Source organism: Microbacterium sp. JZ37 (assembly GCF_035188445.1).
GTDB lineage: Bacteria > Actinomycetota > Actinomycetes > Actinomycetales > Microbacteriaceae > Microbacterium > Microbacterium barkeri.
In genome coordinates this window covers 1,818,965-1,934,307 of the sequence record NZ_CP045253.1, presented here as the reverse complement: position 1 = coordinate 1,934,307, position 115,343 = coordinate 1,818,965, and the positions used below count along the sequence as shown (strand labels likewise).

Sequence of the window (115,343 nt, the reverse complement as noted above, 5' to 3'; positions counted from 1 at the left end):
CGACGAACGCGATCGGCCCCGTGGTGGCGGTGGCGAAGCACGCGAGCGCGACGGCGGCGAGCACGAGCAGGATGCGCGCGCGGTCGACGCGCACGCCGAGCGCGGTGGCCGAGGCGTCGCCGAGCTCGAGCGCGCGCAGGTCCCGCGAGAGGAGCAGCACGAGGGGCAGGAGGATCGCGACCGCGACGGCGAGCGGCACGACGTCGTCCATCTTGACGCCGTTGAGACTGCCGGTGAGCCAGCGCATCGCGACCGGGACATCCCACTCCGCCGCGCGCGAGATGACGAACGCCACGACCGAGTCGAGCATCGCGCCGATGCCGATCCCGATGAGGATCAGCCGGCCGCCGGTCGACTCCCCGCCCCTGGCCGTCGCGTAGATGACGGCGGCTGTGCCGACTCCCACGACGAGCGAGAGGAGCATCGTCGCGCCGGCCGACCAGTGCAGGACGACGAGGGCGACCACCGCTGCGGCGCTCGCTCCCGACGTGATGCCGATCACGTCGGGGCTCGCGAGCGGATTGCGCAGCATGGTCTGGAAGGTCGAGCCGGCCAGGCCGAACGCGAGCCCCGCGAGCGCCCCGGCGATGGCCCGCGGGACGCGCAGCGTGCCGACCGTGAACGACGCGCCGGGCACATCCGCGCCGAGGATCACGGCGAGGACGTCGCCCACGGGGTAGATCGTGCGGCCGAGCATGAGCATCGCGCCGAACAGGGCGACGAGCAGCACCGCGAGCACGGCGACGGCGATCGCGCGGCGCCGTGAGCGGCGCCGGCGGCCGGCGCGCAGCGGCTCGACGACGTCGGGCGTCGCGGGCGCGGGAGCGAGGACGGTCATGGCGGGCTTTCGGTCAGAGGGCCTTCATGCGCGTGCGCCGCGCGATGAGGACGAGGACGGGGGCGCCGAGGAAGGCGGTGACGATGCCGGCCTCGACCTCGCCCGGCGAGCCGATCACCCGGCCGATCGTGTCGGCGAGGGTGAGGAGGACGGCGCCGCCGACGGCGGAGAGGGGGAGAAGCCACCGCTGGTCGGGGCCCGACAGGAGACGCACGACGTGCGGCACCATGAGGCCCACGAAGGCGATGGGCCCTGCGATGGCCGTGACGCCCGCGCACAGGACGACGCCGGCCGCGGCGGCGATGGCCCGGGTGCGCCCGACGCGGACGCCGAGCCCGACCGCCACGTCGTCGCCGAGGGCGAGCGCGTTGAGTGCGGGCGAGGCGAGGAGGGCGACGAGCGCGGCCGCGGCCAGCAGCGGCACGATCGCGGCCATCGTGTCCCAGCTCGCGCCGCCCACGCCGCCGACCTGCCAGAAGCGGAACTCGTTCATCGCCTGCGCGCGCGGCAGCAGCACGGCGCTCACGAGCGAGGACAGCGCGGCGGTCGTCGCCGCGCCGGCGAGCGCGAGCTTGATGGGCGTCGCTCCGCCTGGCCCGATCGAGCCGATCACGTAGACGAACGCCGCGGCCAGGCTCGCACCCGCGAGGGCGAGGCCGAGGTACGCCCACGTCGACGAGATGCCGAGGAAGGCGATGCCGCACACCACGAACAGCGAGGCGCCGGTGTTGACGCCGAGGATGCCCGGATCCGCGATGGGATTGCGCGTGACCGCCTGCATGAGCGCGCCGGAGAGCGCGAGAGCGGCCCCCGCGACGAGCGCGAGCACGGTCCGGGGGATGCGCTCCTGCACGGCGATCGCGCCGAGCTGCTGCGCGACCTCCCCCCGCGTCCAGGCCGCGAGGCCCTCGAGGATCTCCGGAAGGGCGACCGTCCGCGAGCCGAACGCGAGCGAGAGGACGGCGGCGACGGCGATCGCGAGGACGCCGCCGATGACGAGGGCGACGCGCCGCACCGCCTCCAGCTTCGAGACGGAGGCGGTGCGGTGCTCCGCGAGCGTCACTCGGCCTTCGCCGCCGCGTCGCTCAGCAGCCCGACGTACTCGTCGAGCATCCACGGGATGGACAGGGCGGTCGGCGAGACCGCGCTGGAGAGGGCGTCGCCCATGCCGACGGCGACGACCGCGCCGTTCTGGACCGCGGGGATCGTGCTCCACAGCGGGTCGGCCTGGAGGGCCGGGAGGAGGTCGTCGCCGCCGTACGCGACGATCACGTCGACGTCGGAGAGCCGGTCGACGTTCTCGGCGCTGAAGTCGGCGTAGAACGACCCGTCGGCTCCGGCCTCCTCGACGATGGTCGGCGTGTCGAAGCCGAGGTCGCCGAGGAACGCGGCGCGCGTGTCGCCCGCGGCGTACACGGAGCCGGTGGAGAGGTCGGCCGCGCTGAGGGACAGGAATGCGGCCGTCTTGCCCTCGAAGCCCGCGTCCGCGGTCGCCTCGGCGATCTGCTCGTCGATGTCGGCGATGAGGGCCTCGGCCTCGTCGGCGAGCCCGAGGGCCGCGCCGTCGAGGCGGATCGTCTCGCGCCACGGCGTGTACCAGGGCACGTCCGGGTACGCGACGACCGGCGCGATCTCGCTGAGGGTCGCGTAGTCGTCCTCGGTGATCCCGGAGTGAGCGGCCAGGATCACGTCGGGCGCGGTGTCGGCGATCGCCTCGAAGTCGATACCGGCGGACGTGTCGAAGATCACCGGCTCGTCGGCGCCGAGCTCCTCGTACGCGTCGAGCGACCACTCGTAGAGGCCGAGCCCGTCGCTCTGGTCGAACGACCAGGTCTGGTCGTCGGCGCCCACAGGGGCCACGCCGAGGGCGAGGGCCGCGTCGTGGTTGCCCCATCCGATCGCGGCGACGCGCTCGGGCGCGCTCTCGATCGTCGTCGTGCCGAGCGCGTGCTCGATCTCGACCGGGAAGGAGCCCTCGGCCGGCGAACCCGCGTCCGCGTCGGGGTCGGTGGTCGCTGAGGAGGAGGCGCAGGCCGTCAGGGCGGCGGCGGCGGTGAGGGTCGCGGCGAGCGCGACAGCACGTGTGGAACGCACAGGGGTGCCTTTCATCGTGAGGCCGGAGCCTCGGCGTCGGGTACTGAGCTTAGGCTACCCTAATGCACCCGCCGCCCGTGCATCACCCCCGCGGGGTGGGAGGGAGCGCGCGCCCCTGTGCGAACTCCGCCATGAGGTGCGCGACGACGGCGCGCAGGTCTCCGCCCGTCGCATCCGCGACCGCGGCCTGCCGTGCGTAGCTCGCTCCGCCCTCGAGCATGTCGCCGATGCCCGCGAGCTCGGCCGCGCACCCGAGCTGCTCCGCGATAGGGAGCAGATCATCGAGCGCCTCCGCGAGATGGTCCCGCACCGGCCGCTGCGCGCCCGACCGATCCACGACGACATCGGCGTCGAGTCCGTACCGCGCGGCCCGCCACTTGTTCTCGCGCACGTACCAGGGCTGCAGGACGAGAGGGGTCCGCCCGGAGTCGAGTGCGCGCGAGAAGGCCTCCACGAGCGTCTGGGTGAAGGCGGCGACCGCGGCGAGCTCGGCGGCCGTCGACATCCCGTCGCACACCCTCACCTCGACCGTGCCCCAGCGCGGCGCCGGGCGGATGTCCCAGCGGACCTCGGTCTCGTCGGCCATGACCCCCGCTCGCGTCATGTCGTCGACGTACCCCTCGAAGTCCGACCACGCGTCCAGCTGCCAGGGGAGCCCCGCGGTCGGCAGCTGCTGGAAGACGAGGGCCCGGTTCGAGGCGTACCCCGTGCGCTCGCCCGCCCAGAACGGGCTCGACGCGGAGAGGGCCTGGAAATGCGGGAGGAACGTCGTGAGCGCGCCGACGATCGGCATGACCTTGGCGACGTCCTCCACGCCGACGTGCACGTGCACGCCCCAGATCATCATGTTGCGCCCCCACCACTGCGTGCGCTCGATGAGGGAGTGATATCGCGTCTTGTCGGTGACGGCCTGGTCGTACCACTGCGCGAACGGATGGCTCCCCGCCGACAGCAGCGCCACGCCGAGCGGGTCGGCGTGGGCGCGGACGACGTCGACGGCGGCGGAGATGTCGTGGAGGGCCTCGGCGACCGTCGTGCCCACGCCGCTGGTCACCTCGACCGTGTTGGTCAGGAGCTCGCCGGTGACCGTGAAGCGCTCGCGCTCGGTCGCCGCGGCGAGCGCGTCGACGATCTCGGGCCCGCGCCCGACGAGCTCGCCGCTGTCGCGATCGGCGAGCATGAGCTCCCACTCGACGCCCACGGACGAGCGGGCGGAGCGGGCGAAGCGCAGCGTCATGCGCTCAGCCTCGCACAGACGACTCGCGTGGCGGATGGTTCGCGCCTCGGTGCGTCATCTGGCAGAATGGAGGGTCGGACCAGCTGCTCGACCCTCTATCCAGCAGCCGGACCACCCTCAGAGCTTCCGCCGGCGTGCACCCCACGCGCAGGGCGACGTTCGATCCCTCTTCACCACACAGGAGAATCGTGGCTGTCAAGATCCGTCTCAAGCGCCTGGGCAAGATCCGTGCGCCCTACTACCGCATCGTCGTCGCCGACTCGCGCACCAAGCGCGATGGTCGCGTGATCGAGGAGATCGGCAAGTACCACCCGACCGAGGAGCCCTCGTTCATCGAGGTCGACTCGGAGCGTGCGCAGTACTGGCTCTCCGTGGGCGCTCAGCCCACCGAGCAGGTCCGCGCCATCCTCAAGATCACGGGCGACTGGGGCACGTTCAAGGGCGACAAGGACGCCAAGAGCACGCTGAAGACCGCCGAGGAGAAGGCCGCGTACGCGCCCGACTCGTCGAAGAAGTCGGTCGTCAAGCCGCAGGCGCCGAAGAAGGCGGAGGAGCCCGCCGAGGCTCCCGCCGCCGAGGCCGACGCCGAGTCGGCAGAGTAGTCGTCGTGCTGGCTGCCGCGCTCGAGCACGTCGTCAAGGGGATCGTGGATCACCCGGACGACGTGAGGATCGTCGCCTCGTCGTCGCCGCGGGGGGATGTGCTCGAAGTGCACGTCCACGCGGATGACCGGGGGCGCGTCATCGGGCGCGGCGGCCGCACGGCCAAGGCTCTTCGCACCGTGATCTCGGCGCTCGCCGACGGACGGCGCGTGCGCGTCGACGTGGCGGACGACTGATGGCCGACCGGTCCGGCTCCGCGAAGAACCAGCTGCGCGTCGGGCGCATCCTCAAGGCCCACGGCCTCAAGGGCGCCCTCAAGCTCGAGCTGTACACCGACGACCCCGACGGACGATTCGTCCCGGGAGCCTCGTTCGCCCTCCAGGTGCCCGAGCAGTCGAAGTGGCACGGCCGCTCCGTCACGGTCCGCGAGTTCCGCTGGATGAACTCCGCCCCCGTCGTGTTCTTCGAGGGCGTCGACGACCGCGACGAGGCGGAGAGCCTCGTCCGCGCCATCCTCTGGATCGACCAGGACGACGACGCCGAGCAGCCCGAGCCGGACGCGTGGTACGACCACCAGCTCGTGGGCCTCGACGTCGTCCGCGACGGCGTCTCGGTCGGGCGCGTGGCGCGCGTCGACCACCTCCCCGCACAGGATCTCCTCATCGTGAAGTCCGGCGAGCGCGAGGTGATGGTCCCGTTCGTCTCGGCCATCGTCCCCGAGGTCGACATGGCCGCGGGGCGCATCGCGATCACGCCGCCCGCAGGGCTCTTCGAGGACCTCGCCGACGACGACGCCTCGACGGAGAGCGCGCCCGCGTCGGAGTGACCTGAGGCGCGCCGCGCGCGGCGCCTCACAATCGGCCTGCGCCGCCCGTGCGGCGAACGTCACGACGGGGAAACGGCGCGGGAAAGGGAGCGGAACCTCCCTCCCGCATCATCGGTGCATGCCCTCACGCACCGTCTGCTCCTACTGCGGCGTGGGCTGCGGCATCGTCGTCGAGACGCGACCCGACGCGTCGGGCCGCGCGGCGGTCGCGACCGTGTCGGGCGACCGCGCGCACCCGACGAACCGCGGCCGCCTCTGCACGAAGGGCGCCACGCACGCCGAGCTGATGGCGGCGCCCGGGCGCATGACGACGGCCCTGCTGCGGCCCTCGCGCGGCGCCGACGCGGTGCCCGTGCCACGGGACACCGCGATCGAGGAGGCGGGACGACGCCTGCGCGCGATCATCGACGAGCACGGCCCCGACGCGGTCGCGGTCTACGTCTCGGGCCAGATGTCGATGGAGGCGCAGTACCTCTCCAACAAGCTCGTCAAGGGATGGATCCGCGGGATCCACATCGAGTCGAACTCGCGGCTGTGCATGGCCTCCGCCGGGACCGGCTACAAGCAGTCCCTCGGCGCGGACGGCCCTCCCGGCTCGTACGAGGACATCGACCGCGCCGACCTCTTCCTCGTGATCGGATCGAACACGGCCGACTGCCATCCGATCCTCTTCCTCCGGATGGCCGACCGCCTGAAGGCGGGCGCGCGTCTCATCGTCGTCGACCCGCGCCGCACGGCCACCGCCGACCGGGCCGACCTGTTCCTCCAGATCGCGCCGGGAACCGACCTGGCCCTGCTCAACGGCCTGCTGCACCTGCTCGTCGCGGAGGGCGCGATCGACGAGCGGTTCATCGCCGAGCACACCGAGGGATGGGACGCGATGGCGCCCCTCCTGGCCGACTACCCGCCCGACGCGGTGGCGCGCATCACGGGCCTCGCCGAGGAGGACATCCGCACCGCCGCCCGCTGGATCGCGGAGGCGGGCGAGTGGATGACGCTCTGGACGATGGGGCTCAACCAGTCGACGCACGGCACGTGGAGCACGAACGCCATCTGCAACCTGCACCTCGCCACGGGCGCGATCTGCCGTCCCGGCAGCGGCCCGTTCTCCCTCACGGGCCAGCCGAATGCCATGGGCGGGCGCGAGATGGGCTACATGGGGCCGGGTCTCCCCGGACAGCGTGCGGTCTTCAGCGCAGAGGACCGGGCGTTCGCCGAGGGGATCTGGGGGCTCGAGGCGGGCGCGATCCGCGCGGAGTCGGGCACGGGCACGATCGACATGTACCGCGACATGGCGGATGGCCGGATCAAGGCCGCGTGGATCATCTGCACGAATCCGGTCGCATCCGTCGCGAACCGCGACACGGTCATCCGCGCACTCGAGGCCGCCGAGCTCGTGATCGTGCAGGACGTGTTCGCGCAGACCGCGACCGCCGCGTACGCCGACATCCTCCTGCCGGCGACGCTGTGGGTCGAGTCGGAGGGCGTGACGGTGAACTCCGACCGGACGCTGACGCTCGTCCAGGCGGTCGCGGACGCGCCGGGCGATGCCCGGCCCGACTGGCAGACGATCTGCGACGTCGCACGCGCGATGGGGTACGAGCGGGGGTTCGCGTTCGCGTCGGCGGAAGAGGTCTTCGACGAGATCCGGCGGTTCTGGAACCCGCAGACGGGGTGGGATGTGCGCGGCATCGACTACGCGCGGCTCCGCGGCGGGCCCGTGCAGTGGCCGTGCCCTCCCGAGGACGCCGCCGACCGCCATCCGATCCGCTACCTGAACGATGGCGTGAGCCAGCGCCCGCACACGGCGTCCGACGGCACCACGCCGCGCCTGGCGTTCCCGACGCCGTCGCGGCGCGCGCAGTTCCTGCCGCGGCCGCATATCGCGCCCGCCGAGATGCCCGACGACGCGTTCCCCTTCGTGCTCAACACCGGACGCCTCCAGCACCAGTGGCACACGATGACGAAGACCGGGCGGATCGCGAAGCTGAACCGGCTGAATCCGGGCCCGTTCGTGGAGATCCACCCCGCGGATGCCGAGGAGCTCGGGATCGGCGACGGCGACGAGCTCGAGGTCGCGTCACGGCGCGGGCGCTTCGTCGCGCCCGCGGTCGTCACCGACCGCGTGCGCCCCGGCGGCCTGTTCGCGCCGTTCCACTGGAACGACGAGCACGGTGAGGACCGCACCGTGAACGCCGTGACGAGCGACGCGGTCGACGCCGACTCCCGCCAGCCCGAGTTCAAGATCGCCGCGGTGTCGGTGCGCCGGATCGCGCCGGCCGCGTCCGCCGCTCCCGCGGCGCCGGAGGCGACCGCGGCGCCGGGCCTGCCGGCCTTCGCGGTCGCCGCGCCCGAGCCAGCGCCCGCCGAGCAGGTCTACCTCGCCGGCTTCCTCTCGGGGCTGGCCTCGACCCCGCCGCCGGCCGGGCTCGTGCCGGTGCTGCCCGCGACGGCTCCGCTCTCCGACGACGTGCGCGCATGGTTCGACGGGGTGCTCGCTGGCGTCTACTCGCGCGTCCCGGCGGCGCGCGCCGAGCCGACGGGACCCGAGGTGACCGTGCTGTGGGCGTCGCAGACGGGCAACGCCGAGGAGTTCGCGCACGCGTGCGTCGCGGCCGTCGCCGAGCGCGGCATGCGCGGGCGGCTCGTCGGGATGGACGCGTTCCGCGCCGCGGACCTGGCCGATGTCGAGCGCCTCCTCGTCGTGACCTCGACCTTCGGCACCGGGGGGCCGCCGGACAACGGCTCCGCCTTCTGGGATGAGCTGCGCGGAGAGGACGCGCCCCGACTGGATGGCCTGCCGTACGCCGTGCTCGCGATGGGCGACTCGACCTACGACGACTTCTGCGGGCACGGGCGCAGCATCGACCAGCGCCTGCGCGAGCTGGGCGCCGTCGCGCTCGTCGAGCGCGTGGACTGCGAGCCGTTCGACGATCTCCCCGCGGCGCAGTGGCTCGAGCGGGCGCTCTCCGCGATCGCGGGAGCCGAGGCGCCGCCGCCGGCGGCGGCACCCGCTGCGCCCGCACCCGCTCCCGCGGCGCCGTTCACGCGACGCAACCCGCTCGGCGCGCCCCTCGCGCTCAACGTCCTGCTGAGCGGAGACGGCTCGCAGAAGGAGGTCCGGCGCATCGGGTTCGACCTCGCCGAGGCGGGCGTCTCGTACGAGGCCGGCGACGCGCTCGGCGTGGTGTGCGACAACGCCCCCGAGGTTGTCGCCGACTGGCTCGACGCCGCCGGGCTCGACCCGGCGGCGGTGGTGCACGTCGACGGGCAGGACCAGCTCTTCGAGCACGTGCTCCGCACGCGGTTCGACATCACCCGGATCGGGCCGGACCTCCTCGCCTTCGTGTCCGAGCGCAATCGCGACACGACGCTCGCCGCGCTCCTGCGCCGCGACAGCCGGCACCGCCTCGAGCAGCACCTGTGGGGCATGCACGCGGCCGACCTGCTGCGGGAGTTCCCCGTGACGGCCGCTCCCGAGGAGTGGGTCGAGGTGCTCGGGCGGCTCGCGCCGCGGCAGTACTCGATCTCGTCGAGCCCGAAGGAGGGGCACGGCCGCGTCGAGCTGACGGTGTCGGTGGTCCGCTTCCGCACGGACGACGACCGCGCGCGCGGCGGCGTGTGCTCGACCTTCCTCGCCGACCGGGCGCATGAGGGCGCCGTGCCGATCTACCTGCAGCGCTCGGCCCACTTCCGGCCCCCGGCCGACCCCGCCGCTCCCATGATCATGATCGGCCCTGGCACGGGCATCGCGCCCTTCCGGGGCTTCCTCCACGACCGCCGCGCCGACGGGCACACGGGGCGCAACTGGCTGTTCTTCGGCGAGCAGCACGAGGCGACGGACTTCTACTACCGCGACGAGCTCGTCGGCATGCACGAGGACGGCTTCCTCACCCGGCTCGACACCGCGTTCTCGCGCGATCAGCGTCAGAAGATCTACGTGCAGGACCGCATGCGCGAGCACGGCGCCGAGCTGTGGCGCTGGCTCCAGGAGGGCGCGAGCGTCTTCGTCTGCGGCGACGCCGAGCGGATGGCCAAGGACGTCGACCACGCGCTGCTGGAGATCGCGCGGGTGCACGGTGGCCTGGGCGAGGACGACGCCCTGCAGTTCAAGAAGGAGCTGACGGCGGACCGCCGGTACGTGCGCGACGTCTACTGAGGGCGGATACGACGATGGCCCGGTCTCGAGACCGGGCCATCGTCGTGTCCGCGCGGAGCTCAGATGCGGTGATGCGCGAGCGACGCGCGCGGCACGGCGTACACGAGCGCCGTGATCGCGAGCAGCGCGCCATAGAGGGCGATGAAGCCCCAGAAGGCGAGCGTGTAGCCGCCTGTCGCGGCCTGCGAGGCGTTGAGCACCTGAGGGATGACGAAGCCGCCGTAGGCGCCGATCGCCGAGATGAGCCCGAGCGCCGCCGAGGCCTTGCGCTGGGTGCCGACCGAGTGCGCCTCTCCCGCCGTGGCCGCGCCGCGCGCGGCGAAGATGCTCGGGATCATCCGGTACGTCGCGCCGTTGCCGATGCCCGTCGCGAGGAACAGCACGAGGAAGCACGCGAGGAAGATCCAGAAGCTCCCGAGGGGGAGGGTGAGGATGAGCGCGAGCGTGGCGGCGATCATGAGCGCGAACGCGGCGATGGTCATCCGCGCGCCGCCGATGCGGTCGGCGAGCCGGCCGCCGTACGGGCGGGCAACCGATCCGACGAGCGCTCCGAGGAAGGCGAGCGTGAGCGACGCCGAGCCGACCTGGAAGGTCGAGAACGCGGGGAACTGATCGGCAATGAGCTTGGGGAACACGCTCGCGAAGCCGATGAACGAGCCGAACGTGCCGATGTAGAGGAGGGCCATGAGCCACAGGTGCGGCTCGCGCAGCGCGGCGGCCGCGCCCGCGACGTCGGCCTTCGCCGTCGAGAGGTTGTCCATGAAGCGCCATGCGCCCCACATCGCGACGAGGATGAGCGGAACCCACATCCATCCGGCGAGCTGGATGTTCAGCGTGCCGGCCGCGCCGAGCGTCACGACGATCGGGACGAGCAGCTGCGCGACCGACGTGCCGATGTTTCCGCCCGCGGCGTTCAGGCCGAGCGCCCAGCCCTTCTCCCGCTGGGGGAAGAAGTAGGTGATGTTCGCCATCGAGCTCGCGAAGTTGCCGCCGCCGACGCCCGCGAGCGCGGCGACGAGGAGCAGCACCCCGAATGGGGTGTCCGGGTTCTGGACGACGACCCCGAGCAGGATCGTCGGGACGAGCAGGAGCCCCGCCGACACGATCGTCCAGTTGCGGCCGCCGAAGCGCGCGACCGCGAAGGTGTACGGGAAGCGCAGCGTCGCGCCGACGAGGCTCGGCAGGGAGATGAGCCAGAACTGCTCGCCGCTCGCGAGCGCGAACCCGGCGCTCGGCAGCATCACGACGACGATGCTCCAGAGCTGCCAGACGATGAAGCCGAGGAACTCGGCGAAGATCGACCATCCGAGGTTGCGCCGCGCGATGCGCCGGCCGGTGCTCTGCCAGAACGCCGGATCCTCGGCGTCCCAGCCGTCGACCCAGCGGCCGGGGCGGACGACGAGAGACGAGGCGGATGAGGGGAGGGTGGTGCTCTCGGGGGTGGTGCTCGTTGGCGTGGCCATGGCGTCTCCTGATGAGAGGTCCGACAGCGGAAAGGGATGCGCCTCCGACGCTAGGGGGCGCATGTTTCCGCGTGCGGGGGAGGCGGTGACGGACGCATCACCGTCCCGTCACGCGCCGCGCCCGGCCGCGATGACCGTCGTGTGACATGCCGGAAACACGGCTCCGGCGCTCCTAGACTGGGGGGATGCGCATCGACATCGTCACGATCTTCCCGGCGTTCTTCGATGTGCTCGACGTCTCCCTCATCGGCAAGGCGCGCGATCGCGGGCTGCTCGACCTGCGCGTCCACGATCTGCGCGATGCGACGCACGACCGGCACCGCACGGTCGACGACACGCCGTACGGCGGCGGGGCCGGCATGGTCATGAAGCCCGAGCCGTGGGGCGAGATGCTCGACGACGTGCTCGGCGACGACGCGGTGCTCATCGTCCCGTCGCCCGCGGGGGAGCGGTTCACGCAGGCCGTCGCGCGCGAGCTCGCCGACGAGCGCCAGCTCGTCTTCGCGTGCGGGCGCTACGAGGGGATCGACCAGCGGGTCATCGACCACTACGCCGAGCGCGGTCGCGTGCGGCTCGTGAGCCTCGGCGACTACGTCCTCAACGGGGGCGAGGTCGCCGCGATGGCGATGATCGAGGCCGTCGCGCGGCTCGTGCCGGGGGTCGTCGGCAACCCGGAGAGCCTCGTGGAGGAGTCGCACGAGATCGGGCTGCTCGAGTACCCGATCTACACGAAGCCCGCCGTCTGGCGCGGCCTCGAGGTGCCGCCCGTGCTGCTGAGCGGGAACCACGGCGCGGTCGACGCCTGGCGCAGGGAGCAGAGCATCGAGCGGACGCGCCGCATCCGCCCCGACCTCCTGCCGGACGAGCTCCGCGCGGGCGAGTAGCGCCGCGAGGCGGCCCTACCGAGCCGCGCCGTCGCGCCACTGCGCGGCGAGAGCCGCGACGAGGCGCACGGCAGCCTCCGCCTCGTCGGCGGATCCGCCGCGCCGTCCTGCCGCGAGGCCCGCGAGGAAGGCGCTCACGGGGGCGGCCGGCCGCGCGACGTCGTGGGCCACATCGCGCGCGAGATCGAGGACGAGCGCGATCGAGACCTCCTCGCGCGGCAGGTCGAGCCGCTCGCACACGGCGTCGACCCAGGTGTCGAGTGCCTCCGGAGGGAGGGTCCGGTCAGTGGTCTCGGTCATGGTGCCGCCCTTCGCCGCGTGCCCGCTCCAGATCCTGCCAGGTGTCGACGTCGGCGACCACTCCCTCATGCGCGCGGACGACCGAGATCGAGAGCTCGGCGATGAGCTCGCGGAACGACGCACCGGCGACGGGGATGCGCTCGGCGCGCTCGCGCAGCGCGCGCGTGCGGTAGCGGCCCACGAGCCACTGCGGACGCCCGCTCTCGTCGGCGAGGCACACGCCGTCGCCCGGGGGCAGGAGCGCCGCCGCGTCGTCGAGCACTCGGACCGCCTCCTCGACGCGAGGGAGGTCGGTGGCGAGCACGAGCACGCTCTCGGCGTCGACATGCGGCAGCGCGGCGGCCACCGCGGCGACGGGGCCGCCGTACGCCGGCTCCTCGCGCACCCAGAGGACGCCCTCGACTCCCGGGCGCGGAGGGCCCACGACGACGACCGGGGCGCAGCCTGCGGCGGCGTCGAGCGCGCGGGCGAGGAGGGAGCGCCCATCGACGTCGAGCAGGGGCTTGTCGACACCGCCGAGCCGGGACGCCCGCCCGCCCGCGAGGAGGATGGCCGCGGTCATGCCGCGGGCAGGAGCGCGAGCGCGTCGCGGTACCGCTCCGCCACGATGGCCGCGACGCGGCGGTCCGCGCCGAGCGGCGCGGTCACGACGTCGGCGCCGGCCTGGCGCACGAGGTTCGCGAAGAAGCCGGGCGCGAGGACGTAGCTCGCCGCGATGACGCGCGCTGCACCGGCCGCGCGGGCGGCCTCGACGGCGTCGGGGATGCGCGGATCGGCCCCCGCCGCGTACCCGATCGTCACGGGGACGGGCAGCACGCGACGCAGGCGCGCGGCGACCCCCTCGACATCGGCGACCGAAGCCGGGTTGGTCGATCCCGCCGCCGCGAGCACGACGTGATCGCCCTCGCGTCGGCCGGCCTCTGGCGCGTCGGCCTCGTCGAGTCGGGCCTCGAGGACGAGCGCGAGCAGGTCGTGGGGCCCGAGCGCGGGGGCCTTGACCACGTGCGGGAACGGCGCCACGGCGCGTGCGATGTCGACCTCGGTGTGGAACCCGGTCGAGAGCAGGAGCGGGACGACGACGGCGGGCCCGTCTGCTGCCACCCGGGCGACGACGTCGCCGACCTCGGGCTCCTCGACGTCGACGAACGCCTGCTCGACGCGCACATCCGGCAGGAGCGTGCGCACCTCGTCGACGAGCGCCCGCACGGCCTCGCGGCCCTCCTCGAAGCGGGTGCCGTGCGAGCACGCGATGAGCGTCGTCATTCCTGGTCCTCCACGTTGAGACGATAGCCGCGCTTGACCACCGTCTTGATGACATCCGGCACCCCGAGCGCCTCGCGCAGACGCGCCACGGCCATCTCGACCGCATGCGAGTTCTGGCTCGAGCGCGGGAGGGCGTGCTGCAGCTCGGCGCGCGTGACGACCGCGCCGCGCGCGCGGAACAGCATGTCGAGCACGTCGATGCCCGTGCGCGAGAGCGGCACGAAGCGCCCCTCGATCACGGCGCCGCCGCTGCGCAGCTCGAAGCGGCCGGCGCTCGTCTGCGCGTGCGGAGCACCGCCCGCGCCGAAGTAGGCGACGACCGTGCGCACGAGGGAGCCGAGCCGACCCCGCTCGGCGACGACGGGGTGGAGCCGCGCGTCCTGCAGGGGGCCGGCCGTGATCGGTCCCACGGCGGCGAGGAGGAGCCGGCCCTGGGCTGCGCGGTCGCGGATGTCCTCGAGCGCGTGCGCCGCGGAGGCCGCGGCGACCCACTCGGCCGCGCCCGGCGCGGACGTGAAGAGCACGGCGTCGACCTCGCCGTCGCCGGCCTGGATGACCGACCGCAGCACGACCTGGGGGTCGGGCGGCGGGCCCCATCGGTACACGGTGAGGCTCACGACGTCGGCGCCGTGGCTCTCGAACAGCTCGTCGAGGCCGTCGGCGCCCGATCCATGGTGCTGCACGGCGATCCTGCGCCCCTCGACGCCCTGCGTCACGAGGTACTCGCCGAGCTCCGCGGACGTCTCGGACTCCGCGACCCAGTCCGCGGTGAAGCCCGCCTGCTGGACCGCGCCGCGCGCCTTCGGACCGCGCGCGACGATCTGCGCGCGTGAGAGGGCGGCCGCGAGCTCGTCGGCGAGATCCGCCTCGAAGGCGGCCTCCATCCAGCCGCGGAAGCCGACTCCGGTCGTGGCGACGACGATGTCGGGCGGGTTGTCGATGAGCGCGCGCGTCGCGTCGACGAGCGCCTCGTCGTCGATGTGGGAGACGATCGTCACCGCGGGCGCCTGGCGCACCTGCGCTCCGTGGCGCTCGAGCGCGGCGGCGAGCTCGCCCGCGCGACGGTCGACGGCGATGACGACGGTGCAGCCGTCGAGGGCTGCGGAGAGGGGAGGACGTGCGGTCACGTGGTGGTGTCACCTGCCAGCTCGGGTTCGGGGAGGAGGAGGGATGCGCGCGCGACGTCTCCGATGACGATCACGGCCGGGTTGCGGACCCCCGCGGCGCGCGCATCCGCGACCGCGGCGGCAAGGGTCGTGCGTGTCGTGCGCTGCTGCGGGGTGTGCCCGCTCTCGACGATCGCCACCGGGCGGTCCTCCGGCACCCCGTGCGCGAGCGCCGCCGCGACGATGCGCGGGAGCGCCGCGACGCCCATGAGGAAGACCGTCGTGACAGCGGCATCGGAGAGCGCGGCGAGCGTCGTGTCGGCGATCTCGCCCTGGCCGTTCACGATGTGCACGGACGCGGCGGTTCCGCGGTGCGTGACCGGGATGCCCGCCGCCTGCGGCACGGAGACGGCGCTCGTCGGCCCGGGGACCACCTCGACCGGCACGCCGGCCGCGAGGCAGGCGGCGAGCTCCTCGCCGCCGCGGCCGAAGACGAACGGGTCGCCGCCCTTCAGCCGGACCACGCGGCGCCCTGCCTGCGCATGCGCCACGAGGAGCCGGTTGATCTCGTCCTGCGGCACGGGATGGTGGCCGGGGCGCTTCCCCACATCGATGACGAGCACGTCGGGGTCGAGCTCGGGCAGCAGCGCATCGGCCGGGCCGAGCCGGTCGGCGACGACGACGTCGGCCTCGGCGAGGAGCCGCCGCGCCCGCACGGTCATGAGGTCGACGGGGCCCGGGCCCCCTCCGACGAGGTCGACGCGGCCGGCCGCGCCGCCGCGGCGTCGGCGCAGCGGGAGGCGTCCCGAGACGAGGAGCCGCTCGATCGCGTCGCGGAGGCGCGCCGCGCGACCCGGGTCGACCCCGGCGTCGGACATCACGCCGACGACCACGTCGCCCGAGCGCGTGTCGGCGGCGATCCGCGCGGTGCCGTGCGCGCCATCCGATGCGTTGACGCACAGGACGCGCTGCGCCTCGCAGAGCGCGGCCACGCGCAGGTCGACCTGCAGGTCGCCCGTCGCCGTGTGCACGAGCCACGCTCCGTCGAGGTCCTCGCGGCGGAAGCGCCGCGGCGCCCAGGGCACGTCGTGAGCCTCCACGAGGTCGCGGACCGCGGGCGAGAGGTCGGGGGCGACGACACGCGGCAGGGCGCCGTCGTCGAGGAAGCGCTGGAGCCGCCGCGCCGTGACCGCGCCGCCGCCGACGAGGAGCACATCGCGACCGGACAGCGAGACGCCGAGCATCGTGGTCATCGGCTCACTCCCATCGGATGTAGACGTCGTCGCCCTGCTGCGACACGGGCCAGACCCGCAGCGAGCGGGGATCCTTGCCCTGCGTGTCGAGGCACGCCCCCGTCCGGAGGTCGAACACCTGCTTGTACATCGGGGACGCGACGGTGGGGGTGTCCTGCCCCGACTCGACGTCCTGTCCGGTCTCGACGAAACGCCTTGTGCCGACGATACCGCGAGACATGACGTGCGCGTCGCTGTACGGGTCCAGGTTCGACACGGCGTGGATGGCGCCGCCGGGCAGGAGGAACAGGGCGATCTGCGTGTCGCCGATGAGCGCGGCGCGGCCGCGCTCGACCTCGAGGTCGGAGACGGCGCACACGCGCACCCAGGAGCGGGCGACGGGGGCCGTCGCGGGATCGGTCTGCGTGAGCGTCATCGACGCACCTCCAGGGTCGTGCCGGCGATGAGGACGCCGCCGGCGGCGCGTTCCTCGGGGCTGGCGGGGCGGATCTGACCGCGCTCCGGCACGAACGCGATCGAGGGATCGGGGGTGTCCGGGGCGTTCACAAAGGACTGGAAGCGCTTGAGCTTCTCGGGGTCGCGGAGCGTGGCCGCCCACTCGTCCTCGTAGTTGTCGATGTGCGCCGCCATCGCCGCGTCGAGGTCGGCGCAGATGCCGAGGCTGTCCTCGAAGATGACCTCCCGGAGGCCCTCGATGCCGCCCTCGAGCTCCTCGAACCACGGCGCCGTGCGCTGCAGCCGGTCGGCCGTGCGGATGTAGTACATGAAGAAGCGGTCGATGGCCGTGAGCAGCTCGGCGTCGCTCAGGCCCTCGGCGAGGAGCTGCGCGTGGCGCGGGGTGAAGCCGCCGTTGCCGCCCACGTACATGTTCCATCCCGTCTCGGTCGCGATCACGCCGACGTCCTTGCCGCGGGCCTCTGCGCACTCGCGCGCACATCCCGAGACGCCGAGCTTGAGCTTGTGCGGGGCGCGCAGGCCGCGGTAGCGCAGCTCGAGCTGCACCGCCATGCCGACCGAGTCGAGGACGCCGTACCGGCACCAGGTCGATCCGACGCACGACTTCACCGTGCGCAGCGACTTGCCGTAGGCGTGGCCCGACTCGAACCCGGCGTCGATCAGCCGCGCCCAGATGGCGGGCAGCTGCTCGAGCCGCGCGCCGAACATGTCCACGCGCTGCCCGCCCGTGATCTTCGTGTACAGGCCGAAGTCGCGCGCGATCTCTCCGACCGCGATGAGGCCCTCCGGCGTGACCTCGCCGCCGGGCATCCGCGGGACGACCGAGTAGGTGCCGTCCTTCTGCATGTTGGCCATGACGTGGTCGTTCGTGTCCTGCAGCGTCGCGTTCTCGCCGTCGAGCACGTGGCGGCCGACGAGGACGGACAGGATGCTCGCGAGAGCGGGCTTGCAGATGTCGCAGCCGCGCCCCCGCCCGAAGCGCTCGATGACGGCGGAGAACGTGTCGAGACCCGAGACGCGGACGGCGTCGAAGAGCTGCCGCCGGGACATGTCGAAGTGCTCGCAGAGCGCGTTCGAGACGGTCTGCCCCATCTTCGCGAGCTCCTGGCCGACGATCTTCTTGACCGTGGTGAGACACGAGCCGCACGTGGCCCCCGCCTTCGTGCACGCCTTCACCTCGCCCGCGTCGGTGCAGCCGTCGTCGTGCACGGCCGAGCGGATGCGCCCCGCCGTGACGCTCGAGCACGAGCAGATGATCGCCTCGTCCGGGAGGTCGCCGCCGGGAGCCTCGACGCCGCCCTCGGGCATGAGGTAGGCGACGGGGTCGGCGCCCAGCGCGCTGCCCAGAAGCGGGCGCAGCGAGCCGTATGCCGACGCGTCGCCGACGAGGATGCCTCCGAGCAGGGTCTTGGCGTCGTCCGACAGCACGAGCTTCTTGTACACGCCGGCCACCGGGTCGGCGTAGCTGACGTCGAGAGCGCCCGGCGTGCGCGCGAACGCGTCGCCGAAGCTCGCGACGTCGACGCCCGAGAGCTTGAGCTTGGTGGAGTCGTCGAAGCCGGGGAAGGTCGCGTCGCCGCCCAGCAGCCGCGTCGCCGCGACCTCGGCCATGGCGTACCCGGGTGCGACGAGGCCGATGCACTGGCCGTCGAAGCTCGCGACCTCGCCGATCGCGAGGATCGACGGGTCGGCCGTGCGGCAGCGGTCGTCGATGACGACCCCGCCGCGTGGGTCCGCGGGGAGCCCGGCGGCACGGGCGAGCTCGTCGCGCGGGCGGACGCCCACCGTGAACACGACGATGTCGGCGCCGACGTAGGAGCCGTCCTGGAACTCGAGCCCCGCGACGTTGCCCGAGCGGTCGGGGTCGAGGCGGGTCGTGCGGGCCTGGGTCAGCACCTCGATCCCGCGCGCCTCGATGAGGCGCCGCAGCGCGTTGCCGCCGGCGAGATCGAGCTGGGCCGACATGAGGCGGTCGGACGACTGCACGACCGTGCAGGCGACGTCGAGGCCCTGGAGCGCTCCTGCCGCCTCGAGACCGAGGAGCCCGCCGCCGATCACCTTGCCGACGAGCGGCCTGCCCAGCTGCGCCGACCGCGCGGCGACGAAGTCGCGCATGCGCTGCACGTCGTCGATCGTCCGGTAGACGAAGCAGCCGGGGAGATCGGAGCCGTCGACGGCGACCTTCGCGGCGTAGGAGCCTGTCGCGAGGACGAGCGTGTCATAGGGGATGTCGCGGCGCGCGGCGGTCGTGACGGTGCGCTCCGCGCGGTTGATGCGGATGACCGGCTCTCCGGGGAGGAGCTCGACCCGATCGTCGTCGAAGACGCCGGGGTCGAGGGTCAGGTCGTCGGGGGTGGCTCCCGAGAAGAACGACGTGAGGCCGACCCGGTCGTAGGGCAGACGGCGCTCCTCGCCGAGCACGGTCACGTGCCAGGGGTCCGTCGTGCGGCTGAGGAGGCTCTCGACGAAGCGATGCGCCACCATCCCGGCGCCGACGACGACGATGCGAGAGGGGAGGGGGTCCACGGCGGTCATGGCGGCTCCTGCGTTCGAGGGTCACTTCGAGGTCGTGACACGAACGTAGGAGCGCGGTGTTTCCCGTCTGCGCGGCCGGGGGTTTCCCCGAGCGAACGTTTCGCTCACAACCGCCTGAGCGGCGGATGTGAGGACGGCGTCAGAGGTGCGAGCGGTCCGTCAGGACGATCGGGCCGTCCTCCGTGATCGCGATGGTGTGCTCGCTGTGCGCGCCGCGCGAGCCGTCCGCGCTGCGCAGCGTCCAGCCATCCGGGTCGGTGACGAGCTCGTCGGTGCTCTGCAGGAACCACGGCTCGATCGCGATGACGAGACCCGGCTTGAGCGGGAAGCCGCGCCCGGGGCGGCCGTCGTTCGGGATGTGCGGGTCGCCGTGCATGATGCGGCCCACGCCGTGGCCGCCGAAGTCGGTGTTGATCGAGAGGCCGTCGGCACGCGCGATCTGCGAGATGGCCGCGGAGATGTCGCCCACGCGATTGCCCACCGTCGCGGCGGCGATCGCCGCGTCGAGCGCGCGCTCGGTCGTGTCGATGAGGGCGAGGTCCTCGTCGCGCGGGGTGCCGACGACGAACGAGACAGCGGAGTCGGCGACCCAGCCGTCGATCGAGACCGCGAAGTCGAGCGTGACGAGGTCGCCGTCGCGCAGCGCGTAGTCGTGCGGGAGCCCGTGGAGGACCGCGTCGTTGATCGACGTGCAGATGACCTTGCCGAACGGGCTCGCGCCGAACGACGGGTGGTAGTCGATGTAGCACGACTCGGCCCCTGCCCGGCGGATGAGCTCGTGCGCGCGACGGTCGATCGCGAGGAGGTTCGTGCCGACCTTCGTCTCCTCGCGGAGGGTCGCGAGGGTCTCCGCGACGAACCGGCCAGCCGGCCGCATCTGCTCGATCTCGGCCGGGGTGCGCAGTTCGATCATGGGTGTGTCCTCTCGCTCGAACCTCCATTCTCCCCGATGCGCGGCGAGGGGCGGCACCCGCGGATCGTGGCGCGGGTCCTGGTGTGAGACAATGGGATGTCGTGCTGTGACGACCGCGCCCGTCGGCGCGGGCCGTTTCGCGCTCTGCCGCAGGGGAGCCGAGGGTCCACGGGATCCCACACGCACGTGCGATACCCCATTTTCGAAGGCGGTCGACCTGAGGCGGCCGCAGGAAGAGAACCGTCATGCACATTCTCGACGCCGTCGATGCGGCTTCGCTCCGCTCCGACGTCCCCGCGTTCGGCCCCGGTGACACCGTCAAGGTGCACGTGAACATCGTCGAGGGCAGCCGCTCGCGCATCCAGGTGTTCCAGGGCGTCGTCATCCGCCGTCAGGGCTCGGGCGTGCGCGAGACCTTCACGGTCCGCAAGATCAGCTTCCAGGTCGGCGTGGAGCGCACGTTCCCCGTGCACTCGCCGGTCATCGACCACATCGAGGTCGTCACGCGCGGTGACGTGCGTCGCGCGAAGCTGTACTACCTGCGCGAGCTGCGCGGCAAGAAGGCGAAGATCAAGGAGAAGCGCGAGAACGCCTGATCTCACGCGATCCGAGCAGACACCCCGTGCCCCGCGGCACGGGGTGTCTGCGTTCATGTGAGATTCTGGAGGAACGCCCCCGTCACCTCGGCGGCGCGGACGCGAAGGACCCCATGACGAGCGACACCACGACCGCCGAGCAGCCGGAGCAGCGCGGACGGGGCATCCTCATGTTCCTGCGCGACATCGCCGTCATCGTGGTGGTCGCGCTGGTGGTGTCGTTCCTCATCAAGACGTTCATCGTCCGGTCGTTCTTCATCCCGTCGGCGTCGATGGAGGACACCCTCCAGATCGACGACCGCATCCTCGTGGACGAGCTCACGCCGCTGTGGACGGGCTACGAGCGCGGGGACATCGTCGTGTTCGAGGATCCGGGCGGCTGGCTCGATCCGCAGCCGAAGGCGCCCGAGCAGTCGCCGTTCATGGAGGCCGTCGACGGGCTCCTGACCCTCGTGGGGCTGTCGGCCGGCGATTCGGACGACCACCTCGTGAAGCGCATCATCGGGCTGCCGGGCGATCACGTCGAGTGCTGCAACGCGCTGGGGCAGATCACCGTCAACGGGGTGCCGGTCGACGAGCTCGGCTACCTCAAGCTGCCCGAGGGCGACACCCAGGCCTCGAACGACCCGTTCGACGTCGTCGTGCCGGAGGGCGCCCTGTGGGTGCTCGGCGACAACCGCGACAACTCGCGTGATGCGCGCTTCCACACGGACCAGCCCGGCGGCGGGTTCGTGCCGATCGACAACGTCGTGGGCCGGGTGTTCCTCCTCACCTGGCCGCTCGACCGCTTCGGGACGGTCGACGGGCACCACGAGGTGTTCCGGGGCATCCCCGACCGCGAGGACGAGGTCGAGGAGGAGAAGGCGAGCGCAGCGGGATGACCGTCGTCGCGCCGACCATCGCGCACGAGCGGGCGCTCCTCGCGGAGGCGCCGCTCGTCTTCGCGCTCGACGAGGTCGGGCGCGGCGCCCTCGCCGGGCCCGTGACCATCGGGGCATCCGTCGTGGACGCGGAGGCCGTCGCCTGCACGGTTCCCGAGGGGCTGCGCGACTCGAAGCTCGTCCCCGCCGGACGCCGCGCGGACGTCGCCGACCGCGCGGCCGCGTGGGTCAGGGCCAGCGCGCTCGGCTGGGCGACGGCCGCGGAGGTCGACGAGATCGGGATCATCCGCGCCCTGGGCCTCGCGGCCGTCCGCGCGCTCGCGTCGCTCGAGGAGCAGGGCTACGCGCCCGCGGCCGGGGTCGTGCTCCTCGACGGCAACCACGACTACATCTCGCCCGTGCGTGGCGCGGGGCTCGACATCCGCACGGTGGTCAAGGGCGACCGCGACTGCGCGTCGCTCGCTGCGGCATCGGTCATCGCGAAGGTCGCGCGCGACGGCCTCATGACCGGACTCCACGATGAGCTCCCGGTCTACGACTGGGCCAGCAACAAGGGCTACGCGAGCGCGACGCACCGTGCCGCGATCCGCGAGCACGGTCTGAGTGCGCACCACCGCCGGTCGTGGGCGATCGCCGACGCGCCCGCCCTGTTCTGAGCCGTCCTCGAGCGGCGCGACGCGGCATCCCGGACGCCTAGGATGGGAGGACCATGGATGACGATGTCTTCGAGGATTACGACCGCGAGCTCGAGCTGGCTCTGTTCCGCGAGTACCGCGACGTGGTCTCGCAGTTCCAGTTCGTGATCGAGACCGAGCGCCGCTTCTACCTCGCGAACGAGGTCGACGTCGTCCGTCACGACACCGAGACCGACTTCTACTTCGAGATCACGATGAAGGACGTCTGGGTCTGGGACATCTACCGCTCGGACCGCTTCGTGAAGTCGGTGCGCGTGCTCACATTCAAGGACGTGAACATCGAGGAGCTGTCGCGCCGCGACTTCGAGCTGCCCGACGAGCTCTCGCTCGACGGCAAGTAGCACCCCCGCGCGGCGACGTCGTCTGCACAGGCGCGCCCCGCGGCGCGCCGTCTCCCCATCAGGCCGTCCGCCGCCGCATCCGGTCGTCCGTCCAGGCAGTCTGCCGTCATGGCACGGAAGGACGACCTCGGTCGAGCGGGCGAGGAGCGCGCGGCGCAGTACCTCTCATCGATCGGGTACGAGATCCTCGACCGCAACTGGCGGTGCGCTGACGGGGAGATCGACATCGTCGCGTGCCGCGGCACACGGCTCGCCGTCGTCGAGGTCAAGACGCGCACGGGCACGGCCTTCGGCCATCCGCTCGAGGCCGTCGACCGGCGCAAGCTGCGTCGGCTGTGGCGGCTCGCGGCGGCGTGGACGCGCGCGCACCCCGGAGCGCTGCTCGGCCGATCCCTCCGGATCGACGCGGTCGCGATCGTGGGCGCCGATCCCGGGACGGGCGCCCTCGAGCATCTCGAGGACCTCCGATGACGGTCGCGCGGACGTGGGCGGTCGCGCTCACCGGGCTCACGGGCGAGCTCGTCGAGGTGGAGGCCGACGTCACGTCGCATCAGCCGGAGATCCGGATCATCGGCCTCGCCGACCGCGCGCTCGGCGAGGCCGCGCGCCGGGTCACGAGCGCGTGCGAGAACAGCGGGCTCATGCTCCCGTACCGACGCCTCACCGTGAATCTGTCACCGGCGGGGCTCCCGAAGCACGGGACCGCGTTCGATCTCGCGATCGCGGTGACCGCGCTGGCGACCGACGACCGCCTGCGCCGGTCATCGGCGGCCGAGGTCGTGCATCTCGGCGAGCTGGGGCTGGACGGGCGCCTGCGGCCCGTGCCGGGCATCCTGCCGGCCGTGCGCGCCGCGGTCGCCGCGGGCCGCACCCGGGTCGTGGTCCCCTGGGCGAACCGGGAGGAGGCCGAGCTCGTCGCGGGCGCCGAGGTGCGCGGGGCGATCTCGCTCGCTCAGGTCGCGGCGTGGCACGGCTCCGAGGTGGAGGTGCCGGACGTCCCGCCGATCCCCGGCCCGCCGGCGCCCGAGGCCGACGAGGACGACGTCGACCTCGCTGACGTCGTGGGGCAGCGCGACGCCGTCGAGGCGCTCGTCGTGGCCGCGGCGGGCGGTCACCACGTGCTCATGTCGGGCCCGCCGGGAGCGGGCAAGACCATGCTCGCCCGCCGTCTGCCCGGCATCCTCCCGCCGCTCGACGACGAGGCAGCCCTCGAGGCCGCATCGCTGCGATCGCTCGCGGGGGAGCGGGTCGTGCGCCTCGACCGGCGGCCGCCGTTCGAGGCGCCCCACCACTCGGCGTCGACCGCCGCGCTCGTCGGCGGCGGGTCGCGCACCGTGCGGCCGGGTGCGATCGCGCGCGCGAGCCGCGGGGTGCTGTTCATCGACGAGGCGACCGAGGCGTCGTCGTCGACGCTCGACGCGCTGCGCCAGCCGCTCGAGCAGGGGCGCATCGACATCCACCGCGCGGGGTTCTCCGCGCGCTTCCCGGCGCGCTTCCAGCTCGTCCTCGCGATGAATCCCTGTCCGTGCGGGGAGTACGGCGTGCGCGGCGGGTCGTGCACGTGCTCTCCGCACATCATCCGCCGGTACGCGCAGCGCCTCTCGGGTCCGCTGCTCGACCGCATCGACATCGATCTGCGCGTCGAGCGGATCGCGAGCATCGCGCAGACGCGCGCGGGAGACGCCATGTCATCGGAGGAGGGGCGGCAGCGCGTGCTCGCGGCGCGGGATCGGGCGCGGGAGCGGCTGTCGGGAACGCCCTGGCGCATCAACGCCGAGGTCCCCGGGACGTGGCTGCGGCGCGGGCCGCGAGCGCCCGACGCCGCGGCGCTGCGGGGGCTCGACGCCGCGCTCCAGCGCGGGCTCATCACCCTGAGGGGCTACGACCGCGTGCTGCGGGTCGCCTGGACGGTCGCCGATCTGGCCGGCAGGGACCGGCCGGACGCGGCGGATGTGGGCAGGGCGCTGTTCCTGAAGAAGGGGGTCGTGGCATGACGCTGCTCGACGACGATCGCGTGCGCCGAGCGGGCGCGCCGCACAGCCGGGAGGATCCGGCCCGTCTGGCGCGCGCGGTGTGGACCGCCATCGTCGAGCCGGGCGACGGGACGGCGGGCGCGCTCGTCGCGGCGCACGGTCCGGATGAGGCTCTGCGGATGGTCGAGGCGGGGCTGCACGACGGATCGCTCACGGAGCTCGGGCTGGGCGCGCAGGCGCTCGCGGCCGCTCGGTCGCGGTGGCAGCCGCGGCTCGACCCCGCGCACGTCGCGCAGGCTCTCGCGCAGGGCGCTCGCGCGGGGCTGGTGCTCGTGACCCCGGAGGACGCGGGGTGGCCCGAGCAGCTGACCGACCTCGGCACGCACGCGCCGCTCGCCCTGTGGACGAGAGGCGACGTGACGGGCCTCTCGCGCATCGCACGCTCGGTCGCGATCGTGGGCGCACGCGCGGCGACGCCATACGGGGAGCACGTCGCGGCCGAGCTCGCGGGCGAGCTCGCGTCTCGCGGCATCGGCGTGATCTCGGGCGCCGCGTACGGCATCGACGGCGCTGCTCATCGCGCGACGCTCGGCGTCGGCGGGCTGACGGTCGCGGTCGTCGCCGGCGGCGCCGACCGCGTGTATCCCGCCGGGCACGCTCGCCTGTTCGCCGACATCGCGCGCGTCGGCGCGATCGTGAGCGAGACGGCGCCCGGCGCGACGCCGACCAAGTGGCGGTTCCTCCAGCGGAATCGGTGCATCGCCTCGCTGAGCTCCGCGACGGTCGTCGTCGAGGCCGGCGCGCGCAGCGGCACGCTGAACACGGCAGGGCACGCCGCGGCGCTCGGGCGACCGCTCGGAGCCGTGCCCGGACCCGTGACGAGTGCGACCTCGGCCGGCTGTCATCGCCTGCTGCGCGAGTTCGACGCGCAGTGCATCACGTCGGCCGCCGACGTCCTCGAGCTGATCGGCGAGGGAGCCGACGACGCGACCGCTCTGGGCGGTCCATCCGCGGAGGAGGTCCGCGTCCGCGATGCGCTCGCCTCCCGCTCCCCACGCGATGTCGATGAGATCGCACGGCGCAGCGGGATGGCCGTGGAGGCCGTGCAGGCCGCGCTCGGCCTGCTCGAGCTGGCCGGCGCGGTGCGACGGACGGACGGCGGCTGGGTGCTCGCCTGAGATCCGAGGGTTCCTGCGCTCACGACCCTCCGGCGATCGCCGCAGCCAGCCAGCGGCCGAGCTCTCCGAGACTCGGGCCGTCTCCGTCACCCCGCGTGCGGTGGGCGCCGTCGAGAAGGGCGGCATCCGGGTGCGGGCCGCCGTTGACGATCGCGACCAGCTCGAGATAGCGGCCCTCGGTCGTGCGGTACTCCTCGTCCTCAAGGGCCTCGAGGGTGAGGCTGTCGACCGTGCGATAGCGCTCGGCGAGCCGTGCGCGGAGGTCGTCGTCGGCCGCGACGCCGAACGTCCCGGCGAGCTCGTCGACCAGCTGTGCGGCGAGGGAGGCCACGTGGGGATCGTCCGCCGCGAGACCCGCCTGGTGAGCGGCCGTGAGCCGGCGCATCAGGTCGGCGCCTGCCGAGTGGATGAAGTCCTGCACGGGAGGCGAGGACATCTCCGGACCGGGGAACTGCGCGTACGTCGCGTGCAGGTAGGAGCGGATCGCCGCGCGGAACCGATCGTCCTGCAGGAGCTCCGCGAGGCTCAGCCAGGCGTCGAGCTGCTCGGGGGCCGGGTCGGGCGGCAGCACCGGCCGCACGTCGCGGATGCGCTCGGACGCCTCCTGCGGAAGGCCGGCGGTGACCTCGTCGAGGAAGTCGTCGATGAGCCGCTGACGCTCGGCATCGGGCATCGTCACGAGCCTGCGCAGGAGGTTCGCGCGCTCCGCCGTGCCCTCCTGTCGCACGAGCGCGCGGAGGACGGCGCGCTTCGCGTCCAGATCCGCGGCCCGCGTCTCGATCACGTGGAGATGCTCGGCGAGCACATCCCGCAGCGAGCTCGTCCCGGCGAGCACGCGGCGCACCTGCGGCAGACCGGTCTCGAGGTCGCGCAGCGTGCGGACGAGCTCGAGCCGGGCGATCGCGTCCACGTCGTAGAGGCGATGGCCTCCGTCGGTGGCGTCGGTCGCGTCGACGAGTCCCTCGTCGTCGTAGTAGCGGATGGCGCTGACGCTGAGTCCTGTGCGATGCGCCACCTCGCCGATGGAGGAGAGAGCGTTCTCGGAAGTGTTCATGTCCTCACCCTGAGGCCTCAAGCGGCTTGAGATGCAACCCCGATCTCCCGACAGCGGCTCCTCGCTCTCAGTGCCCGTGCCCGCCGTGCATCTCGCCGTGCGGCACCGCGTGCGTCCCGGGCTCGGTGAGCGACAGGGCAGGCGTCGTGACGGCGGCCACGAGCGTCGCGCCCACGAGCATGCCGAGGACGGCGCGCGCGGTGCCGCCGCGCGCGGGGCGGGCCCTGCGGCGCACGGCGCGCGCGGCGGCCGCCGCCACGACGAGCAGGAGCGCGATCGCGACGGCCATCGGAGCGGGACCCATCCCGCCCGCGACGCCGATCGCCGTCGTCAGGAGGGCCAGGGCGAGCGAGCCGCCGAGTGCCGCGCGCGACGCGACGATGCGCCCGGCACGCAGGGCGGCTGCGCCCCAGCCCAGCTCGGCGACTCCGGCGGCGCACAGGAGAGCCAGCAGCCACCAGGGGGACCCCGCGGCGACGGCGAGATGGGCCAGGCCCGCCCCGCACGCGGCGAGGGCGGGCCAGGTGCCGGTGAACGTCACGCGATCGACTCCCGCCCCACGGACCGCTCGGCGCCGAGACCCACCGCGAGGAGCACGAGAGCGCTCGCGAGGTGCAGGACGTGGTCTGCGGTGTTGAGCGCGAGGATGTTCAGCGCCGTGCCGGCGAGGAAGAAGCCCGCGATCCCGAGGAGGAGGTACGCGGCGCCGACGGTCGCGTTCACGGCCCTCGCCGCACGGACCCCCGCCATCCCGGCCGCGACGAGCGCGGCGCCGATCGCGAGGTGCGCGATGTTGTGGAGCGGATTCACCTGGAAGATCCCGAGCAGCAGCCCGCCCTCCGTGGCGAGGAATCCGACGCCGCCCGTCACGGCGAAGCCAAGCAGCCCGACGAGGACGTACACGGCTCCGAAGACGGTGGCGACGATCCGATTGACTGAGGTGCGCATGAGCTTTCTCCGTTCTGGCACGGTCCATCCGTGTCGATCTCTCTTCGGAGCCGCCGCCGATCCGGATGGGCGGCGTGCGAACCGGCGCGGCGCGCCCGGTCCCCGCGCGGGCCGGGGCACCATCGGAGGATGCAGCTGCTCCGCGCGATCGACGCGTTCGGCGCGCATCTCGAGACGGTGCGGCGCCTCTCGCCCGCGACCGTTCGCGCCTACCGAGCCGACCTCGCCGATCTCGCCGATGCGGTCGGCGATCGCGAGCTCGCCGACGTCGACCTCGACGCGCTGCGCGACTGGCTGTGGCGCGCGACGCAGCGCGGCGACGCGCGCTCGACCGTCGCCCGGCGCACGTCGTCGGCGCGCGCGCTCTTCCGCTGGGCTCGCGAGGAGGGCCTCATCGGGGTGGACCCGAGCCTGCGCCTGGTCACGCCGAAGCGCGGCAGGACCCTGCCGCACGTCGCAGCGGCACCTGCCCTCGACGAGCTCCTGCGCCGGATGGCCGCGGCTGCGGCGGACGGCGACCCGCTCGCGCTGCGCGACCACGCGCTCATCGAGCTCCTCTACGGCGCGGGCGTGCGGGTCTCGGAGCTGTGCGGCCTCGATGTCGACGACGTCGATCTCGATCGCGCCACGGCGCGCGTCGTCGGCAAGGGCGCCAAGGAGCGTGTCGTGCCGTTCGGAGCGCCGGCCGCGCGCGCGGTCGGCGCGTACCTCACGCGCGGGCGCCCGGCGCTGGCCGCGCGCGGAGATGGAGCAGGCGCCGCGCTCTTCCTCGGCGCACGCGGTCGGCGCGTGGGGCCGCGCACGGTCTACGAGCTCGTCGCCCGCACCGTCGCGCCCGCGATGGGCGTCGAGACGGTGGGGCCGCATGCGCTGCGGCATTCCGCCGCGACGCACCTGCTGGATGGCGGTGCCGACCTCCGCGCGGTGCAGGAGATCCTCGGTCACGCGAGTCTCGGCACGACCCAGATCTACACGCACGTCTCCTCCGAGCGCCTCGCGGCGGCCTACCGCCTCGCGCATCCGCGCGCCTGACTTGCGATCGCCCGGAGGCGAGCCGCGCTCAGCAGCAGGGGAGGAGCACCGCCCGGGGAACCCCGCCGAGCAGGAGGAGCGGGTTGATGTAGTCGCCGTGGAGGCGCACCCCGAAGTGCACAGCGCCGGGCGCGGCGTGGCCGCCCGACGCGAGCGCGCCGATCTCCTGCCCGCGGGAGACCGCGTCGCCCACGGCGAGCTCGGTCGTCGCGGGCTCGAGCGTCGTGACGAGCCCGTCGCCGTGGTCGATCGTCAGGAGCGGCCTGTCGACCACGACCCCCGCGAATGCGATCACTCCCGACGCCGGGGCGCGCAGGGTGGCGGCATCGGCCGCGAGGTCGATGCCGCGGTGCCCCGGACCGTAGCGATGCGGCGGCGCCTCGAAGGGGCGGACGATCCGGACGTCCTGGCTCACGGGCCACACCCACTGCTCGGCGGTCTCGATGCGGACCTCGGCGTCGGCCGGTGCCGCGGACGGCGCATGCGCCGCCGCGGGAGCCGCGCCGGCGCACACGAGCGCGACGAGAAGGACGAGGACGGAGCGGGCTGTGCGCTGCATGTCCTCAGCCTCGGCGCGCGCGGCGGCCCGCTCCGCTCGGATGCGCGGCGGGGGACGAGGGAGCCGCGTGTCGCGCGCCTGTGCACGCGCCGTGGGGGAGACGAGCGCCTGGTATGCTGGGGGACGCATCCCGTCTCGGGATGACTACGCGTGCCCTCAGCGACCTCGTCTCCGGACGATCGTCGTGGCGCGACTCCCCTCGGTCCCTTCTCGAAGGGCGGGAGTGCGTCGGGCACCAGGCTCGCCGATCGTCCGATCGGCGGAATCAACCGCATGGCGCGCGAGCGCCCAGATCAAGGAGCACGACCATGGCCGTCGTCACCATCCGCCAGCTGCTCGACAGCGGCGTCCACTTCGGACACCAGACCCGTCGCTGGAACCCGAAGGTCAAGCGCTTCATCCTCACGGAGCGCAGCGGCATCCACATCATCGACCTCCAGCAGTCGCTCGGCTACATCGACAAGGCCTACGACTTCGTCAAGGAGACCGTCGCGCGCGGCGGCACCATCCTCTTCGTCGGCACGAAGAAGCAGGCGCAGGAGGTGCTCGCCGAGCAGGCGACCCGCGTGGGCCAGCCCTACGTCAACGAGCGCTGGCTCGGCGGTCTGCTCACCAACTTCTCGACCGTGTCGAAGCGCCTCGCGCGCATGAAGGAGCTCGAGGAGCTCGACTTCGACGACCCGGCCGGCACGGGCTTCACCAAGAAGGAGCTCCTCCTCAAGCGCCGCGAGCTCGACAAGCTCCACAAGTCGCTCGGCGGCATCCGCAACCTCAGCAAGACGCCGTCGGCCCTGTGGGTCGTCGACGCCAAGCGCGAGCACCTCGCGATCGACGAGGCGAAGAAGCTCGGGATCCCCGTCATCGGCATCCTCGACACGAACGTCGACCCCGACGACCTGCAGTACCCGATCCCGGGCAACGACGACGCCATCCGCTCGGTCTCGCTGCTGACGCGCATCATCGCCGACGCCGCCGCCGAGGGCCTCCAGCAGAAGCACAACCCCGAGGGCGAGGCCGAGCCTCTCGCCGAGTGGGAGCGCGAGCTCCTCGAGCAGGGCTCGACCGAGGCGCCCGCCGAGGTCGCGGAGGCTCCCGCCGCCGAGGCCGCGCCGGCCGAGGCTCCCGCAGCGGAGTAATGCTCGACGAGGCGGGCCCCACCGGGCCCGCCTCGCTCAGGTCACCGTTCCACCACGAACAAGGAGAGCCAGCACCCATGGCCAACTTCAGCATCGCCGACATCAAGGCTCTGCGCGAGCAGCTCGGCACCGGCATGGTCGACACCAAGAAGGCGCTCGAGGAGGCTGACGGCGACGTCGAGAAGGCCGTCGAGATCCTCCGCCTCAAGGGCGCCAAGGGCAACGCGAAGCGCGCCGACCGCGCGACGAGCGAGGGCCTCGTGGTCGCCCGCGAGCAGGGCGGCAAGGCGACGCTCGTCGAGCTCGCGTGCGAGACCGACTTCGTCGCGAAGAACGACCGCTTCATCGCGCTCGCCGACAAGGTCGCCGACGCCGCCGCCGCGGCCGCCGCCGACTCGGTCGAGGAGGCTCTCGCGGCCACCGCGGGCGACCAGACGGTCGAGCAGCTCATCTCCGATGAGGCCGCGATCATCGGCGAGAAGGTCGAGCTCCGCCGCGTCCGCACCCTCGAGGGCGACGCGTTCCAGGTCTACCTGCACCGCACGAGCAAGGACCTGCCCCCGCAGGTCGGCGTCATCGTCGCGTACACGGGCGACGACGCGGAGACGGCGCGCAGCATCGCGCAGCACATCTCCTTCGCGAACCCGTCCTACCTCTCGCGCGACGAGGTCCCCGCGGCCGACGTCGAGAAGGAGCGCGAGATCGTCACCGAGATCTCCCGCAACGAGGGCAAGCCCGAGGCCGCCCTCCCGAAGATCGTCGAGGGACGCGTGAACGCGTTCTTCAAGCAGGTCGCGCTGCTCGACCAGGACTACGCGAAGGACAACAAGCTGTCCGTCGCGAAGGTCGCGCAGGACGCCGGCATCACGATCACGGGCTTCGCGCGCTTCAAGGTGGGCGCGTAACGACGTGACGGAAGGGGGCTCGGATCCGCGGATCCGAGCCCCCTTTCTCTGCGCGCGGAGGTCGACACGCGACATCCGCGTGCCTGCACAGGGAGCTGCCGCCTGCGACCGGTAGCGTGTATCGGCGACGAGAGGATCCACAGTGAGCGAAGTGACCAAGCGGCGGGTGCTGCTGAAGCTGTCCGGCGAGGCGTTCGGGGGAGGGCAGCTCGGGGTCAACCCGGATGTCGTCAGCCAGATCGCCCGTGAGATCGCGGAGGCGTCGCAGGACGTCGAGGTCGCGGTCGTCGTCGGCGGAGGCAACTTCTTCCGCGGCGCTGAGCTCTCCAAGAGCGGCATGGACCGGGCGCGCGCCGACTACATGGGCATGCTCGGGACGGTCATGAACGCCCTCGCCCTGCAGGACTTCCTCGAGCAGGCGGGCGCCGCCACGCGCGTGCAGTCCGCGATCGAGATGCGCCAGGTCGCCGAGCCGTACATCCCGCTGCGCGCGGAGCGCCACCTCGAGAAGGGCCGCGTCGTCATCTTCGGCGCGGGCGCCGGCCTGCCCTACTTCTCGACCGACACGGTCGCCGCGCAGCGGGCCCTCGAGATCCGCGCGACCGAGGTGCTCGTCGCGAAGAACGGCGTCGACGGCGTCTACACCGCCGATCCGCGCACGGACGCGACGGCGACGCGACTCGACCACGTCACCTACTCGGACGCCCTTATGCGCGGCCTCAAGGTCGTCGACGCGACGGCCTTCAGCCTCTGCATGGACAACGGGATGAACATGCGCGTGTTCGGCATGGAGCCCGCCGGCAACGTCACGGCCGCCCTGCGCGGCGAGCCCATCGGCACGCTCGTCACGGCGTGACCTCGCCGGGCGCCGGCACGGCGCCCACTAGACTTTTCCCAGCACCACCGACGAATGGAGTCACCGTGATCGCGGACGTTCTTGCCGATGCCACTGCCCGGATGGATCGGGCCGTCGAGGCGGCGAAGGAGGACTTCGCGACCGTGCGGACCGGCCGCGCGAACCCGCAGCTCTTCCAGCGCATCCTCGTCGACTACTACGGCACGCCCACGCCGCTCCAGCAGCTCGCGTCGCTCGCGAACCCCGAGGCGCGCACGCTCATCGTCACGCCCTACGACAAGTCGGCCCTCAAGGCGATCGAGGACGCGATCCGCGAGATGCCGAACCTCGGCGCCAACCCGACGAACGACGGCAACATCGTGCGCATCACGATGCCGGAGCTCACGCAGGAGCGCCGCAAGGAGTTCGTCAAGATCGTGCGCACGAAGGGCGAGGACGCCAAGGTCCGCCTGCGCGGCATCCGCCGTCAGGTGAAGGACGACCTCGACGCGCTGCGCGACGAGATCGGCGAGGACGACATCGTGCGCGGCGAGAAGGAGCTCGACGCCATCACCAAGGCGCACGTGGACAAGATCGACGAGGCGCTGAAGCACAAAGAGGCAGAGCTCCTCGAGGTCTGACCTGGCGATGACGGACGTCCCCGGATCGGAGCCCCCGAGCGAGCCGCGCGGCGAGCAGGGCACGTTCCACGAGCGCGTGCACGCGGCGCGCGGCGAGTTCGAGCATCAGGTCGCGCATGCGCGCGAGCAGTTCGAGGAGAAGAACGAGCGCATCAAGCAGCGCACGGGACGCGACCTCATCGCGGCGATCCTCGTCGGCGTCGCAGCGGGCGCGGCGGTCGTCGTCTCGCTGCTCGTCGTGAAGTGGCTCTTCGCCGTCGTGGCGCTGCTCGTGTCGGTGCTCGGCGTGCACGAGCTGTGGCGCGCGCTGCGCGACGGCGGCCGACGCATCGACCTCGCTCCGCAGCTCGCGGCGGTCGTCCTCATCCTCGCCGCCGGCTACTTCGCCGACCTCTGGCTGCACTGGGTCGCCCTCTTCGCCGCCATGGCGCTCATCGTCGTGTGGCGCCTCCTCGCGCAGATGACGGCGCAGGACGGCCGCACGCCGCAGGACGTGCTGGCCGACGTGCTCGTCGGGGCATTCGTGCCGCTGTACGTCCCGTTCCTCGCGAGTCTCGCGCTCGTGCTCCTCCGCGAGGACCGCGGCGAGTGGTGGATCCTCGCGTTCCTCATCGTCGCGGTGGTCGCCGACACCGCGGCGTACGCATCCGGACTCGCGTTCGGCCGCCATCCGATGGCCCCGCGCATCAGCCCGAAGAAGACCTGGGAGGGGTTCGCGGGCGCCGCCCTGGGGGCGCTCCTGGCGGGCGCGCTCCTCGCGCAGTTCATGCTGGGGATCCCGTGGTGGGCCGGTCTCGTCTTCGGCGCGGTCATCCTCTGCACGGCGACCGCGGGCGATCTCGGGGAGTCGATGATCAAGCGCGATCTGGGCATCAAGGACATGTCGTCCGCGCTCCCCGGCCACGGCGGAGTGCTCGACCGGCTCGACAGCATCCTGCCGTCGGCGGTGGCGACGCTCGCCCTGCACTTCCTCCTCTCACCTCTGGCGGTATCGTGACGGACTCCTCGACCACCCTGCCGTTCCCCCTCGCGACGGGCCGCGAGAAGGGCTACCAGCGCGACGCGGTGGATGCCTTCCTCGCTCGCGCCCGTGCCGCCTTCGAGCAGCAGGGGGACGACGAGCTCGATGCCGAGCAGGTGCGCTCGGCGGCCTTCCCGCTCGTGCGGGGCGGGTACCGCATCTCCGCGGTCGACGCGGCCCTCGCGCGCGTCGAGGACGCGTTCGCCGCTCGGGAGCGCGAGCGCGCCGTCAGGGCGGAGGGCGCCGACGCCTGGGTCGAGCGCACCCGCCGCGAGGCGCAGGTGGTGCTGGACCGACTCCAGCGGCCCGAAGGGGAGCGCTTCGCGCGCGTCGGCCTCCTGCGGTACGGATACGCCCGCTCCGAGGTCGACCTCGTGGCCGATCGCATCGTCGCCTACCTCGCGCAGGGCGCCCCGCTCACGGTCGAGCAGATCCGCCAGACGGCGTTCCGGATGACGCGCGACGGCTACCGCGAGGAGCAGGTCGACGCGGTCCTGGACGCGGTCATCGAGATCATGCTCGCCGTGCGCTGACCACCCGGGGGCCGGGTATGTCACAGTCGCATAACACACGCTAGACTCGAGGAACTGTGACTTCCGGACCCGAGCAGACCCGAGCCCTCACGCGCCGCGAGGCGCGCGCCATCGCGACCCAGCACGCGGCGCTCCTGCAGACGTCGACGCACGAGCGCACGCCCCGCCGTCGCGTGATGTCGGTGCTCGCGGGGCTCGCGGCCTTCGGCCTCCTGGGCGGCACGATCGTCACGACCGGCGCCTCGATGGCGCAGGCCGAGCAGGCGACCGAGGGGACGTCGTCGTTCGCCACGGCAGCCGACGAGGCGCAGGTCTACATCGCCGCGGCGGACCTCGCGCACGCGGGCAGCCTCGACTTCGGCGCCTACGAGGTGTACGTCAAGCCGACCCCCACGCCGACGCCCACCCCCGAGGTCGCGGAGGTCCCCGAGGGCGGCCAGCAGGCCCCTCAGCAGGAGAGCTGGGCCGCGCCGTTCGTCGCACCCGACCCCGGCACCGCGCAGGCGATCGCCTACGAGATGGTGACCGGCCGTGGCTGGAACGACAGCGAGTTCGCCTGCCTCGTCGCGCTCTGGAACCGCGAGTCGGGGTGGAACGTGAGCGCGTACAACCCGTCCAGCGGCGCCTACGGCATCCCGCAGTCGCTCCCGGGCAGCAAGATGGCGAGCCACGGCGCCGACTGGCAGACGAATCCCGCGACGCAGATCGCGTGGGGGCTGGACTACATCGGCGGCCGCTACGGCACGCCCTGCGGCGCGTGGGGGCACTCCGAGTCGGTCGGCTGGTACTGAGCCGTGCCGCGGTCGAACCGCCGCCGGCGCGACAGCGGCGGCGACGCCTCGCTCGACCGCCTCATCGCCGGCTGGCGTCGCACGGAGTTCCGGCGCGGACACGAGTGGTCGGTGCAGCCGGTCGGTCCCGGCCGCTCGGAGAAGACGTACGCCTGCCCCGGCTGCGCGAACCTCATCGAGATCGGCGCCGCGCACGTCGTGGTGTGGCGCGAGGACGGCGTCCTCGGCCCCCAGGCGGACCTCGCCGCGCGCCGTCACTGGCACACCCACTGCTGGAAGCTGTTCTGAGGAGGACCGGATGGAGATCCGCGGAGCCGCCCTGCTGCCCGCGCGCCGCGAGGACATCGAGCTGCGCACGTCCGACGGGCTGACGCTCGTCGGCGAGCTCGCGACGCCGCTCGAGCGCGAGCCGGTCGCGACCCTCGTCACGCTCCACCCGCTGCCCACGGCGGGCGGCTTCATGGACTCGCACATCATCCGGAAGGCCGCCGCGCGCCTCCCCGCGCTCGCGGACCTCGCTGTCCTGCGCTTCAACACACGAGGGACGACGTCCCCGCGCGGCACGAGCGAGGGGGCCTTCGGAGACGGCGTCGCGGAGGCAGCCGACCTCGCGGCCGCCATGGACCTCGTCGCGGAGCGCGGTCTTCCCCGCCCCTGGCTTCTCGGATGGTCCTTCGGGACCGAGGTCGCGCTCAAGCACGGCCGTCCGCATCCGATCGAGGGCGCCATCCTGCTCTCCCCGCCGCTGCACCGGGCAGGGGACGACGACCTGCGCGCCTGGCAGGGCGACCCCCGGCCGCTCGTCGCGCTCATCCCCGAGTTCGACGACTACCTCCGCCCCGCGGAGGCCGCCGAGCGTTTCGCGCTCATCCCGCACCTCCGGCTCGTGCCGGTCGAGGGCGGCAAGCACCTGTGGGTGGGCGAGAAGCAGACCGCGCGCGTGCTGAACGAGATCGTCGAGGTCGTGAATCCCGCCGCGGCCCCCTGCCGACGGAGTGGCCCGACGCCTGATCAGCGCGCGTTCATGCGCGGGATGAGCACCTGCCGGTAGATGATGAGCACGCTCGCGGCCACCGGGATCGCGATGAGCGCGCCGAGGAGGCCCAGCAGCGCGCCGCCCGCGAGGGCCGCGATCACGACGACGCCGCCGGGGACGGAGACCGCCCGGCTCATGATGCGGGGAGACAGGACGTACGCCTCGATCTGCATGTACACGAGGTAGTAGACGGCGGCGATGATCGCCGCCGTGGGGGAGCCGAGTCCGGGGATCAGACAGGTGAGAGCGATGATCGTCGAGCCCGAGATCGTGCCGACGAGCGGGATCATCGAGCCCAGGAACGCGACGACCGCGAGGACGGTCGGATAGGGCGCGTCGATGATCGTGAGGAAGATCGCGCTGAGCACGCCGTTGATCGCGGCGAGCGTGATCTGGCCCATGACGTAATAGCCGACCGAGTCGGTGATCTGCTCGGCGATGTTCGTGAAGCCCTCGCGCTTCGACGCGGGCACCATGCGGTAGAGGGCCGACTTGAGCGACGGGGTCGACGCCGTGAGGTAGATCGTCAGGATGAGCACGATGAACGCGCCGAAGAGACCCTGGACGACATTGAGCGTGACGCCCACGACGCCTTCGCTGATCGTGTCGATGTTGCTCGTGAGCCAGTCGTTCACGAAGTCGAGGACGGTGTCGATCTCGAGCGTGGGGAAGGTCGCGAGCGACCACTCGCGCAGATCGTCGAGGAAGGTCCCGCGGTTGACGATGAGCGTGATCTGGCCCACCAGCTGCCCGATCTGATCGACGAGCACCGGCAGGATGATCAGGACGATCCCGGTGAAGAGCCCGAGGACGGCGAGGATCGCGATCGTGACGGCCAGCCAGCGCGGCAGGCGGCGGCGCTCGAGCCACGAGACCACGGGGTCGAGGCCGAGTGAGATGAACAGCGCCGTCCCCACGTAGAGGATGATCGTCGAGAGCGACTGCAGGCCCTCGATGAGCAGCAGCCCCAGGCCGACGCCGAGCGTCGCGACGAGCGCGAGCCGGAACGGGTTGTGGATCTTCATACGCGCCCTTCTCCCGGCCGACGGCTGCGCGCCGCGGGCCTCTCGCCAGGATAGGGGTGCGTCGGCGCCGCGCCCGAGAGCGACCTGCTCGTGGGCGCCTTTCAGTTCGATTCGCTAACCTGAGCAGTCGGATGTCGAGACCCGCCGCCCTCGCGCGGGTCGGCGAGGAGTCATTTCGTGCGTTTCGTGTGGGCGGTTCTGGCCTTCGTGCTCGCGGCGGCGTCGTTCGGCGCCGGACTGGCGCAGCGCACCGTGTTCCTGGGCCCCGAGTCCGCCGAGCAGACCGTCTCGGTCGACGAGGAGCTGCCGTACCTCGTGATCGACGGCGACGCGTTCGCGCTGCGCCCCGGCGCGCAGACCCTCACGGTCCGGGGAGAGGGCCCCCTCTACACGGCCTACGGCCGCACCGCCGATCTCGAGGCGTGGCTCTCGGACCAGCGCTACAACCGCGTGAGCGCCGGCGACGGCGACGAGCTCGTGACGAGCGTCGTCGAGCCGGAGGTCGAGCCCACCGACGGCACGGAGGGGCGGAACCCGCAGGGATCCGACCTCTGGATCGAGGAGCAGACCGCCGAGGACGAGATCGTCCGGACGGATCAGCTCCCCGAGGGGATGAGCATGCTCGTCGCGGTCGACGGCAGCCAGCCGGCGCCGTCGGACGTGTCGATCGTGTGGCCGCTCGATCAGAAGACCCCCTGGTTCGGGCCGCTCATGGTCCTCGGCGGCATCTTCCTGGTGACGGGCCTCGTGCTGTACATCCTGGCGCTGCGCCACACCCGACGCCGGCGCGGCCCCATCCGCAAGGGCCCGGCCCTCCCTCCTGCCGAGGGAGACGACGACGGCGCATCGAAGGGCGTCATCTCGACGTCGCGCCGCGGTCGCCGGGCGCTCGTCGCCGTGCCCGCACTCGGCCTCTCCGTCGGCCTGCTCGCAGGGTGCACGGCCGACTCGTGGCCCGAGCTCGGCGGCGCCCCGACGCCGACCCCGACGCCGACGGCGACCGCCACGCTCGCGCCCGATCAGCAGCCGTCCTCCCTCACCGAGGCCCAGGCCGACCGCATCGTCGGCGAGATCTCGGAGACCGTCGCCGCGGCCGACGAGAGCCTCGACATCGACCTCGCCTCGCACCGCCTCTCGGGCCTCGCGCTCGAGACGCGCGAGGTCAACTACCGGCTCCGCGCCGAGATCGAGGACTACCCGCAGGCGGTCTCGATCCCGACCGGCCCCGCGAGCATCGTCCTGCCTCAGGCCGTCGAGGGATGGCCGCGGACGGCGCTGCTCATCGTCGCCGACGAGGACGACACGACGGTCGCCCCCACGATCCTCTCGATGACGCAGGACGACCCGTGGTCGCGCTACCGGGTCACCTACCTCGCCAACCTCGAGGCGGCGGCCGAGACGCCGCAGCTCGCGCCCGCGTGGCTGGGTGCCGCGCTCGTCGCGCCCGACTCGCCGTTCCTCGCGCTCGCGCCCGATCAGGTGGCGGCGGCCTACGCCGACATCATCGGCCGCGGCGAGGAGAGCGAGTACGCCGAGCTCTTCGACATCTCGAACGACGGCTTCCTGACCGCCGTGGCCGAGAAGCGCCAGGCGACGATCGACAGCTTCAACGAGACCGGCGCCGAGACGGGCACGATCGAGTACGCGCAGGGGGCGAACCCGACGCCTCCGATCGCGCTGGCCACGCTCGACAGCGGCGCGATCGTCGCGGTCGGCGTCGACGAGACCGAGACCGTCCGCCCGACGAACGAGGACGCCGTCATCCGCTTCGAGGATGACGCGGCCCTCTCCCTCCTCACGGGGGAGACCGAGTCGCCCACGGGCGTCGAGACGCGCTACACCGATCAGCTCTTCTTCTTCGTGCCCGCGCAGGGGTCGGATGAGCGGATCCGCCTGCTCGGCTACACGTCCGCCATCCAGTCGGCCGAGCTCCTGCCCGAGCCCGAGGATGCAGAGGCCTCGGAGGGCGACGCCGACGCCCCGGAAGGCGAATAGGCTCGAAGTCTCCCCATCCCCGTCTCGGAAGGTGATCCATGAGTGACGTCGCCCCCGGCGCCGTGCTGCGCGGCGCTGTCGACCTCTCGACGCTGAAGAACCGCCCGGCCGCGCCCGCGTCGCCCCCGGCGGGCGGAGCGCCCGGCGCGCCGGCGCCGGCGCTCGTCTTCGATGTCACCGACGCGACCTTCGGCGAGGTCCTCGAGCTCTCCCAGCGCGTGCCGGTCGTCGTCGACCTGTGGGCCGAGTGGTGCGGCCCCTGCAAGCAGCTGAGCCCCGTTCTCGAGAAGGTCGTCGTCGAGCACGGCGGCCGGCTCGTCCTCGCGAAGGTCGACGTCGACGCGAACCCGCAGCTCTCCCAGGCGTTCCGCGCGCAGTCGATCCCGATGGTCGTCGCGCTGGTCGCGGGACAGCCCGTCCCGCTGTTCACCGGCGCCGTCCCCGAGGAGCAGGTGCGCCAGGTGTTCGCGCAGCTGCTGCAGCTCGCGGCGCAGAACGGGGTCACCGGGACGGTCCCCGTGCCGTCCGACGGCGATGCGCCGGCGGACGAGGCGGCCGCGCCCGCCCTGCCGCCGCTCCACCAGGAGGCGTTCGACGCGATCGAGGCGGGGGACTACACCCGCGCCGCCGACGCCTACGAGCGCGCGCTCAAGGAGAACCCGCGCGACGCGGAGGCCTCGGCCGGCCTCGCGCAGGTGCGGCTGCTGCACCGGATCCAGGGCGTCGACCTCCACGCGGCGCGCGCAGCCGCCGCCGAGGCGCCGGATGACGTCGATGCCCAGCTCCTCGTGGCGGATCTCGACGTCGCGGGCGGGCACGTCGACGACGCCTTCGACCGGCTGCTCGACCTCTTCGCAGCGCTGCCGTCCGATCGGCGTGCGCCCGTGCAGGAGCGCCTCGTGGAGCTCTTCGGCGTCATCGGAGCCACCGATGCGCGGGTCGTCCGCGCGCGCGGGCGCCTGAGCTCGCTGCTGTTCTGACCGCGCGGTCGCTGTGAGCGCGTACCTCGACCACGCCGCGACCACGCCGCTGCGTCCCGAGGCGCGCGAGGCGTGGATCGAGGCGAGCGCGCTCGTGGGAAACCCGTCATCCGTGCACGGCGCGGGGCAGCGCGCGCGACGCGCGCTCGAGGACGCTCGCGAGCGCATCGCGCGCGCACTCGGATGCGAGCCGATCGAGGTCGTCCTGACCTCGGGCGGGACCGAGTCCGTCAACCTCGCCCTCAAGGGCCTCTGGTGGGCGCGCGCGGAGGGGCGCGACGTGATCGTGCTGCCCGACGGAGAGCACCACGCCGTGCTCGACACGGTGGAGTGGCTTCGACGTGTCGAGGACGCCGAGGTCGCGCCGGTCCCGATCGACGACCGTGCGCGCATCGATCCCGAGGTCTTCGCGCGCGTCGCCGCCGATCCGCGCGTCGCGCTCGCGACCGCGCTCGTCGCGAACAACGAGACGGGAACCGTGCAGGATGCGCCCGCCCTGAGCGCGGGCGCGGCGGCGGCGGGCGTGCCCCTTCACCTCGACGCGGTCGCCGCGCTCGGGCACCTCCCGGTCGACTTCCGCGCGTGGCGGGGCGCCGTCGACGGCGCACGCGGATTAGTCGCGCTGAGCGTCTCCGGCCACAAGGTGGGAGCGCCGGTCGGCACGGGCGCGCTCGTCGTGTCGCGCGCGGCTGCGCCGCACGCTCTGCTCCACGGCGGCGGGCAGCAGCGCGCGCTGCGCTCAGGGACCCAGGACGTCGCGGGCGCCGCGGCGCTCGCGGTCGCCGTGGAGCTCGCGGAGCGCGAGCGCGAGACCGAGACCATCCGGATGGAGAGGCTGCGCGCCCGCGTCGTCGGCCGCCTGCGGACCGAGCTCCCGGAGGCGGTGGTGCTGGGGGATGAGGAGCACCGTCTTCCCTCCACCCTCCATCTCCTGCTCCCCGGCGCGGCCGGGGAGTCGATGCTCTTCCTGCTCGACCAGGCGGGGATCGCCGTCTCGACCGGGTCGGCGTGCCAGGCGGGTGTCAGCGAGCCCTCGCACGTGGTGCTCGCGACGGGCCGCACCGAGCAGGAGGCGCGGCAGGTCCTGCGCATCTCGTTCGGGCGCACCTCCGTCGAGGCCGACGCGGAGGCGGTCGCGACGGCGCTGCCCGCGGCGTACCGCCGCCTCGTCGCACGCTCTGGCCCCTCCTCAGGCGGGCGCTCGTAGACTGGAGGGCATGCGCGTCCTGGCGGCCATGAGCGGCGGAGTCGACTCCGCGGTCGCCGCTGCGCGCGCCGTCGATGCCGGCCACGACGTCGTCGGGGTGCACCTCGCGCTCTCGCGTGCCGGGGGCACCCTGCGCACCGGCAGCCGGGGCTGCTGCACCATCGAGGACGCGATGGACGCGCGGCGCGTCGCCGACCGCCTCGGCATCCCGTTCTACGTGTGGGACTTCTCCGAGCGGTTCCGCGACGACGTCATCGACGACTTCCTGAGCGAGTACCGCGCGGGGCGCACCCCGAACCCGTGCATGCGCTGCAACGAGCGCATCAAGTTCGCCGCTCTCCTCGATCGCGCGCTCGAGCTCGGCTTCGACGCGGTCTGCACGGGCCACTACGCGATCCTGCGCGATGGGCCGCGCGGCCTCGAGCTGCATCGATCGAGCGAGGAGGCGAAGGACCAGTCCTACGTCCTCGGGGTGCTCACGGCCGAGCAGCTCGCGCACACGTACTTCCCGCTCGGCGACACGCCATCGAAGGCGCTCGTGCGCGCCGAGGCCGAGGCTCGCGGCTTCTCCGTCGCGTCCAAGCCCGACAGCTACGACATCTGCTTCATCCCCGACGGGGACACCCGCGGCTACCTGGCCGAGCGCATGGGGGCGGCTCCCGGCGACATCGTCGACCGCACCGGCTCGGTCGTCGGCAGCCATGAGGGGGCGCACGCGTTCACCGTGGGGCAGCGCAGGGGGCTGCGGCTCGGCGTGCCGGCACCCGACGGGAAGCCGCGCTTCGTCCTCGAGGTCCGCCCGGTGTCCAACGAGGTCGTCGTCGGTCCGAAGGAGGCGCTCGCGACCGCCGAGATCGCGGGCGCGCGCTACACGTGGGCCGGTGCGGCGCCCGAGACGCCCGACGAGCCGTTCGCGTGCGACGTGCAGATCCGCGCGCACGCCGACCCGGTCCCCGCCATCGCCGTCGTGCGCGGGGGAGAGCTCGTCGTCACGCCCGATGCGCCCCTCGACGGCGTCGCGCCCGGTCAGACCGCCGTCATCTACGACGGCACGCGCGTCGTCGGCCAGTGCACCATCGACCGGACCGTGAGCGCCGTGCCCGTCGACGCGTGACACGCCGCGGATGTCCGACCCGGTTCCTAGACTGAGAGCGTGACCGACGGCGACTTCGAGCTCCCCGACCTGACCCTCGACGAGGCGCGCGCCGAGGCGGCGACCCTCACCGAGCAGATCCTCCGCGCACGCGACGCGTACTACGGCGAGGACGCGGCCCTCGTCGACGACGCGACCTACGACGGATGGCTGCAGCGGCTCGAGGCGATCGAGCGGCGCCATCCGGAGCTGCAGGGACAGGACTCGCCCACCCAGACCGTCGGCGCGGCCGACGCCACGATGCTCGCGCCCGTCCAGCACGCCGAGCGCATGCTGAGCCTCGACAACGTCTTCTCCCTCGAGGAGCTCGCGGAGTGGTGCGCGAAGACCCAGGCGTCGGCGGGGCGCGCCGTGCGCTGGCTGACCGAGCTCAAGATCGACGGGCTGGCGATCGCGCTGCGCTATGAGCACGGCGTCCTCACCTCGGCGGCCACGCGCGGCGACGGGCGCGTCGGCGAGGATGTCCGCGTCAACGCGCTGCGGGTCGCCGGGATCCCCGAGCGGCTCTCGGGGACCGGCCATCCGCCGCTCGTGGAGGTGCGCGGCGAGGTGTTCATCCCGGTCGCGGCGTTCGAGGAGCTGAACGCGCTGCAGGCGCGCCTGCGCGAGCGCGTCGTCTCCGAGGCGGCGGCGCGCCCCGGATTCGACGAGGAGAAGGCTCGCCGCAGCGCCGACCGGCGCTTCCCGGCGTTCGCCAACCCGCGCAACGCCGCCAGCGGCGGCCTCCGGCAGCAGCTCGACAAGAAGGATGGGCTCGAGCTCGAAGCGGGCATCGCGCGGATCGAGTCGCTGCGGCTGTATGTGCACGGGATCGGCGCGTGGCCCGATCCGCCGGTCGCGTCGCAGAGCGAGGTCTACGGCCTGCTCGCCGAGTGGGGTCTGCCGACGAGCCCCTATCTGCGCACGTCGGACGACGTGGACGGCGTCCTGGATTTCGTCGCGCACTACGGAGAGCACCGGCACTCGGTCGAGCACGAGCTCGACGGCATCGTCATCAAGGTCGACGAGCTCGCCCTGCACGACGAGCTCGGCGCGACGAGCCGCGCGCCGCGGTGGGCGATCGCCTACAAGTACCCTCCCGAGCAGGTGAACACCGAGCTCCTCGACATCGTGGTCTCGGTGGGGCGCACAGGGCGCGCGACACCGTACGCCGTCATGAAGCCCGTTCTCGTGGCGGGCAGCGTCGTCCGCCAGGCGACGCTGCACAACCAGGACGTCGTGAAGGCCAAGGGCGTGCTGATCGGCGACACCGTCGTGCTGCGCAAGGCGGGAGACGTCATCCCCGAGGTGCTCGGCCCGGTGGCCGAGCTGCGCGACGGCTCGGAGCGGGCGTTCGTCATGCCCGAGACGTGCCCCGAGTGCGGCACGCCGCTGCGCCCCATGAAGGAGGGCGACATCGACCTCCGGTGCCCCAACGCGAAGGACTGCCCCGCCCAGGTGCGCGGTCGCGTCGAGCACATCGGCTCGCGGGGCGCGCTCGACATCGAGGCGCTCGGCGAGGTCACGGCGGCCGCGCTCACCCAGCCGTCCGTTCCCGCAGAGCCGCCGCTGCGCACCGAGGCCGGGCTGTTCGAGCTCACCATGGAGCAGCTCGTGCCGATCGAGGTGATCGTGCGCGACGCCGAGACCGGCGAGAAGCGCGTCGATGAGGCGACAGGCGAGTTCGTGCGCCGCGCCCCGTTCCAGCGGCGGGAGCTGACCTACCCGCCGGGCTGGGAGGATGCGACGCCGTCCGAGCGGCGAGCGGCGGGCGTCCGCAAGGACCACGTCGTGCTCCACCCGTCCGCTCAGGCCGAGAAGCTCCTCGAGGAGCTCGAGAAGGCCAAGACGAAGGAGCTGTGGCGCCTGCTCGTCGCGCTCAACATCCGTCACGTCGGCCCCGTCGCCGCGCGCGCCCTCGCCGGCTGGTTCGGCTCGCTCGATGCGATCCGCGCCGCATCGCGCGACGAGCTCGCCGCCGTCGACGGCGTCGGCGGGATCATCGCCGACTCGCTCCTGGACTGGTTCGACGTGGACTGGCATCGCGAGATCGTCGACCGGTGGACGGCGGCGGGCGTGCGCTTCCACACGCCCGGTCATCCGGGGCCCGGGGCGGCCGAGGCGGAGGGCGGTGTGCTCTCGGGTCTCACGGTCGTCGCGACCGGCAGCCTCGAGGGGTACACGCGCGAGGGCGCCCAGGAGGCGATCATGCGAGCCGGGGGGAAGGCCGCGTCGAGCGTGAGCAAGAAGACCGACTTCGTCGCGGCCGGGCCGGGGGCGGGGTCGAAGCTCGCGAAGGCGGAGGCGCTCGGCGTGCGCATCATCGACGCCGCGCAGTTCCACCTTCTCGTGACGGAGGGGCCCGCCGCGCTGGGGGAGTGAGGCCGGTCAGCCGCCCGACGTGAGTGCGAGGAGCCGCTCCCGCACCTCGCGGCGCAGCACCTTGCCGATCATCGAGGTCGGCAGCTCGTCGACGACGAAGACCCGACGGGGGACCTTGTACGGCGTGAGGATCCCGCGCGCGAACGCCCGGACATCCTCTTCGTCGACCTCGGCTCCCTCGTCGAGGACGATCGCGGCGACGACCTCCTCTCCGCTGTGCGCACTCGGCAGCCCCACCACGGCGGCGTCGGCAACGGACGGATGCTGGCGGAGCGCGATCTCGACCTCGGTCGGCGACACGTTGAAGCCGCCCGTGATGATGAGCTCCTTGATGCGGTCGACGATCGAGATGAAGCCGTCCTCGTCCATCGTGACGACGTCGCCCGTGCGGAACCAGTCCTCGTGGAAGACCGCGGCGGTGGCCTCCGGCCGGCCGTAGTACCCGCCGAAGACCTGCGGACCCCGTACGAGCAGCTCGCCGGGGGCGCCCGGCGCGGCATCGCGCGACGGGTCGTCCGGGTCGGCGACCCGCACCTCGGTGCCCGGGAGCGGCAGGCCGATCGCTCCGGCCTTCCGGTTCTCCGAGACGGGATTGACGATGAGCACGGGCGAGCACTCGGAGAGGCCGTAGCCCTCGACGAGGTAGCCGCCCGTCTCCTCCTCCCACGGCACGACGAGCTGCTCGTCGAGTGCCATCGCGCCCGAGACGCCGATGCGCGTCCCGGCGAGCGACACGCCCTTCTCTCGCGCGCGCTTGAGCAGGCGCTCCGCGATCGGCGGGACGAGGGGCAGCACGGTCGCGGGGTGACGTCGCGTCACGGCGAGCACCATGTCGGGATCGAACTTCGGGAAGAGCACGAGGCGCGCGGCCTGCGACATGGCGAAGGTGAGACACAGGGTCAGGCCGTAGGCGTGGAACATCGGGAGCACGGCGTACACGACCGTCCCCTCGCCGCGCGCGACGCCCGGCGTCCACGCGCGCGCCTGCGCGGCGTTGGCGAGCAGATTGCGGTGCGTGAGCGCCGCGCCCTTGGGATCGCCGGTCGTGCCGCTCGTGTACTGGATGATCGCGAGGTCGTCGGTCGCGGGCCGCGGGTGAGACGCCGCCAGCGGGTCGTGCCGGACGACGTCCTCCCACGCGTCGGCGCCCCGCACGGACGTCGTGAGCTGGGCACGCGTCTCGCGCAGCTTCGGCACGGGCAGCCGCAGCGCGAGCTGCATGAGACGCGGCATGCCGCGCGTGATGTCGACCGAGATCAGCGTCTTCACGGCGAGGTCGGCGGGGAACCCGCGCACGGTGTCGACGAGGGTGCTCCACACGATGGCGTGCTTCGCGCCGTGATCCTCGAACTGCTTGCGCAGCTCGCGCGGCGTGTAGAGCGGGTTGTGCTCGACGACCACGGCCCCGATCCGGAGCACGGCGTAGAAGGCGACGATGTGCTGCGGGCAGTTCGGCAGGATGATCGCGACGGGGTCGCCCTTGCGGACGCCTCGGGCGAGGAGGCCGGCGGCGGCCCGGTCGATCTGCGCGCGGAGGTCGGCGTAGTCCACGACCCGCCCGAAGAACTGCAGCGCGGGGGCGCCGGGGAAGTCCCGTGCCGAGGCGTCGACGAGGTCGAGGAGCGATCCGCTGATCGGAGGCAGATCGTGGGGCACGCCCTCCGCGTAGGAGGAAACCCAGGGACGGGGCGGGTCGAACGGCTGCGTCACGCCTCCAGCCTAGGGGCGCGCAGCCGGAGCGCAGACCGCCACCGCCTAGACTTGTCGGGTGTCTGAAATCACCCCTGATCTCGTGCGCCATCTCGGTGTGCTCGCCCGGATCCAGCTCGACGACGAGGAGGTGACCCGCCTCACCGGAGAGCTCGACGCGATCGTCGACAACATCGCGAAGGTCGGCGAGGTCGCGACCTCCGACGTCCCGGCGACGAGCCATCCCATCCCGATGCAGAACGTCTTCCGCGCCGACGAGGTCGGCCGCATGCTCACGACCGAGCAGGCGCTGCAGAACGCGCCGGACGCCGACGGCGCCCGGTTCCGCGTGACGGCCATCCTGGGCGAGGAGCAGCAGTGAGCGACATCATCCGACTGACCGCCGCCGACCTCGCCGAGAAGCTCGCGGCGGGCGAGATCTCGAGCGTCGAGGCCACGCAGGCGCACCTCGACCGCATCGCCGAGGTGGACGGCGACGTGCACGCCTTCCTCCACGTGAGCGATCACGCGCTCGAGGCCGCCGAGGCCATCGACCGCCGTCGCGCGGCGGGCGAGGAGCTCGGACCCGTCGCGGGCGTCCCGCTCGCGATCAAGGACGTGCTCGTGACGACCGACATGCCGTCGACGTCCGGCTCGCGCATCCTCGAGGGGTACATGTCGCCGTTCGACGCGACGGTCGTCGCCCGGGCGCGCGCGGCCGGCCTCGTGCCGCTCGGCAAGACGAACATGGACGAGTTCGCGATGGGCTCGTCGACCGAGCACTCGGCTTACGGGCCCACGCGCAACCCGTGGGACCTCGACCGCATCCCCGGCGGATCGGGCGGCGGGTCCGCCGCCGCCGTCGCGGCCTTCGAGGCGCCGCTCGCGCTCGGCTCCGACACGGGCGGATCGATCCGCCAGCCCGCGCACGTCACCGGCACGGTCGGCGTGAAGCCGACCTACGGCGGCGTGAGCCGCTACGGCGCGATCGCCCTCGCATCGTCGCTCGACCAGATCGGCCCGGTCACCCGGACGGTGCTCGACTCCGCGCTCCTGCACGACGTCGTGGGCGGGCACGACCCGCACGACGCGACGTCGCTCGCGGACGCGTGGCCCTCGTTCGCCGACGCGGCCCGCGAGGGCGCGCGCGGCGACGTGCTGAAGGGCCTGCGCGTCGGCGTCGTGAAGGAGCTTCCCGACAGCGGCTTCCAGCCGGGCGTCGCGGAGTCGTTCCGGGCGGCGCTCGAGACGCTCGAGGCGCAGGGCGCGGAGATCGTCGAGGTCAGTGCCCCGCACTTCGAGTACGCGGTCGCCGCGTACTACCTCATCCTCCCCGCCGAGGCCTCGAGCAACCTCGCGAAGTTCGACTCCGTGCGCTTCGGCATGCGCGTCGACGTCCCCGGAGGGACGGTCGAGGACGTCATGTCGGCCACGCGCGACGCGGGCTTCGGGCCCGAGGTCAAGCGCCGCATCATCCTCGGCACCTATGCGCTGTCCGCCGGGTACTACGACGCCTACTACGGCAGCGCGCAGAAGGTCCGCACGCTTATCCAGCAGGACTTCGCGCGCGCGTTCGCGGACGTCGACGTCATCGCGACGCCGACCGCGCCGACGACCGCGTTCCGCATCGGCGAGAAGATCGACGACCCGCTCTCGATGTACCTCAACGACCTCACGACGATCCCCGCCAACCTCGCGGGCGTGCCCGGCATCTCGATCCCGTCCGGTCTCGCGTCGGACGACGGGCTGCCCACCGGCATCCAGTTCCTCGCGCCGGCGCGCGAGGACGCCCGCCTCTACCGCGTCGGCGCCGCCCTCGAGGCGCTGCTCGTCGACACGTGGGGCGGCCCGCTGCTCGACCGCGCGCCGCGACTGGGCGGATCGCTGCTCGAAGGAGGGGCCCGCTGATGGCCAAGGACAAGCTGATGGACTTCGACAAGGCCCTCGAGCTCTTCGAGCCCGTGATCGGCCTCGAGGTCCACGTCGAGCTCAACACGAAGACGAAGATGTTCTCCGAGGCGGGCAACCCCGCCCACTCGGCGTTCCACGACGCCGAGCCGAACACGCTCGTGGCGCCCGTCGACCTGGGTCTTCCCGGCTCCATGCCGACGGTCAACGCGGAGGCCATCCGCTCGTCGATCAGCCTCGGGCTCGCGCTGGGCTGCTCGATCGCGCCGTCGAGCCGGTTCGCGCGCAAGAACTACTTCTATCCCGATCTCGGGAAGAACTACCAGATCAGCCAGTACGACGAGCCGATCGCCTACGAGGGCGAGATCGAGGTGGAGCTCGAGGGCGGCGACGTCTTCCGCATCCCGATCGAGCGCGCGCACATGGAGGAGGATGCGGGCAAGCTCACGCACGTGGGCGGCTCGACCGGCCGCATCCAGGGAGCGGAGTACTCGCTCGTCGACTACAACCGGGCGGGCGTGCCGCTCGTCGAGATCGTCACGAAGCCGATCTTCGGGGCGGAGCATCGCGCACCCGAGCTCGCGAAGGCGTACCTCGCGACGATCCGCGAGATCGCGCGCGGCCTGGGCATCTCCGAGGCGCGCATGGAGCGCGGGAACATCCGGTGCGACGCGAACGTCTCGCTCCGCCCGCGCGGCGCCGAGCGGCTCGGCACCCGCACCGAGACGAAGAACGTGAACTCGATGCGCTCGGTCGAGCGCGCCGTGCGCTACGAGATCCGGCGTCAGGCCGCGATCCTCGCCGAGGGCGGCACGATCATCCAGGAGACCCGGCACTGGCACGAGGACACCGGCACGACCTCGCCGGGCCGTCCGAAGTCGGACGCCGACGACTACCGGTACTTCCCGGAGCCCGACCTCCTGCCGGTCGAGCCGACCGAGGCCCTCATCGAGGAGCTGCGCGCTGCGCTGCCGGAGCCGCCCGCGGCACGCCGTCGTCGTCTCAAGACGGAGTGGGGCTTCACCGACCTCGAGTTCCAGGACGTCGCGAACGGCGGGCTGCTCGCGGAGGTCGAGGCCACGGTCGCCGCCGGCGCGTCGCCCGCGGCCGCTCGCAAGTGGTGGACGGGCGAGATCACCCGCATCGCGAACGCGGAGGGCCGCGAGCCCGCCGAGCTCGTGGCCCCGGCCGACGTCGCCGCCCTCCAGGGGCTCGTCGAGGCGGGCACGCTCACCGACAAGCTCGCGCGCCAGGTGCTCGAGGGCGTCATCGCGGGCGAGGGGACCCCGCAGGAGGTCGTCGACGCCCGCGGACTCGCGGTCGTGTCGGACGACGGCGCCCTCGTGGCCGCGATCGACGACGCCCTCGCCGCGCAGCCGGATGTGCTCGCGAAGATCAAGGACGGCAAGGTCCAGGCAGCGGGCGCCATCATCGGCGCCGTCATGAAGGCCATGAAGGGCCAGGCCGACGCCGCGCGCGTGCGCGAGCTCGTCCTCGAGCGCGCGCAGCAGTAGCGCCACACGGGAGTCCGCGCCTCGGTGCGGGCTCCCGTCCGTGCGTCGACGCGCGTGCCGACCCCGGCTCATCCGGGCCTCGCGCCGAGCGGGGAGGCCCTGCCGCGGCTCTCGGCGCGCGCACCGTCGCCGGGCGCCGGCGTGCAGTCTCGACGGCGTGAGCGCGTGCGACGGGGCCTGTGCCCCCGCGCGTCGCCGTGTGCACGTCGTGCGTCGTCCGGCGCGTCGCGTCCACAGCGGCGCCTCGGCGCGGATGCGGCGTCGACGAGACCAGAGCCTGATGTCATGTCCGAGCTCGTCTCTCCGCAGATCCTGCCTTCGCCGATCCTGCCCTCGCCGATTCCGCTGCTCCTGCCGCGCGACTCGGATGTCCGTCTCGACCGCGCGCAGCAGCGGGGCAGGCTCGTGCGCCTCTTCCGCGGGGTGTACGCGGAGGCCGCGGCGTATCGCGGACTGAGACCGTGGGAGCGCTACCTCGCGCGCGTGCACGCCTTCGCGCTCCTCCATCCCGAGGCCGTCCTCTGTCTCGAATCCGCGGCGGCCCTGCAGGGCGCACCCGTCTTCGGCCACCCCGACGAGGTGCACGTGCTGACGGCGAACGGCACGTCCCGCGCGACCGCGGGAGTCCGAGCGCACCGAAGCACCCGGCCGCGAGAGCTCCTCAGGGCCGCGGGCGTCACGGCGGTCGGCCCGGCCGACACCGCGCTCGATGTCGCTCGCCTCCGGCACCCTGTCATCGGAACGGCGATGCTCGACGCGCTCCTGCGACGCACGGACGCGCCGGATGGCGCCGAGCTGCTCCGACGGAACGCGCGGTGGCGGGGCGCCCGCGGCCGCGCGAAGGCGGAGGAGGCCATCCGATTCGCGGACGGACTCGCCGAGACGCCGCTGGAGAGCGCGAGCCGGTGCGTCGTGGCGTGGTCCGGTTTCGACGTCCCCGAGCTCCAGGTCGTCGTGCCGACGCGCGGTGGCGAGTTCCGCGTCGACATGCGGTGGCGCGCGGAGCGCATCACCGGGGAGGCCGACGGCGCTCTCAAGTACGACGGCTCGCGGGGCGCTCCCGCGGAGGCCATCCTCACCGAGAAGCGGCGAGAGCGCTTCCTCCGCGAGTGCGGCGAGGTCGTGCGGTGGGGATGGTCGGAGGTGCGGGCGCCCGCGGAGCTGATCGCCGCGCTCCGCACCGTGGGGCTGCCGCAGCGTCGCGCACCCCGCGACGCTCTGCTCATGACGCTTCCCGCTGCGCTCGGCGCGCGCCCGTGAGACCGCGAACCAGCGCCGAGACTGCGCCCGGGCGCCCAGGGGCGCGGCGGCGGCGCGCCTCCGGGCGCGGGCGCGCACCCTCGGCGCCGGGCCGGCGTGTCGGCGCCGCGGACGGATCCGGCGCCCGGTTCCGGCGCGGGGTCCCGGGGCGGAGGCCACGGGCGCGTAGCGTGGAGCCATGCGCGTGCTCGGCATCGACCCCGGACTCACCCGCTGCGGAGTGGGCGTCGTCGACGTGCAGCGCGATCGCACCGCCGCGCTCGTGCACGTGGGCGTCGTCCGGTCGCCCGTCGACGCGACCGTGGCCGAGCGGCTCGCGATCATCGCGCGCGGCATCCGCGAGGTGCTGGCCGCGCACGCGCCCGACGTCGTGGCCGTGGAGCGCGTGTTCGCGCAGCAGAACCGCTCGACCGTGATGGGAACGGCCCAGGCGGCCGGCGTCGCGCTCCTCCTCGCCGCGGAGGCGGGGCTGCCGACAGCGACCCACACGCCCAGCGAGGTCAAGGCGGCGATCACGGGCTACGGGTCGGCCGACAAGCTCCAGGTGCAGACGATGGTAGCGCGGGTCCTGCGGCTCGACGAGCTGCCGCGTCCCGCCGATGCCGCCGACGCGCTCGCGCTCGCGCTCTGCCACGCATGGCGGGGCGGCCCCGCTCCGACCGCGGCGACGGCGGACGCGCTCACCCCCGCCCAGCGGGCCTGGGCGGCCGCGGAGCGGCGCACGCGCGGCGCGGTCGCGCGGTGAGCGTGTCGTCTCGAACATAGGTACGACGCGCCGTAGGGTGGAAGGATGATCTCGTCTCTGCGCGGAACCGTGCTGCACACCGGCGCCGACAGCGTCGTCGTCGAGGTCGGGGGCGTCGGCCTGTCCGTGGCGGTCCCCGTCGACGTCGCCCGCACCGCGCGGACGGGGGAGCAGATCCTCCTGCACACGCACCTCATCGTCCGCGAGGATCAGCTCGCGCTGTTCGGGTTCGCCGAGCGCGACGAGCTCGAGGTGTTCGCGATCCTCCTCGGCGTGACGGGCGTGGGCCCGAAGTCGGCGCTCGGCGTGCTGTCGGGCCTCACGATCGAGCAGATCGCCGAGGCCGTCGCGAACGAGGACGACAAGCCGTTCCGGAAGGTGTCCGGCATCGGGCCGAAGACCGCCAAGCTCATCGCCCTGCAGCTCCAGGGCAAGCTCGCCGCCCCCGCGCCGTCGGCGGCGCGCGTCGGCGGCGCCCCGCACGACGTCGTGTCGCAGGTCACGCAGGCGGTGACGGGGCTCGGATGGCCCGAGCGCGTCGCCGCCGATGCAGTGGCCGCGGCCGCGGAGACCGCGTCCGACGCGGATCGCGCCTCGGTCCAGGCGCTGCTGCGCCTCACGCTCGCGGCGCTGGGCCCCGCGCAGCCGGGAGGCGCACGTGGCTGAGCGCGACATCGCATCGCCCGAGCCCGCAGATGACACCGAGCTCGCGATCGAGGGGGCGCTGCGTCCCGCGAGCCTCGAGGAGTTCGTCGGCCAGCACAAGGTGCGCGGCCAGCTCCAGCTCCTCCTCGACGCCGCGCGCATCCAGGACCGCCCCGCCGACCACATCCTCCTGGCCGGACCGCCCGGCCTCGGCAAGACGACGCTCGCCATGATCGTCGCGCACGAGAGCGGCCGCCCGCTGCGGATGTCGAGCGGCCCGGCCATCCAGCACGCGGGCGACCTCGCGGCGCTCCTGTCGAGCCTCGTGCCGGGGGAGGTGCTCTTCATCGACGAGATCCACCGGATGGCCCGCACGGCCGAGGAGATGCTCTACCTCGCGATGGAGGACTTCCGGATCGACATCATGGTCGGCAAGGGCGCGGGCGCGACGAGCATCCCGCTCGACCTGGCGCCGTTCACCCTCGTGGGCGCGACGACGCGGTCGGGAATGCTGCCGAACCCGCTGCGCGACCGGTTCGGCTTCACGGCGCACCTCGAGTACTACGAGCCCGAGGAGCTCGAGCAGGTCATCGCGCGCTCGGCGCGGGTGATCGGAATGGACCTCGCCGGCCCGCAGCGCGAGGAGATCGCCCGCCGATCGCGCGGGACGCCCCGCATCGCCAACCGGCTGCTGCGGCGCGTGCGCGACTTCGCGCTCGTGCGCGCAGGGGGCAGGGCGGCCTCCCTCGAGGACGTCCGCGCGGCGCTCGAGCTGTACGACGTCGACCGCATCGGGCTCGATCGCCTCGACCGGGCAGTGCTCGACGCGCTCGTGCGGCGGTTCCGCGGCGGCCCCGTCGGGCTCGGCACGCTCGCGGTGTCGGTCGGGGAGGAGGCCGACACGGTCGAGAGCGTGGTCGAGCCGTACCTCGTCCGCATCGGCTTCATGGGGCGCACGCCCCGGGGCCGGATCGCGACCCCCGAGGCCTATGCGCACCTCGGCGTCGCCCACGCCGCGCACGGGCAGACGCCGCTGAAACTCGATGACCTATAATCGCTGAAGACTTCGCGTCGGGCTCTCCGGCGTCGTCACCCTCCCGAGCCGATGACGGCTCACGCACGTCTGAAAGGCGCTTCCTCCATGGATATCCTCCTCCTCGTCGTCCTGGCCGCGCTGCTGGTGTTCATGTTCATCAGCTCGCGCCGCCGCACCAAGAAGATGAAGGAGGAGCAGGAGCGCCGCCAGCTGCAGATGGTGCCCGGCGCGCGCATCATGACGCGCAGCGGCCTGTTCGGCACGATCGTCGCCTTCGACCCCGAGGACCTCACGAAGCCCGCCGAGGTCGAGATCGCGCCCGGCGTCGTGATCGAGGTGCACGCCCAGGCGATCGACCTCGCTCCCGAGACGGCCGTCGCGGAGACGGCCGACGAGGACGCTCCGGCGGACGAGGAGCCGGCCGACGCCGAGCAGGAGCTGCTCAACCTCAGCGGCGCCGACGTCGAGAAGCCCACGACCGACGACCGCACGCCGGACGCGGACGGCACGGGCTCGACCGAGCTCCCGGGCGACGACAAGCCCAAGAACTGACATCTCCCTGACCGGCCGGCCCGCGGAGAGCGGGGCGGTCGGCCGACCGGAAAGCTGACGTCCCGTGGCGACATCCTCACCGACGCGCAGAGCGCTGCGCACTCTCACCGGCCTCCTCGCCCTGACCGCGGTGCTCTTCGGCATCAACGCGCTCGGCGTGCACGTGTTCCAGAAGAGCTCGTGGGTCCCCGAGCTCGCGCTCGACCTCCAGGGCGGCACGCAGATCATCCTGGAGGCGCAGACCGACGGCGCGACCCCGACCGACGAGCAGATGCGCCAGGCGGTGACGATCATCCGCCAGCGCGTGGACGCATCCGGCGTCTCCGAGGCCGAGGTGACGACGCAGGGCGCGAGCAACATCGTCGTGCAGATCCCGGGCGTCGCCGACGACGCGACGCGCGAGCGCGTCCAGGCGAGCGCGCAGATGCAGCTGCGCAAGGTGCTGTACGCCAACCAGGCGTCCAACACGTTCGTGGGCGAGGACGGCGAGACGACGCCCTACCCGACGCCCGACCCGTCGCTTCCCGCCACGCCCACGGCCGAGCCGACCGCGGGCAACGACCCCGCGTGGATCACGCCGCGGCTCCAGGCGGAGTACCTCGCGTACGACTGCGCCCAGCCGAGCGACCCGGCCGCGGCGTCGCCCGATCAGCCGCTCATCGCGTGCGACGAGTCGGGCACGGCCAAGTACCTCCTCGGGCCGCTCGAGATGGACGGCTCGTCGATCACCGACGCGCAGGCGGTCGTGCAGCAGCAGAACGGCCAGTGGGCCGTGCAGCTGCGCTTCGACGCGGAGGGCACCGAGACCTTCGGCGAGGTCAGCCAGGCGCTCTACGGCCAGACCCAGCCGTACAACATGTTCGCGTTCGTGCTGGACGGGAAGGTCATCTCGGCGCCGACCATGGACGCCGTGATCACCGACGGGCGCCCGAGCATCTCGGGCCAGGGCATCACGCAGGAGACCGCGCAGACCCTCGCCGATCAGCTGAAGTTCGGCGCCCTGCCGATCAGCTTCGAGGTCGTCTCGTCCGACACGATCTCCGCGACGCTCGGCTCGCAGCAGCTGCAGATCGGCCTCATCGCCGGCCTCATCGGACTCGGGCTCGTCGCGCTGTACGTCGTCGCCATCAGCTACCGGGCGCTCGGCTTCGTGATCATCGCGTCGCTCGCCGTGATGGCGGTGCTCACCTACATCCTCCTCTGCATCCTCTCGTGGCGCCTCGGCTACCGCCTCTCGCTCGCGGGCGTCGCGGGCCTCATCGTGACGATCGGCTTCACCGCCGACTCGTTCATCGTCTACTTCGAGCGCATCCGAGACGAGCTGCGCGACGGGAAGACGATCACCGGGGCGGTCGAGGACGGCTGGGCGCGCGCGAAGCGCACGATCTACATCTCGAAGTCGATCAACATCCTCGCCGCCGTGGTGCTGTACATCCTCGCCGACGCGACCGTGAAGGGCTTCGCGTTCACCCTGGGGCTCACGACCGTCCTCGACGTGCTGATCTTCGTGATCTTCACGCACCCGGTCATGCAGCTGCTCGCGCGCACGCGCTTCTTCGGCGGCGGCCATCCGCTGTCCGGCCTCGACCCCGAGGCGCTCGGCGCCGTGTACCGCGGGCGCGCCCAGTTCCGCGAGCCCGTCGCCGTCGCGCCGCGCGCGCAGCGAGCGCGCGGGGAAGCGGAGCGACGCCAGACCATCGCGGAACGGAAGGAAGCCGAGCGCCTCGCAGCCGAGCGCGTCGGCAAGGAGGAGAACGTCTGATGCGCTCGATGGCACAGTGGGGCAACGACCTCTACACGGGCAAGGCGTCGGTTCCGTTCGTCGGCCGCCGCAGGACCTGGTTCATCCTCGCGATCGCGCTCATCGCGCTCTCGGTGCTCGCGCCGTTCGTGCGCGGCGTCGAGCTGTCGATCGAGTTCACCGGCGGGTCGCAGTACACCGTGTCGGCGCCGTCGAGCACCGACCAGTCGATCGCGACCGAGGCGGTGCACTCGGTCGTCCCGGACGCCGAGGCGAAGGTGACGGTCGTCGGCGGCGCCGACATCCGCGTGCAGACCTCGCAGATGTCGCAGGACGAGACGCGCGAGGTCTCCGCCGCCCTCGCCGAGGGGTACGGCGTCGATCAGGCCGAGGTGACCGACTCGTTCATCGGCCCGACCTGGGGCGCCGACGTGACCCGCCAGTCGCTGTGGGGTCTCGGCGTCTTCCTCCTGCTGACGTTCGTCATCCTGGCGATCTACTTCCGCACGTGGAAGATGTCCGTCGCGGCGATCATCGGCCTCGTCGACGTTCTCGTCATCACGATCGGGATCTACTCGCTCGCGGGCTTCGCGATCTCGCCCGCCGCCGTGATCGGCTTCCTGACGATCCTCGGCTACTCGCTGTACGACACGACCGTCGTGTTCGACAAGATCCGCGAGAACACCGCGGAGGACGGCGAGATCTCCGGCCGCACGTTCGGCGAGTCGGTGAACCTCGGCGTCAACCAGACCCTCATCCGCTCGATCAACACGTCGATCGTCGCCGCCCTGCCGGTGGCCGCGATCCTCTTCATCGGCGTGTTCTGGCTGGGCGCGGAGACCCTCTCCGACATCTCGCTGTCGATCTTCGTGGGCATCATCGTGGCCACGTACTCGACGCTGTTCGTGTCGGCCCCGCTGTACTCGCTCATGCGCGAGAAGGAGCCCGCCATCGCGCAGCGCGACGCGCGCGTGCTCGAGGCCCGGGCTTGACCGCGACCCCCGCACCGGCGCGCGTCCGGCCGGGCGTAGGATGATGTCCACGCCCGGCGGGCGCGGGAGGAGAGCGATGGCGGACAGCATCTCGAGCCCGACGAGCCTGCGCCGGCTCGTGCCGCGGATCTTCTCGAGGGCACCCCGCTACGCCGACCTCTCCAAGCTCCTCACCTCGGTGCGCGCGAACCACCCGCGCGGCGACATCGCGATCATCGAGCGCGCGTACCAGGTCGCGGCGGAGAAGCACCGGGGCCAGAAGCGCCAGAGCGGCGAGCCGTACATCACGCACCCGCTCGCGGTCGCCGAGATCCTCGCGGATCTCGGGCTCGGCCCGAAGGCGATCGCCGCGGCCCTGCTGCACGACACCGTCGAGGACACGGGGTACCCGCTCGAGGACCTCCGCGCCGAGTTCGGCGACGAGGTGGCGCTCCTCGTCGACGGCGTCACGAAGCTCGACAAGGTCAAGTACGGCGAGAGCGCCCAGGCCGAGACCGTCCGCAAGATGATCGTCGCGATGTCCAAGGACATCCGGGTGCTCGTCATCAAGCTCGCCGACCGCCTGCACAACGCGCGCACGTGGGGCTTCGTGCCCCCCGAGAAGGCGAAGAAGAAGGCGACGGAGACCCTCGAGATCTACGCGCCGCTCGCGCACCGACTAGGCATCCAGGCGATCAAGTCCGAGCTCGAGGACCTCTCCTTCGCCGTGCTGTACCCCAAGATCTACAACGAGATCGACAGCCTCGTGAAGCAGCGCACCCCGCAGCGCGAGCAGTACGTGCAGCGCGTCATCGACGACGTGAGCATCGACCTGCACGAGCTCCGGATCCGCGGGACCGTCGTCGGCCGTCCGAAGCAGCTCTACTCGGTGTACCAGAAGATGGTCGTGCGCGGACGCGAGTTCGACGACATCTACGACCTGATCGGCATCCGGGTGATCGTGAGCAGCGTGCGCGACTGCTACGCGGTGCTCGGCGCGATCCACGCGCGCTGGACGCCGCTTCCCGGGCGCTTCAAGGACTACATCGCGACCCCCAAGTTCAATCTCTACCGGTCCCTGCACACGACCGTGATCGGCCCGGGCGGGCGCACGGTCGAGATCCAGATCCGCACGCAGGAGATGCACCAGCAGGCGGAGTACGGCGTCGCCGCGCACTGGAAGTACAAGGAGCGGATGGCCTCGGGCCAGGTCGACGAGCGGCTGTCCGACACCGACATGGCCTGGGTCGCGCGCCTGAGCGACTGGCAGGCGGAGACGAAGGATCCGGGCGAGTTCCTCGACTCGCTGCGCTTCGAGATCGGCGCGAAGGAGGTCTACGTCTTCACGCCGAAGGGACGCGTGATCGGCCTGCCCGCGGGCGCGACCCCCGTCGACTTCGCCTACGCCGTGCACACCGAGATCGGCCATCGCACGATGGGCGCCAAGGTCAACGGACGTCTCGTGCCGCTGGACTCCCAGCTGAACTCGGGCGACATCGTCGAGGTCTTCACCTCGAAGAACCCCGACGCGGGCCCGAGCCAGGACTGGCTCGCGTTCGTCAAGAGCTCGCGCGCGCGCAACAAGATCCGCGGCTGGTTCACGAAGGAGCGCCGCGACGAGGCCATCGAGCAGGGTAAGGAGGCCATCGCGCGCGCGATGCGCCGCCACAACATGCCGCTGCAGAACCTCAAGGACTCGCTCGCAGAGGTCGCGCACCAGCTGCGCCTCGAGGACGTCTCCGCGCTCTACGCCGCGGTCGGCGAGGGGCACACCTCGACGCAGTCGGTGCTCGAGAAGGTCACCGCGCTGCACCAGACGGTCGAGCCCGCCACGGGTCCGCTCGACCTGCCGGCGACCGCGTCGCAGCGGAAGGTGCACGGCGGGGACTCCGGGGTCCTCGTGCGCGGAGCGGACGACATCCTCGTGAAGCTCGCGAAGTGCTGCACGCCCGTGCCCGGGGACGAGATCGTCGGCTTCATCACGCGCGGGCAGGGCGTCTCGGTGCACCGCGCGGACTGCACGAACGTCCGTGCGCTCAAGGACAACCCCGAGCGGATGATCGACGTCGAGTGGGCGCCGACGACCAAGAGCGTCTTCCTCGTGCAGATCCAGGTCGAGGCCCTCGACCGCGCAGGCCTCCTGTCCGACATCACGCGCGTGCTCAGCGAGCATCACGTCAACATCCTGTCGGCGAACGTGTCCACGACGCGCGAGCGCCTCGCGATCTCGCGGTACGTGTTCGAGATGGGCGACACGGTGCATCTCGATCGCGTGCTGAACGCCGTGCGCCGCATCGACGGCGTCTACGACGTCTACCGCGTGACGTCCTCCTGATCGGCCGCGCCCCGGCCGTCCGGTCCGAGCTCGTGGAGGAGGGCGACGGCCGCGACCGCGTGGGTGCGCCGAGGATGCGCGCGGAACCACGCGAGCGCCGCGCGCCGCGTGGACTCGTCGGCCGCGAGGCGCGCCACGGCATCGGCTGATCCGCGGTCTCGCGGATCGGGACGCGCGGCGTCCCGTGCCAGGTCGGCGAGGGTGCGCGCCGGCGTGGCGACCGCGGTGTCGCCGAGGAGCGCGACGTCGGCGGGGGAGAGCTCCTGGTCGTGGAAGCGGAGACGCCGATCGACGACGCGGGTGATGCGCCAGGGGACCGCGCGCTGCACGTCGAGCGGATCCGGCGGCTCGCCGGTCGCCCCGTGGATCCAGGCCGCCGCCATCCCGACGAACGCGCAGCTCGGCGACAGAAGCGGCGCGAGCGCCGCGGCCCGGACGAGCGGCGGGGTGGGCGCGTCCGCGGGCAGGAAGCCCTCCCCGAACGGGACGAGCTCGCCGTCGAGGCACGCCGCGCGCAGCTCCGCGACGCTGAAGCGCCGCCCGGGGAAGAGGACGGCGGTGCTCATGCGGGCCAGTGTCCCGCGCGCGTCGGGGGTCGCGTGGATGCCTGTGGACGACGAAGCGGCCCCCGTCCGGTGGACGAGGGCCGCTTGCGGAGCGCGGTCAGCCGCCGATCGCGCGCAGCCAGGCCTGTCGGGCCTCGAGCGCCTCCTTGGCGTCGGCGATCGCCTTGCGGTCGCCCTTCGCCTCGGCGGCGGCGAGCTCCTCCTGGAGCTTCTCGATCGCCTCGCGGAGCTGGCTGCCGAGGTCGTTGGCGCGGGCCTTCGTCTCGGGGTTGTTGCGCTTCCAGTCGAGGTCCTCGCGCTGCTTGAGCTCCTGCTCGATCTTGCGGAGCTGGTCGTCGAGCCCGCGCTCGACGTCGCGCGGGAAGATGCGGCCCACCTCGTCCCAGCGGCGCTGGATGCCCGTCAGGATGCGGCGCGCCTCGGTGAGGTCCTTCGTGTCCGGGACGACCTTCGCCTCCTCGAGCAGGGCCTTGCGCGCCTCGATGCGGGGAGCCGACTCGGCCTGCTCGGCGGCGTCGCGCTCGGCGCGCGCCTGGTACAGGGCGTCGCCGGCCGCCTTGAAGCGCGCCCACAGCGCGTCGTCGGCCTTGCGGCCTGCGCGGCCCGAGCGCTTCCACTCGTCGAGGAGCGTGCGGTAGGCGGGGATGCCCTCCTCGCCGCGCGGCGCGAGCGCCTCGGCCCGCTCGATGAGGCGGTTCTTCGCGTCCCGCGCGGCCTTGTGCACCTCGTCGAGCTCGGCGAAGAACGCGCGACGCTGACGCTCGACCGTCGAGCGGGCGTCGCGGAATCGCTTCCACAGCGCCTGCGCCTGCGCCTTGGGGAGGCGCGGCCCGTTCTGCTGGTGGTTCTGCCAGGCCGCGAAGAGGTCGGACAGCTCGGCCGTCGCCTGCTTCCACTGGACCGTCTTGGGATCGCGCGCCGCGAGGGCCTCGGCCTTCTCGACGATCGCGGTGCGCTCGACGATCGCGGCCTCGACGGCGGCGCGGGCGGCCGCGGCCTCCTCGGCCGTCGCCTCGGCGAGCGCCTCGATGAGCGTCGTCAGCCGCTTCTCGAGGCCGGCGAGGTCGCCCACGGCCGTCGCGCCGACGACGTCCTTCTGAAGGCGGGTGGCCTGACCGCGCAGGTCGCTCGCGGAGGCGCCGCCGCGCGTGTGGCGCTGCTCGAGGGTCGCGACCTTGAACTCGAGGTCGGCGAACTTGCGCACGAAGTAGTCGAGCGCCTCCTGCGGCGTGCCGTCGGGGAACTCGCCGACGACGCGCCACTGGTCGCCCTCGCGGACGGACACGACGCCGTTCTCGGTCACCCGGCCCCAGGTCTCCTCGACGACGACGGCGCCGGGCTCGGTCGGCTCGGCGGACGGCGCAGGAGCCGGAGGACCCGGACGCGGCGACGGAACGGGGGCGGGCGCCTCGGCGGCGGGCGCGGGCTCGGCCTCGGCCGGGGTCTCGTCCGTCGGAACGGGTGCGTCCTCGGCGGGCGTCTCGTCGGCGGGAGCCGCCGGGCTCGCGGCGTCATCGCCGTCGGGGGCGGGGACCTCGCCGGCCTCGACGACGGCGCTGTCGGCGATGGCCTTCTCCGTGAGCGCGTCCGCGTCGGCGGTCGTCGCTTCGACGTCGGCCGCGACGGCCGCCTCCTCGGGCGTGGAGTCGGTCTGGGGGGTGTGCTCGGGAATCGACACAGGAATCTCCTTGCGCGGGCATCCGCGGGAGGGGAACAGGACGCGCCCCAGCCTAGTACGGGGCGTGGCCGCGGTCTGCGGCGGACGTCATTCCGCTGCGGGCGTCTCCGAGGGTGCGGGCGTCGTGGCCGCGGGCGTCTCGAGCGGCGCCGGGACGGTGGTTCCGGTCGGCGACGGCGTGGGGGTCGGCTCCGGTGCGCCGGGGCCGACGGAGTAGAACAGCGCCTGCGCCGCGATGGCGCCCGCGATGACGACGGCGGCGGCGCTCAGGGCGATGACGTTGTCGCGTCGACGTCGGGCGACCTGCGTCTCGTGGAGACGCCTGCGGGCCTCGTACAGACGCGCGCGCTCACGCGCCTCGCGCTCGGCACGGTTCTTCCCGTTGGCCAACGGATTCTCCTTCGTTCACGGTCTGAGCCGGGCAAGAGACTACGCCGCCGTCCCGCGGGCTCCCAAACCCGTGCCGTGTCGCCCTGGCCCAGGCCGGTGTCGGCGGTCCGGACTAGCCTGGAACGATGACCTCCGCCTCCGCGCTCTTCCAGGGGCAGACGCCGCTCGCCGTGCGCATGCGCCCGACGTCGCTGAGCGAGGTCGCCGGCCAGGCGCACCTGCTGCGGCCGGGCTCGCCGATCGTCGCCCTCGCCGATCCGAACGCGACCAAGCCCGGCACCGTCTCGGTCATCCTCTGGGGGCCTCCCGGCACGGGGAAGACGACGCTCGCGCAGGCCATCGCGCGCTCGTCGGGCCGCCGCTTCGTCGAGCTGTCGGCGATCACCGCGGGCGTGAAGGATGTGCGCGAGGTCATGCAGGAGGCGCTCAATCAGCGCGACCTGTACGGGCAGTCGACCATCCTCTTCCTCGACGAGATCCACCGGTTCACGAAGGCGCAGCAGGACGCGCTCCTCCCTGGCGTCGAGAACGGCTGGGTCATCCTCATCGCGGCGACCACCGAGAACCCGTCGTTCTCGGTGATCTCGCCGCTGCTGTCGCGCTCGCTCCTCCTCACGCTCCAGCCGCTCACCGACGACGACCTCGGCTCGCTCATCGACCGCGCCGTGTCCGATGCGCGCGGACTCGCCGACGCGGTCGTGCTGGCGCCCGAGGCGCGCGCCGCGCTCATCCAGCTCGCGTCGGGCGACGCGCGACGGGCGCTCACGGCGCTCGAGGCGAGCGCGGGGGTCGCCGCGTCGGAGGCGGCGGACGACCGCGCGACGGCAGAGGAGCGAGACGCCGACGTCCGGCCCCTGATCACCGCCGACCACGTGTCCCAGGCCGTCGACCGCGCGCTCCTGCGGTACGACCGCCAGGGCGACGAGCACTACGACGTCATCAGCGCGTTCATCAAGTCGATCAGGGGCTCCGACCCCGACGCCGCCGTGCACTACCTCGCGCGGATGATCGAGGCGGGGGAGGATCCGCGCTTCATCGCGCGCCGCCTCGTCGTCCACGCCGCGGAGGACATCGGTCTCGCCGACCCGCAGGCGCTCCAGATCGCGGTCGCCGCGGCCGACGCGGTCGCCTTCATCGGCATGCCGGAGGGGCGCATCCCGCTCGCCGAGGCGACGATCTACCTCGCGACCGCGGCGAAGTCGAACGCCGCGTACCGTGCGATCAGCTCGGCGATCGCGGATGTGAAGGCCGGGCGGATGGGGCCCGTGCCGAAGCACCTCCGTGACGCGCACTACGCGGGGGCGAAGCGCCTCGGGCACGGCAAGGGCTACCTCTATCCGCACGACAGCGACGTCGGCGTCGTGCCGCAGCAGTACCTGCCGGATGAGCTCGTCGGCACGCGCTACTACGAGCCGACGAACCACGGCGGCGAGCGCGAGGTGTCGGCACGGCTCGAGCGCATCCGCCGCATCCTCGAGGGCTGATCGCCGAGCGGCGTCGCCGGCGCGGTCTGATAAGCTGAGTCGGCTCGAAATCCGGGCACATCCCTCTTCGCATTCCTCCGGGCAGTCCGGCGTACGCCCACAACGGGAGAAGAGCGATGTACGTCCGTGTGTCCGCGACAGTCGCGGCCACGTGAAAGGAAACCATGGTCACCAAGTCCCAGGACCGCCGCAAGGTCCGCCTCTCGCGCGCGCTCGGCGTCGCGCTCACCCCGAAGGCCGCGCGCTACCTCGAGAAGCGCCCCTACGGCCCCGGCCAGCACGGCCGCACCAAGCGCAAGGCCGACAGCGACTACGCCGTCCGCCTGCGTGAGAAGCAGCGTCTGCGCGAGCAGTACGGCATCCGCGAGAAGCAGCTGCGCATCGCGTTCAACGAGGCCCGTCGCCAGGACGGCCTGACGGGTGAGAACCTCGTCGAGCTCCTCGAGATGCGCCTCGACGCCCTCGTGCTGCGTTCGGGCTTCGCCCGCACGACGGCGCAGGCTCGCCAGTTCGTGGTGCACCGCCACATCCTCGTCGACGGCAAGATCGTCGACCGTCCCTCGTTCCGCGTGAAGCCGGGCCAGACCATCGAGGTCAAGGCCAAGAGCGAGGCGCTGGAGCCCTTCCAGGTCGCAGCGGCCGGCGGTCACGCCGAGGTCCTGCCCCCGGTCCCGGGCTACATCGAGGTCGAGCTCGACAAGCTCCAGGCGAAGCTCGTGCGTCGTCCGAAGCGCGTCGAGGTGCCCGTCACCTGCGACGTGCAGCTCGTCGTCGAGTACTACGCGGCGCGCTGATCGCGCATCGCGACGCGCGTCGGGAGGGCGTCGGGGCTTCGGCCCCGGCGCCCTCTCGCTTTCGCGCTCCCTTTCGGAACTAGGATGGGAGGACGCCGCGCCGCACGCGCGGCGCCGACGGACGCGACGGGCGCGAGGACGGATGACATGAAGAAGCTGCTGTGGTTCCTGCTCGGCATCGGGGGCGGCCTCGTCGTCGCGCACCTCATGAACAAGGACCCCCGCGGCCACGAGCTCCTCGCGGCGATCGACGCGCGCATCGACGAGTTCACCGAGCGCATGTCGGATGCCTACAACGCGGAGGCAGCCCGCCGCGGCGCCGCCGTCGACGCCTGACCCTCGACGTTCCCGCGGCCGCCCGATCGGCGGCCGCTTTCGCACGTACAGCAAGGACGAATCCCCACCTCATGAAGACCGCGGAGATCGCGCAGCGCTACCTCGACTACTTCGAGAAGAACGACCACACCATCGTGCCCTCGGCGTCGCTCGTGAGCGACGACCCGTCGATCATGTTCACGATCGCGGGCATGGTGCCGTTCATCCCGTACCTGACGGGAGTGGTGCCGGCACCGTACCCGCGCGCGGCCGATGTGCAGAAGTGCATCCGGACGAACGACATCGAGGAGGTCGGCAAGACCGCCCGCCACGGCACGTTCTTCCAGATGCTCGGCAACTGGTCGTTCGGCGACTACTTCAAGGAGGGCGCGATCGCGTACGCGTGGGAGCTCCTCACGACGAGCGAGGCGGATGGCGGGCTCGGGTTCGCCGAGCGCGACCTGTGGGTCACGGTGTACGAGGACGACGACGAGGCCGCCGCGCTGTGGCGGAAGGTCGCCGGCATCCCCGCGGAGCGCATCCAGCGACTCGGGCGCGCGGACAACTTCTGGACGACCGGCCAGCCGGGACCGGCCGGACCGTGCTCGGAGATCTACGTCGACCGGGGCCCCGCCTACGGCCGCGACGGCGGGCCCGCGGTCGACGACAGCCGCTTCCTCGAGATCTGGAACCTCGTGTTCATGCAGAACGCGATCGAGAACGTGCGGTCCAAGACCGAGTTCGACATCGTCGGCGAGCTGCCGAAGAAGAACATCGACACGGGCATGGGCCTCGAGCGCGTCGCGTTCCTCAAGCAGGGCGTCGAGAACATGTACGAGACCGACCAGGTGCGTCCCGTGCTCGACCGCGCGGTCGAGCTCTCCGGCCGCCGCTACGGGGTCGACCACGGCGACGACGTGCGCTTCCGCGTGATCGCCGACCACGTCCGCTCGTCGCTCATGCTCCTCAGCGACGGCGTCACGCCGTCGAACGAGGGCCGGGGCTACATCCTGCGCCGGCTCATGCGGCGCACGGTCCGCTCGATGCGCCTGCTCGGCGTCGAGGAGGCCACCTTCCCCGCGCTCTTCGAGGCGTCGCGCGACGCCATGAAGGCCGGCTACCCCGAGGTCGAGTCCGACTGGCAGCGGATCTCGTCGTACGCCTTCGCCGAGGAGGAGACCTTCCTGCGCACGCTCACGGCGGGCTCGACCATCCTCGACACGGCCGTGTCGAAGACGAAGGCGGCCGGCGGCACGACGCTCGCGGGCCCCGAGGCGTTCCTCCTGCACGACACCTACGGCTTCCCGATCGACCTCACCCTCGAGATCGCCGAGGAGGCCGGACTCGGCGTCGACCGCGACGCCTTCGACGCGCTCATGCAGGAGCAGAAGCAGCGCGCGAAGGCCGACGCCCGCTCCCGCAAGCGCGCGATCGCCGACGTCGGCGTGTACCGCGAGTTCCGCGCGCTCGGCGAGACCCAGTTCACGGGGTACACCGATCTCGAGACCGAGTCGACCGTGCTCGGCGTGCTCGTCGACGGCCTCAGCGTGCCGCAGGCGCTCGAGGGGCAGATCGCCGAGGTCATCCTCGCGGAGACCTCGCTGTACGCCGAGTCGGGCGGACAGGTCGCCGACAAGGGCACGATCGTGGGCCCGGGCTTCGAGCTCGAGGTGCTCGACGTCCAGCGCCCGGTCGCGGGCCTCGTGAGCCACACGGTCGAGGTCACGCGCGGCGAGGTCGGCGTCGGCCAGCCCGCGACGACGGTCGTCGACGCGGCGAACCGCCGCGCCGCGACGCAGGCGCACTCCGCGACGCACCTCGTGCACGCCGCGCTGCGCGACACGCTCGGCAAGGGCGCGACGCAGGCCGGCTCGCTCAACCGCGCGGGATACCTCCGCTTCGACTTCACATGGGGTCAGGCGCTGAGCCCCGCCACGCGGAGCGAGATCGAGGAGATCGCCAACAACGCCGTGCGGGACAACCTCGAGGTGACCACGCGCGTGCTGTCGCTGGACGAGGCGAAGGCCGCGGGCGCGATGGCGCTGTTCGGCGAGAAGTACGGCGAGAAGGTCCGGATGGTCGACATCGGCGGACCGTGGTCGCGCGAGCTCTGCGGCGGCACGCACGTGTCGACGTCGGCGGAGGTGGGGCTCATCAGCATCACGGGCGAGTCCTCGGTCGGCGCGTCCAACCGCCGGGTCGAGGCCCTGGTCGGGCTCGACGCTTTCCGCGAGCTGACCGCCGAGCGCGCTCTCGTGAACGAGCTCACGGCCGCCCTCAAGACGCCGAAGGAGCAGCTGCCGGCGCGGGTCTCCGAGCTCGCCGCCGCCCTCAAGGCGGCTGAGAAGCGGATCGCCCAGTTCGAGGCGAAGGCCCTCGCCGAGCGCGTGCCGGCCCTCGCGGACGCCGCGGTGCGCACGGGCGCCTACCGGGTCGTCGCGGAGTCCCTCGGATCGGTCGGCTCGCCCGACGACGTGCGCGCCCTCGTGACACAGGTGCGCGACCGGCTCGGGGCGGATGCGGCCGTGGTGGCCCTCGGCGCCGAGGTGTCGGGACGGCCCGTCGTCATCGTCGCGACCAACGAGGCTGCCCGGAGCGCCGGCGCGAAGGCCGGAGCGCTCGCGAAGGCCGCAGCCGCCGCTCTCGGCGGCGGCGGAGGCGGGCGCGACGACATGGCGCAGGGCGGCGGCGCCGACGCGACCGCCCTGCCGGCCGCGCTCGACGCGGTGCGCGCGGGTCTCGCTGCATGACCGGGTTCCGCCGGGGCGTCCGCCTCGGCGTCGACGTGGGGAAGGCGCGCGTCGGCGTCGCGCGGTGCGACCCCGACGGGATGCTCGCCGTGCCGGTCGAGACCGTGCCGCGCGACGACCGCTCGATCGCGCGGCTCGTCGAGCTCGCGGCCGAGCACGAGCCGGTCGAGATCGTCGTCGGGCTCCCGCTCAACATGCGCGGCGACGACACGCCCTCGACGCAGGATGCACGGGACTTCGCCGCCGAGCTCGCGACCGCGCAGGCGGCGCCCGTGCGCATGGTCGACGAGCGGCTCAGCACCGTGAGCGCTCACACGGCGCTGCGGCAGTCCGGCCGATCCCAGAAGGGGTCGCGTAGCATTGTCGACCAGGTCGCCGCGGTCGTGCTGCTGCAGCACGCGGTCGACACGGAGAAGCAGACGGGGGTCGCCCCCGGGATCGCCGTCCGCACCGGTTTGGAGTAGACATCCGCATGCCCGATTCCCCCGATCCCCGCGCCGAGCGCGCCCTCACCCGGCGCGAGCGCCGTGAGCGCGAGCTCGCGGCGGAGGCGCGGCGCAAGCTGCCCAGCGCCGCGGCGCACGACGTCGCGGGCGCCGCCGCGCCCCTCGCCGCTCCGGCCCCCGAACGGCAGGCGGCGGAGCCCGCACCCGAGGACCGGCGTCCGGCCGGCCTCGAGGACCTGTTCGCCCCCGAGCACGCGGAGCGCCCGGCGAAGCGCAGGGGAAGCCGGCTCGGCTGCCTCATCTCCGCGCTCATCGTCCTCCTCCTGCTCGGCGGCGTCGTCGCGGGCGGTCTGTGGGTCTGGAGCGCATACGGCGAGCGCATCGCGTCGGTGATGGGATGGGACGGCCCGCACGACTACGAGGAGGGGCAGGCGACCGGCGAGGCGCTCGTCACGATCTCCGAGGGCGACACCGGAGAGGCCATCTCGGAGACGCTGCACGAGGCCGGCGTCACGCTCGAGAGCGACTCCTTCTACCGCCACCTCATCGAGACCGGCGACGAGACGACCTTCCAGCCCGGCGTGTACCAGCTGCAGAGGAAGATGACCTCGGCTGCCGCGCTCGAGGCTCTGAACGACCCCGCGACGCGCCTCGAGAACACGGTGCTCATCACGGAGGGCAGCTTCGCCGCCGACGCGCTCGAGAACATCGCGGAGGTCACCGACATCCCGCTCGAGGAGCTCCAGGCCGCGGCGGAGGACTACACGCGGTTCGGCATCCCCGAAGAGGCGCCGAGCATCGAGGGATACCTGTTCCCCGCGACGTACACGTTCGATCCCGACGCGACCGCGGACGACGTCATCCGCGTGCTCGTGGACGAGATGTTCGAGCGCCTCGACGCACAGGGCGTCGCGCCCGAGAACCGCTTCGAGATCCTCACGATGGCCGCGCTCGTGCAGCGCGAGGCCGGCGGCGAGGACGACATGCCCAAGATCGCGCGCGTGTTCTACAACCGCGTCGAGCAGGGCATGCTCCTGCAGTCCGACGCGACGGTCGCCTACGGCGCCGACAGCACCCACACCGTCTGGACGACCGACGAGCAGCGCGCCGACGCGTCGAACCCGTACAACACGTACGTGCACGAGGGGCTGCCCGCAGGACCCATCGGCCTCCCCGGCGAGGCCGCGATCGCCGCGGCCATCTCGCCCGCGGACGGGGACTGGCTGTACTTCGTGCCGGTCGACCTCGCCACCGGCGAGACCGTGTTCTCGAGCACCCTCGCCGAGCACGAGGCCGCCGTGGCACGCCTCCAGGAGTGGTGCAGGGCGAGCGAGGAGAACTCGACCTACTGTGAGTGAGATCCGTCTCGAGGTCTGGGGCGACCCGATCGCGCACAGCCGCTCGCCGCAGCTCCACGGGGCCGCGTACCGCGTGCTCGGGCTCGACTGGGTCTTCGAGCGGCGGCGGGTCTCCCGCGACGCGTTCGACGCCGCTCTCGCGGAGCGCGCATGGCGCGGTCTCGCCGTGACGATGCCGCTCAAGGAGCAGGCGCACCGCGCGGCGGCGTGGCGCGGGCGACGCGCCGAGCTCACGGGCGCCGTCAACACGCTGTTCTTCGGCACGCCGTCACCCGACCTGCCGGGCATCGCGCAGTGGGACGGCGAGGGCCCGCTCGGGTTCAACACCGACGTCGGCGGGATCGTTCGCGCGCTCGACGAGCTCGGCATCAGGCGGCTCGAGACCGCGCGCATCGCGGGGGCGGGAGCGACCGCGTCCTCCGCGCTCGTCGCGGTGGGGGAGATGGGCGCGCGTCGCGTCGACGTCGTCGCCCGCAGCGCCGAGCGCGCGGCGCCGCTCGTGGCGATCGGCGAGCGCGCGGGGATCGACGTGCGGGTGTCGTCGTTCGACCATCCGCACGCGCCGGCCGACCTCACGATCGCGACGCTCCCCGGCGGGGCGGAGCTGCCCGGTGCGCAGGCCGACCGCCTCGCGGCGGCCGGAGGGCCGCTCTTCGACGTGGCGTACGCGCCGTGGCCGTCGGCGCTCGCCCGACGCTGGGCGGACGGCGATGCGCACTCGGGTCTCGGGATGCTGCTGCACCAGGCCGTTCTGCAGGTGCGGATCTTCACGACGGGCGACCCCGAGGCGCCCCTCGACCGCGAGGACGAGGTCGTGGCCGCGATGCGCTCCGCGCTCATGGGAGACTAGTGGCCATGCTCCGCGTGCTGACCGCCGGCGAATCGCACGGCCCCGAACTCATCGCCATCATGGAGGGACTGCCCGCAGGCGTCCCCGTCACGGCCTCCGCCATCCAGGAAGACCTGCAGCGCCGCAAGCTGGGCTACGGGCGCGGATCGCGCATGAAGTTCGAGCAGGACGAGCTGTCGATCTCGGGCGGCATCCGCCACGGCCTCAGCATGGGCAGCCCGATCGCCCTGCGCATCGGCAACACCGAGTGGCCGAAGTGGACCGAGGTGATGAGCGCGGAGCCCGTCGAGCTCACCGAGAAGTCGCGCGGCCGCGGTGCCCCGCTCACCCGCCCGCGCCCCGGACACGCCGACCTCGTGGGCATGCAGAAGTACGGCTTCGACGAGGCACGGCCGATCCTCGAGCGCGCGAGCGCCCGCGAGACCGCCGCCCGCGTCGCACTCGGCGCCGTGGCGCGGTGCTTCCTCGGCGAGCTGGGCATCCGCCTCGTGAGCCACACGCTGTCGATCGGCCCCGTGCGCGTGCCGGAGGACGCGCCGCTCCCCGCGCCCGACGACGTCGCAGCGCTCGACGCGGATCCGCTGCGCTGCTTCGACGCGGACACGAGCGCGCGGATGGTCGCCGAGGTCGATGCCGCCAAGAAGGACGGCGACACGCTCGGCGGCATCGTCGAGGTGCTCGCGTACGGCCTGCCCCCGGGGCTCGGCTCGCACGTGCACTGGGACCGCCGCCTCGACGCGAAGCTCGCGCAGGCGCTCATGAGCATCCAGGCGATCAAGGGCGTCGAGGTCGGCGACGGCTTCGAGACCACCCGGCGCCGCGGGTCGCAGGCGCACGACGAGCTGTTCGCCGGCGACGACGGCATCGTGCGCGGCTCCGACCGCGCGGGCGGCACCGAGGGCGGGATGTCCACGGGCACGATCCTGCGCGTGCGGGCCGGCATGAAGCCGATCGCGACCGTGCCGCACGCGCTCCGGACGATCGACGTCGCGACCGGCGACACCGCGTCGGCGCATCACCAGCGCTCCGACGTCTGCGCCGTGCCGGCCGCCGGCGTCGTCGCCGAGGCGATGACGGCGATCGTGCTGGCCGAGGCCGTGCTCGAGAAGTTCGGCGGCGACTCGGTCGCCGAGACGCGCCGCAACCTCGAGGCCTACCTCGCCGCGATCCCCGAGACGCAGCGCACGGCCGCCCTCGCGCATGACGCCGTCCTCTGACGGCCACGCGGCAGGCGCGATCGTCTTCGTCGGCCCGATGGGCGCCGGCAAGTCGAGCCTCGGCAAGCGCGTCGCGCGCGCGCTCGGTCTCCCGTTCACCGACACCGACACCGCGATCGTGCGCGCGCACGGCCCGATCGCCGAGCTCTTCGCGCGCGAGGGCGAGGCGCGGTTCCGCGAGATCGAGCGCGAGGCCGTGCGCACGGCCCTCGAGGGGGGCGGCGTCGTCGCGCTCGGGGGAGGCGCCGTCCTCTCCGCCGAGACGCGCGAGCGCCTGCGTGCGCACCGCGTCGTGCTCCTGACGGTCGACGAGACCGCGATCGCCCACCGCATCCGGGGGCACAAGCGCCCGCTGCTCAACGGCGACGTCGATCCGGTGGCCGAGTGGACGCGCATCCGCGCCGAGCGCGAGCCCCTGTACGCCGAGGTGGCGGACGCCGTGTTCGACACGTCGCGCGGCCCGACCCAGCGCACGGTCGAGCGGATCGTGGCGTGGCTGCGCGGCGACGAGCCGGCCGACGACGAGACGACAGCGCGCGCGGCGCGCACGGAGGAGGAGTCATGAGCGACACCGTGATCAGCGTGGCCGGCACGCCAGGGTACGACGTCATCGTCGGCAGCGGGGTGCTCGCGCGCCTCGGCGAGGTGCTCCCGCCGGCTGCGAAGAAGGTGCTCGTCGTGCACCAGCCCTCGCTCGGGGCGCGCGCGGAGGAGCTGCGCGAGAGCCTCATGGGCGACACGGGGCGCGAGGTCCTCCTCGCCGAGGTTCCCGACGCCGAGCAGGCCAAGCGCGTCGAGGTCGCCGCGTTCTGCTGGCAGATCATGGGCCAGGCCGACTTCACGCGCACGGACGCGGTCGTCGGGCTCGGCGGCGGCGCCGTGACCGACCTCGCGGGCTTCGTCGCGGCGACGTGGCTGCGCGGCGTCGACGTCGTGCAGATCCCCACGACCGTCCTCGGCATGGTCGATGCGGCCGTCGGCGGCAAGACCGGCATCAACACCGCGGAGGGCAAGAACCTCGTCGGGGCGTTCTGGGCGCCCCGCGCCGTGCTGTGCGACCTCGACCTCCTCGCGACCCTGCCGCAGAACGAGGCCGTCGCGGGATTCGCCGAGGTCGTGAAGGCCGGCTTCATCCGGTACCCGGAGATCCTCGACATCGTCGAGGCCGATCCAGCCCGTGCGACCGACCCGTCGACCCCCGAGTTCCGCCGCTGCATCGAGCTCGCGATCCGGATGAAGGCCGACGTCGTGGGCGAGGACTTCCGCGAGTCGGGCGTGCGCGAGACGCTCAACTACGGCCACACCCTCGGCCACGCGATCGAGCACGCGGAGCGCTACCGCTGGCGGCACGGCGCGGCCGTCTCGATCGGCATGATGTACGCCGCCGAGCTGTCGCGACTCGCCGGCCGGCTCTCGGATGCGGCCGTCGACCGCCACCGCGCCATCCTCACCGCGCTCGGACTGCCCACGACGTACCGGATGGGCGCGTGGACGCAGCTGCTGGCCACCATGCAGCGCGACAAGAAGGCGCGCGCGGGCATGCTGCGGTTCGTGCTCCTCGACGACATCGGGAAGCCGACGGTCGCGCAGGCGCCCGACGAGTCGCTCCTCTTCGCGGCATACCAGGAGATCGGCGAGGAGGACGCGGGTCGCATCCTCCAGGCCGGCCGACCCCGTGACTAGGATGGCCCAACAGCACCCGAGAGTCCCTCTCGTCACCCAGAAGGAAGGCGTCGCGATGATGCAGCTCCGCTCCCGTGCGATCACCGCACTGCTCGTCACCGGCACGGCCGGCCTCGCCCTCGCAGGATGCGCCTCCGGCGCCGGCGAGGAGCCGGCCGAGGAGGGCGGCGTCTCCCTCGTCGAGCCCGGCACGTTCACCGTCTGCTCCGACATCCCCTACGAGCCGTTCGAGTTCATCGACGACAACGGCGACACCGTGGGCTTCGACATCGACATCGCCAACGAGATCGCGGCCGACCTGGACGCCGAGCTCGAGGTGATCGTCGACTCGTTCGAGTCCATCCAGTCGGGCCTGTCGTTCGACAAGTGCGACGCGGCGATCTCCTCGATCTCGATCACCGAGGAGCGCAAGGGCAACATGGACTTCTCCGAGCCCTACATGGACGACGACCTCACGCTCATCGCGAGCGCGGACTCCGGCATCACCGACCTCGAGTCGGCGGTCGGCAAGCAGGTCGGCGTGCAGTCGGGGACGACGGGCGAGGCGTACGCGCATGAGAACGGCATCTCGCCGATCGGCTTCGAGAACGCCGGCCTCCAGCTCGAGGCGCTCAAGGCCGGGACGGTCGACGCCGTGCTCGGGAACGTCTCGGTCCTCGCATACGGCGTGAAGGACGAGGAGGGCTTCGAGCGCGTGGCCGACTTCGAGACCGGCGAGAAGCTCGGCATCGCGGTCGAGAAGGGCGACACGGCGCTGCTCGAGGTCGTGAACGGCACCCTGCAGCGCCTGACCGAGTCCGGCGAGCTCGACGAGCTCAAGGCGACCTGGTTCGGCGAGGGCTCCTAGGCGGGGCGCCCGATGGCACTCACCGCACGCCAGCGCGCGCGGACGGCGCAGTACGCGCAGGCCGGGGTCTTCGTCGCGCTGATCGTCGTCCTGGCGATCGTCATCGACTGGCCGCGGATCCTCGACTCGTTCTTCGACTTCCCGGCCGTCGCGGGGATGTTCCCCGGGATCATCCTCGTCGGGCTCAAGAACACGATCGTCTACACGATCGTGTCCTTCGCGCTCGGCCTCGCGCTCGGGATGCTCCTGGCGCTCATGAAGCTGTCGTCGTTCGCGCCGTACCGCTGGATCGCGACCGCGTACATCGAGTTCTTCCGCGGCATCCCCGCGCTGCTCGTGTTCATCGCCTTCGGGTTCGGCGTGCCGGCCGCGTTCCCGGGGACGCGCTGGCCGACGATCCTCGTCGTGATGCTCTCGCTCGGGATCGTCGCCGCCGCGTACATCGCGGAGACGCTCAGGGCGGGCCTGCAGGCCGTGCCGCGCGGCCAGTACGAGGCCGCGCGGTCGCTCGGGATGCCCGGATGGCGCGCGATGCTCACGATCGTCATCCCGCAGGCGTTCCGGATGGTGCTGCCCCCGCTGACGAACGAGTTCATCCTCGTCACGAAGGACACGTCGCTCATCTACGTGATCGGCCTCGCCGCCGAGAGCTTCGAGCTCACCAAGCTCGGCCGCGACGGCATCCTGCAGTACGGCGCCGGCATCACCCCGCTCGTCGTCGCGGGCGCCATGTACCTCATCATCACGCTGCCGCTCAGCCAGCTGTCGCGGCGCTTCGAGTCGCGCTCGGCGCGGACCAGGCGATAGACGTCGGAGGACGAGACATGACCGGCACATCCGAGAACGCCGCGCAGTTCGGCGTCGTGATCCGCGGCCTGCGGAAGTCGTACGGCTCGAACGAGGTGCTCAAGGGCATCGACCTCGAGGTCGCTCCCGGGGAGGTCGTGTGCCTCATCGGGCCGTCGGGCTCGGGCAAGTCGACGCTGCTGCGCTGCGTCAACCTCCTCGAGGAGCCGACCGGCGGCGCGATCGAGGTCGGCGGCCGCGAGGTCACCGACCCCGACCTCGACATCGACGAGCTGCGCCGCCACGTGGGGATGGTGTTCCAGCAGTTCAACCTCTTCCCGCACCTCACGGTGCTCGAGAACTGCACGGTCGCGCAGCTCAAGGTCCTGCGGCGGCCGAAGGCGGAGGCCGAGCGCATCGCGCAGGCCAACCTCGACCGCGTGGGGCTGGGCGCCCTCGCGGGACGGTACCCCGACCAGCTGTCGGGCGGCCAGCAGCAGCGCGTCGCGATCGCGCGGTCGCTCTCGATGGACCCCCACCTCATGCTGTTCGACGAGCCGACATCGGCGCTCGATCCCGAGACGGTCGGCGACGTGCTCGCGATCATGCGGCAGCTGGCCGACGACGGCATGACGATGCTCGTGGTCACCCACGAGATGGAGTTCGCGCGGGTCGTCGCGGACCGCGTCGTCTTCATGGACGGCGGCGTCGTCGTGGAGGAGGGCCCGGCGGCGCAGGTGATCGGCAACCCGCAGACCCCGCGCATGCAGGACTTCCTGAAGCGGGTCATCCATCCGACGCACGTCGATCTGAACTAGGATCTTCTCTCGGCCCGTCCGCGGGCCCTGAGTTCTCTCGACGAATCCACACGAACGGATCACTTACGCACATGGCATCCACCGCAGACATCAAGAACGGCGTCGTCCTCGCCATCGACGGACAGCTCTGGAGCGTGGTGGAGTTCCAGCACGTCAAGCCCGGCAAGGGCGGCGCGTTCGTGCGCACCAAGCTGAAGAACGTCGTGTCCGGCAAGGTGGTCGACCGCACGTTCAACGCGGGCGCCAAGGTCGACATCCAGAACGTCGACCGCCGCGACTTCACGTACCTCTACAACGACGGCGACTCGTTCGTCTTCATGGACGCGACGGACTACGACCAGATCAACGTGCCGGCCGCTGTCGTCGGCGACGCGTCGAACTACCTGCTCGAGAACCAGCTCGTCACGATCGCGCTGCACGACGGCCAGCCGCTGTACCTCGACATGCCGGCGTCGGTCGTGCTCGAGATCACGTACACCGAGCCCGGCCTGCAGGGCGACCGCTCGTCGGCCGGCACGAAGCCCGCGACCGTCGAGACGGGCGCGGAGATCCAGGTCCCGCTGTTCCTCGAGACCGGCACGAAGGTCAAGGTCGACACCCGCACGGGCGACTACCTCGGCCGCGTGAACTGAAGCCGCGCGAGTGAGCGCACGCACCAAGGCGCGCAAGCGCGCCCTCGACATCCTCTTCTCCTCGGACGTCCGCGGCGACGCCCTCGAGGTGACGCTCGCCGCGGAGGCGAAGCGCGCGGCGGGGGAGCCCGCCCGACAGGCGTCGTGGCTGTACGCGCGCGACATCGTCGACGGCGTGATCGACCACCGCGACGAGATCGACGAGCAGATCACGACGCACAGCCGCGACTGGAGGCTCGAGCGCATGCCCGCGGTCGACCGGGCGCTGCTGCGCATCGGCACGTGGGAGATCCTCTTCAACGACGAGGTCCCGACGGCCGTCGCGATCGACGAGGCCGTGGAGCTCGCCAAGGAGCTCTCCACCGAGGAGTCCGGCGCCTTCGTGCACGGCGTCCTCGCGCGCATCGCGCGCTCGAACTGACCTCGGTCCGCTCCGCGTGCCCGCGCCGTACGTCCCCGTCGACGCCATCCGCAGGATGGCGGACGACGGAGCGTACGCGCGCGGGCTCGCGTACTTCCAGGAGGGCGCGGTCGAGCACGCGCGGTGGATGACCGACGGCGTCACCCTGACCGCGCGCGTCGCCGGATCGTCGGCGCGCAGCTACACCGTGCGGGTGCGGTTCGACGCGCGGACGTCGGCGATCGTCGCATCGCAGTGCAGCTGCCCCCTGCGCAGCCGCTGCAAGCACGTCGTCGCGGCGCTGCTCGCGGGCAACGCGCAGCAGCGGAACGCCGCGCAGGGGCGGCGCCCCGACGGAGCCGGCGCCTCGTGGCGCAGCCTCGTGACGCCCGCCGAGACCGCGGCGGCGCCCGACACGGTCCCGCTCGCGCTCGGGGTCGAGCTCCGGCACCGGCCAGCGCGCTCGGCGGGCGGATGGCAGGCGCGGCGCGCCGAGGCCGCGCATCCGCGTCAGCTCGAGCGCGGCACGGCCGGCGAGCTGTTCGTGGGGCTGCGGCCTCTCCTGCGCAGCGACCGCTCGGGCGCGTGGATCAAGGGCGACGCGTCGTGGGACGCGGTCCGACGCCCCGGCAGCCGATTCCCGCACGCGCAGTCGCGCTGGTTCGCCGAGCTCTACAGCATCGCGCGCGACGTGTTCCGGCTCGACGCGTTCGGCGATGGATCGGAGTGGCTCACGCTCGACTCGATCCCGTCCGCCCTGCTCTGGACGCACCTGCGCGCGGCCGACGGCCTCGGCATCCCCCTCGTGCCGACGCAGAAGCTCCTCGACGTGCGGCTCGCGCGGTCGGCGTCCGCGCGGGTGCGCATCGACGAGGCGGACGACGGCGCGCTGAGCGTGCGGGCGGAGATCGAGATCGACGGCGCGCCGGTCGACCTCGCCTCGGTCCGCCCTGTCGCGCGCTCGGGCGTCTACGCGTTCGCTTCTGAGGGCGGACGCATCTCCCTCACGCTCGCACCGGTCGCACTGGCCGATCCGGTCGCCCTCCTCATCGGCGCGCAGGGCGAGCTCGACGTGCCGGCCGAGGATGCGGAGGAGTTCGTCCGCGACGCCCTGCCCGTGATCGCGCGCCGGGTCGAGGTGCGCGCTCCCGAGGGCATCGAGGTGCCGGAGCGGCCGGCTCCGCAGGCGGTGATCGCCGTGACGTTCCATCCCGGCGACCGCACGACGTATGCGCTGTCGTGCGCCTACGCGGGGCTCGCGCGCCATCCGCTGGGCGAGCCGGGCGGCCCGGCCTCGCCGGACCCGGATCGGGACGGCGCGGCCGAGGCGGCGCTCGCGGAGCGCATCGCGCGCGCGTGGGAGGGCGCTGCCGACGTGCCGTTCGCCCCGTCGGGCGAGCTGCGCGACGTCGACGCGGCGGAGTTCTCGGAGCGCATCCTGCCCGCGCTCGAGGCGGAGGGCGTCCGCGTCGAGACGAGCGGCTCGCGGCGGCGGTACCGCGAGCTCGCCGGCGTGCCCGAGATCTCGGTCTCGACCGTCGAGAGCACCGACGCCGACTGGTTCGATCTCGGCGTCGTCGTGACCATCGACGGCCGCCGCATCCCGTTCGCCCCGCTCTTCACCGCGATCAGCCAGCGCCGCAAGAAGCTGCTGCTCGCCGACGGCGACTACTTCTCGCTCGCGCACCCGGCGCTGCAGCGGCTCCGCGATCTCGTGGACGAGGCCGCGACACTGTCGGAGTGGGAGGCCGGACCGCGCATCAGCCGCTATCAGACGGCGCTCTGGGCGGACTTCGAGGACCTCGCAGACGAGTCCGCGCCGGCGGCGTCGTGGCGCGCGACGGCCGAGGGCCTGCGCGACATCGACCGGATCGAGCCGACCCCGCCGCCTGCGGGGCTCGCGGCACGTCTGCGGCCCTACCAGCAGGCGGGTCTCGACTGGCTCGCGTTCCTGTGGCGGCATCGCCTGGGCGGGATCCTCGCCGACGACATGGGGCTGGGCAAGACGATCCAGATGCTCGCGCTCATCCTGCACACGCGCGAGGCGGGGGAGCGGCGCCCGTTCCTCGTCGTCGCGCCCACGTCCGTCACCGCGACCTGGCGCGACGAGGCGGCGCGCTTCGCGCCATCGCTGCGCGTCCACCGGATCGACGCGACGCGCACCAAGCGGTCGGGCACGCTCGCCGACGCCGCGGCCGAGGCCGACATCGTCGTGACGTCGTATGCGCTGCTGCGGCTCGACGCGGCGGAGTACGCGGGGGTCGAATGGGCGGGCCTCATCCTCGACGAGGCGCAGTTCGCGAAGAACCCGCAGACGGGCGTGCACCGGGCAGCGGCCGACCTCCGAGCCGACGTGACGTTCGCCGTGACGGGCACCCCGCTCGAGAACGGGCTCTCCGAGCTCTGGGCGCTCCTCTCGCTCGCGGCCCCCGGGCTGTTCCCCTCGGCACGGCGGTTCCGCGAGGAGTACATCGGGCCGATCGAGAAGGGGAAGGTCCCCGAGAACCAGGAGGGCGCCGACTACCGCGAGCGCCGCCTCGCCCGCCTGCGCCGCCGCATCCGCCCCCTCATGCTCCGGCGCACGAAGGAGCTCGTCGCGGACGACCTGCCGCCCAAGCAGGAGCAGAGGCTTCACGTCGAGCTGAGCGCCGCGCACCGCGAGGTGTACGACACCGTGCTGCAGCGCGAGCGCCAGAAGGTGCTCGGGCTGCTCGACGACCTCGACCGCAATCGCTTCATCGTGTTCCGGTCGCTCACCCTCCTGCGCCTGCTGAGCCTCGCGCCCGAGCTCGTCGATCCCGCGCACGCGCACATCCCCTCGAGCAAGCTCGACGCGCTCGTCGAGCAGCTGTCCGAGGTCATCGCCGAGGGGCACAGGGCGCTCGTCTTCAGCCAGTTCACGTCGTACCTCGACATCGTCGCCGCGCGACTCGATCGCGAGGGCATCGCGCACGCGCACCTCGACGGCTCGACCCGCGACCGTCCCGCCGTCGTGGAGTCCTTCCGCTCGGGCGACGCGCCGGTCTTCCTCATCAGCCTCAAGGCCGGCGGGTTCGGGCTCACGCTCACGGAAGCCGACTACGTGTATCTCCTCGACCCCTGGTGGAACCCCGCGGCCGAGGCGCAGGCCGTCGACCGCGCGCATCGCATCGGGCAGACCAAGCAGGTGATGGTCTACCGGATGATCGCGGCCGACACGATCGAGGAGAAGGTCATGGCCCTGCAGGAGCGCAAGGCGCGCCTGTTCTCGGCGGTCATGGACGACGACGCGCTCTTCTCGCAGGCGCTCACGGCCGACGACATCCGCGGCCTGCTCGAGCCCTGACGCGCACCCGGTAGACTGGAGCCATCTGCACCTTTAACACCGTCCCGTGAGGCGGAGAAGGGAGCGGCGGATGAGCACGAGAACCGTGCTGCATGACGCTGACATCGCCCGTGCCCTGACGCGGATCGCCCACGAGATCCTCGAGTCCAACAAGGGCCCCGACGACCTCGTCCTCCTCGGCATCCCGACCAGGGGCGTCACGCTCGCCCGTCGTCTCGCGGCGCTCGTCGAGCGCTTCGGCGGCCGCCCCGTGCCCGTCGGCTCGCTCGACGTCACGATGTACCGCGACGACCTCGCGAAGCACCCCACGCGCGCGCCGCGCCCGACCGAGATCCCGCCCGGGGGCATCGACGGCCGGACCGTCGTCCTCGTCGACGACGTGCTCTTCTCGGGCCGCAGCATCCGCGCTGCGCTGGACGCCCTGAATGACATCGGCCGCCCGTCCGCCGTGCGCCTCGCGATCCTCGTCGACCGCGGCCACCGCGAGCTCCCGATCCGCCCCGACTTCGTCGGCAAGAACCTCCCGTCCTCGCGCGCCGAGCGCGTGAACGTGCGCCTCGCCGACGTCGACGGGGAAGAGCACGTGTCGATCGAGACGGCCGGCTGATGCGGCACCTGCTCGACACCCGCACGCTCGGCCGCGCCGACGCCATCCGCATCCTCGACGTCGCGGAGGACATGGCCGACACCCAGGAGCGCGAGGTCAAGAAGCTGCCGACCCTGCGCGGCCGCACGGTCGTCAACCTCTTCTTCGAGGACTCGACCCGCACGCGCATCTCGTTCGAGGCCGCCGCGAAGCGCCTCTCCGCCGACGTCATCAACTTCTCGGCGAAGGGATCGAGCGTCTCGAAGGGCGAGAGCCTCCAGGACACCGCGCAGACCCTGCAGGCGATGGGCGCCGACGCCGTCGTCATCCGGCACGGCGCGTCCGGAGCGCCGCGCACGCTCGCGACGAGCGGCTGGATCTCGGCCGGCGTCGTGAACGCGGGCGACGGGACGCACGAGCACCCGACGCAGGCGCTCCTGGACGCCTTCACGATGCGCAAGCGCCGGTACGGCGCGGCCAGTCGCGGTCGCGACCTCGCGGGCTACCGCGTCGCGATCGTCGGCGACATCCTGCACTCGCGCGTCGCGCGGTCGAACGTCTGGCTCCTCGCCACCCTCGGCGCCGAGGTCACGCTCGTCGCGCCGCCGACGCTCCTCCCGCAGGACGTGTCGCAGTGGCCCGTGACCGTGCGCTACGACCTCGACGAGGCCATCGCCGCGCGGCCCGACGCGCTCATGATGCTGCGGATCCAGCTCGAGCGGATGAACGCCGCCTATTTCCCCTCGGAGCGGGAGTATTCGCGGCGCTGGGGCCTCGACCCCGAGCGCTTCGCCACGCTGCCGGAGGATACGATTGTCATGCACCCCGGGCCCATGAACCGGGGACTGGAGATCTCCGCAGCCGCAGCCGACTCGCCCCGGGCCACCGTGCTCGAGCAGGTGCGAGCCGGCGTGTCGGTGCGGATGGCCGTGCTCTACCTGCTGCTCGCGGGGGAGCGGGAGAGCGAGGGAACGAAGTGACCGAGTCGACATCCCTTCTCATCCGAGGAGCCGCTATCGAGGGCGGCGAGACGGCCGACATCCTCGTCGAGGACGGCCGCATCGCGGAGGTCGGCACGGGCCTCAGCCGGGCCGGCGCCCGCATCATCGACGCCGCAGGGCTCATCGCGCTGCCCGGTCTGGTCGACCTCCACACCCACCTGCGCGAGCCAGGCTACGAGGCGAGCGAGACCATCCTCACCGGCACCCGTGCCGCGGCCGCCGGCGGCTTCACGGCCGTGTTCGCGATGCCCAACACCTCTCCCGTCGCGGATGTCGCGGGCGTCGTCGAGCAGGAGCTCGCGCTCGGCGAGGCGGCGGGCTACGCGACCGTGCAGCCGATCGGCGCAGTGACCGTCGGCCAGAAGGGCGAGCGCCTCGCCGAGCTCGGCGCGATGGCCGACTCGCGTGCGCGCGTGCGCGTCTTCAGCGACGACGGGTTCTGCGTGTGGGATCCGCTCATCATGCGCCGCGCGCTCGAGTACGTGAAGGCGTTCGACGGCGTCGTCGCCCAGCACGCGCAGGACCCCCGCCTCACGGAGGGCGCCCAGATGAACGAGGGCGTCGTCTCGGCAGAGCTGGGGCTCGCGGGATGGCCGGCGGTCGCCGAGGAGTCGATCATCGCGCGCGACGTGCTCCTCGCCGAGCACGTGGGCTCGCGCCTTCACGTCTGCCACCTGTCGACCGCGGGGTCGGTCGACATCATCCGATGGGCGAAGAAGCGCGGCATCGACGTGACCGCCGAGGTCACGCCGCACCACCTCCTCCTCACGGACGAGCTCGTGCGCGGGTACGACGCGCGCTTCAAGGTCAATCCGCCGCTGCGGCGCGAGGAGGACGTCCTGGCCGTGCGCGAGGGCCTCGCGGACGGCACGATCGACATCGTCGCCACCGACCACGCGCCGCATCCCGCTGAGAGCAAGAGCTGCGAGTGGGCGGCCGCGGCCAACGGCATGGTCGGCCTCGAGAGCGCGCTGCGCGTCGTGCACGAGGCGATGGTCGTGACGGGCCTCATCGGATGGCAGGACGTCGCGCGCGTCCTGTCGAAGGCGCCCGCCCGGATCGGGCGGCTCGCGGGGCACGGCACGCCGATCGCGGCCGGCGAGCCGGCCGAGATCGCGCTCTACGACCCGCGGCCGTCCGCCCCGTTCGGCGCAGCCGACCTGCGCGGACGCAGCGCGAACTCGCCCTACCTCGGGCGCGAGCTGCCCGGTCGCGTGATGTGGACCATCCACCGCGGCTCCCTCACGCTCGCCGACGGCGAGCTCGTCGAGCGGGAGGGCGCATGAGCGCGTACCTCCCCGGCCTCCTCATGATGGCGGCGATCGCGGCGGTCATCCTCGGCGCGATGGCGTGGGGATGGCGCCGACGATCCCGGCGGGACGCCGGCACCTCCGCGCCCGTGCGCGCGGCGGAGGGCGCCGAGACGGCCCGCTTCGACGGCCTCTACGTGGCCACGACCCGCCACGACCAGCCGCTCGATCGGCTCGCCGTGCGGCACCTCGAGTTCCGGGCGAAGGCGGGCGTCACGGTGACGGACCGCGGCGTCGCCCTCGACCTCGCCGGGGCGCCCGGCATCTTCCTCCGCGCGGACGAGCTCGTCGGCGCGGGCCGCGCGACCTGGACCATCGACCGCGTCGTCGAGACGGACGGCCTCGTGCTCATCGCGTGGCGCGCCTCCGACGGCACCATCTGCGATTCCTATGTGCGCCTTCAGGGCGGCGATCCCGACGCGCTCGTCGCGGCGATCGAAGACCTGCGCACCTCCCCGACCCCCACAGGAGCGACCTCATGACCTCTCTGCTCGACCGCGACCCCGCGGTCCTCGTCCTCGAAGACGGCACGCGCTTCGCCGGTTACGCCTACGGTGCGCGCGGCACGACCCTCGGCGAGGTCGTCTTCTCGACCGGCATGACCGGCTACCAGGAGACGCTCACCGACCCCTCGTACGCGGGTCAGATCGTGCTGCAGACCGCGCCGCACATCGGGAACACCGGCGTCAACACCGAGGACCCCGAGTCCCGCCGCATCTGGGTGTCCGGCTACATCGTGCGCGACCCCAGCCGGGTCGTGTCGAACTGGCGCGCGGAGGAGCCGCTCGACGCGGCGCTCGAGCGCGACGGCGTCGTCGGGATCAGCGGCATCGACACGCGCGCCGTGACCCGTCACATCCGCTCGGCCGGCTCGATGCGCGGCGGCGTGTTCTCGGGCGAGGCCGCCGGCCTCGCCGCCGACGAGCAGCTGCGCATCGTGACCGAGGCGCCCGCGATGGCCGGCCGCAACCTCTCGGCCGAGGTCTCGGTCGATGTCGCCGCCGTCACGCCCGCGCAGGGCGACCGCATCGGCAGCCTCGCCGTCATCGACCTCGGCATCAAGCAGGCGACGGTGGAGAACCTCGCCCGACGCGGCTTCGAGGTGCACGTGCTGCCGCAGAGCACGACCTTCGAGGAGCTCAAGGCCATCGACCCCGTCGCGGTGTTCTACTCGAACGGCCCCGGCGACCCCGCGGCGAGCGACGCCCACGTCGCCCTCCTGCAGAGCGTGCTGCGCGACGGCCTGCCGTTCTTCGGCATCTGCTTCGGCAACCAGCTCCTCGGCCGCGCGCTCGGCCTCGGCACCTACAAGCTGCCCTTCGGCCACCGCGGGATCAACCAGCCGGTGCGCGACAAGCTCACGGGCCGCGTCGAGATCACGGCGCACAACCACGGGTTCGCCGTGGACGCCCCGATCGACGAGGTCTTCGAGAGCCCCGCCGGGTTCGGCCGCGTCGAGGTCAGCCACGTGGGCCTCAACGACGACGTCGTGGAGGGCCTGCGCGCCCTCGACATCCCGGCGTTCTCCGTGCAGTACCACCCCGAGGCCGCGGGCGGTCCGCACGACGCCAACTACCTCTTCGACCGCTTCGTCGACATGGTGCGCGACACCATCTCGGCTCGCTCCGCTCGCTCAACGTCCGAGGAAGACAATGCCTAAGCGCCCCGACATCCAGTCCGTGCTCGTCATCGGGTCGGGCCCGATCGTGATCGGCCAGGCCTGCGAGTTCGACTACTCCGGCACCCAGGCGTGCCGCGTGCTCCGGGAGGAGGGCGTCCGCGTCATCCTCGTGAACTCGAACCCCGCGACGATCATGACCGACCCCGACTTCGCCGACGCGACGTACATCGAGCCGATCACGCCCGAGGTCATCGAGACGATCATCGCGAAGGAGAAGCCCGACGCGATCCTGCCGACGCTGGGCGGCCAGACCGCGCTGAACGCGGCGATGGCCCTGCACGAGCGCGGCATCCTCGAGAAGTACGACGTCGAGCTCATCGGCGCCAAGGTCGACGCCATCCGCAAGGGCGAGGACCGCCAGGTGTTCAAGGAGCTCGTCGTCGAGGCGGGCGCCGAGGTCGCGCGCAGCCGCATCGCCCACACGATGGAGGAGGTGCTCGAGGCGGCAGAGGACCTCGGCTACCCGCTCGTCGTGCGCCCCTCGTTCACGATGGGCGGCCTGGGGTCGGGCTTCGCCTACGACGAGGCGGACCTGCGCCGCATCGCGGGCGCGGGCCTGCACGAGTCGTCCACGACCGAGGTGCTCCTCGAGGAGTCGATCCTCGGCTGGAAGGAGTACGAGCTCGAGCTCATGCGCGACACGGCCGACAACACGGTCGTCGTCTGCACGATCGAGAACGTCGACCCGGTCGGCGTGCACACGGGCGACTCGATCACGGTCGCCCCATCGCTCACGCTCACCGACCGCGAGTACCAGCGCCTGCGCGACATCGGGATCGACATCATCCGCGCCGTGGGCGTCGACACCGGCGGCTGCAACATCCAGTTCGCGATCAACCCCGAGAACGGGCGCATCATCGTCATCGAGATGAACCCGCGCGTCTCCCGCTCGTCGGCGCTCGCGTCGAAGGCGACGGGCTTCCCGATCGCCAAGCTCGCGGCCAAGCTGGCCCTGGGCTACCGCCTCGACGAGGTGCCCAACGACATCACGCAGGTCACGCCGGCCTCGTTCGAGCCCACGCTCGACTACGTCGTCGTCAAGGTCCCGCGCTTCGCGTTCGAGAAGTTCCCGGCCGCCGACCCCACGCTCACCACGACCATGAAGTCGGTCGGCGAGGCCATGGCGATCGGCCGCAACTACACGACCGCCCTGCAGAAGGCGCTCCGCTCCGTCGAGAAGCGCGGCTCGAGCTTCCACTGGGGCGAGGAGACGCGCTCGGTCGAGGAGCTCCTCGAGACGATCAAGACGCCCACCGACGGCCGCATCGTCGACGTGCAGCAGGCGCTGCGCCTCGGCGCGACGGTCGAGCAGGTCTTCGCGTCGACGGCCATCGACCCGTGGTTCCTCGACCAGATCGTCCTCATCAACGAGGTCGCGCAGGCCGTCGCCGACGCCGCGGAGCTCGACGAGCGGGCCATCCGCCTGGCCAAGGACCACGGATTCTCGGACGTCCAGATCGCGCAGCTGCGCGGCCTGTCCGAGGCGGAGGTGCGCGGCATCCGCCACGGCCTCGGCATCCGCCCCGTGTTCAAGACGGTCGACACGTGCGCGGGCGAGTTCCCCGCGCAGACGCCCTACCACTACTCGAGCTACGAGTCCGAGACCGAGGTCACGCCGTCCGACCGCCGCAAGGTCGTCATCATCGGCTCGGGCCCGAACCGCATCGGCCAGGGCGTCGAGTTCGACTACTCGTGCGTGCACGCCTCGTTCGCGATGAGCGACGCCGGATTCGAGACGGTCATGGTCAACTGCAACCCGGAGACGGTCTCGACCGACTACGACACCTCCGACCGCCTGTACTTCGAGCCGCTCACGCTCGAGGACGTGCTCGAGGTCCTTCACGCCGAGGCCCAGTCGGGCGAGATCTTCGGCGTCATCTGCCAGCTCGGCGGGCAGACGCCCCTCGGGCTCGCGAAGGGCATCGAGGACGCGGGCTACCGCATCCTCGGCACGAGCCCCGCGGCGATCGACCTCGCCGAGGAGCGCGGCCTGTTCTCCGAGATCCTCGAGCGCGCCGCCCTCGTCGCGCCCCGCAACGGCACCGCGACCGACGTCGAGGGCGCCGTCGCGATCGCCGAGGAGATCGGCTACCCCGTGCTCGTGCGCCCGAGCTTCGTGCTCGGCGGGCGCGGCATGGAGATCGTGTACGACACGGCGAGCCTGCGCGACTACTTCGTCCGCATCGCCGACCAGGCCATCATCGGCCCCGGCCAGCCGCTCCTCGTCGACCGCTTCCTCGACGACGCCGTGGAGATCGACGTCGACGCGCTCTACGACGGGCACGAGCTCTACGTGGGCGGCATCATGGAGCACCTCGAGGAGGCCGGCATCCACTCCGGCGACTCGAGCTGCACGCTGCCGCCGATGTCGCTCGGCCGCACCGAGATCGACCGCGTGCGCGAGGCGACCCTCGCGATCGCCCAGGGCGTGGGCGTGCGCGGGCTGCTGAACGTGCAGTTCGCGATCAGCGCCGGCGTGCTCTACGTCATCGAGGCGAACCCCCGCGCGAGCCGCACGGTGCCGTTCGTGTCGAAGGCGCTCGGCATCCCGCTCGCGAAGGCGGCGAGCCGGGTCATGGCGGGCACGACGATCGCCGAGCTCAAGGCGGAGGGCATGCTGCCCGAGCAGGACGGCTCGCGGGTCTCGCTCGACACGCCCGTCGCCGTCAAGGAGGCCGTGCTGCCGTTCAAGCGCTTCCGCACGCGCGAGGGCGCGGTGGTCGACTCCGTGCTCGGCCCGGAGATGCGCTCGACGGGAGAGGTCATGGGCATCGACCGCGACTTCCCGACCGCGTTCGCGAAGAGCCAGGCGGCCGCGTATGGCGGGATCCCGCTGTCGGGCACCGTGTTCATCTCGGTGGCCGACAGCGACAAGCGCGACGTCATCCTGCCCGCGCACCGTCTGCGCCAGCTGGGCTTCCGCCTGCTCGCGACCGAGGGCACCGCCGAGATCCTCATGCGCAACGGCATCGAGGTCGAGGTGGTCCGCAAGTACAGCGAGACGCAGGACTCGGGCGTGCCGAACATCGTCGACCTCATCAACGAGGGGCGCGTGGACATCATCGTGAACACCCCCAGCGGGATGTCGGCGCGCGCGGACGGCTACGAGATCCGCGCCGCGGCGGTGGGCGCCGACAAGGCGCTCTTCACGACCATCTCGGTGCTCGGCGCCGCGGTGAGCGCGATGGACTCGATGGGCGGCGGCTTCGGCGTGCGCAGCCTGCAGGAGTACGCCTCCGACCGCGTCCAGCGCGAGGCGGCGGTGAGCGCGTAGTGCCGTCGTTCGGAGAGCGGGTCCGCGCCGTCCTCGACGCGCGCGGCCCGCTCTGCGTCGGGATCGACCCGCACCTTCCGTTGCTCGCGCAGTGGGGTCTCGAGGCGGATGCCGCGGGCGCGCGGGCGTTCGGGCTGCGCGTCGTCGAGGCGGCCGCGGGGCGCGCGGGCTTCGTCAAGCCGCAGGTGTCGTTCTACGAGCGCTTCGGGTCGGCGGGGATCGCCGCTCTCGAGGACGTGCTCGCGGCGGCGCGCGCGGCCGATCTCGTGGTGATCGCGGACGCCAAGCGCGGCGATATCGGATCGACCATGGACGCGTACGGCGCGGCGTGGCTCACGCCGGGGTCGCCGCTCGAGGCCGACGCGCTCACGGTGAGCCCGTATCTGGGCGTGGGCGCGCTCGAGGGCACGCTGGCCCTCGCGGATGAGCACGGCAAGGGCGCGTTCGTCCTCGCCGCCACGAGCAACCCCGAGGCGACCGCCCTCCAGCGTGCGACCGCCGACAGCTCGAGCGTCGCGGCGGCGATCGTGGCCGAGGTGTCGGCGCGCAACGCGCGCGTCGCGCGCGAGGGGGAGTGGGGCAGCACGGGCTTCGTCATCGGCGCCACGGTCGACTGGCACGCGGCGGGGCTGGCGCCGTTCGCTCCGCCCGCGCCCATCCTCGCGCCAGGGTTCGGGTTCCAGGGCGCCGCCGCGGCCGCGCTGCCCGAGGTCTTCCGCGAGATGGCGCCGTGCGTCATCGCATCCGAGAGCCGCAGCATCCTCGCCGCCGGCCCGGACGGCCTCGCCCAGGCGATCGCCGGCGCCGCGGCCGCCTACCGGGGATCGTCGGAGGGAGAAGCCGATGTCTGAGAGCACCGCACCGGGCCGTCCGAAGCCGCCCGAGGTGGACCGCGCCGCCGCATCGCGGAAGGCGGTCGCCGCGCGGCGTGCGCGGGCGAGCCTCAAGCGCGACCTCGCGACCCGCGTCGTCACGCCGCAGGAGGTCCTGCGCCGGGCCGAGGTCGACCCGCAGTCCGCGGCCGGCACGATGCGCGTGCCCGAGTTCCTCATGGCGCTCCCCGCGATCGGCGAGGGCAAGCGCGACCGCGTGCTCGAGGAGCTGGCGATCTCGCCGGTCAAGCGGCTGGGCGGCCTCGGCAGCCGGCAGCGGCACGCTCTGCGCGGCTGGCTCGACAGTCGGATGCCCGAGCCGCAGGCGCGGCCCGGCCGGAGCCGGCTCATCGTCCTCGCCGGGCCGACCGCGGTGGGCAAGGGAACGGTCGCGGCGCACATCCGCGAGCACCATCCGGAGCTCCTCATCTCGGTCTCCGCGACCACGCGCGCGCCGCGGCCGGGGGAGGTCGACGGCCAGCACTACTACTTCGTCGACGACGCCGAGTTCGATCGGCTCATCGCGGACGGCGAGCTGCTCGAGTACGCGGTCGTGCACAACCGGCACCGCTACGGCACGCCGCGCAAGCCGATCGAGCGGGCCCTCGCCGAGGGGCGCGCCGTGCTGCTCGAGATCGACCTGCAGGGCGCCCGTCAGGTGCGCGCGGCCGATCCGTCGGCGACGCTCGTCTTCCTCCTCCCGCCGAGCTGGGACGAGCTGACCGCGCGGCTGGTCGGGCGCGGCACCGAGGACGAGGAGGAGCGGGCCCGTCGCCTGCGCACGGCGCGCACCGAGCTCGCCGCGCAGAACGAGTTCGATTTCCGCATCGTGAACGAGTCGGTCGCCGAGGCCGCGCGCCAGGTCGTAGACTTGGTGCAGGCGTCTGCGCGCTGACACCCGCGCGCCATCCCGCCATGGTCTCGACGAGCGACCGACGTCGCCGAACAGGAGGACTGCTATGAGCAGTGAGCACAAGGGCATCATCGACCCGCCCATCGACGAGCTTCTCGACAAGGTCGACTCGAAGTACCAGCTGGTGATCTACGGCGCCAAGCGCGCGCGTCAGATCAACGACTACTACACGGACCTCCACGAGGGGAACCTGTTCGACAACGTCGGGCCCCTCGTCGACTCGTCGGTCGAGGACAAGCCGCTGACGATCGCGCTGCACGAGATCCACCAGGACAAGCTGCGCCTGCGCCCCGCGGAGTGACCGCGTAAGAACTCGTCACACCGACAGGGCCTCCGTCACCGCGTGTCGGGGGCCCTCGTCATACTGGAGGGCGCGGTGCCCGCAGGCGCCGCGCCCGCCCGATCGTCTGGAGCCGCCATGAGCCTGCGCCTGTTCACGTCCGAGTCGGTCACCGAAGGACACCCCGACAAGATCTGCGACCAGATCTCGGACAGCATCCTCGACGGGCTCCTGGCGGTCGACCGCGACAGCCGCGTGGCCGTCGAGACGCTCGTGACGACCGGGCTCGTGCACGTCGCGGGCGAGATCCGCACCGACGGCTACGTCGAGATCCCCGCGATCGTGCGGCGCGTGATCAACCGCATCGGCTACACCTCGAGCGACATGGGCTTCGACGGAGACTCGTGCGGCGTGAGCGTCTCGGTCGGCGAGCAGTCGAGCGACATCGCACACGGCGTCGACAAGGCGCTCGAGCAGCGCGAGGGCGACTCGATCGACCGCTTCGACGTGCTCGGAGCGGGCGACCAGGGCATCATGTTCGGCTTCGCCACGAACGAGACCCCGCAGCTCATGCCGATGGCGGCATGGACGGCGCACCGGCTCGCCGAGCGCCTCACGGAGGTGCGCCGCAGCGGCGAGCTGCCGTTCCTGCGCCCCGACGGCAAGACCCAGGTCACGCTCGGCTACGAGGGATTCACCCCCCGGACGATCGACGCGGTCGTGCTCTCGACGCAGCACCACCCGAAGATGACGCAGGAGGAGCTCCGCGACGAGGTCGAGAGGTCGGTCATCCGCCCCGTCCTCGAGCAGACCGGGCTCGACGCCGAGGGCGTCAAGCTCTACATCAATCCCGCAGGGCCGTTCGTGACGGGCGGTCCGAAGGGCGACGCGGGCCTCACGGGGCGCAAGATCATCATCGACACGTACGGCGGCGCGTCGCGCCACGGCGGCGGCGCCTTCAGCGGCAAGGACCCGTCGAAGGTCGACCGCTCGGCCGCATACGCCATGCGGTGGGTCGCGAAGAACGCCGTGGCGGCGGGACTCGCCGATCGCCTCGAGGTGCAGGTCGCGTACGCGATCGGCAAGGCGAACCCGGTGGGCCTGTACGTCGAGTCCTTCGGGACGGGCAAGGTCTCGGACGACGTGATCATCCGCGCGATCGAGCAGGTCTTCGACCTGCGCCCCGCGGCGATCATCGAGCACCTCGACCTGCTGCGCCCGATCTACGCGCAGACCGCCGCGTACGGCCACTTCGGCCGCGAGCTGCCCGACTTCACCTGGGAGCAGACCACGCGCGTCGAGGAGCTGCGGCGCGCCGCAGGGCTCTGACGACGGGACGCGGGCGATGACACGCCGCATCGCGCGCGTGCAGCTCGACTCCCCGCTGCCGCAGCTCGACCGGCTCTTCGACTACGCGATCCCGCGCGAGCTCCTCGACGACGTCGCGCAGGGCGTGCGGGTGAAGGTGCCCCTGCGGACGGCCGGGCGGGTCGTCGAGGGCTTCGTCGTCGAGATCGACGACGAGGACGACGCCGACCGGCCGCTGTCGGAGATCGACCAGGTCGTCTCGAGCGCGCCCGTTCTGCCCGAGCGCCTCTACCGTCTCGCGCGCGCGGTCGCCGACCGTGCGGCGGGCTCCGCCGCGGACGTCCTGCGCCTCGCCGTGCCCAAGCGGATGGTGAGGGCCGAGAAGGCGTGGCTCGCGTCAGAGGCGCGCACGGCGCCGGTGGTGCTGTCGGCGGAGCGGCGGCGGGCCGAGGCCGTGCTCGAGGAGTTCCCGACGCTGCGCGAGCAGCTGCTCGCGGGGGAGCGCGTCGCGGTGGATGCGCCGCCGCGGCTCGTCGACGGCCGGCCGGCCTGGGCGCGCCTGCTCGCGGCCGCCGCCGCCACGATGCTCGCCGCCGGACGCTCGGCGATCGTCGCGGTCCCGGACCACCGAGATCTCGACCTCCTGCAGGAGCAGCTCCTCCCGCTGGTCCCGGACGGGGCGATCGTCCGCCACGATGCGGGTCAGTCCGGCCCCGAGCGCTACGCGGGATACCTGCGCACGCTCGAGGCCGCGCCGTGCATCGTGATCGGCAATCGCTCGGCCGTCTACGCACCCGTGAGCGACGCGGGGCTCGTCGCGATCTGGGACGACGGCGACCCGCTGCTCGAGGAGCCGCTCGCGCCGTACGCCCACGCGCGCGACGTCGCTCTCGTGCGCCAGAGCATCGACGGCTGCGCGCTCCTGTTCGCCGGGCACACGCGGACGACCGACGTCGAGCGGCTCGTGTCGATCGGGTTCGTCGCGGAGGTGCAGGCGCCGCGCCGGATCGCGCCGCGCGTGGTGCTCAGCACGGCTCCCGAGCACGAGCAGGTCGCCGCGCGCATCCCGTCGGCGAGCTTCCGCGCCGTGCGCGAGGCGATCGCCGAGGGACCCGTGCTCGTCCAGGTCGCGCGTCCGGGCTATGCGCCGTCGCTCGTGTGCGCGGACTGCCGCACGCCGACGCGCTGCGCCCACTGCGGAGGACCGCTCCACGCGCGAGCGCGCGGTGCGACTCCCGTGTGCGCGTGGTGCGGGCGGTCGGCTCATGCGTGGTCCTGCCCGCAGTGCTCATCGACGCGGCTCCGGCTCGCGTCGTCGGGCAGCGAGCGCACGGCCGACGAGCTCGGTCGCGCGTTCCCCGGTGCGCGGGTCGTCGTGGCCGACGGCGCGCATCCCGTCCGGGAGGTCGACGACCGGCCGGCGCTCGTCGTCGCGACGCGCGGCGCCGAGCCGCTCGCGCCGGGCGGCTACCGCGCCGTGCTCCTCCTGGACGGCGACCGCATGCTCCAGGCGCCCGACCTCAGGATCGGCGAGCACTGCCTGCGCTGGTGGTCGAACGCCGCGGCCCTCGCGGCGCCCGACGCGCCCGTGCATCTCGTCGGAGTGACGGGGCCGGTCGGCCGAGCCCTCGCGAGCTGGACGCAGCCGCACTACGCCCGGCTGGAGCTCGGGGAGCGCGCGCCCCTGCGCATGCCGCCGGCCTCGCGCGTGGCCCGGCTGGAGGGCGACACGGCGGCCGTCGACGCGGCGCTCCGCTCGCTCGCGGAGGACGTGCCCGGGCTCCCGCTCGACGCGATCCTCGGGCCGGTGCCGATCGATCGCGACGGGTATCCGGGCTCGCGCGCGCTCATCCGCTTCGACTACGGCCGCGGACCGGCGGTCACCCGGTCGCTGCGCGCGTCGGTCGTCGCGGCGGCCATGAAGGCCCGCGGCCGCGCGAAGGACTCACGAAGCCGCAAGGCGGCCCGCAATACACTCGCAGTGCACGTCGACATCGCCGACCCCGAGCTCTGAAGGACCAGCCGTCATGACCTCCCCTCGCCCGCTCCGGCTCGTGTTCGCCGGCACCCCCGACGTCGCCGTGCCCTCGCTGCGCGCCCTGCACGCGGCGGGTCACGACATCGCGGCCGTCGTCACGCGCCCCGACGCGCCGCTCGGCCGCAAGCGCGTGCTCACCCCGTCGCCCGTCGCGCAGGCGGCCGACGAGCTCGGCCTGCGCGTGATCAGGGCCGCGCGCCTCGACGCCGACGCGACCGAGGCGATCACCGCTCTGGCCCCCGAGCTCGCCGTCGTCGTCGCGTACGGCGGCCTGGTGCGCGAGCCCCTCCTGTCGGCTCCGCGGCACGGATGGATCAACCTCCACTTCTCGCTCCTGCCGCGCTGGCGCGGGGCCGCCCCCGTGCAGCACGCGCTCATCGCGGGCGACGCCGAGCTCGGGACCGCCGTGTTCCAGCTCGTGCGCGAGCTCGATGCGGGCGACGTCTACGCGCAGGAGGCCGTGCCGCTTCCCGACGACGCGACGGCGGGGGAGGCCCTCGCGGTCCTCGCCGAGGCCGGCGCGGCGCAGCTCGTCGACGTCGTGTCGACGATCGCCGCGGGGAACGCGCAGGCGAGGCCGCAGGAGGGCGACCCCACCCCGGCACCCAAGCTCGAGCTCGCCGACGGCCTCCTCGAGTGGACCGAGCCCGCGGACCGCGTGTTCGCGCGGTACCGCGGCGTGACGCCCGAGCCGGGCGCGCACACGACGCTCGACGGCGCGCGCTTCAAGATCCTGCGGATGGCGAGGGCGGGCGCGGGCGCGGGCGCGCCGCTCGCGCCGGGGGAGACCGCGGCGGCGAAGGACGGCGTCCTCGTCGGCACCGGGACCGAGCCGCTTCTGCTGACCCGCGTCCAGCCGGCGGGCAAGGGGGCGATGGCCGCGGCCGACTGGTTCCGCGGACTGCGCGAGACGGCGCGGCTGGGCGCATGAGCGCCGCACCACGCCGCGGCGACCGCCGCACCGTCGTCCGGGTGCAGCCGGCCCGCCAGGTCGCGTTCGCCGTGCTGCGCGCGGTGTCGTCGTCCGACGCGTACGCGAACCTCCTGCTGCCGCGCGAGATCGAGCGCGCGGGCCTCACAGGACCCGACGCGGGCCTCGCGACCGAGCTCGCATACGGCACGCTGCGCCGTCTCGGGACGTACGACGCGATCATCCGCCTCGCAGCCGATCGCGAGCCGGATGCGATCGATGCGCCCGTGCTCGATGCCCTGCGCCTCGGCGCGCACCAGCTCCTCGCGACGCGCGTGGCGCCGCATGCCGCCGTCAACGAGTCGGTCCAGCTCGTGCGCGACGAGGCGGGGCCGCGCGCCGCGGGCTTCGCGAACGCCGTGCTGCGGAGGGTCGGCCAGGACGATCTCGCCACGTGGACCGACCGCGCTGCCGCGTCGGCCCGGTCCGACGACGAGCGCCTCGCGATCGCGTCGGCGCACCCGGTGTGGGTGATCCGCGCGCTGCGGCGCGCCCTCGCGGCCGAGGGGCGCGAGAGCGAGCTCGACGCGCTGCTCGCGGCCGACAACGCCTCGCCGTCGGTGACGATGGCGGCGCTGCCCGGTCTCGCGGAGGCGCAGGGCGAGCCGACGCCGCACTCCCCGGTGGGCTTCCGCCTCGGCGGCGGCGATCCCGAGCCCCTCGTGCGCGCATCGGGCGGAGCCCTGCGCGTGCAGGACGAGGGCTCGCAGCTCGTCGCGCTCGCGCTGTCGCGCCTCGCGCCGGTCGCGCCGGGCGAGCGGTGGCTCGACCTGTGCGCGGGCCCGGGCGGCAAGACCGCGCTCCTCGCCGCTGAGGCGCTCGCGGGCGGCGCGCGCCTCGAGGCGAACGAGGTCGTGCCCGCGCGGGCCGGCCTCGTGCGCAGAGCGCTCGCCCCTGTGCCGCTCGAGGTCGTCGTGCACGAGAGGGACGGGCGGGAGCTCGCGGCCGCCCAGCCCGGCTCGTTCGACCGGATCCTCGTCGACGCGCCGTGCACGGGGCTCGGCGCTCTCCGTCGGCGGCCGGAGGCGCGGTGGCGCAAGCAGCCGTCCGATGTCGCCGAGCTCGCCGTCATCCAGGCACAGCTGCTCGACGCCGCGGTCACCGCGCTCGCGCCGGGCGGCACGGTCGCGTACGTGACGTGCTCCCCGCATCTCGCGGAGACGTCGGCGATCGTGCGCGAGATCGTCGAGCGACGCGGATCCGACGTCGAGGAGCTCGACGCCCGCGCCGCGCTGCAGGCGGTCGCCCGCACGCCCCTCGACCTCCCCGCCCCGGCCGACGGGTCGGGCCACGCGCAGCTGTGGCCGCATCGGCACGGGACCGACGCGATGTTCCTCGCGCTCCTGCGGAGGCGGTGACCCGCCGCGACGCGCGATAATGGCGGGGTGACACTCCCCGGCGCGCCGCGCATCAACCCGAGCATCCTGTCCGCCGACTTCGTCAACATGCAGGCCGACCTCGAGCGGATCGCGACGGCCGACTTCGTGCATGTGGACGTCATGGACAACCACTTCGTGCCGAACCTCACGTTCGGGCCGCAGATGGTGCAGCGCATCCAGGAGACGAGCCCCGTCCCGCTCGACGTCCACCTCATGATCACGGATGCGAACCGGTGGGCGCCGGGCTACGCCGAGCTGGGGGCGGCGTCGGTGACGTTCCACCTCGAGGCGTCGCACGACCCGGTCGCGCTCGCCCGCCGCCTGCGCGGCATCGGCGCGAGGGCCGGTGTCGCCATCAAGCCCGGCACGCCGGCCGACGCCCTCTACGAGCACCTGCACGAGTTCGACCAGATCCTCGTGATGACGGTCGAGCCCGGGTTCGGCGGCCAGTCCTTCATGCCCGAGATGATGCCCAAGCTCCGGGCTCTCGCCGAGGAGGCGCGTCGCGTCGGGGCGCCGGTGTGGTTCCAGGTGGACGGCGGCATCTCCGAGTCCACGATCGCGCAGGCCGCCGAGGCCGGCGCCGACACGTTCGTCGCGGGCTCCGCGGTGTTCGGCGCCGCCGACATCGACGTCGCGATCGCCGACCTCCGCGCCCTCGCCGCGGAGCACGTGCACGCGAACCGGTAGCCTTGACGGGTGAAGAACTTCGACGACCTGTTCGCCGAGCTGGCTGAGAAGGCCCAGACGCGTCCGGAGGGCTCCGGGACCGTCAAGGAGCTCGACGCCGGCATCCACTTCATCGGCAAGAAGATCGTGGAAGAGGCCGCCGAGGTGTGGATGGCCGCGGAGTACGAGTCCGACGCCGAGGCCGCGGAGGAGATCTCGCAGCTGCTGTATCACCTCCAGGTGCTCATGCTCGCGAAGGGCCTCACCCTCGAGGACGTGTACCGACATCTGTGAGCCGCACTGCTCATCCGTCTGACACCCCGATCGAAAGACCTCGCATGCTCCGCATCGCCGTTCCCAACAAGGGCTCGCTCTCCGAGACCGCCGCCGAGATGCTCGCGGAGGCCGGCTACGCCGGTCGCCGCGACTCGAAGTCGCTGCACCTCATCGACGCCGCCAACGACGTCGAGTTCTTCTACCTGCGCCCGCGCGACATCGCCACGTACGTCTCCGCCGGCGCGCTCGACGTCGGCATCACCGGCCGCGACCTGCTCCTGGACGTGCGGATGTCCGCCCGGGAGATCGAGACGCTCGGCTTCGCGACGTCGACGTTCCGCTTCGCCGCCCCTCCCGGGCGCTTCGCGGGCGTGGCCGATCTCGACGGCGCGCGCATCGCGACGTCGTACCCCGGGCTCGTCGACTCGTTCCTCGACAGCCACGGCGTCGCCGCCGACCTCGTGCCGCTGGACGGCGCCGTGGAGTCGGCCGTCGAGCTCGGCGTCGCCGACGCGATCGCCGACGTCGTCGAGACCGGCACGACCCTCCGGCAGGCCGGACTCGACATCTTCGGGCCCGTGATCCTCGAGTCCGAGGCCGTCCTCATCCAGGGCCCGCGCGAGCACGCGGGCATCGAGACGCTCCTGCGCCGCCTGCGCGGCGTGATGGTCGCCCGGCAGTACGTCATGCTCGACTACGACCTCCCCGCGGCGCTCGTCGACCGCGCCGTGGAGATCGCCTCCGGCATCGAGTCGCCCACCGTGTCGCCGCTGCGCGACCCCGAGTGGGTGGCCGTGCGCGTCATGGTCCCGCGCCGCGGCGTGAACCGCGTGATGGACGAGCTCTACGGCATCGGCGCGCGCGCGATCCTCGTCACGGCCATCCACAACGCGCGCCTCTGATGAGCGTCGTCACCCGGGTCATCCCGTGCCTCGACGTGGCCGGCGGCCGCGTCGTCAAGGGCGTCAACTTCGAGAACCTCCGCGAGATGGGCGACCCCGTCGAGCTCGCCCGCCGGTACTTCGAGCAGGGCGCCGACGAGCTCACCTTCCTCGACGTCACGGCGACGGTCGACGAGCGCGCCACGACCTACGATGTCGTGCGGCGCACGGCCGAGGAGGTCTTCATCCCGCTCACGGTGGGCGGCGGCGTCCGCTCGGTCGACGACGTCGCGCGGCTCCAGGGCGTGGGCGCCGACAAGGTGGGCGTCAATTCGGCCGCGATCGCCCGCCCCGGGCTGCTGGACGAGATCGCCGACCGGTTCGGCGCGCAGGCGCTCGTCCTCTCGCTCGATGTCAAGCGCTCGCCCCGAACGCCCTCCGGGTTCGTCGTGACGACGCACGGCGGCAAGAAGGAGACCGACCTCGACGCGCTCGCGTGGGCGCGCGAGGCGATCGAGCGCGGCGCGGGCGAGCTGCTCGTGAACTCGATCGACGCCGACGGCACGAAGGCCGGCTTCGACCTCGAGCTCGTGGGGCTCATGCGCGAGCTCGCGAGCGTGCCCGTGATCGCGTCGGGCGGGGCAGGCGACGTGTCGCACTTCGCGCCCGCCGTGCGCGCGGGCGCCGACGCGGTGCTCGCGGCCAGCGTCTTCCACTCGGGCCAGATGACGATCGGCGAGGTCAAGCAGGCGCTGCGCGCCGACGGGATCGAGACGCGATGAGCGAGGTCGACGACCGCATCGCGCGCGTGGCGTTCGGTCCCGACGGGCTCGTCCCCGCGATCGTGCAGCAGTGGGACACGCGCGAGGTGCTCATGCTCGCGTGGATGGACGCCGAGGCCCTGCGCCGCACGCTGACCTCGGGACGGGTGACCTACTGGTCGCGGTCGCGGCGCGAGTACTGGCGCAAGGGCGACACGTCCGGGCACATCCAGATCGTGAAGGGCGCGAAGCTCGACTGCGACGGCGACGTCGTCCTGCTCGAGATCGACCAGATCGGGCCCGCGTGCCACACGAACACGCGCACGTGCTTCGACAGCGACACCTCCCGCCCCGAGGTGGGCGACCGCGACCTCCACCCGGTGGTCGGATGACCGACCGGCGGATGGGCGCGGCAGCCGGCGAGGGGGCGCTCGCGCGGCGCGGGCGGATGATCGCGGTGCTCGCGGCGCTCTCGGGCGCGGCGCTCGCACTGATCGGATCGACGCAGACGTGGCTCACCGCCTCGGTCGCCGGCACGACGCTCCCGGTCGCCGGCTCCGAGGCGGTCTCGGTGCTCCAGCCGCTCTCGCTCGCGGCCCTCGCGCTGTCGCTCGTGCTCGCGATCGTGGGCCCGGTCGTCCGCTACGTCCTCGCGGCGCTCGCGGTCGCGGTCGGCGGAGGGATCGCGTGGCTGAGCGCCGCGCTCGTGGCGGCACCGCGCGCGACGGCGGCGTCGGCCGTCGTCACCGAGCACACCGGCATCGCCGGGGAGTCGGCGATCGAGGACCTCGTGCAGGGGATGGCACTCACCCCCTGGCCGGCGGTGACCATCGCCGCGGGCGCGCTCATCGCGCTCGCGGGCCTGTGGACCCTCGGCACCGCTCACGCATGGCGGCGCGCGGGGCGCCGCTACGAGAAGCGCTCCGCCCGCACGGCCGCGGCCGACGACGCCCCGCTCGATGCGATCGACTCGTGGGACGACCTGTCCCGCGGCGACGACCCCACCCGCTGACGGCGGCAGGGGCCAGCGCCCGGCCCCGATAGACTGGACGACGTTCCCAGCAGCACGGAGGATGACACGACATGACCCACTCGATCGACGACCCCGGACACGGACACTCGCCCGCCGCCTGGAGCGCTGTGCTCATCATGCTCCTCGGGCTCTCCGTCGCCGCGGTCGCGCTGTTCCTGTGGGTGCCGTGGCTGCTCATCGCCTCGGCCGCGGTCTTCCTGATCGGACCCATCGTGGGCTTCATCCTCACGAAGGCGGGCTACGGCGCAGGCGGATCCAAGTACCAGCCCAAGGCGCACTGATGTCGCTCCTGGCCGAGCTCACGGCCGGGGCCGTCGAGGACGCCGAGGCGCGCAGGGCCGAGCGGCCCTCGGCCGTCGTCGAGAGCGCAGCCGCCGCACAGGCGCCTGCGCTCGACGTCGTCTCCGCGCTCCGTCCCGACGCCCGGGTGAAGATCATCGCCGAGGTGAAGCGCGCGAGCCCCTCGCGCGGCGACCTCGCCGCGATCCCCGACCCCGCGCTGCAGGCGGGGCTGTACGAGCAGGGCGGAGCGTCGGCCATCTCGGTTCTCACCGAGCAGCGCCGGTTCAAGGGCAGTCTCGCCGACCTCGCGGCGGTGCGCGCCCGCGTCTCGCTCCCGGTGCTGCGCAAGGACTTCATCGCGACCCCGTACCAGGTGCTCGAGGCCCGCGCGGCCGGCGCCGACATCGTGCTGCTCATCGTGGCGGCGCTCGAGCAGCCCGTGCTCGAGGAGCTCTACCGGCTCACGATCGAGCTCGGGATGACGCCCCTCGTCGAGGCCCACTCCGCCGAGGAGGTCGCGCGCGCCGCGGATCTGGGCGCCGATCTCATCGGCGTGAACGCACGCGACCTGTCGACCTTCGAGCTCGACCGCGACCTGTTCGGGCGGCTCGTCGACGGCTTCCCCGCCGGCGCGATCCGCATCGCCGAGTCGGCGGTGCTCGCTCCCGATGACGTCGCGCACTACCGCGAGGCCGGCGCGGATGTCGTTCTCGTGGGCGAAGCGCTCGTCACGGGCGACCCGGTTTCCACGCTCGGCGCGTTCCTCGCCGCCGGCGACTTCGCAGCAGGGGAGAGGCGCGCATGAGCCTTCGCGAGCAGCCCGGCCCGTTCTTCGGCGACTTCGGCGGGCGCTACATGCCCGAGTCGCTCATCGCGGCGATCGACGAGCTCGCGGTCGCGCACGAGGAGGCGATGGCCGACCCCGCCTTCCACGCAGAGCTGAACGCGCTCCTCGCGGACTACGCCGGCCGCCCGTCGGCCCTCACGGAGGTGCCGCGCTTCGCGGAGCATGCGGGCGGCGCCCGCATCTTCCTCAAGCGCGAGGATCTCAACCACACGGGCAGCCACAAGATCAACAACGTCCTCGGCCAGGCGCTGCTCACGAGGCGGCTCGGCAAGACGCGCGTGATCGCCGAGACGGGCGCCGGCCAGCACGGCGTCGCCACGGCGACCGCGGCCGCGCTCTTCGGGCTCGAGTGCCGCATCTACATGGGCGAGGTCGACACCGAGCGCCAGGCGCTCAACGTGGCGCGCATGCGCCTGCTGGGCGCCGAGGTCGTGGCCGTCAAGACCGGCTCGCGCACCCTCAAGGACGCGATCAACGAGGCGTACCGCGAGTGGGTGTCGAGCGTCGAGACGACGAACTACATCTTCGGCACGGCCGCGGGCCCGCACCCGTTCCCCGCGATGGTCCGCGATTTCCAGAAGATCATCTCCGACGAGGCGCGCGCGCAGCTCCTCGAGCGCGTCGGGCGCCTGCCCGACGCGGTCCTCGCGTGCGTCGGCGGCGGATCGAACGCGATCGGCATGTTCGACGCGTTCATCGACGACCCCGGCGTGCGGCTCTTCGGCGTCGAGGCGGCGGGCGACGGCGTCGACACCCCGCGTCACGCCGCGTCGATCGAGCGCGGTCGTCCGGGCGTCCTGCACGGAGCGCGCACCTTCGTGCTGCAGGACGAGGACGGCCAGACCGTCGAGTCGCACTCGATCTCCGCCGGCCTGGACTATCCGGGCGTCGGCCCCGAGCACTCGTGGCTCGCCTCGATCGGGCGCGCGGAGTACATCCCCGCGACCGACGCCGAGGCGATGGACGCGCTGCGCCTGCTGAGCCGGACCGAGGGCATCATCCCCGCGATCGAGTCGGCCCATGCGCTCGCCGGCGCGCTGCGGATCGGGCGCGAGCTCGGGCCGGACGCCGTGCTCGCGGTGTGCCTCTCCGGCCGCGGCGACAAGGACATGGACACGGCCGCCCGCTGGTTCGGCCTCTACGACGAGGGAGCCGACGCGTGAGCCGTGTCGAGGACGCGATCGCCCGGGCCGCTGCCGACGGACGAGGAGCCTTCATCGGCTACCTCCCTGTGGGGTTCCCCGACCTGCAGACGAGCATCGACGCGGCCGTCGCCCTCGCCGAGAACGGCGTCGACATCATCGAGCTGGGCCCGCCCTACAGCGACCCCGTGATGGACGGCCCCATCATCCAGGAGGCGACGAACGCGGCGCTCGAGGCGGGCTTCCGCACCGAGCACCTCTTCACGGCGCTGCGCGAGATCACGGCGCGCACCGATGTGCCCGTGCTCGTCATGACGTACTGGAACCTCGTCGTCCAGCGCGGCGTCGACCGCTACGCCGACGAGGTGCGCGCCGCCGGCGGCGCGGGGCTCATCACGCCGGACATCACGCCGGACGCCGCGGCCGACTGGATCGCCGCGTCCGAGCGCACGGGACTGGACCGCGTGTTCCTCGCGGCGCCGACCTCGACCGACGACCGGCTCGATCTCATCGTCGGCGCGACAACGGGCTTCGTCTACACCGTCTCGACCATGGGGATCACGGGGGAGCGCGCGGAGCTCGACAAGGCCGCCAGGGCGCTCGTGGGCCGCCTGCGCGCGCACGGCGCCGCACGCGCGTGCGTCGGCATCGGCGTCTCGAGCGCCGAGCACATCGCGAGCATCGTGGAGTACGCCGACGGCGCGATCGTCGGCACCGCCCTCGTGCGCGCGCTGCGGGACGGCGGGGTCGAGGGCCTCGCCGCGAAGACCCGCGAGCTCGCGGCGGGCACCGTGCGTCACGGAGCCGCACCCGAGAGGAATTAGACTCTCGATCATGCTGTCCTCCGCCCTGACGAGCGTCGTCGCGAGCATCCCCAGCCCCCCGGAGTCGTTCTTCGAGATCGGCCCGCTGCGAATCCACTACTACGCCCTGTGCATCATCACGGGCATCGTCGTGGCGACGCTCATCACGAACCGCCGTCTCACGCGGCGCGGGGCGGAGCCGTGGGTCGTCATCGACATCGCGCTCCTCGCGGTGCCGCTCGCGATCGTGGGCGCGCGCGCCTACCACGTGCTCACGCACTGGGGCTTCTACTTCGGCGAGGGCGCCAACCCGTGGAACCCGCTCGAGCCCGGCTCGGTGTGGGCGATCTGGGAGGGCGGCATCGCGATCTTCGGCGCGCTGCTGGGCGGCGCGCTGGGCGCGTGGCTCGGCTGCCGGTGGACCGGCATCCGGTTCTGGACGTTCGCCGACGCGCTCGCGCCCGGCCTCCTCCTCGCGCAGGCGCTCGGCCGCTTCGGCAACTGGTTCAACCACGAGCTGTTCGGCTGGCCGACCGACCTCCCCTGGGGCCTCGAGATCGAGCCCGACAACCCCGCCTTCCCGCCGGGGCTGCCCGACGACACGCTGTTCCACCCGACCTTCCTCTACGAGATCGTCTGGAACGTCATCGGCGTCGTCCTGCTCTTCTGGCTCGGCCGGAGCCTCGCGTTCCAGTGGGGACGGCTGTTCGCGGTCTACCTCATCTGGTACGGCGCGGGCCGCGTCGTCTGGGAGACCATCCGCATCGACCCGAGCGAGATCATCCTCGGCCTGCGCACGAACGTCTGGGGCGCGATCGCCGCGATCGTCGTGGGCGCCGTCGTCCTCGTCGTGCAGGCGCGGCACACGGGCCTCGAGCCCAGCCCCTACCGACCGGGCCGCGAGCGGGCCGACGCGGACGCGCTACAATCGCAGGGCGACTTCGTCGATGTCAGCGAACCCCCCGCGTCGGAAGCCGCTCTGAAGCCGTCGCCACAAGCACCGTAGCGATGATCCCGCCCCTCTGCTGTCCTTTCGGAAAGGGCACGAGGATGATCGAGCGCGCGAGACGGCGTCCACTGGGCCAACGTCGTCCCGCGCTACGCAACCGACCCCGAGGACGGTAGACACATGTACTTCCAGCCCCCTTACGGAGCCTCCGGCGCGTACCCCCCGAAGCAGGGGATGTACAACCCGGCGTTCGAGAAGGACGCCTGCGGCCTGGCCATGGTCGCGACCCTGCGCGGCGAGGCGGGGCACGACATCGTCGACCTCGCTCTCGAGGCGCTGCGCAACCTCGAGCACCGCGGCGCCATCGGCTCCGATGCGGGCACGGGCGACGGCGCGGGCATCCTCACGCAGATGCCCGACGGCTTCCTCCGCGCGGTCGTCGACTTCGACCTCCCGGTCGTCGGCGAGTACGCGGCCGGCCTCTCGTTCCTCCCGACGGACGACGCGGCGCGCGCCGCCCAGAAGGACGGCATCGCCGCCATCGCGGCCGAGGAGGGGCTCTCGATCCTCGGCTGGCGCGAGGTGCCGGTCGACCCGGAGCACCTCGGACGCCTGGCCGGCGAAGCCCGCCCCGCGATCGAGCAGATCTTCCTCACGAGCGCGCCCGTCGACGGCCGCCCTGCTCTCTCCGGGATCGACCTCGACCGCCGCGCCTACCGTCTCCGCAAGCGCGCCCAGCACGAGCTCGACGCCTACTTCGTGTCGCTCTCGAGCCGCACCCTCGGCTACAAGGGCATGGTCACGACGCTTCAGCTCGAGCCGTTCTACCTCGACCTGCAGGACGAGCGCTTCACGACCGAGCTCGCCGTCGTGCACTCGCGCTACTCGACGAACACGTTCCCGTCGTGGCCGCTCGCCCAGCCGCTGCGCATGATGGCGCACAACGGCGAGATCAACACCGTCGGCGGCAACCGCAACTGGATGCGCGCGCGCCAGTCGCAGCTCGAGAGCGAGCTGCTCGGCGACATCCGCCCGCTCCTGCCGATCTGCAGCGACACCGAGAGCGACTCGGCGTCGTTCGACGAGGTGCTCGAGCTGCTCACGCTCACGGGCCGCTCGCTTCCGCACGCGATGCTCATGATGGTGCCGGAGGCCTACGAGAAGAAGGCGTACGTCGACCCCGACCTCCGCGCGTTCTACGAGTACCACGCGGGCCAGATGGAGCCGTGGGACGGCCCAGCCGCCCTCATCGCGACCGACGGCACGCTCGTGTGCGCGACGCTCGACCGCAACGGCCTGCGGCCCGGCCGCTGGACCGTGACGAAGGACGGCCTCGTCGTGATCGGCTCGGAGACGGGCGTCCTCGACTTCGCCCCCGAGCGCATCGAGCGCCGCGGCCGTCTGCGCCCCGGCACGATGTTCGTTGTCGACACCGCCGAGCGCCGCATCATCGCGGACGACGAGGTCAAGGCCCAGCTCGCGAAGCTCGAGCCCTGGCAGGAGTGGCTCGACAAGGGCACCGTCCGCCTCGCCGACCTCCCCGAGCGCGAGCACCTCGTGCACCCGATCGCGTCGATCACGCGCCGTCAGCGGACCTTCGGCTACACCGAGGAGGAGGTCCGGATCCTCCTGCGCCCCATGGGCCAGACGGGCGTCGAGCCCCTCGGCGCCATGGGGTCGGACACGCCGATCGCCGTGCTCAGCAAGCGCCCGCGCCTGCTGTTCGACTACTTCACGCAGCAGTTCGCGCAGGTCACGAACCCGCCGCTCGACTCCATCCGCGAAGAGGTCGTGACGAGCCTCAAGCTCGGCCTCGGCCCCGAGCCGAACCTGCTCTCGTGGGGGCCGGAGCACGCGCGCAGCGTCATCCTCGACTTCCCGGTCATCGACAACGACGAGCTCGCGAAGATCCAGCACATCGACAGCGCCCTGCCCGGGCGCACGTCGGTCACGCTGCGCTCGCTCTACCGCGTGTCGGCCGGCGAGAAGGGCCTGCAGAAGCGCCTCGAGCAGATGTGCGCCGAGGCCGACCGCGCGATCGAGGACGGCGCGGAGTTCATCGTCATCAGCGACCGCGACTCGAACCAGGACCTCGCGCCCATCCCGTCGCTGCTCGCGGTCTCGGCCGTGCACCACCACCTCATCCGCCGCGAGACCCGGATGAAGGTCGGGCTCGTGGTCGAGGCGGGCGACGTGCGCGAGGTGCACCACGTCGCGACGCTGCTCGGCTACGGCGCGACCGCCGTGAACCCGTACCTCGCCATGGAGACGGTGGAGTACCTCGTCCGCTCCGGCGCGATCGCGGGCGTCACGCCGCAGAAGGCCGTCAAGAACCTCATCTACGCGCTCGGCAAGGGCGTGCTGAAGATCATGTCCAAGATGGGCATCTCGACCGTGTCGTCGTACTCGGGCGCGCAGGTGTTCGAGGCCGTGGGCCTCGCGCAGCCGTTCGTCGACCAGTACTTCACCGGGACCGAGTCGAAGATCGGCGGCATCGGGCTCTCGCACATCGCGCGCGAGAACGCCGAGCGTCACGCGTTCGCCTACCCCGAGGACCCGGCCGTGCGCACGCACGAGCGCCTGTGGACCGGCGGCGAGTACCAGTGGCGCCGCGACGGGTCGCCCCACCTCTTCACGCCCGAGACGATCTTCCGCCTGCAGCACTCCACGCGCACGGGCAGCTACGAGATCTTCCGCGAGTACACCCGTCTCGTCGACGAGCAGGCGGAGGAGCTCAAGACGCTCCGCGGCCTCTTCGCGTTCAAGAAGGGGGTGCGCCCGCCGGTGCCGATCGACGAGGTCGAGCCGGTCTCCGAGATCGTGAAGCGGTTCTCGACGGGCGCCATGAGCTACGGCTCCATCTCGCGCGAGGCGCACGAGACCCTCGCGATCGCGATGAACCGCCTCGGCGCGAAGTCGAACACGGGCGAGGGCGGCGAGGACGTCGACCGCCTCCTCGATCCCGAGCGCCGCAGCGCCATCAAGCAGGTCGCCTCGGGCCGCTTCGGCGTCACGAGCATGTACCTCACGCACGCGGACGACATCCAGATCAAGCTCGCGCAGGGCGCCAAGCCCGGCGAGGGCGGTCAGCTGCCGCCCGGCAAGGTGTACCCGTGGGTCGCGCGCACGCGGCACGCGACCGCGGGCGTGGGCCTCATCTCGCCGCCCCCGCACCACGACATCTACTCGATCGAGGACCTGAAGCAGCTCATCTTCGACCTCAAGCGGTCGAACCCCGAGGCGCGCATCCACACGAAGCTCGTGAGCCAGTCGGGCATCGGCGCGGTCGCCGCGGGCGTCGCGAAGGCGCTCAGCGACGTCATCCTCGTGTCGGGCCACGACGGCGGGACGGGCGCGAGCCCGCTCAACTCGCTCAAGCACGCCGGCACGCCGTGGGAGCTGGGTCTCGCCGAGACGCAGCAGACGCTCATGCTCAACGGCATGCGCGACCGCGTCGTCGTGCAGGTCGACGGCCAGATGAAGACCGGCCGCGACGTCGTCATCGGCGCTCTGCTGGGTGCCGAGGAGTTCGGCTTCGCGACGGCGCCGCTCGTCGTGAGCGGCTGCATCATGATGCGCGTCTGCCACCTGGACACGTGCCCCGTGGGCGTCGCGACCCAGAACCCGCTGCTGCGCAGCCGCTTCACGGGCAAGGCCGAGCACGTCGTGAACTTCATGCAGTTCATCGCGCAGGAGGTGCGCGAGTACCTCGCCGAGCTCGGCTTCCGCTCGATCGACGAGGCGGTCGGCCACGTCGAGGTGCTCGACGTGGATCGCGCGATCGACCACTGGAAGGCCGACGGACTCGACCTGTCGCCGGTCCTCGAGGGGCCCGCGTTCGCGGACGACGAGCCGCGCCGCCACGCGCGCGCGCAGGACCACGAGCTGGACGAGCACTTCGACGTGCAGCTCATCGAGCGCGCGCGCGACGTCATCGAGAACGGGGGAGAGATCACGATCGACCTCCCGGTGCGGAACACCGCGCGCGCGGTCGGCACGCTGCTCGGCCACCACGTCACGAAGGCGCAGGGCGAGCACGGTCTCAAGGCCGGCTCGATCACCGTCAACCTGACCGGGTCGGCCGGGCAGTCCTTCGGGGCGTTCCTGCCGAACGGCATCACGCTGCGCCTCGAGGGCGACTCGAACGACTACGTCGGCAAGGGCCTCTCGGGCGGCCAGATCGTCGTGCGCCCCGCGCGCGGCGCGACATTCGACGCCTCCGAGAACGTCATCGCCGGCAACGTCATCGGCTACGGCGCCACGCAGGGGACCCTCTTCCTGCGCGGCATGGTCGGCGAGCGCTTCTTCGTGCGGAACTCCGGCGCGACCGCGGTCGTCGAGGGCGTGGGCGACCACGCGCTCGAGTACATGACCGGCGGCCTCGCGGTCATCCTGGGCCGCACGGGGCGCAACCTCGGCGCCGGCATGTCGGGCGGGACGGCCTACGTCCACCGCCTCGACGAGAAGCTCGTGAACCGCGAGGCTCTCGCATCGGGCGAGCTCACGCTCGGCCCCCTCGGATCCGGCGACGCCGAGATCCTGCGCGATCTGCTCCAGCAGCACGTCGCGGAGACCGAGTCCGAGCTGGCCCAGCGCATGCTCGACGACTTCGAGAACGCCGTCGAGGAGTTCGTGCGGGTCCTCCCGCGCGACTACGCCGCCGTGCTCGAGACGCGTCAGGCGGCCGAGGCCGAGGGACTCGACCCCGACGGCGACGTCGTCTGGAACCGCATCATGGAGGTGACGGGTGGCTGACCCGAAGGGCTTTCTGAAGATCACCGAGCGCGAGCTGCCCGCTCGCCGGCCGGTGCCCGTGCGCATCCTCGACTGGAAGGAGGTGTACGAGCCGGGCGACTCGGCCGTGCTCCGCCGCCAGGCCGGGCGCTGCATGGACTGCGGCGTGCCGTTCTGCCACCAGGGATGCCCGCTGGGCAACCTCATCCCGGAGTGGAACGACCTCATGTGGCGCGGCGAGGGCCGCACCGCGATCGAGCGCCTGCATGCGACGAACAACTTCCCGGAGTTCACCGGGCGTCTGTGCCCTGCGCCCTGCGAGAGCGCGTGCGTGCTCGGCATCAACCAGCCGGCCGTCACGATCAAGCAGATTGAGGTCTCGACGATCGACGAGGCGTTCGCCAACGGCTGGGTCGAGCCCAAGCCCCCGGCGCGCCTCACCGGCAAGACCGTCGCGGTGGTCGGCTCGGGCCCCGCGGGGCTCGCGGCCGCGCAGCAGCTGACGCGCGCGGGCCACACGGTCGCCGTGTACGAGCGCGACGACCGCATCGGCGGCCTCCTGCGCTACGGCATCCCCGACTTCAAGATGGAGAAGCGGCACCTCGAGGCGCGCCTGCGCCAGATGCAGGACGAGGGCACGCGCTTCCGGGCGGGCGTCGAGATCGGCGTGGACATCACGTGGGACGACCTCCGCGCGCGCTACGACGCCGTCGTGGTCGCCACGGGTGCCACGGTGCCGCGCGACCTGCCGATCCCGGGGCGCGAGCTCGACGGCGTGCACTTCGCGATGGAGTACCTCGTCGAGTCGAACAAGGTCGTCGCGGGCGACCAGGTCGCGAACCAGATCTCGGCCGAGGGCAAGCACGTCGTCGTCATCGGCGGCGGCGACACCGGCGCGGACTGCATCGGCACGGCGCACCGCCAGGGCGCCCTGAGCGTGACGAACCTCGCGATCGGCAAGCGGCCGTCCGACGACCGCCCGGAGCACCAGCCGTGGCCGATGATGCCGCAGGTGTTCGAGGTCTCGTCGGCGCACGAGGAGGGCGGCGAGCGCCACTACCTGGCCTCGACGGTCGAGTTCGTGGCCAACGACGCGGGCGAGGTCCGCGGCCTCGTCGTCGCGGAGACGCAGTTCGTCGACGGCCGTCGCGTGCCCAAGCCCGGCACCGAGCGCGAGATCCCCGCGGACCTCGTCCTCATCGCGATGGGCTTCACGGGCCCCGAGCGCGAGCACCTCGAGGCGCAGCTGCAGGCGCAGTTCACCTCGCGCGGGAACGTCGATCGCGACGCGTCGTTCCAGGCGACCGCGCCCGGCGTGTTCGTCGCGGGCGACGCCGGCCGCGGCCAGTCGCTCATCGTGTGGGCGATCGCCGAGGGCCGCTCGGTGGCCGCCGAGGTCGACGCCTTCCTCATGGGCGAGACGCAGCTGCCGGCGCCGGTCCGCCCGACCGACGTCGCCATCGGCGTCTGACTCCGACACGCGTGGACGGCGGCCGGGAGCACACGATGCTCCCGGCCGCCGTCGTGTGCGCGTGAATCGGATGGCCGGGTGCGCGTAGTGTGGGGTGTGCATCCGGTGGAACCGCGATGGGCCTCGTGCGGAGCGCCCATCGACCCGACGGACGCGGATGCGTCCACAACAGAAGAAGCAAGCAGTGCGGAAGGCAAGCTTTTGAGACGTGCCAAGATCGTCGCCACGCTGGGACCCGCCACCTCGACCAAGGAGACCGTGAAGTCTCTCATCGAGGCCGGACTCGACGTGGCGCGCTTCAACCTCAGCCACGGTGACTACACCGTCCACGACAACAACTTCGCGAACGTGCGCGCGGCCGCCGAGGAGCTCGGCAAGCCGGTCGCAATCCTCGTCGACCTGCAGGGACCCAAGATCCGGCTCGGCAAGTTCGAGAACGGCCCGCACGAGCTGGCCGAGGGCGACATCTTCAAGATCACGACCGAGGACATCCTCGGCACCAAGGAGATCGTCGGGACGACGTTCAAGGGCCTCCCGAACGACGTGAAGCCCGGCGACTTCCTCCTCATCGACGACGGGAAGGTCCGCGTCAAGGTCCTCGAGACCGACGGCACGGTCGTGACGACCGAGGTCGTCGTCGCCGGCGCGGTCTCGAACAACAAGGGCATCAACCTGCCCGGCGTCGCGGTGAACGTGCCCGCGCTCAGCGAGAAGGACGAGGCGGACCTCCGCTACGGCCTCCGCAACGGCGCCGACATCATCGCCCTCTCGTTCGTGCGCAACGCGAAGGACGTGCAGCGCGCGCACGTGATCATGGCGGAGGAGGGGCGCCGCGTCCCGATCATCGCCAAGATCGAGAAGCCGCAGGCGGTCGACCACCTCGAGGAGATCATCGACGCGTTCGACGGCATCATGGTCGCGCGCGGCGACCTCGGCGTCGAGCTGCCGCTCGAGGCCGTGCCGATCGTGCAGAAGCACGCGGTCGAGCTCGCGCGCCGGATGGCCAAGCCGGTCATCGTCGCGACGCAGATGCTCGAGTCCATGATCTCGAGCCCGGTGCCGACCCGCGCCGAGACGAGCGACGTCGCGAACGCGGTCCTCGACGGCGCCGACGCGGTCATGCTCTCGGGCGAGACGAGCGTGGGCGAGTACCCCGCGATCACCGTGCAGACCATGGCGCGCATCATCGAGTCGACCGAGGACCACGGTCTCGAGCGCATCGCGCCGCTCACGGCCAAGCCCCGCACGCAGGGCGGCGCCATCACGCTGGCCGCGATCGAGGTGGCCGACTTCGTCGACGCGAAGTTCCTGTGCGTGTTCACGCAGTCGGGCGACTCGGCGCGCCGCATGTCGCGCCTGCGCTCCCCGCGGCCGATGATCGCCTTCACGCAGGACGAGGCCATCCGCCGTCGGATGGCGCTCACGTGGGGCATCCGCTCGGCTCTCGTCGAGCAGGTCGAGCACACCGACCGGATGTTCCTCCAGGTCGACGACTACCTCCTCGCGAACGACCTCGCGAAGGTCGGCGACAAGGTCATCGTCATCTCGGGATCTCCTCCCGGGATCTCGGGCTCGACCAACGACCTGCGCGTGCACCGCGTGGGCGACGCGGTGCACGGCGCCGCGCCCGTCTACAAGAACGCCTAGCGCGACGCGCCAGCGACGGGGTCCGGTTCAGCACCGGACCCCGTTTGCCGTATCGTCGGGGATGCATGCCGGTGTGGCGGAATGGCAGACGCGGAGCACTCAAAATGCTCTGTCCGAAAGGGCGTGTGGGTTCGACCCCCACCACCGGCACGAACTCCCAGCCACGAGACCTCTAGGATGGAATGGTGACCGAAGAGCAGACCGAGAAGAGCACCGCGACGGCGCCCCGTCGTGTGGTGGTCGCCGAAGACGAGTCCCTCATCCGCCTCGACATCGTGGAGATCCTCCGCGACAACGGGTACGACGTCGTGGGCGAGGCCGGCGACGGCGAGACCGCGGTGCAGCTGGCGACCGAGCTGCGGCCCGACCTCGTCATCATGGACGTCAAGATGCCCCAGCTCGACGGCATCAGCGCCGCGGAGAAGCTCAGCAAGAACCACATCGCGCCCGTCGTCCTGCTCACGGCCTTCAGCCAGAAGGAGCTCGTCGAGCGCGCGAGCGAGGCCGGCGCCCTCGCGTACGTCGTGAAGCCGTTCACGCCCAACGACCTGCTCCCCGCGATCGAGATCGCGCTGGCCCGTCACGACCAGATCATCACGCTCGAGGCCGAGGTGAGCGACATGGTCGAGCGCTTCGAGACCCGCAAGCTCGTCGACCGCGCGAAGGGCCTCCTCAACGAGAAGATGGGGCTGTCCGAGCCCGAGGCGTTCCGCTGGATCCAGAAGGCCTCCATGGACCGCCGCCTCACGATGCAGGACGTCGCGAAGGCCATCATCGAGCAGCTCGCTCCGAAGAAGAGCTGAGCAGCAGCACACGCACGACGGGCCGGACCTCCTCGGAGGTCCGGCCCGTTCGCGTTCCGCGTGCGCGCTTCGTCGTCAGTTCGCTTCGCTCACCGGTCCTTGATGATGTTCGTGATGCGGACGGTCGAGCAGCGCCGGCCCTCCTCGTTCGTGACGACGATCTCGTGCACGGTGAGGGTGCGCCCGAGATGGATCGGCGTGCACACGCCCGTCACGCGTCCGCTCGTCGCCGAGGCGGTGTGGGTCGCGTTGATGTCGACGCCCACGGCGAGCTTGTCGGGGCCCGCGAAGAGGTTGGCGGCCATCGATCCGAGCGACTCGCCGAGCACGACGTAGGCGCCGCCGTGCAGGAGGCCGACCGGCTGGGTGTTGCCCTCGACGGGCATCGTCGCGACCGCGCGCTCCACGGTGAACTCCGTGAACTCGATCCCCATCCGCTCGGCGAGCGCGCCCATCCCGCGCGCCTTCGCCCACGCCATCCCGTCGATCAGCTCCGTCATCCTGCTCCTGTCGTTCGGATGTCGCCACCCCTCGTTACGCTGGACGGGTGACGGACTCCACGAAGCCTACTCTGCTCGTCGTCGACGGCCATTCGCTCGCCTTCCGGGCGTTCTTCGCCCTCCCGGTCGAGAACTTCTCCACATCCGACGGTCAGCACACGAACGCCATCCACGGCTTCCTGTCGATGTTCATCAACCTCCTGCGCGACGAGGACCCGACCCACGTCGCGGTCGCCTTCGACGTGTCCCGCGAGTCGTTCCGCACGCGGGAGTACGCGGAGTACAAGGGCACGCGCGCCGACACGCCCGCCGAGTTCAAGGGCCAGATCCCGCTCCTGCAGGAGTGCCTGCGGGCCATGAACGTGACCGTCCTCGAGAAGCCCGACTACGAGGCGGACGACATCCTCGCGACGCTCGCGACGCGCGGCGCCGAGGCGGGCTGGAACGTGCTCGTCTGCTCGGGAGACCGCGACACCATCCAGCTCGTGAACGACGACATCACCCTGCTGTACCCCTCGGTGCAGGGCGTGTCGAAGCTCAAGCGATACGACCCCGCGGCGGTCGTCGAGAAGTACGGCCTGCCGCCCGAGATGTACCCCGACATCGCGGCGCTCGTCGGCGAGACGAGCGACAACCTGCCCGGCGTGCCCAAGGTGGGCGAGAAGACGGCGGTCAAGTGGCTCACGCAGTTCGGCTCGCTCGACGCGCTGCTCGAGGGAGCCGACTCGATCAAGGGCGTCGTCGGCGGCAATCTGCGCGAGCACATCGAGGACGTGCGCCGCAACCGGCGCCTCAACCGCCTGCTGCGCGACGTCGAGCTGCCCGTCGAGCTCGACGACTTGAAGCGCGACGGTATCGACGCGCAGGCCCTGCGCGACGTGTTCGCGCGGCTCGAGTTCCGCGCGCTCATGAGCCGCGTGCTGCAGGTCGCGGGCGCCCCGGCCGATAGCGCCGAGGCGGAGCCCGCTGTCGAGGTGCCCGCGCCGACCGAGATCCCCGCGGCCGAGCTCGCCGCGTGGGTCGACGCGGCGGCCGACGGCGAGGTCGGCGTCACGCTCGTGATCGCGGGCGGCCTTCCCGTGCGCGTGGGCCTCGCGACCGAGGCCTCGATCGTCGAGGCCGAGTGGAGCGACGAGGTGCGCGACGCGCTCGCGCCCTGGCTCGCGTCCGACGCCCCGAAGGTGCTCGCCGATGCGAAGCCGCAGGTCAAGGCGCTGCGGCGCGCGGGGCTCGACGTGGCGGGGCTGGCCTTCGACGTGCTGCTGGGCGGATGGCTCCTGAGGCCGAGCTTCCCCGACAAGACGCTCGCGAACCTCGTCGACACGTACCTGCAGGAGAAGCTGCCGGAAGCCGACCCCTCGCAGCTCGTGCCCGAGAACGAGGGGGCGACGCCCGGCCAGCGCTCGTGGTTCACCGTGCGCGTGGCGCAGGCCCTGCGGGCGGCGCTGCCCGAGTCGGTCGTCCCCGTGCTCACCGACATCGAGCTGCCGACCCTCCTCGCCCTCGCCGACATGGAGCTCGCGGGGGTGGCCGTCTCGCACGAGAAGCTGTCGGCGTTCTCGAGCGAGCTGGGCGCCCGCGCGCAGCAGCTCGCGCAGGACGCCTACGCCACGATCGGGCACGAGGTGAATCTCGGGTCGCCCAAGCAGCTGCAAGAGGTGCTGTTCGTCGAGCTCGACCTGCCGAAGACCCGCAAGACGAAGACGGGGTACACGACCGACGCCGGCGCGCTCGCGGAGCTGCAGGAGAAGGCCGACCACCCGTTCCTCGGCCTCCTGCTCGCGCACCGCGAGGCGACGAAGCTCAAGCAGATCATCGACGGACTCGACCTCGCGATCGGCGACGACCACCGCGTCCACACGACCTACGTGCAGACCGGGTCGCAGACCGGCCGCCTGTCGAGCACCGACCCGAACCTGCAGAACATCCCGGTGCGCACCGAGGAGTCGCGCCGCATCCGCTCGGCCTTCGAGGTCGGCGAGGGCTTCGACACGCTGCTGACGGCCGACTACTCGCAGATCGAGATGCGCATCATGGCGCACCTCTCGGGCGACCCCGGGCTCATCGAGGCGTTCAACGCGGGGGAGGACCTGCACCGGTTCGTCGGCGCGCGCGTCTTCGGGGTCGCGCCCGAGGAGGTCACGAGCGAGATGCGCACGAAGGTCAAGGCGATGTCGTACGGCCTCGTGTACGGCCTCTCGGCATTCGGCCTGTCCAAGCAGCTGCGCATCGAGCAGTCCGAGGCGAAGACCCTCATGCTCGAGTACTTCGCCCGGTTCGGCGCGGTCCGCGACTACCTCCGCTCGTCGGTCGAGAAGGCCCGGGTCGACGGCTACACCGAGACGATCTTCGGCCGTCGTCGCCCGTTCCCCGACCTGACGAGCCCGAACCGCGTGCTGCGGGAGAACGCCGAGCGCGCCGCGCTCAACGCCCCCATCCAGGGCTCCGCTGCCGACATCATGAAGATCGCGCTCTTCCGCGTGCACCAGGACCTCCTCGGTCTCCGCTCGCGGCTGCTCCTGCAGATCCACGATGAGATCGTCGTCGAGGTGGCGCCGGGCGAGCGCGACGAGGTCGAGCGCATCGTGCGCGAGCGGATGGCGGGAGCCGCCGAGCTCACCGTCCCGCTCGACGTGCAGATCGGCCTCGGCGCCGACTGGAACCAGGCAGCCCACTGACATGGAGGAGAACGCCATGACGCCCGACGCGCGCCCGCAGACCGAGATCGACCGCATCGCGGAGGGCTGGGTCGACACGCTCGTCGAGCTGTCGCCCATCCTCGCGACGTACATCGGGCGCGACGAGGCGAACGACCGCTACGACGACTTCAGCCCCGAGGGCGTGGAGCGTCACGCCGAAGCGGCTCGCTCGGCCCTCGCGGCCCTCGAAGCCGCCGAGCCCGTCGACGACGTCGACCGAGTCACCCGGGCAGACCTCTCGAGCGAGCTCCGACTCGGCCTCGAGCTGCACGAGGCGCGGTGGCACCTGCGCGACCTCAATGTCATCGCGAGCGCGCCCCAGGACATCCGCCAGGTCTACGACCTCATGCCGACCGGCACGGCCGACGAGTGGGCCGTCATCGCGCGGCGCCTGAGCGCCGTGCCCGCGGCTGTCGACGGGTACATCGCGACGCTGCGCGAGGGCATCGCGCAGGGCGTGGTGCCCGCCGTGCGGCAGGTGCGCGAGGTGGCAGCGCAGATCCCGCGCTACACGGCCGCCGACGGGTTCTTCGCGGGCCTCGCATCCGACGCTCCGGCCGACGGCGCCGAGCTGCCGGGCGCGCTCGCGTCCGACCTGGAGCGGGGCTCGCGCGCGGCACGCGAGGCCTACGATCGCCTCGAGCGGTTCCTGACCGCGGAGCTCGCCGGAGCGGCCGGCGAGGACGACGCCGTG

At 72.5% G+C, this 115,343-nt stretch carries 106 protein-coding genes, 1 tRNA gene and 1 pseudogene (2 of these 108 running past the window's edge); 85 read left to right on the top strand and 23 right to left on the bottom strand.

Annotation, left to right across the window (positions count from 1 at the left end; translation table 11 throughout):
- The 4 genes from GC092_RS08875 to GC092_RS08860 all read right to left on the bottom strand — a co-directional run.
- A protein-coding gene (locus GC092_RS08875; RefSeq protein ID WP_324011432.1) for a FecCD family ABC transporter permease crosses the window boundary here: on the bottom strand, window positions 1–838 show its 5' portion. It extends 221 nt beyond the left edge of the window; only the first 838 of its 1,059 coding nucleotides appear in the window; its start codon is at window positions 836–838; the stop codon falls past the left edge of the window.
- Between the two features lie 13 nt (window positions 839–851).
- Window positions 852–1,901: a FecCD family ABC transporter permease gene (locus tag GC092_RS08870; protein WP_324011430.1), complete on the bottom strand. Its 1,050-nt coding sequence runs from the start codon at window positions 1,899–1,901 to the stop codon at window positions 852–854.
- A complete protein-coding gene (locus tag GC092_RS08865; RefSeq protein ID WP_282977618.1) occupies window positions 1,898–2,932 on the bottom strand; it encodes an iron-siderophore ABC transporter substrate-binding protein in 1,035 nt (344 codons plus the stop codon). The genes GC092_RS08870 and GC092_RS08865 overlap by 4 nt, the downstream gene beginning before the upstream one ends.
- An 82-nt stretch (window positions 2,933–3,014) precedes the next feature.
- Window positions 3,015–4,169 (bottom strand): glutamate--cysteine ligase, encoded by a 1,155-nt coding sequence (locus GC092_RS08860; RefSeq protein ID WP_324011426.1) that lies wholly within the window; start codon window positions 4,167–4,169, stop codon window positions 3,015–3,017.
- A gap of 188 nt (window positions 4,170–4,357) precedes the next feature.
- On the opposite strand from GC092_RS08860, the gene rpsP reads away from it, so the two are divergent.
- The 4 genes from rpsP to GC092_RS08840 all read left to right on the top strand — a co-directional run bounded on the left by rpsP (window position 4,358) and on the right by GC092_RS08840 (window position 9,756).
- Window positions 4,358–4,771: a 30S ribosomal protein S16 gene (gene rpsP, locus GC092_RS08855; RefSeq protein ID WP_271171718.1), complete on the top strand. Its 414-nt coding sequence runs from the start codon at window positions 4,358–4,360 to the stop codon at window positions 4,769–4,771.
- Between the two features lie 5 nt (window positions 4,772–4,776).
- Window positions 4,777–5,007: an RNA-binding protein gene (locus GC092_RS08850; protein ID WP_271171719.1), complete on the top strand. Its 231-nt coding sequence runs from the start codon at window positions 4,777–4,779 to the stop codon at window positions 5,005–5,007.
- Window positions 5,007–5,597 (top strand): ribosome maturation factor RimM, encoded by a 591-nt coding sequence (gene rimM / locus GC092_RS08845; RefSeq protein WP_324011423.1) that lies wholly within the window; start codon window positions 5,007–5,009, stop codon window positions 5,595–5,597. Before GC092_RS08850 ends, rimM begins: the two co-directional genes overlap by 1 nt.
- A gap of 118 nt (window positions 5,598–5,715) precedes the next feature.
- A complete protein-coding gene (locus GC092_RS08840; protein WP_324011421.1) occupies window positions 5,716–9,756 on the top strand; it encodes a bifunctional nitrate reductase/sulfite reductase flavoprotein subunit alpha in 4,041 nt (1,346 codons plus the stop codon).
- 59 nt (window positions 9,757–9,815) lie between these two features.
- Here GC092_RS08840 and GC092_RS08835 read toward each other — a convergent pair whose 3' ends face one another.
- Entirely contained in the window at window positions 9,816–11,219 is a 1,404-nt protein-coding gene (locus GC092_RS08835; RefSeq protein ID WP_324011419.1) for an MFS transporter, read from the bottom strand.
- Window positions 11,220–11,404: 185 nt separating this feature from the next.
- On the opposite strand from GC092_RS08835, the gene trmD reads away from it, so the two are divergent.
- Window positions 11,405–12,103 carry a tRNA (guanosine(37)-N1)-methyltransferase TrmD gene (gene trmD / locus GC092_RS08830; RefSeq protein WP_324011417.1) on the top strand — a complete coding sequence of 233 codons (699 nt, stop codon included), beginning with the start codon at window positions 11,405–11,407 and terminating at the stop codon, window positions 12,101–12,103.
- A 15-nt stretch (window positions 12,104–12,118) separates the two neighbouring features.
- Here trmD and GC092_RS08825 read toward each other — a convergent pair whose 3' ends face one another.
- From GC092_RS08825 to map, 8 genes are all read right to left on the bottom strand, one after another.
- Window positions 12,119–12,403: a DUF6457 domain-containing protein gene (locus GC092_RS08825; protein ID WP_271171724.1), complete on the bottom strand. Its 285-nt coding sequence runs from the start codon at window positions 12,401–12,403 to the stop codon at window positions 12,119–12,121.
- A complete protein-coding gene (mobA, locus tag GC092_RS08820) occupies window positions 12,387–12,965 on the bottom strand; it encodes a molybdenum cofactor guanylyltransferase (protein ID WP_324011414.1) in 579 nt (192 codons plus the stop codon). The genes GC092_RS08825 and mobA overlap by 17 nt, the downstream gene beginning before the upstream one ends.
- A complete protein-coding gene (locus GC092_RS08815; RefSeq protein ID WP_282977632.1) occupies window positions 12,962–13,666 on the bottom strand; it encodes a sirohydrochlorin chelatase in 705 nt (234 codons plus the stop codon). Before GC092_RS08815 ends, mobA begins: the two co-directional genes overlap by 4 nt.
- Complete coding sequence (locus tag GC092_RS08810) at window positions 13,663–14,793, bottom strand: uroporphyrinogen-III synthase (protein ID WP_324011412.1); 1,131 nt, start codon at window positions 14,791–14,793, stop codon at window positions 13,663–13,665. Before GC092_RS08810 ends, GC092_RS08815 begins: the two co-directional genes overlap by 4 nt.
- Complete coding sequence (gene cobA, locus GC092_RS08805; RefSeq protein ID WP_324011411.1) at window positions 14,790–16,025, bottom strand: uroporphyrinogen-III C-methyltransferase; 1,236 nt, start codon at window positions 16,023–16,025, stop codon at window positions 14,790–14,792. The genes GC092_RS08810 and cobA overlap by 4 nt, the downstream gene beginning before the upstream one ends.
- Before the next feature lie 4 nt (window positions 16,026–16,029).
- Complete coding sequence (gene nirD, locus GC092_RS08800) at window positions 16,030–16,440, bottom strand: nitrite reductase small subunit NirD (RefSeq protein WP_271171729.1); 411 nt, start codon at window positions 16,438–16,440, stop codon at window positions 16,030–16,032.
- On the bottom strand, window positions 16,437–19,016 hold the full coding sequence (gene nirB / locus GC092_RS08795; protein ID WP_324011410.1) for a nitrite reductase large subunit NirB: 2,580 nt from the start codon (window positions 19,014–19,016) through the stop codon (window positions 16,437–16,439). Before nirB ends, nirD begins: the two co-directional genes overlap by 4 nt.
- Window positions 19,017–19,155: 139 nt before the next feature.
- Complete coding sequence (map, locus tag GC092_RS08790; RefSeq protein WP_271171731.1) at window positions 19,156–19,929, bottom strand: type I methionyl aminopeptidase; 774 nt, start codon at window positions 19,927–19,929, stop codon at window positions 19,156–19,158.
- Window positions 19,930–20,174: 245 nt separating this feature from the next.
- On the opposite strand from map, the gene rplS reads away from it, so the two are divergent.
- From rplS to dprA, 7 genes are all read left to right on the top strand, one after another.
- A complete protein-coding gene (rplS, locus tag GC092_RS08785) occupies window positions 20,175–20,525 on the top strand; it encodes a 50S ribosomal protein L19 (protein WP_271171732.1) in 351 nt (116 codons plus the stop codon).
- Window positions 20,526–20,638: 113 nt separating this feature from the next.
- On the top strand, window positions 20,639–21,406 hold the full coding sequence (gene lepB / locus GC092_RS08780; protein ID WP_324011408.1) for a signal peptidase I: 768 nt from the start codon (window positions 20,639–20,641) through the stop codon (window positions 21,404–21,406).
- A complete protein-coding gene (locus GC092_RS08775) occupies window positions 21,403–22,062 on the top strand; it encodes a ribonuclease HII (protein WP_324011407.1) in 660 nt (219 codons plus the stop codon). Before lepB ends, GC092_RS08775 begins: the two co-directional genes overlap by 4 nt.
- 53 nt (window positions 22,063–22,115) lie before the next feature.
- On the top strand, window positions 22,116–22,442 hold the full coding sequence (locus tag GC092_RS08770) for a DUF2469 family protein (RefSeq protein WP_271171735.1): 327 nt from the start codon (window positions 22,116–22,118) through the stop codon (window positions 22,440–22,442).
- Between the two features lie 108 nt (window positions 22,443–22,550).
- Window positions 22,551–22,913, top strand: a complete 363-nt coding sequence (locus GC092_RS08765; RefSeq protein WP_271171736.1) for a YraN family protein — start codon at window positions 22,551–22,553, stop codon at window positions 22,911–22,913.
- Window positions 22,910–24,436, top strand: coding sequence for a YifB family Mg chelatase-like AAA ATPase (locus tag GC092_RS08760; RefSeq protein WP_324011402.1), 1,527 nt, complete (start codon window positions 22,910–22,912; stop codon window positions 24,434–24,436). Before GC092_RS08765 ends, GC092_RS08760 begins: the two co-directional genes overlap by 4 nt.
- Window positions 24,433–25,593 (top strand): DNA-processing protein DprA, encoded by a 1,161-nt coding sequence (gene dprA / locus GC092_RS08755; protein ID WP_324011400.1) that lies wholly within the window; start codon window positions 24,433–24,435, stop codon window positions 25,591–25,593. The genes GC092_RS08760 and dprA overlap by 4 nt, the downstream gene beginning before the upstream one ends.
- Before the next feature lie 19 nt (window positions 25,594–25,612).
- Here the strand turns inward: dprA and GC092_RS08750 are convergent, their stop codons facing one another.
- The 3 genes from GC092_RS08750 to GC092_RS08740 form a co-directional block, all read right to left on the bottom strand.
- Window positions 25,613–26,647: a helix-turn-helix domain-containing protein gene (locus GC092_RS08750; RefSeq protein WP_324011399.1), complete on the bottom strand. Its 1,035-nt coding sequence runs from the start codon at window positions 26,645–26,647 to the stop codon at window positions 25,613–25,615.
- 67 nt (window positions 26,648–26,714) lie between these two features.
- Complete coding sequence (locus GC092_RS08745) at window positions 26,715–27,188, bottom strand: hypothetical protein (protein WP_324011397.1); 474 nt, start codon at window positions 27,186–27,188, stop codon at window positions 26,715–26,717.
- On the bottom strand, window positions 27,185–27,595 hold the full coding sequence (locus GC092_RS08740) for a DUF4383 domain-containing protein (protein ID WP_271171741.1): 411 nt from the start codon (window positions 27,593–27,595) through the stop codon (window positions 27,185–27,187). The genes GC092_RS08745 and GC092_RS08740 overlap by 4 nt, the downstream gene beginning before the upstream one ends.
- A 129-nt stretch (window positions 27,596–27,724) precedes the next feature.
- Between GC092_RS08740 and GC092_RS08735 the strand changes: the two genes are divergently transcribed.
- Window positions 27,725–28,627, top strand: coding sequence for a tyrosine recombinase XerC (locus GC092_RS08735; RefSeq protein WP_324011394.1), 903 nt, complete (start codon window positions 27,725–27,727; stop codon window positions 28,625–28,627).
- A gap of 28 nt (window positions 28,628–28,655) precedes the next feature.
- Here GC092_RS08735 and GC092_RS08730 read toward each other — a convergent pair whose 3' ends face one another.
- The gene (locus GC092_RS08730) at window positions 28,656–29,186 is read right to left on the bottom strand and encodes a murein hydrolase activator EnvC family protein (protein WP_324011392.1); all 531 of its coding nucleotides are present in this window, start codon (window positions 29,184–29,186) and stop codon (window positions 28,656–28,658) included.
- 308 nt (window positions 29,187–29,494) lie between these two features.
- Between GC092_RS08730 and rpsB the strand changes: the two genes are divergently transcribed.
- The 9 genes and pseudogenes from rpsB to GC092_RS08685 all read left to right on the top strand — a co-directional run bounded on the left by rpsB (window position 29,495) and on the right by GC092_RS08685 (window position 36,059).
- Window positions 29,495–30,322 carry a 30S ribosomal protein S2 gene (gene rpsB, locus GC092_RS08725; protein WP_282977643.1) on the top strand — a complete coding sequence of 276 codons (828 nt, stop codon included), beginning with the start codon at window positions 29,495–29,497 and terminating at the stop codon, window positions 30,320–30,322.
- A 77-nt stretch (window positions 30,323–30,399) separates the two neighbouring features.
- The gene (gene tsf, locus GC092_RS08720) at window positions 30,400–31,227 is read left to right on the top strand and encodes a translation elongation factor Ts (protein WP_282977645.1); all 828 of its coding nucleotides are present in this window, start codon (window positions 30,400–30,402) and stop codon (window positions 31,225–31,227) included.
- Between the two features lie 142 nt (window positions 31,228–31,369).
- On the top strand, window positions 31,370–32,083 hold the full coding sequence (gene pyrH, locus GC092_RS08715; protein WP_271171746.1) for a UMP kinase: 714 nt from the start codon (window positions 31,370–31,372) through the stop codon (window positions 32,081–32,083).
- A 65-nt stretch (window positions 32,084–32,148) separates the two neighbouring features.
- On the top strand, window positions 32,149–32,703 hold the full coding sequence (gene frr, locus GC092_RS08710; RefSeq protein ID WP_271171747.1) for a ribosome recycling factor: 555 nt from the start codon (window positions 32,149–32,151) through the stop codon (window positions 32,701–32,703).
- Window positions 32,704–32,710: 7 nt separating this feature from the next.
- Window positions 32,711–33,700, top strand: coding sequence for a phosphatidate cytidylyltransferase (locus GC092_RS08705; protein WP_324011389.1), 990 nt, complete (start codon window positions 32,711–32,713; stop codon window positions 33,698–33,700).
- On the top strand, window positions 33,697–34,257 hold the full coding sequence (locus GC092_RS08700) for a DivIVA domain-containing protein (RefSeq protein WP_324011387.1): 561 nt from the start codon (window positions 33,697–33,699) through the stop codon (window positions 34,255–34,257). The genes GC092_RS08705 and GC092_RS08700 overlap by 4 nt, the downstream gene beginning before the upstream one ends.
- A gap of 56 nt (window positions 34,258–34,313) precedes the next feature.
- The gene (locus GC092_RS08695) at window positions 34,314–35,048 is read left to right on the top strand and encodes an aggregation-promoting factor C-terminal-like domain-containing protein (protein ID WP_271171750.1); all 735 of its coding nucleotides are present in this window, start codon (window positions 34,314–34,316) and stop codon (window positions 35,046–35,048) included.
- A 3-nt stretch (window positions 35,049–35,051) separates the two neighbouring features.
- Window positions 35,052–35,336: an Rv1322 family protein gene (locus GC092_RS08690; protein WP_271171751.1), complete on the top strand. Its 285-nt coding sequence runs from the start codon at window positions 35,052–35,054 to the stop codon at window positions 35,334–35,336.
- A gap of 10 nt (window positions 35,337–35,346) precedes the next feature.
- Window positions 35,347–36,059, top strand: a pseudogene (locus GC092_RS08685) (alpha/beta hydrolase).
- Here GC092_RS08685 and GC092_RS08680 read toward each other — a convergent pair.
- Complete coding sequence (locus GC092_RS08680; RefSeq protein ID WP_324011383.1) at window positions 36,060–37,109, bottom strand: AI-2E family transporter; 1,050 nt, start codon at window positions 37,107–37,109, stop codon at window positions 36,060–36,062.
- 177 nt (window positions 37,110–37,286) lie between these two features.
- Between GC092_RS08680 and GC092_RS08675 the strand changes: the two genes are divergently transcribed.
- From GC092_RS08675 to ligA, 5 genes are read left to right on the top strand one after another with little or no spacing between them, the layout of a single operon-like run.
- On the top strand, window positions 37,287–39,104 hold the full coding sequence (locus tag GC092_RS08675; protein ID WP_324011381.1) for a DUF8094 domain-containing protein: 1,818 nt from the start codon (window positions 37,287–37,289) through the stop codon (window positions 39,102–39,104).
- Between the two features lie 38 nt (window positions 39,105–39,142).
- Window positions 39,143–40,084, top strand: a complete 942-nt coding sequence (locus tag GC092_RS08670; protein ID WP_324011379.1) for a tetratricopeptide repeat protein — start codon at window positions 39,143–39,145, stop codon at window positions 40,082–40,084.
- A 13-nt stretch (window positions 40,085–40,097) separates the two neighbouring features.
- Window positions 40,098–41,291, top strand: a complete 1,194-nt coding sequence (locus tag GC092_RS08665) for a cysteine desulfurase family protein (protein ID WP_324011377.1) — start codon at window positions 40,098–40,100, stop codon at window positions 41,289–41,291.
- 10 nt (window positions 41,292–41,301) lie between these two features.
- Window positions 41,302–42,405 (top strand): tRNA 2-thiouridine(34) synthase MnmA, encoded by a 1,104-nt coding sequence (mnmA, locus tag GC092_RS08660; protein ID WP_324011376.1) that lies wholly within the window; start codon window positions 41,302–41,304, stop codon window positions 42,403–42,405.
- A 39-nt stretch (window positions 42,406–42,444) separates the two neighbouring features.
- Window positions 42,445–44,805 (top strand): NAD-dependent DNA ligase LigA, encoded by a 2,361-nt coding sequence (ligA, locus tag GC092_RS08655; RefSeq protein ID WP_324011375.1) that lies wholly within the window; start codon window positions 42,445–42,447, stop codon window positions 44,803–44,805.
- A 6-nt stretch (window positions 44,806–44,811) separates the two neighbouring features.
- On the opposite strand, the gene GC092_RS08650 is transcribed toward ligA, so the two are convergent.
- Window positions 44,812–46,515: a long-chain-fatty-acid--CoA ligase gene (locus GC092_RS08650; protein WP_324011373.1), complete on the bottom strand. Its 1,704-nt coding sequence runs from the start codon at window positions 46,513–46,515 to the stop codon at window positions 44,812–44,814.
- Window positions 46,516–46,573: 58 nt separating this feature from the next.
- Here GC092_RS08650 and gatC point away from each other — a divergent pair, with 58 nt between their 5' ends.
- From gatC to GC092_RS08595, 11 genes are all read left to right on the top strand, one after another.
- Window positions 46,574–46,876 carry an Asp-tRNA(Asn)/Glu-tRNA(Gln) amidotransferase subunit GatC gene (gatC, locus tag GC092_RS08645; RefSeq protein ID WP_271171760.1) on the top strand — a complete coding sequence of 101 codons (303 nt, stop codon included), beginning with the start codon at window positions 46,574–46,576 and terminating at the stop codon, window positions 46,874–46,876.
- Window positions 46,873–48,402 carry an Asp-tRNA(Asn)/Glu-tRNA(Gln) amidotransferase subunit GatA gene (gene gatA, locus GC092_RS08640; protein WP_324011371.1) on the top strand — a complete coding sequence of 510 codons (1,530 nt, stop codon included), beginning with the start codon at window positions 46,873–46,875 and terminating at the stop codon, window positions 48,400–48,402. The genes gatC and gatA overlap by 4 nt, the downstream gene beginning before the upstream one ends.
- Window positions 48,402–49,916 (top strand): Asp-tRNA(Asn)/Glu-tRNA(Gln) amidotransferase subunit GatB, encoded by a 1,515-nt coding sequence (gene gatB, locus GC092_RS08635; RefSeq protein WP_282977656.1) that lies wholly within the window; start codon window positions 48,402–48,404, stop codon window positions 49,914–49,916. Before gatA ends, gatB begins: the two co-directional genes overlap by 1 nt.
- 285 nt (window positions 49,917–50,201) lie before the next feature.
- Window positions 50,202–51,176 carry a type IV toxin-antitoxin system AbiEi family antitoxin gene (locus tag GC092_RS08630; protein WP_324011370.1) on the top strand — a complete coding sequence of 325 codons (975 nt, stop codon included), beginning with the start codon at window positions 50,202–50,204 and terminating at the stop codon, window positions 51,174–51,176.
- A 178-nt stretch (window positions 51,177–51,354) separates the two neighbouring features.
- A complete protein-coding gene (ruvC, locus tag GC092_RS08625; protein WP_282977658.1) occupies window positions 51,355–51,921 on the top strand; it encodes a crossover junction endodeoxyribonuclease RuvC in 567 nt (188 codons plus the stop codon).
- A gap of 45 nt (window positions 51,922–51,966) precedes the next feature.
- Window positions 51,967–52,587: a Holliday junction branch migration protein RuvA gene (gene ruvA, locus GC092_RS08620; protein ID WP_324011369.1), complete on the top strand. Its 621-nt coding sequence runs from the start codon at window positions 51,967–51,969 to the stop codon at window positions 52,585–52,587.
- On the top strand, window positions 52,580–53,620 hold the full coding sequence (gene ruvB / locus GC092_RS08615; RefSeq protein ID WP_282977660.1) for a Holliday junction branch migration DNA helicase RuvB: 1,041 nt from the start codon (window positions 52,580–52,582) through the stop codon (window positions 53,618–53,620). Before ruvA ends, ruvB begins: the two co-directional genes overlap by 8 nt.
- A gap of 87 nt (window positions 53,621–53,707) precedes the next feature.
- Window positions 53,708–54,154 (top strand): preprotein translocase subunit YajC, encoded by a 447-nt coding sequence (locus GC092_RS08610; RefSeq protein ID WP_271171767.1) that lies wholly within the window; start codon window positions 53,708–53,710, stop codon window positions 54,152–54,154.
- 64 nt (window positions 54,155–54,218) lie between these two features.
- Window positions 54,219–55,916, top strand: coding sequence for a protein translocase subunit SecD (secD, locus tag GC092_RS08605; RefSeq protein WP_324011368.1), 1,698 nt, complete (start codon window positions 54,219–54,221; stop codon window positions 55,914–55,916).
- A complete protein-coding gene (secF, locus tag GC092_RS08600; protein ID WP_271171769.1) occupies window positions 55,916–56,887 on the top strand; it encodes a protein translocase subunit SecF in 972 nt (323 codons plus the stop codon). Before secD ends, secF begins: the two co-directional genes overlap by 1 nt.
- Before the next feature lie 43 nt (window positions 56,888–56,930).
- Complete coding sequence (locus GC092_RS08595) at window positions 56,931–59,201, top strand: RelA/SpoT family protein (RefSeq protein ID WP_374727728.1); 2,271 nt, start codon at window positions 56,931–56,933, stop codon at window positions 59,199–59,201.
- Here the strand turns inward: GC092_RS08595 and GC092_RS08590 are convergent.
- From GC092_RS08590 to GC092_RS08580, 3 genes are all read right to left on the bottom strand, one after another.
- Window positions 59,180–59,767, bottom strand: coding sequence for an SAM-dependent methyltransferase (locus tag GC092_RS08590; protein WP_324011367.1), 588 nt, complete (start codon window positions 59,765–59,767; stop codon window positions 59,180–59,182). The genes GC092_RS08595 and GC092_RS08590 overlap by 22 nt on opposite strands.
- Window positions 59,768–59,864: 97 nt before the next feature.
- Window positions 59,865–61,445, bottom strand: a complete 1,581-nt coding sequence (locus GC092_RS08585; protein WP_324011366.1) for a DUF349 domain-containing protein — start codon at window positions 61,443–61,445, stop codon at window positions 59,865–59,867.
- Window positions 61,446–61,532: 87 nt separating this feature from the next.
- On the bottom strand, window positions 61,533–61,835 hold the full coding sequence (locus tag GC092_RS08580; RefSeq protein ID WP_324011365.1) for a dioxygenase: 303 nt from the start codon (window positions 61,833–61,835) through the stop codon (window positions 61,533–61,535).
- A gap of 125 nt (window positions 61,836–61,960) precedes the next feature.
- Here GC092_RS08580 and GC092_RS08575 point away from each other — a divergent pair, with 125 nt between their 5' ends.
- From GC092_RS08575 to GC092_RS08355, 45 genes are all read left to right on the top strand, one after another.
- The gene (locus GC092_RS08575) at window positions 61,961–63,319 is read left to right on the top strand and encodes a replication-associated recombination protein A (protein ID WP_324011364.1); all 1,359 of its coding nucleotides are present in this window, start codon (window positions 61,961–61,963) and stop codon (window positions 63,317–63,319) included.
- Between the two features lie 164 nt (window positions 63,320–63,483).
- Complete coding sequence (gene rpsD, locus GC092_RS08570; RefSeq protein ID WP_271171775.1) at window positions 63,484–64,113, top strand: 30S ribosomal protein S4; 630 nt, start codon at window positions 63,484–63,486, stop codon at window positions 64,111–64,113.
- Between the two features lie 147 nt (window positions 64,114–64,260).
- Complete coding sequence (locus GC092_RS08565; RefSeq protein ID WP_271171776.1) at window positions 64,261–64,449, top strand: hypothetical protein; 189 nt, start codon at window positions 64,261–64,263, stop codon at window positions 64,447–64,449.
- A 71-nt stretch (window positions 64,450–64,520) separates the two neighbouring features.
- Window positions 64,521–67,178 (top strand): alanine--tRNA ligase, encoded by a 2,658-nt coding sequence (gene alaS, locus GC092_RS08560; RefSeq protein ID WP_324011363.1) that lies wholly within the window; start codon window positions 64,521–64,523, stop codon window positions 67,176–67,178.
- Complete coding sequence (gene ruvX / locus GC092_RS08555) at window positions 67,175–67,642, top strand: Holliday junction resolvase RuvX (protein WP_324011362.1); 468 nt, start codon at window positions 67,175–67,177, stop codon at window positions 67,640–67,642. The genes alaS and ruvX overlap by 4 nt, the downstream gene beginning before the upstream one ends.
- Window positions 67,643–67,650: 8 nt before the next feature.
- Window positions 67,651–68,982, top strand: coding sequence for an endolytic transglycosylase MltG (gene mltG / locus GC092_RS08550; RefSeq protein WP_324011360.1), 1,332 nt, complete (start codon window positions 67,651–67,653; stop codon window positions 68,980–68,982).
- Complete coding sequence (locus GC092_RS08545; protein WP_282977671.1) at window positions 68,975–69,832, top strand: shikimate dehydrogenase family protein; 858 nt, start codon at window positions 68,975–68,977, stop codon at window positions 69,830–69,832. Before mltG ends, GC092_RS08545 begins: the two co-directional genes overlap by 8 nt.
- 5 nt (window positions 69,833–69,837) lie before the next feature.
- A complete protein-coding gene (aroC, locus tag GC092_RS08540; protein WP_282977672.1) occupies window positions 69,838–71,049 on the top strand; it encodes a chorismate synthase in 1,212 nt (403 codons plus the stop codon).
- The gene (locus tag GC092_RS08535; protein ID WP_324011354.1) at window positions 71,033–71,614 is read left to right on the top strand and encodes a shikimate kinase; all 582 of its coding nucleotides are present in this window, start codon (window positions 71,033–71,035) and stop codon (window positions 71,612–71,614) included. The genes aroC and GC092_RS08535 overlap by 17 nt, the downstream gene beginning before the upstream one ends.
- Window positions 71,611–72,732 carry a 3-dehydroquinate synthase gene (gene aroB, locus GC092_RS08530; protein ID WP_324011353.1) on the top strand — a complete coding sequence of 374 codons (1,122 nt, stop codon included), beginning with the start codon at window positions 71,611–71,613 and terminating at the stop codon, window positions 72,730–72,732. Before GC092_RS08535 ends, aroB begins: the two co-directional genes overlap by 4 nt.
- A 55-nt stretch (window positions 72,733–72,787) precedes the next feature.
- A complete protein-coding gene (locus GC092_RS08525; protein ID WP_324011351.1) occupies window positions 72,788–73,579 on the top strand; it encodes an ABC transporter substrate-binding protein in 792 nt (263 codons plus the stop codon).
- A 12-nt stretch (window positions 73,580–73,591) separates the two neighbouring features.
- Entirely contained in the window at window positions 73,592–74,386 is a 795-nt protein-coding gene (locus GC092_RS08520; protein WP_324011349.1) for an amino acid ABC transporter permease, read from the top strand.
- 17 nt (window positions 74,387–74,403) lie between these two features.
- Window positions 74,404–75,183 carry an amino acid ABC transporter ATP-binding protein gene (locus GC092_RS08515; protein WP_324011348.1) on the top strand — a complete coding sequence of 260 codons (780 nt, stop codon included), beginning with the start codon at window positions 74,404–74,406 and terminating at the stop codon, window positions 75,181–75,183.
- A gap of 71 nt (window positions 75,184–75,254) precedes the next feature.
- Window positions 75,255–75,815: an elongation factor P gene (efp, locus tag GC092_RS08510; protein WP_271171786.1), complete on the top strand. Its 561-nt coding sequence runs from the start codon at window positions 75,255–75,257 to the stop codon at window positions 75,813–75,815.
- Between the two features lie 10 nt (window positions 75,816–75,825).
- Window positions 75,826–76,236 (top strand): transcription antitermination factor NusB, encoded by a 411-nt coding sequence (nusB, locus tag GC092_RS08505; RefSeq protein ID WP_271171787.1) that lies wholly within the window; start codon window positions 75,826–75,828, stop codon window positions 76,234–76,236.
- A 16-nt stretch (window positions 76,237–76,252) separates the two neighbouring features.
- Window positions 76,253–79,540: a DEAD/DEAH box helicase gene (locus GC092_RS08500; RefSeq protein WP_324011346.1), complete on the top strand. Its 3,288-nt coding sequence runs from the start codon at window positions 76,253–76,255 to the stop codon at window positions 79,538–79,540.
- Between the two features lie 70 nt (window positions 79,541–79,610).
- Entirely contained in the window at window positions 79,611–80,147 is a 537-nt protein-coding gene (gene pyrR / locus GC092_RS08495; protein WP_271171789.1) for a bifunctional pyr operon transcriptional regulator/uracil phosphoribosyltransferase PyrR, read from the top strand.
- A complete protein-coding gene (locus GC092_RS08490) occupies window positions 80,147–81,106 on the top strand; it encodes an aspartate carbamoyltransferase catalytic subunit (protein WP_271171790.1) in 960 nt (319 codons plus the stop codon). Before pyrR ends, GC092_RS08490 begins: the two co-directional genes overlap by 1 nt.
- Window positions 81,103–82,413 (top strand): dihydroorotase, encoded by a 1,311-nt coding sequence (locus GC092_RS08485; RefSeq protein ID WP_324011343.1) that lies wholly within the window; start codon window positions 81,103–81,105, stop codon window positions 82,411–82,413. Before GC092_RS08490 ends, GC092_RS08485 begins: the two co-directional genes overlap by 4 nt.
- Entirely contained in the window at window positions 82,410–82,919 is a 510-nt protein-coding gene (locus GC092_RS08480; RefSeq protein ID WP_282977679.1) for a PH-like domain-containing protein, read from the top strand. The genes GC092_RS08485 and GC092_RS08480 overlap by 4 nt, the downstream gene beginning before the upstream one ends.
- Window positions 82,916–84,097: a glutamine-hydrolyzing carbamoyl-phosphate synthase small subunit gene (gene carA / locus GC092_RS08475; protein ID WP_282977680.1), complete on the top strand. Its 1,182-nt coding sequence runs from the start codon at window positions 82,916–82,918 to the stop codon at window positions 84,095–84,097. The genes GC092_RS08480 and carA overlap by 4 nt, the downstream gene beginning before the upstream one ends.
- The gene (gene carB / locus GC092_RS08470) at window positions 84,090–87,392 is read left to right on the top strand and encodes a carbamoyl-phosphate synthase large subunit (protein ID WP_282977681.1); all 3,303 of its coding nucleotides are present in this window, start codon (window positions 84,090–84,092) and stop codon (window positions 87,390–87,392) included. The genes carA and carB overlap by 8 nt, the downstream gene beginning before the upstream one ends.
- Complete coding sequence (pyrF, locus tag GC092_RS08465; RefSeq protein WP_324011339.1) at window positions 87,392–88,243, top strand: orotidine-5'-phosphate decarboxylase; 852 nt, start codon at window positions 87,392–87,394, stop codon at window positions 88,241–88,243. The genes carB and pyrF overlap by 1 nt, the downstream gene beginning before the upstream one ends.
- Window positions 88,236–89,159: a guanylate kinase gene (gene gmk / locus GC092_RS08460; protein ID WP_324011338.1), complete on the top strand. Its 924-nt coding sequence runs from the start codon at window positions 88,236–88,238 to the stop codon at window positions 89,157–89,159. Before pyrF ends, gmk begins: the two co-directional genes overlap by 8 nt.
- Before the next feature lie 64 nt (window positions 89,160–89,223).
- Window positions 89,224–89,478: a DNA-directed RNA polymerase subunit omega gene (gene rpoZ / locus GC092_RS08455; protein WP_156241330.1), complete on the top strand. Its 255-nt coding sequence runs from the start codon at window positions 89,224–89,226 to the stop codon at window positions 89,476–89,478.
- 117 nt (window positions 89,479–89,595) lie between these two features.
- Entirely contained in the window at window positions 89,596–90,786 is a 1,191-nt protein-coding gene (gene metK, locus GC092_RS08450) for a methionine adenosyltransferase (protein WP_271171797.1), read from the top strand.
- Window positions 90,787–90,802: 16 nt separating this feature from the next.
- A complete protein-coding gene (locus GC092_RS08445) occupies window positions 90,803–92,779 on the top strand; it encodes a primosomal protein N' family DNA-binding protein (RefSeq protein WP_324011335.1) in 1,977 nt (658 codons plus the stop codon).
- A 13-nt stretch (window positions 92,780–92,792) separates the two neighbouring features.
- Window positions 92,793–93,734 carry a methionyl-tRNA formyltransferase gene (fmt, locus tag GC092_RS08440; RefSeq protein WP_324011334.1) on the top strand — a complete coding sequence of 314 codons (942 nt, stop codon included), beginning with the start codon at window positions 92,793–92,795 and terminating at the stop codon, window positions 93,732–93,734.
- Window positions 93,731–95,131 carry an RsmB/NOP family class I SAM-dependent RNA methyltransferase gene (locus tag GC092_RS08435; protein ID WP_324011332.1) on the top strand — a complete coding sequence of 467 codons (1,401 nt, stop codon included), beginning with the start codon at window positions 93,731–93,733 and terminating at the stop codon, window positions 95,129–95,131. The genes fmt and GC092_RS08435 overlap by 4 nt, the downstream gene beginning before the upstream one ends.
- Before the next feature lie 27 nt (window positions 95,132–95,158).
- Entirely contained in the window at window positions 95,159–95,842 is a 684-nt protein-coding gene (rpe, locus tag GC092_RS08430; protein WP_282977689.1) for a ribulose-phosphate 3-epimerase, read from the top strand.
- A 9-nt stretch (window positions 95,843–95,851) separates the two neighbouring features.
- Window positions 95,852–96,115, top strand: coding sequence for a phosphoribosyl-ATP diphosphatase (locus GC092_RS08425; protein ID WP_271171802.1), 264 nt, complete (start codon window positions 95,852–95,854; stop codon window positions 96,113–96,115).
- Window positions 96,116–96,159: 44 nt separating this feature from the next.
- Window positions 96,160–96,999, top strand: a complete 840-nt coding sequence (gene hisG, locus GC092_RS08420) for an ATP phosphoribosyltransferase (protein WP_271171803.1) — start codon at window positions 96,160–96,162, stop codon at window positions 96,997–96,999.
- Window positions 96,999–97,760, top strand: a complete 762-nt coding sequence (gene hisF, locus GC092_RS08415; protein WP_271171804.1) for an imidazole glycerol phosphate synthase subunit HisF — start codon at window positions 96,999–97,001, stop codon at window positions 97,758–97,760. Before hisG ends, hisF begins: the two co-directional genes overlap by 1 nt.
- On the top strand, window positions 97,757–98,131 hold the full coding sequence (hisI, locus tag GC092_RS08410) for a phosphoribosyl-AMP cyclohydrolase (protein ID WP_271171805.1): 375 nt from the start codon (window positions 97,757–97,759) through the stop codon (window positions 98,129–98,131). Before hisF ends, hisI begins: the two co-directional genes overlap by 4 nt.
- Window positions 98,128–98,751 (top strand): Trp biosynthesis-associated membrane protein, encoded by a 624-nt coding sequence (locus GC092_RS08405; protein WP_324011329.1) that lies wholly within the window; start codon window positions 98,128–98,130, stop codon window positions 98,749–98,751. Before hisI ends, GC092_RS08405 begins: the two co-directional genes overlap by 4 nt.
- 71 nt (window positions 98,752–98,822) lie before the next feature.
- Window positions 98,823–99,053, top strand: a complete 231-nt coding sequence (locus tag GC092_RS08400; protein ID WP_271171807.1) for a DUF6704 family protein — start codon at window positions 98,823–98,825, stop codon at window positions 99,051–99,053.
- Window positions 99,053–99,859 (top strand): indole-3-glycerol phosphate synthase TrpC, encoded by an 807-nt coding sequence (trpC, locus tag GC092_RS08395; RefSeq protein ID WP_324011326.1) that lies wholly within the window; start codon window positions 99,053–99,055, stop codon window positions 99,857–99,859. Before GC092_RS08400 ends, trpC begins: the two co-directional genes overlap by 1 nt.
- Complete coding sequence (gene trpB / locus GC092_RS08390) at window positions 99,856–101,064, top strand: tryptophan synthase subunit beta (RefSeq protein WP_282977692.1); 1,209 nt, start codon at window positions 99,856–99,858, stop codon at window positions 101,062–101,064. Before trpC ends, trpB begins: the two co-directional genes overlap by 4 nt.
- Window positions 101,061–101,867 carry a tryptophan synthase subunit alpha gene (gene trpA / locus GC092_RS08385; protein WP_324011324.1) on the top strand — a complete coding sequence of 269 codons (807 nt, stop codon included), beginning with the start codon at window positions 101,061–101,063 and terminating at the stop codon, window positions 101,865–101,867. Before trpB ends, trpA begins: the two co-directional genes overlap by 4 nt.
- 10 nt (window positions 101,868–101,877) lie before the next feature.
- A complete protein-coding gene (gene lgt, locus GC092_RS08380; protein WP_271171811.1) occupies window positions 101,878–102,852 on the top strand; it encodes a prolipoprotein diacylglyceryl transferase in 975 nt (324 codons plus the stop codon).
- A gap of 123 nt (window positions 102,853–102,975) precedes the next feature.
- Window positions 102,976–107,550 (top strand): glutamate synthase large subunit, encoded by a 4,575-nt coding sequence (gene gltB / locus GC092_RS08375; RefSeq protein ID WP_324011323.1) that lies wholly within the window; start codon window positions 102,976–102,978, stop codon window positions 107,548–107,550.
- Window positions 107,543–109,000: a glutamate synthase subunit beta gene (locus tag GC092_RS08370; protein ID WP_282977696.1), complete on the top strand. Its 1,458-nt coding sequence runs from the start codon at window positions 107,543–107,545 to the stop codon at window positions 108,998–109,000. The genes gltB and GC092_RS08370 overlap by 8 nt, the downstream gene beginning before the upstream one ends.
- Before the next feature lie 201 nt (window positions 109,001–109,201).
- Window positions 109,202–110,647, top strand: coding sequence for a pyruvate kinase (pyk, locus tag GC092_RS08365; protein ID WP_271171814.1), 1,446 nt, complete (start codon window positions 109,202–109,204; stop codon window positions 110,645–110,647).
- Between the two features lie 67 nt (window positions 110,648–110,714).
- Window positions 110,715–110,797: transfer RNA gene (locus GC092_RS08360), tRNA-Leu, on the top strand.
- A 32-nt stretch (window positions 110,798–110,829) separates the two neighbouring features.
- On the top strand, window positions 110,830–111,450 hold the full coding sequence (locus tag GC092_RS08355; protein ID WP_324011320.1) for an ANTAR domain-containing response regulator: 621 nt from the start codon (window positions 110,830–110,832) through the stop codon (window positions 111,448–111,450).
- 89 nt (window positions 111,451–111,539) lie between these two features.
- Here the strand turns inward: GC092_RS08355 and GC092_RS08350 are convergent, their stop codons facing one another.
- Window positions 111,540–111,950 carry a hotdog fold thioesterase gene (locus GC092_RS08350; RefSeq protein WP_271171816.1) on the bottom strand — a complete coding sequence of 137 codons (411 nt, stop codon included), beginning with the start codon at window positions 111,948–111,950 and terminating at the stop codon, window positions 111,540–111,542.
- Window positions 111,951–111,997: 47 nt separating this feature from the next.
- Between GC092_RS08350 and polA the strand changes: the two genes are divergently transcribed.
- Both polA and GC092_RS08340 read left to right on the top strand, forming a co-directional pair.
- Window positions 111,998–114,628, top strand: a complete 2,631-nt coding sequence (gene polA, locus GC092_RS08345; protein ID WP_324011318.1) for a DNA polymerase I — start codon at window positions 111,998–112,000, stop codon at window positions 114,626–114,628.
- A 16-nt stretch (window positions 114,629–114,644) separates the two neighbouring features.
- Window positions 114,645–115,343: the start of a DUF885 domain-containing protein gene (locus tag GC092_RS08340; protein ID WP_324011317.1), read on the top strand. 975 nt of this gene lie beyond the right edge of the window; 699 of the gene's 1,674 nt are visible here — the first part of the coding sequence; the start codon lies at window positions 114,645–114,647; its stop codon lies beyond the right edge, outside the window.

Bases quoted from the DNA above. Each gene is read 5' to 3' on its own strand.
- GC092_RS08860 (WP_324011426.1), bottom strand. From the start codon at position 4,169: ATGACGCTGCGCTTCGCCCGCTCCGCCCGCTCGTCCGTGGGCGTCGAG.
- rimM (WP_324011423.1), top strand. From the start codon at position 5,007: ATGGCCGACCGGTCCGGCTCCGCGAAGAACCAGCTGCGCGTCGGGCGC.
- GC092_RS08840 (WP_324011421.1), top strand. From the start codon at position 5,716: ATGCCCTCACGCACCGTCTGCTCCTACTGCGGCGTGGGCTGCGGCATC.
- GC092_RS08835 (WP_324011419.1), bottom strand. From the start codon at position 11,219: ATGGCCACGCCAACGAGCACCACCCCCGAGAGCACCACCCTCCCCTCA.
- trmD (WP_324011417.1), top strand. From the start codon at position 11,405: ATGCGCATCGACATCGTCACGATCTTCCCGGCGTTCTTCGATGTGCTC.
- GC092_RS08825 (WP_271171724.1), bottom strand. From the start codon at position 12,403: ATGACCGAGACCACTGACCGGACCCTCCCTCCGGAGGCACTCGACACC.
- mobA (WP_324011414.1), bottom strand. From the start codon at position 12,965: ATGACCGCGGCCATCCTCCTCGCGGGCGGGCGGGCGTCCCGGCTCGGC.
- GC092_RS08815 (WP_282977632.1), bottom strand. From the start codon at position 13,666: ATGACGACGCTCATCGCGTGCTCGCACGGCACCCGCTTCGAGGAGGGC.
- cobA (WP_324011411.1), bottom strand. From the start codon at position 16,025: ATGACCACGATGCTCGGCGTCTCGCTGTCCGGTCGCGATGTGCTCCTC.
- nirD (WP_271171729.1), bottom strand. From the start codon at position 16,440: ATGACGCTCACGCAGACCGATCCCGCGACGGCCCCCGTCGCCCGCTCC.
- nirB (WP_324011410.1), bottom strand. From the start codon at position 19,016: ATGACCGCCGTGGACCCCCTCCCCTCTCGCATCGTCGTCGTCGGCGCC.
- map (WP_271171731.1), bottom strand. From the start codon at position 19,929: ATGATCGAACTGCGCACCCCGGCCGAGATCGAGCAGATGCGGCCGGCT.
- rplS (WP_271171732.1), top strand. From the start codon at position 20,175: ATGCACATTCTCGACGCCGTCGATGCGGCTTCGCTCCGCTCCGACGTC.
- lepB (WP_324011408.1), top strand. From the start codon at position 20,639: ATGACGAGCGACACCACGACCGCCGAGCAGCCGGAGCAGCGCGGACGG.
- GC092_RS08775 (WP_324011407.1), top strand. From the start codon at position 21,403: ATGACCGTCGTCGCGCCGACCATCGCGCACGAGCGGGCGCTCCTCGCG.
- GC092_RS08770 (WP_271171735.1), top strand. From the start codon at position 22,116: ATGGATGACGATGTCTTCGAGGATTACGACCGCGAGCTCGAGCTGGCT.
- GC092_RS08765 (WP_271171736.1), top strand. From the start codon at position 22,551: ATGGCACGGAAGGACGACCTCGGTCGAGCGGGCGAGGAGCGCGCGGCG.
- GC092_RS08760 (WP_324011402.1), top strand. From the start codon at position 22,910: ATGACGGTCGCGCGGACGTGGGCGGTCGCGCTCACCGGGCTCACGGGC.
- dprA (WP_324011400.1), top strand. From the start codon at position 24,433: ATGACGCTGCTCGACGACGATCGCGTGCGCCGAGCGGGCGCGCCGCAC.
- GC092_RS08750 (WP_324011399.1), bottom strand. From the start codon at position 26,647: ATGAACACTTCCGAGAACGCTCTCTCCTCCATCGGCGAGGTGGCGCAT.
- GC092_RS08740 (WP_271171741.1), bottom strand. From the start codon at position 27,595: ATGCGCACCTCAGTCAATCGGATCGTCGCCACCGTCTTCGGAGCCGTG.
- GC092_RS08735 (WP_324011394.1), top strand. From the start codon at position 27,725: ATGCAGCTGCTCCGCGCGATCGACGCGTTCGGCGCGCATCTCGAGACG.
- GC092_RS08730 (WP_324011392.1), bottom strand. From the start codon at position 29,186: ATGCAGCGCACAGCCCGCTCCGTCCTCGTCCTTCTCGTCGCGCTCGTG.
- rpsB (WP_282977643.1), top strand. From the start codon at position 29,495: ATGGCCGTCGTCACCATCCGCCAGCTGCTCGACAGCGGCGTCCACTTC.
- tsf (WP_282977645.1), top strand. From the start codon at position 30,400: ATGGCCAACTTCAGCATCGCCGACATCAAGGCTCTGCGCGAGCAGCTC.
- GC092_RS08705 (WP_324011389.1), top strand. From the start codon at position 32,711: ATGACGGACGTCCCCGGATCGGAGCCCCCGAGCGAGCCGCGCGGCGAG.
- GC092_RS08680 (WP_324011383.1), bottom strand. From the start codon at position 37,109: ATGAAGATCCACAACCCGTTCCGGCTCGCGCTCGTCGCGACGCTCGGC.
- GC092_RS08670 (WP_324011379.1), top strand. From the start codon at position 39,143: ATGAGTGACGTCGCCCCCGGCGCCGTGCTGCGCGGCGCTGTCGACCTC.
- mnmA (WP_324011376.1), top strand. From the start codon at position 41,302: ATGCGCGTCCTGGCGGCCATGAGCGGCGGAGTCGACTCCGCGGTCGCC.
- gatB (WP_282977656.1), top strand. From the start codon at position 48,402: ATGGCCAAGGACAAGCTGATGGACTTCGACAAGGCCCTCGAGCTCTTC.
- GC092_RS08630 (WP_324011370.1), top strand. From the start codon at position 50,202: ATGTCCGAGCTCGTCTCTCCGCAGATCCTGCCTTCGCCGATCCTGCCC.
- ruvC (WP_282977658.1), top strand. From the start codon at position 51,355: ATGCGCGTGCTCGGCATCGACCCCGGACTCACCCGCTGCGGAGTGGGC.
- ruvA (WP_324011369.1), top strand. From the start codon at position 51,967: ATGATCTCGTCTCTGCGCGGAACCGTGCTGCACACCGGCGCCGACAGC.
- GC092_RS08610 (WP_271171767.1), top strand. From the start codon at position 53,708: ATGGATATCCTCCTCCTCGTCGTCCTGGCCGCGCTGCTGGTGTTCATG.
- secF (WP_271171769.1), top strand. From the start codon at position 55,916: ATGCGCTCGATGGCACAGTGGGGCAACGACCTCTACACGGGCAAGGCG.
- GC092_RS08595 (WP_374727728.1), top strand. From the start codon at position 56,931: ATGTCCACGCCCGGCGGGCGCGGGAGGAGAGCGATGGCGGACAGCATC.
- GC092_RS08590 (WP_324011367.1), bottom strand. From the start codon at position 59,767: ATGAGCACCGCCGTCCTCTTCCCCGGGCGGCGCTTCAGCGTCGCGGAG.
- GC092_RS08575 (WP_324011364.1), top strand. From the start codon at position 61,961: ATGACCTCCGCCTCCGCGCTCTTCCAGGGGCAGACGCCGCTCGCCGTG.
- rpsD (WP_271171775.1), top strand. From the start codon at position 63,484: ATGGTCACCAAGTCCCAGGACCGCCGCAAGGTCCGCCTCTCGCGCGCG.
- GC092_RS08565 (WP_271171776.1), top strand. From the start codon at position 64,261: ATGAAGAAGCTGCTGTGGTTCCTGCTCGGCATCGGGGGCGGCCTCGTC.
- alaS (WP_324011363.1), top strand. From the start codon at position 64,521: ATGAAGACCGCGGAGATCGCGCAGCGCTACCTCGACTACTTCGAGAAG.
- ruvX (WP_324011362.1), top strand. From the start codon at position 67,175: ATGACCGGGTTCCGCCGGGGCGTCCGCCTCGGCGTCGACGTGGGGAAG.
- mltG (WP_324011360.1), top strand. From the start codon at position 67,651: ATGCCCGATTCCCCCGATCCCCGCGCCGAGCGCGCCCTCACCCGGCGC.
- aroC (WP_282977672.1), top strand. From the start codon at position 69,838: ATGCTCCGCGTGCTGACCGCCGGCGAATCGCACGGCCCCGAACTCATC.
- GC092_RS08535 (WP_324011354.1), top strand. From the start codon at position 71,033: ATGACGCCGTCCTCTGACGGCCACGCGGCAGGCGCGATCGTCTTCGTC.
- aroB (WP_324011353.1), top strand. From the start codon at position 71,611: ATGAGCGACACCGTGATCAGCGTGGCCGGCACGCCAGGGTACGACGTC.
- GC092_RS08525 (WP_324011351.1), top strand. From the start codon at position 72,788: ATGATGCAGCTCCGCTCCCGTGCGATCACCGCACTGCTCGTCACCGGC.
- GC092_RS08520 (WP_324011349.1), top strand. From the start codon at position 73,592: ATGGCACTCACCGCACGCCAGCGCGCGCGGACGGCGCAGTACGCGCAG.
- GC092_RS08515 (WP_324011348.1), top strand. From the start codon at position 74,404: ATGACCGGCACATCCGAGAACGCCGCGCAGTTCGGCGTCGTGATCCGC.
- efp (WP_271171786.1), top strand. From the start codon at position 75,255: ATGGCATCCACCGCAGACATCAAGAACGGCGTCGTCCTCGCCATCGAC.
- pyrR (WP_271171789.1), top strand. From the start codon at position 79,611: ATGAGCACGAGAACCGTGCTGCATGACGCTGACATCGCCCGTGCCCTG.
- GC092_RS08490 (WP_271171790.1), top strand. From the start codon at position 80,147: ATGCGGCACCTGCTCGACACCCGCACGCTCGGCCGCGCCGACGCCATC.
- GC092_RS08480 (WP_282977679.1), top strand. From the start codon at position 82,410: ATGAGCGCGTACCTCCCCGGCCTCCTCATGATGGCGGCGATCGCGGCG.
- carA (WP_282977680.1), top strand. From the start codon at position 82,916: ATGACCTCTCTGCTCGACCGCGACCCCGCGGTCCTCGTCCTCGAAGAC.
- carB (WP_282977681.1), top strand. From the start codon at position 84,090: ATGCCTAAGCGCCCCGACATCCAGTCCGTGCTCGTCATCGGGTCGGGC.
- gmk (WP_324011338.1), top strand. From the start codon at position 88,236: ATGTCTGAGAGCACCGCACCGGGCCGTCCGAAGCCGCCCGAGGTGGAC.
- rpoZ (WP_156241330.1), top strand. From the start codon at position 89,224: ATGAGCAGTGAGCACAAGGGCATCATCGACCCGCCCATCGACGAGCTT.
- metK (WP_271171797.1), top strand. From the start codon at position 89,596: ATGAGCCTGCGCCTGTTCACGTCCGAGTCGGTCACCGAAGGACACCCC.
- GC092_RS08445 (WP_324011335.1), top strand. From the start codon at position 90,803: ATGACACGCCGCATCGCGCGCGTGCAGCTCGACTCCCCGCTGCCGCAG.
- fmt (WP_324011334.1), top strand. From the start codon at position 92,793: ATGACCTCCCCTCGCCCGCTCCGGCTCGTGTTCGCCGGCACCCCCGAC.
- GC092_RS08435 (WP_324011332.1), top strand. From the start codon at position 93,731: ATGAGCGCCGCACCACGCCGCGGCGACCGCCGCACCGTCGTCCGGGTG.
- hisG (WP_271171803.1), top strand. From the start codon at position 96,160: ATGCTCCGCATCGCCGTTCCCAACAAGGGCTCGCTCTCCGAGACCGCC.
- hisF (WP_271171804.1), top strand. From the start codon at position 96,999: ATGAGCGTCGTCACCCGGGTCATCCCGTGCCTCGACGTGGCCGGCGGC.
- hisI (WP_271171805.1), top strand. From the start codon at position 97,757: ATGAGCGAGGTCGACGACCGCATCGCGCGCGTGGCGTTCGGTCCCGAC.
- GC092_RS08405 (WP_324011329.1), top strand. From the start codon at position 98,128: ATGACCGACCGGCGGATGGGCGCGGCAGCCGGCGAGGGGGCGCTCGCG.
- GC092_RS08400 (WP_271171807.1), top strand. From the start codon at position 98,823: ATGACCCACTCGATCGACGACCCCGGACACGGACACTCGCCCGCCGCC.
- trpC (WP_324011326.1), top strand. From the start codon at position 99,053: ATGTCGCTCCTGGCCGAGCTCACGGCCGGGGCCGTCGAGGACGCCGAG.
- trpB (WP_282977692.1), top strand. From the start codon at position 99,856: ATGAGCCTTCGCGAGCAGCCCGGCCCGTTCTTCGGCGACTTCGGCGGG.
- lgt (WP_271171811.1), top strand. From the start codon at position 101,878: ATGCTGTCCTCCGCCCTGACGAGCGTCGTCGCGAGCATCCCCAGCCCC.
- gltB (WP_324011323.1), top strand. From the start codon at position 102,976: ATGTACTTCCAGCCCCCTTACGGAGCCTCCGGCGCGTACCCCCCGAAG.
- GC092_RS08355 (WP_324011320.1), top strand. From the start codon at position 110,830: ATGGTGACCGAAGAGCAGACCGAGAAGAGCACCGCGACGGCGCCCCGT.
- GC092_RS08350 (WP_271171816.1), bottom strand. From the start codon at position 111,950: ATGACGGAGCTGATCGACGGGATGGCGTGGGCGAAGGCGCGCGGGATG.